The organism is Paenibacillus sp. FSL R5-0470 (assembly GCF_037975205.1).
In the GTDB taxonomy this organism is placed as follows: Bacteria; Bacillota; Bacilli; order Paenibacillales; family Paenibacillaceae; genus Paenibacillus_AQ.
The window spans coordinates 1,268,770-1,384,112 of the sequence record NZ_CP150238.1 but is presented as its reverse complement, the minus strand read 5'-3'; the positions used below and the strand labels follow the sequence as shown (position 1 = coordinate 1,384,112).

Sequence of the window (115,343 nt, the reverse complement as noted above, 5' to 3'; positions counted from 1 at the left end):
CTCATATAGACGGATGAAAGAGATCAGCTCACCGTCTTTTTTAATAACCGTTTTTTGATAAAGCCATGCAAGCACCCAGCCAAACGGAAGATAGCGCATCGGACTGCTGATTACGAGAATAAGTAGAGCAATTAGAGGGTCATAAATAGAAAAAGAATTAGAACGAATGAAATCACTGACGACTTGAGTTATTAAATAAATCAGCGCTGCAGAGTAACGGAAAAACGTAATTTTACGGGCCGAAATCGATAAACCAGAATCATTCAATAATTGCTGAAGTCTATCCCCCTGCACCCGATCCCCAAGCTCATTCCACCGTAGTCCTAATCGGACAAGATATCTTTCCTGTTTACTACTACTGCTTACAAAGACAAGTAATGCGACATAAACAATCCCGATTACAGTAACTAATAGTAACAATCTGTCCATAGCTCATCACCTTAGTGGTAGTCCAGTTTAGGTCTGGCGAGAATAGTGCTGATCACAAAAGAAATAAAAAGACCGGAGACGATCACCATCAAAAAAGAAAGTCCTACTGTAGTCTCAAACTGCAATTGGAAATAGATATCAGGCTTCAGCATGTACATAAAGGTTCCAACCGTTGATACCAGCACCAAAAGATTCCCGTATAAGCCAAGGCTGATCGCATCTCTACTTCCCGCTTTTACAGTCAAAATGGTTTCCCTCTGTTGCTCCATAGAACGATTTAACAGCATCAGTGAGCTTTTTAAATAACGGGTCCCTTCCTTCTCGGCATAGAGCAGATCCGATATAAATTCTAGGGCGAAAGTAGTGCCAATCGCATTGGAAAATCTCCCTGCTTCCTCAACAAGCTCCTTCTCATTACTGTAATTGGAAAATGCAGCCCCTAGCAGCTTCAAAGGACCCTTCAACACATTCTTATCCGTAAGAAAATCCGCTGTCCGATCGAGAACGGAATCTACCGACAAGTGAGTAAATTTGGTGGAGATTTTGACTACATCGAGTAAATCATAGCTTCCATGCACCTTCCTCTGCGCGTAGATGTATCTCATACGAAAATAAGGAATCGTCGCAGAAATCACAGCCATAAAAAGTGGAAATCTCCAAGCCCCCTGAATCGAACGCCCTTCGTTAAAAGTTATCCCCTCCAGAAAAGGATTGTTAAAACTCAATTGTCCAGGAAGCTCGCTTAGCGTCAGTAGTCCTGATAGAAAAACAGCGATAAATACTATTGCTGTACGCGTCATAAAACGCATAACGCTAATTCCCGGCTCATATTTTCGGTGTACGAAATATAAAAGATTATCTAGATGACGGTAGAGCCACAGCCTTTTTTTAACCGAGCTAACTCTTTTGCCAAAAATACTCATTTTATGTTTAATACGAAAATCGACTTTCTGACCTACCTGTCGTAAATGCCGTTCAACTAGCGGTTTAATGAGCAGCCAAATTCCCCATACAATTAACAAATGAAGGACAAAACGAAGAATATACAATAATAAATCCACGGTTTCACCTCCTCACTCGTTAAGAATGATCTTAGATTTCAAGCTTTCCTTGATAGGCTGATCCATTGGTTTTACTGCTGCAAGCTGTCCCAGCTCTTTCTGGAGCAACTGTGTTGCCTGCTCATTTTTCCTAGTCATCTTCAGAATCAGGTTCTTTGTCAGCTTGTCATTATAGGACCAACACATCTTCTGGGGTTCCCAGCGCATCAGATCATCCGCAAATACAGAGTTCTTTTCCTCGTCATAAAAGACTTCCGATATTCGCGTTAACCGCTTCTTCCCTTTCGGAACACTTTCCAAAATAAAGACCAACTCGCATGATTTCAGTGCAGAGATCAAATGCCCCTTAAGGCTCCCGCCAATCCTTGTCGACACGGCAAAAGCGCCTTGATAAGGAATATCCTCCGAATCAACGGTGTGGAAGGTTCCGGTGATGCCGTCATACCCTTTTTCCCCACTCCACAGATAAAATTCCCATTCGTTATAACGCATTTCCGTCATATACAAAATGTTTGGGTCATGCCGCAGCGATTCTACCCCTACCTCCATCAATTCCTCGTTCGCAGCCTGGATTGGAATAATTCGGTGCCCTTTAATCTGGTAAGGTAAAATCGACTCCGGATGCTTTTCTATCATTACTACACCCATACAGGATGAAGATCCGAGCAGTTGCTCACCGACGATCGTATTTGCAAAGGTTGTTTTTCCCGAGCCTACAGCGCCCGCAATAATGGTATTGCGAAAGGTAGACGATAACGCCCGAATCATTTCAACCGCTTCCGCAGGAATACATTCTGTACCCGCCTGATCTTCTAGACTCAGAAACTCTACAACCTGCCGCCGTAACGATATTGTGGTGAAGCCATCCCATACTCTCGGGGATACCCAAATGGCAAGCCTAATAAATCGACCAGGCCAGAGCGGGTCATCCATTTTAAACTCCACTGAAGGGTTGTCCTTGTTCAGCTTTTTGTTGGGATCACTTTTTAATAAGGAGCGCTTTAACTGTTCAACCCGATCTAGTGAAGGCATCTCATATGGATAAGCTACAAACTCACCTTTCTGGTTATAAAAGATCTGCTTTCCGATCATCTGTAGCCCGGTTGATTCACTGTATGCACGATCAGTAAACCAACGATACGCCGGACCAAAACCCTTCCACTCATGATAGAGCGCTTCTGCAGCCGTTCTGTATGCTTCTGGAACCTTGCCCGTAAAGGGTGTCTTCCGCAAGTATTTCTCTATCTCATTCATAAAAAAGCTAACCGCCTGCGGATCGCCAATTAGCGCCTTCGCATTTAACTCGAAGTAAGCATCATCCTCACGTTCCAGCCCTTCATTCATATCGTTTTTCATTTTTTGCAAAAATGCGTAAAAGTCTTCCTTGCCCGGTTTGCTCATGCGTAGGATACTTTGTTTTAGAGAGAACAACGGACGATTCAGTTGATTTCCATTCATAGGAATATGCCTTTCTTTTTAGCTTCTGGCGCCAGGCTCATGGACACGAGCAAAGAATGTACCTTATCATCCACATGCTGCAGCTCTTTTTTGCCTAAAGGTAAGCTTTCCTGCAAAGGCTGGTAATACGGCAGCTCCAGCAAGATTTCAGTCCCAAAGCGAAGCGCTAGATTTTTAGGAGAAGATATTTCTTCCACATTACTGCGGTTAATAATCAGTTGAAAATCATGTGGACGTAGATCCATATGCCCAGCAAGCTCTAGTAGAGGTTCGAGTCTGTATTCATGCTTTGGATGAGTGACGATCATACGCAGTGCCGATTTGTGCATTCCGACATACCATGCTGCACTTTCCGGAATAGAGCCGAAGTCAGCAATAACCACATCTGCATTTGCCCCCGCTCTAGCCAAAAAATATTCAATCTCATCCTCCTGATAATCTTGTGCACTCAAGTAATCGTAATTGCCTGGGAGATACGAGTAACCGTCTTGCTTAATCAATTGTTCAAAATCCTCATCATGAATCATCTTCCCTGTGAGCCTTGATCGAAGCCTATCCAGACTAATTGTAGCTTTGCGGTCATATCCGGGATCATATAAATCAAGTCCAAGGACAATAACACGAAGGCCTGCCGCGGCAATTCGTCTTGCGAACAGTTTGGCTACACTAGTGCAGCCGATCCCAGGACCAGATCCAAAAAAACCAACCAGATTACTTCGTTCCTCCCCGTCCTCGTCTAGAATAAAGCGAATCTTCTCTATCACCACTGACGAGGTAGAACGAGGAGGGATAAAATAGATTCCTAAGCTTTCACACAACATATGTACAGCTTGGTAACCACTGATTCCCTTTTGCAAATATACATATAGGATCGTTGAGCTCGGATAATTCCGGCGCAGTTCGCTAAGTGACTGAGCTTGAATCTGGTCACTGGTAACCATTAGCATATGGCCCTCTGCATGAGATGGATCAGGAAGTACGCTTTGTGTAATTACAATAAATCCTGCATTTTTGATATCATTAATGGTTAACTGATCTATACCTAGACTAAATATTTTCAAGACTCTTCCCTCCTACTCGACCCGTACGATCCACAGCTTCTTTCCCTGCTCCAAAAATTGTCCTAGCTGTTGTCCATCACTTTTCTTCAGCTTCAATTCTGGTGTCGCCACCTTGCCAGTCGAAGTGAACCGATTATTGTTGTTTCCCTTTTCTGAATCCAGCACATCATTATTGTCTTCTGTTCGCACATAATTCACGGTGACTCCAGATATAAACACCTCCTTTGCAGGTTCACTAATTGGGCTCTGCACGATCAGTTCTTCCTCTTCCTTCTTGTTTGGGCTAAGCGATTCACTCCGCCTCTCTCGGTCTCCATCAACAAGATAAATATCTACCTTATCCCGGCTGCGCAGTGAACCATTGATGGCATAGATCGCCTCCTTCGGTATAGGAAAAATCCCTTCGTCCTTGAGGGGTTCTAAATCACTAACATCCACTAAGGATGCCGTCAAAATACTTCCGTTGGTCAGATTTACATTCGTAATTTTATGCTCCACTTGTGCGATTTCTGTAATTACACCCGAAGGTATATCCTTGGTCTGAACAGAATCCAGATATAAATCACTTGCTTTCAGCTCATAATTTTTGGGAAGAAGCTCCCCGCCTTCCACCTTAATTTTGACCACGGTTCGGGAGAGCACGTAGGGCTTGAAATAAAGATCATAGCCCAGCAGTCCGCCAACTCCAGTAATCAGAATGAGACTTGCGAAGAAATAGTTGCGTTTTAACAGTTGCCCGCGCTGTAAAGCCAAGCCTTCCACCTCCTCAAAAACACAGTTTTGAAAAACGACAAAAAGCAACTTGGCGTAAATAGCCAAGCTGCTGGTAAAATGCTTTTTTTACCTGTAGAGATTTAGAAAACTATTAGATTATAGGGTTCCGGTGAAAGCACTCAGGTTTATACCGTAGGCTTTCACCGAAAAACAACCTTTTTATTTAAACACTACGGTCTTATTTTGATGGACGAGGATCCGGTCTTCGATATGCCACTTCACCGCACGAGCCAGAACAACCCGCTCAATGGTGCGTCCAATCCGCTTCAACTCGATGACATCATCACCGTGACTAACCCTCTGTACATCCTGTTCAATAATCGGGCCACCATCAAGCTCTTCTGTAACATAGTGAGCAGTTGCTCCGATAATCTTTACCCCGCGTTGGTACGCTTGAGCGTAAGGATTACCGCCAATAAAGGCTGGCAGGAAGGAGTGATGAATATTAATAATTTGGTGGCGATAGTGCTCAATAAACGACGGTGAGATAATCTGCATATACCGAGCCAGAATTATAACATCAATGTCGTCTCCGATGACCTCAAGCTGACGTCTTTCCGCATCAGCCTTAGTATCAGCTGTAACTGGAATATGGTGAAAAGGAATGCCGAAGGACTCGACATACGATTTCATATCCAAATGGTTGCTCACGACGAGAGCGATGTCGGCTTCTAGATCACCAGCTTGCCACTGCCAGAGCAGCTCCACAAGACAATGGTCTTCTTTAGAGACAAATATGGCTAATCTTTTCTTATGACGAACATTGAAAATTTTCCAGTTCATCTTGAAACGTTCAGCCACCCCGCCGAACAAAGAACGTATCTCTTCCAGACGATCTCCTAATTCGGGAAGGTCAAACTCAACTCTCATGAAGAACATTCCGCCATCTGGATCCATTGTGTACTGATCCGATTGCACAATATTCGCGCCATGCTGATACAGAAAGTGTGATACAGCCGCCACGATTCCCGGTCCGTCAGGACAAGAAATGAGCATACGCGCCCGGTTGGAATAAGACTCAACACCTGACGAATTGTTTCTTTTTACGTGTAATTCCATGATCCTCATCCCATCCTCTCATCTACATGTGCAATCTGAAGTCTAACTTATGCGTGAACGAGCACTTACTTGCCTGCTAACCATGCAATCAAGCGATGATTAATGGCTTCCTCGCTCAATTGCGGGAACAGCTCGGCAGCGATGACTTCATCATATAGACGCTCCAGCGGTTCACGTGGATCAGCTTTTTTAGCCTTGGCATCGTTCTTCAGAATCTCCCAGACATTAAGCACAAATTGACGGGAATCGATCTCCTTATTAGCAAAAAACTCACGCAGTTTTTCAACATCCTCTATAAACTCCGGTCCAAATCGTTCCGCTACGTTACCACGGAGCAAAGCAATCTCTACCTCATACATCGGACGCTGTTTCTTCGCATCTTTACCAACCCATGGCGTCTCAAGAATGAATGGCAGACCTGTCAATTTCTCATGATGGACGATTTTGTTAATCGTATCAAAACCGATCCAACCCGAACCAATTGGAGTGTGACGGTCTTTACCTGCTCCACATGGATTTTTGCTGTCATTGATATGGATAACCCCAAGACGATTCAAGCCGATAATCTCATCAAACTTGTTTAGAACGCCATCCAAATCATTAACGATATCATAGCCAGCATCATGAATGTGACAAGTATCAAGACATACGGACAAACGCTCGTTATGTTCAACCTTATCAATAATAGAAGCAATCTCCTCGAAGCTGCGCCCGATCTCTGTTCCTTTACCAGCCATAGTTTCTAGGGCGATATGAACTTCCGTTTCATTGGTTCCCCCAAGAACCTCATTAAGGCCATCTGCAATCCGCTGAATACCGTATTCTGCATCCTTATCAGTGAATGCACCTGGATGTAATACGATATGCTTGACCTCAAGCGCATGCGTACGGCGGATTTCCTCTTGTAAGAAATCAACGGCCAACTGATACGTGTTCTCTTTATAGGAAGCGAGATTAATAATGTAAGGTGCGTGGACGACAATCTCCTCCACACCGTTTTCTTTCATTGCTTGCTTTCCTTCAACCGGATACATGGCATCAATCGGCTTGCGGCGCGTGTTCTGTGGCGCTCCTGTATATATCATAAATGAGCTGGAACCATACTCATTTGCTTCATTTGCTGCGGTCAAAAGACCCTTGTCCGAGCAAGACACGTGTGAACCTATTTTCAGCATACTTCTTCCCTCTTTCCTTCACGAATTACCCCCTATTCTACCGTGATCAGAAAAATAAATCTAGACAAGGTCAATATGCTGGGTTCTGCTTCGCAAAACTTTGGAAATAAGCTATACTTTAATATGAGATTAAATTATGTGAGAATACTCATTGCCAAAAGGTGGTGTATGCATGTCTATCCAATCAGGACTTGGTTTATTATCCGCAACACCGAGCAATTGGTTCATGAACTCTATCGCTTTCTGGACATTTATGCTGCTGGGTTCCATGTGTATCGGCGGTTTTTTTATGTTCCGGAAATTCCTAAAGGTGTTGCCAAAAGCTGATGGAAAATCAAAGCTGGACTGGCAAAATTACTGGGTAGAACGTAGCCGTTCACTCTGGAGTGATGAATCAAAAGCTTTCTTAGACCAGCTTGTTCAGCCTGTGCCTAGCCCTTTTCGCGATATCGCCAAACATTCCATTGCTGCCGAGATCGGTAAGATCGCTGTGGAAAGTAATGCAAAAGAGGTTACTCGTGATCACTGCATTAAAGGTTACATAGTCGCCACACCACGGCGTGACAATCGTTTCCTCGTCAATTTTCTTGAAAAGAATAAAATCGACTACTCTGCTTACCAGCATTTGTTTAAGTGATTGCTAATCAAATGTCGCGTTCAGAACGGAGGCCCACCTTATGAAATATGTGATATGTGGCGGCACCGGTTTTATTGGCAGCGAACTAGCAAAATACTGGCTACTAGCAGGCAATGAAGTTGCAATCGTCGGTCGCAATCTACCTAAAGCTGCGCCATATCATCCTAAGCTGAGTTACCACACATGGGACAGCCTACACGCTGATTCAACACCCGTGGAAAATGCGGACGCTTTGGTCAATCTTGCTGGAGCCTCTCTCAGCCAACGTTGGAGTCAGAGCGGCAAAAAAGCAATTATGCTATCCCGTCTTTGGGCCGTTTCCGCTGCTGCTAAGCTACTCGACCGTTTGAAACACAAACCTTCTGTAGTCATTCAGGCGTCCGCTGTAGCTATTTACGGAACCTCTTTGCAAGATACCTTTAGTGAATCATCACCAGCCCATGTCATGGACTTCCCTTCTGACGTGGTTAAGACATGGGAAGAAGCTTCAGATGAAATATACAAGAATATCCGTATGATCAAGTTGCGTACTGGGGTTGTGCTCGGTAACCGAAACGGAGCATTCCCCAAGATGAAGCTTCCCTATTTACTGGGCTTTGGTGGTAACATCGGCGCGGGAAACCAGTGGGTATCCTGGATTCACCTGACCGATATCGTTCGTCTGATCGATTTTTGTATTCAAAATCCCACCATCTACGGACCTGTTAATGCGACTGCGCCACACCCGGTTACGAACGAAGAGTTCGGTAGAACGATTGGCAAAGTATACAAACGGCCGCATTGGTTCCCACTACCCGCCATCCTGTTAAAAACAGCAGTAGGTGAATTGTCTGAGATCTTGCTCAAAGGACAACGCGTTCTCCCATCGGCGGCATTAGAACATGCCTTTATCTTTACCTTCCCCACACTTCAAACCGCTTTAGAAGATTTAAAAAGCCAAAAATAGCAGAAATTAACATTCTTTGCTTGTACTCTTCATCCCATGTGGAATGTGTAACTTCCTTTTACAATCTTAAATACGGTCCCCTCTGACAGCGGGTACTCTTTGTAAGGGATCATGGCTTCGCCTTGAAAAAGCGTTCCATTTCTGGAGTCGAGATCCTTAAGTACGTATCCGCTTGGGCTCCTAGATATCTCCGCATGTACTCTTGAAGCTCCTTCTGATCTTTCTACATACTGAGCTACTTCTGCCGATCGGCCAATGATAAAGCTAGTTCGGTTTAACGCTATGGTTTCCGACTCTGCCTCTTCCTCATCGCTTCTTTTGAGATAAGGAACATTTCGAGCTAGCTTCTCATTTCGTTTGCCTTGCTCAGGTGCTACCTCCCGTGATAATAAAGCGGTTGGGGCTATTGGACCTGGTGGTATTCCAGAACTATCCTCCTCTTTCCTTGATTCAGATAGCACAGACAGAATGTTAGATAAAGGGTCTGATGGATGCTGATCTCCCTTTGGAATCGATGCTGCTGGACGCACAGTGGTCACAGGATTCCTACCGAAATCCCACTCCAGTTCTCTTCGATTCGGACTCCGGTTTGTATCTTCAGAATCCTCACTCGTATGTTCCTTTTCTTCGTCACTTCCAAACCTAATCCTTTCGCTCCATACCATCCAGCTAAAAGTAGCCAAGGCAATCGTTGCGATCCCACAAACGGCTAGCCATAACGGTTTTGGGTTATTCAAATATAGGAATTTCCATAATAATGCATCACCCAATAAGCAACCTAGAATAATATAGGTTCTTGAGCTTGAGGGTTGTGAATTCGTCAACTTATTATAGTCTGTAGACCGAAGAGACCTTTCCTCTTCTTTCACCCTAAGATTCGGACTGGAATAGCTATTTAACCACGGAGCTGAATTCTGCTGCGTACGCAGACCCTTATCCTCGTTCCGCTCACTCATTTTTTTCTGGGGAGCAGGTACCTCATTCACAAACAGTTCCCTTACTCTCTCTTGCATTCGTCTTTCAGGCTCTGCCGGACGTACTTCTGTCAACTTAGGTGATGTGTATGCCATTTCTGCGTTATTACTGAATTGTCCTCTACTAGAGTCGCCCTCTGTCAACAGCTCTGAGAGAAGACCCTTTAAGCCCGCTGGTGTAAATTCTTCTTCCCCACAGTATTGCAGCACTCTTTGAACACCACTGCCAGTAAGCTCTGTGATAGAAGCCATCATCACCATGATCAGCGATTTGAGGGACTCTCCCAGCCTAGAAGCAGGCTCATTCCCCTGAACAGGGATATAGGTGAGATATACCTTACCACTCTGCAATGATCCTTCAATAAAAATATAATCTTCATGCAAAGCATACTGATCCGCCCGAAGCATATATAACCTGCCATCTTCCATCCCTTGCGCAATTTGTAGAAGTAATCCAAAAAATGTGGTCATGTTCAACTTCTCACTTTTGAGCAAATGACTGAGCATTTTTTTACGCAGAACAGCATATTCCATCGTAACCTTTAAATCAATTTCCCTAAGTAACAACCTTAAATGATGAGGAATGTCAGTGTTCATCAGCATACGAGCTTGAACCATATTAAGCTTACCCACCGGCATTCCTTCTGGTTCGCCAAGCATCATATATATACCGTCCTGCTGCATAAAGTCACGGGATAATCCGTACAACAAGCATCACCACCTCCTATTTTAAAAATAAAGATAAGCGCAAATGGTACCAGGGAATACAGCCAGCATAAAGGGAAATCTCAACAGCTCATTATCTTTATTTCTTAATAGGAATGAACTCTTCAATAATATAAATCCGGAAATTGTGTTAAAGATCTTACGCGTACGCCTGCCTGTCTCCCGTCTCTTTAAGACAATTAGCCAGCCTATCAAGGCCCCAAACAGTACGGAGTACATCACGACCTGCAATGTAAATAGCATTCCTGTCCACGCCCCAATCCCGGCAAAAAGCTTAACATCCCCTGCACCAACCGCCCCTATCAAATGCATAATTAGAAGCACTGCAAATCCTGCAGCGGCACCCACACCAGCCTTAAGCAGTCCATCCCAGCCGTTCATCAGCGCTTGAGCAAGCAGACCAGCAAGCAAGCCTGAGACAGTGATCCAGTTTGGTATTCTCATCGACTTTATATCCGTAATAAATGCAGCTACCAGAAACGGCAGACATCCCCAGAAGGCCCACTCCGCCATGGATTACACTCCTTTCCCCTTCACTCATTTCACTACTGTGAACATCACCTCAATAGATCTACCGTCATCGAGCTGAATTACAAATGGCCACGAGCCCGGTGTGGTATTCACACCAATTTTCCACTCCCACTCGATATATCCGTCCGCATCCGCTTGTTTCCAGCCTAAATATTTAGCAGTGCTTCCCCCGCTTTTATAAAAAACGGATAAGCTAGCGGAAGCATTCGGCGGAATTTTAGCACGAACTTTGCCTTGCTTATTGGCTACAGCTGGATTCGGTTTCTCCAAAATCTTAATAAAATCCTCTGGTTGACCAGTGCCGTCATTGCCCTTATTTGTACCCTTTCCTGTATCCCCGATCCAAAGACGTTCAACAGCACTTGCCTCAAGTACAATGCGTTGGTTTAGAAAGGGAACCTTCATCGGCAGCTCATAGCTAACCACCAATCCAAAGTAAGGTCGGGTACCCTTCTTAAACTCAGGCACGATAATGTTGGATACATGAATTCGATCATAATCCAGTAAGTCTGATGACAGATACGGCTTTAATAGGGGTTTTATCGCTAGATCCAGTACACTTTCTGAGGTCTCAGCCTGTAGCTTCTGCAGAGGTCCCTCGCCCTTCTCTAAAGCTGACATGACCCACTCATTCAGCGGCTTAGGTAATGACATTGCATAACTACTGCCCCAATCTGTAAGTGACAAGCGAGGAATCGTCCAATTCGATTCGGCTTGATTGCCAGCGGATAGGTCGGTGCCATCCTTCACTGGATTAGCGCCAGCTTCGCTTGTTGCTCCCCATTTCTGCACAGCCAAAGCTGCCGGGTACATATGCGTTGAAATAGATTTCACAGTATCAGATGCTGTGCTTTGTAAGGCTGTTGAATACAAGGTCATCTGTACGATAGAAATTAGGAACAAAACAAACAATAGGAAGATCGGAAGTACCATCGCCGCTTCTACTACCATGCTGCCTTCTTCCTGCGTCTTCCTCCTAATCCGGTACCCGTCCCCCATATCCTTACCAACCTCCTGCTAGTATGAAAAATCAGCCTGCACTGCTCTCATATATGTACTGCCTTGCACTTCTCCAGAATACCCAGCGCTATAGTCCAATAGCTTCACAACACCCGGTAGAAACCATAGTCGCATTCCAAGCTTAATATTCGATGAGACATACGTACTTCTTTCATCTGGATTTATTCCTGTGTTCAGTCGAATGAGAGCCAGCATCCGAGATAATTGAACATTCCCGCCTCCATGCAGCGTCATGAACAGACGCAAATGATCACGATAAGTCAGCTGGGCCGGTAAATATTTAGACAGTGGTATGGAATCTTTCTCACAGAGTAACAACATGTCCTGAATAGCTTGCTGGATCCCATACAACAGTGCTGCGGCCAGAACAGCCAATGGGTTTCCTAAACTTGCCTTCTCAATAAAACCTTCCATCGTTCGAATAGACAGCCGCATGGCAAATATTTCAGCATACGCTGCGGCTACATTTCCAGCGGGATTATGAAATCCGTAAAGAATGTATTCCAGCTCTTGCGCTTTAGGATTAAGCTGGTCTGTAAGTTCGGCTGTGCCCTCAGAACCTTGTGCTAGAGTAGCTAACTTGGAAACATCAAAATGTTGAAAATAGAGAGCAGAATACTCCGTTTGAAAAAGTCTATCTCTAGCCCCTCCCATAATGCCACCCATCGCTGCATAGATTCCGTCCATATCCTCCATCGCCGAACTCCCAGCAGTATACGGGTTAGTGCTGACTTCAGATTTAACAAGTGGATCTGATACTAATTCCTTATTAAAAGCAATATTCTCCTCGTAATATTGACGAAGTGTATCATAGCTTTTCAGAGAATCTGTCACTCCGTTACCCATCATTCGAATCTTATCAAGTAACGCTTTCGCTTCACCCAGCTTCGATTTTGCTTCTCTCTCCAATTGCTTACGCTCTTTATCCGAGCTACGGTGCTGTTCGATTAAAGCCAAATCACTAACGATAATACTTCCCTTCTTACCGTAATTCTGTAGATAGTTATTCACTACGCGTGAAGCTTCAAGAACAGAAGAGATCATTTGATAGGAGTCACCATATTCACTCAAAGCTTCATACAGCACACCCGACATTCCTGTTACGATAGGTTCAATGGGCTCGTAAGAACTTTGCTGCATAGATATACTATTCTCCATCTGACTTAGATCAGTTGAGGAGAGAATCAGTGCATCTTCCTGCTCACGCAACTTTTTAAGCGGGTCTGAGCTTATCTCTCCTGAGCTCGCCGGAATATCCCAGTCATTAGCAGGATCATTTGATAGATCCACCCCCTCCATTCGTGACTGTTCCAATATATTTCTCATCTCGTCATTCAATTGCTCTGCCTTCTTTAACGCTTTATTCGCTCCCTCCATTGATCTTTCATGGTCTTCACGAAAAGCTGTTAATAAGGCAGGAAGCCGCGATAACATTTCAGTAGTTCGACTCCGGTAGAGAGACAATTGATAAGTGTACTTTGCAGGCTTTTTACTATCACGATAAAGATCATCGTAATATTTCCCAAGATAGTCACTATACTGTGCGGGAATATCCGCCGCCGATTGCATACTTCCGAGTGAACTGGCAGAAATGGATTCTGCAGGCGGATTCATAATCCATTGAAGTAACCTTCTTCCACTCTCCGCAGCCAGGCTTCTCTGCTCTAACATAAGATCCAAAGCCTCTTCTCGCTCGTCATATAACGGCTGTAGCTTACTGAGTAGTTCAGTAGCCCGTGAGGCCTCTGCCATTACTCCTGACATCGGCTTGAATTTACCTGCCAATTCCAAAGCAAAATCCACCGGAGCCTTATACTTCATTTCCTCCAGTATTTGTCGACTCACAACATCATAGCTACCCAGCGGCCTGCTCCATTTCAAAGACGACGATTCCAAAGCGAAGGGTACAAGATTGAACGCGTCACTCCTACCACTTTTATGCATATTATCATTGAGTACCTGAGACAGCAGCATATCCCCGTCACTCTCTCCAAAGGCGAATAAACCATACTTTTCTCGTAGCTCAACATCGTAAGATGACATTACAGAGCGAACGCTAGCCCTCGCTAAACGTTCCTCCTGAACATTGAAGGCAGCAATCCGCGCATAGTCAATCAGCACAGCGGTAAATAAAAAGACGAAAGCCAGTACCATAATTAAAAAAATTGAGACTGAACCTTCCGTTTTGCCTTTACCCTGCCTCTGTTTCTTTCGACTCTTACCGCTAACAAGGCAACTGGTAAAGATGCTCCTCATCAAAACCTCCCTCCTTATCCCTACCTTCAATAGATACAAGATCCATTAGCAAGGAAATATTCACTTATCCTGAAGCTTGGTCATCATCGCGGATGCATCCTTCTTCTCCATGTGGACTCCAGACCCACTAGTACCCTCTGAACCTCCCTTGAACTTAGCCCCGAAGTAACGCATCAGGTCGACCGTACGGATAAACTCAACAGGCTCAGCGATGATAGATTGAGTTTTTACAGTTGGCTTTGCCTCATCAGACAAAACTTCATCAAGTACAGGTAAGTGCAGTAGACGATTTAATTCAGCACTTACTTTCCGTCCTGCAAGTGAATATGCGTAGTTCAAATTTCCCGGCATATTATTCGGAATCATAGAGGACGAATGTCTGAGTTTAAGCACTGGTAGATCACTTTCCTCTGACACTTCACCAGGTAGCTCTATTGTCGCGCCATCACTTCCAGCTTCTCCGCCGAATAAAGAGGCTAGCAAAGCATCGTCTCCAATTCTCCAATAAAGGGAGTCATACTCACCTGCAGCATAGGAGCCAGAAACCTCTTTGTGGCTGTTGTCCCAATTGTAAGCCGCACGCTCAGTAGCCCCTGAGGCCACTTGCAGGAGCATAGATTTCTGGTAGCTATACAAACAGAAGAACAGAAGAAGCATTGTAATACACATGACCATTGGTAGTAGAATTGAAGCTTCAATAGTAAAGCTGCCTCGATCGTCCTTAAGCTTATTCACTCGAATACTTCCTGGCTCTTTTCTCCCGCAGTTTTAATCAAAGCCTCCACTACTTCCTGAATTTTGTCCTTAAACAAAAGAACGACCGCAATCAGCACTGCAATAATCAGAATCATTTCCAGTGTCCCCAGGCCTTCCTCGTCCTTCCAAAAATTCTTCACGCTACCCAACATTGTCGTCATCATTAGTTTCACCCTCCTACATTTTTAACATCATGAATGCTGGCGTTCCCACCAGTACAATTACTATTAAAAAGATAACTACCATCGGAAAGACTAGTTTAGAGGAAGCTTGCTCCCCTCGCGTTCGGCTGATAGCTTTCCGTTTATCCCACAGCATCCGCGAGAGATCGCGTAGCGATAACACAAAATCCGCTCCACCTCTGCGATAATTCAGAAGAACCGTCGTCGTGAACAACGATACCTCCTGCACTGCACATCTCTTGCTAAAATTCTCGAATGCCTGCTGAAATGAATACCCTCCTTCCCATTCACTGGTCATGATCCTAAGCTCCTTATACAATGGGTGATTAACATCACCTCGGTGGCTTTCCACACAGCGGATAATCGCCCGTTGCACAGTCTCACCTGCTCCTACCAGCAATACAATGCTGTTCAGAAGTTCTGGTAGCTCGAGCATAATATTCTGCTCTCTCACCCTCACCTTTTTATGTAAATCACTCACCATAGCAGCTGGTAGAGCTACCGCCAAGAAAAAACCTAGAATCAGACCTGTCTGATCGCCGCTAAAGCCTGTGATCAAACTTCCACCCACAAGAAGCAACCAACTGTAGCTAAGCATCTCACCCATGAACAACAGGGTTCGTTCTGCACTGTAACGCATCCCATAACTTCGCTGCAGGGAACGTTGAATCCTGAACATCAATGATGGAAAACGACTGACAATGCCGGTTTTCTCAATGAGCAGCAACAGCGGTTCACCCAGCTTCCGAAGTCGTAATCCTTCCATAGGAAGTTCTCTTAATCCGTCATATCTTTTTCCACATTTAATTCGTAACAGAGCCCAGACAACAAGTAAAAATATAGTGACTACTGCACATAGCCATCGCATGATTTCATCCCCTTCACAGCGGAATGTCCATTATTTTAGTTGTCCAGAGATAACATAAAAACAAAGCTACTAATGCAAGCGTCGATATGGCTATACCCGCTCCTGTGTACATGGGCTGCATATAGTCTCCTGCAGTCAAACTCATAAAGATCACCATAATTAGTGGAGATATTAACAGCGCTTTCGCTTCGAATTTCTTCTGTGAAATGCTTACAGTAATATCTTGCTGAATATCCAGCTTCTCTCCAATAATCGTAGACGTACGGCGCACTACTTCTACCAGATCGCCGCCTGTACGTTTACATACAGTGAACACGTCAGCGAACCGCTCAATATCTTCCATTCCTGCTCTTTCACTGAAATCCCGAAGCGCTTCCTCCACTGGCTGACCGTATTCCATGCGTGTACAGATAATATTTAGCTCCGAGATCATATCGCCACCCCCCTCCGGGTCCAGCATACGTAAGTCTTGGACCGCTTCCCGGAAAGCATTCTCGACCGATCGCCCTGCTGAGAGTGAGGAAGACAATGAAAATAACGTCTGTTTAAACTGTAAATTAAGCATACTTCGGCGTCTTTTCAGCAAATAATTACGCAGCATACGAGGTGCATACAGCCCACCTGGCATAAGTAGTAACGACAGTATCCATTGATGATAAAAAAGATATCCCACTCCAAACAGCAGCAAACCACCTACTGCAATAGCCAGAGTTTTCTGTATCAAGGTCAACTCGTATACCGTATAATCCGGCAATAATGAATGGCCTCTGGAATCAGCTTTCTTAGGTTTTTCAGCAGCAAACTTAATCTTAAACACTACCTCTTCCCCCTTTTAGAATTCAGAATCCAGCCTGTGATAACGGATAGGAGGTTACACCAGCCATTCTAAGCTTTGCTGTATGCATAAGCGGGTTTGCGCAAGAAACCAGCCCTCCTTGTACCCGGCCCTCTCGTTCACCGGACTCTCGAAATTCATATAGAGGGTTCAAGACCACTTCTCCATCTTTCAGGCCTGCAACCTCACTAATCTCCATCACTCGCCTAGAACGATCACGGAGCCTGGATAAGTGTACGAATATATCAATCGCCGATGAGATCTGCTGACGAACAACCGTTACTGGCAGGTCCGCAGCACTTAACACCATCGTCTCCAGTCGACTGACCATATCGTGCGCGCTGTTACTATGCCCTGTGGATAAGCTTCCATCGTGTCCAGTGTTCATCGCCTGTAGCATATCGAGGCATTCCGCTCCCCGTACCTCACCCACAACAATTCGATTGGGTCTCATCCGCAGCGAAGAACGAATCAAATCTCGAATGGAAATCTCCCCTTTACCTTCCGTATTCGCGTTCCTAGTCTCCAGGGAAACAAGATTTGGCACCGTTACAATCTGTAGCTCAGCAGAATCTTCTATTGTGATGACCCTCTCCTGTGAAGGGATAAACTGAGATAACGCATTTAGAAAGGTGGTCTTCCCCGAGCCCGTTCCCCCGCTTATAAAAATGTTGTATTTAGCAGCTACTAAGATTTGCAGTAGCTCTGCTGCTTCCTGACTTAAAGCTTCACGACTTACCAATTCATTCATCGTCATCGGCTTCTCCGGGAATTTACGTATGGTCATCGCTGGTCCCTTCAGTGAGACTGGCGGAAGTACAATATTCACACGGGATCCATCCTTCAACCGGGCATCAACGATAGGAGAGGAGTCATTTACTACCCTGTTAACACCGGATACTACCGTTTGGATAATGTCTTCCAGCCTGCTGCTGGACTCAAATTCCAAAGGAAGACGACGAATCTGACCCTCCTCTTCTATAAAAATCTCAGTATGACTATTGATCATAATCTCCGTGATCGCCGGATTATCCACTAATGGCTGAAGCACATCCAATCCTCGGAAGGAGTCAAATAGTCTCTTAACTAACTCATGCTTCTCCTGTGCTGTTAAGTAACGGAGGCTTTCACTTTCTAGAATCGTTCGTTCGATAAACCCAGTAAGTTCACGGTTTCCTACTGCAGAAGTCACATCAAGCCCTGCACGAATCTCACTACGCAGCGCCCTGAACATCTCCTCATTCATGGATATTCTTCCCTGTAAAAACTAATGGGAGTGCTGGCTCTACAATCCGCTTGCACAACTGCATGATCTCCTGCTGAAATTGTGGAGAGTTCAAAAAGAGCTCCTCACGGTGTTGCAGCGTCCATGATGGGATAAAGGGACATACACCTTCAATGATAATTCCTTCAGGAGGCACCCACTCTTCCAAACGATCCACTGCAAAATTCACTACAAATTTACTCTTGTCCATCACATGGGGGGACATGCCAGAGTTAGGAGCGGAGCAATGCGACAGCCATCTCATAGTCTTATACATGCTTACATCATCATTTTTCAGGACCCAAAGTAGAATCCCACTTCGCTGCAGCACAGCTTTCGCACGCTCTTCCTCGATGCTGCCGGTGTCCACAATAACAACATCAAAGTTTCTCTCCGCAACCAGCCGCTCTAACAAATCCAGCGTATCTTGCAAAGTCATCTGCAGCATTTCCTTCACATTAATAACTGGTCTGAAAGCAGCAGTTCGGAGGTGATCATATCTAATGAAGTATTGTCCTAATTCAATCGTATCCGCTTCATCCTTGTCTCGATTAGCCTTTATTTCATATAGCAGCCGCTCTAGTCCAGCCGTATGACCTGTTGGGATTCTGAGAAACAACCCACTGCTGTCTACACTCTCAAGGTTCAGATAAAACACCGAAAGGCCCATTTCACCAAGCTGCTTCGCCATATTCAATGCTATCGTTGTTTTGCCCATGTTGCCGCTAGCAGAGACAACCCCCAGTAACAGCGTTTCATCTAGCACAGAAGATCCTCTACCTCTCTGAACTTCACATAACTGGAGAAATGCTCCCAGGAGGGAAGGAAGCGCCTGATATTTGGCAATCATCACTCCCCCTCCCAGACTCTTAACACTCTTACCGAGATAACCTCCATCCTCACTCAAAACTGCCCATGGAACCGTGCTTTTCCCCTCTACTAGCCAAGCCTCAATATAAGAAGAGTCCCCCACAACAGCATCCGGGATGTCTTCTCCCCTCATAAATTCGATAAAAGCATCCATTCGGCTAAAAGCCGTAATACGCAGCATTTCTCCGTACTCACTGTGATGAAGATAGTGCAATAATGGTTCGATATATTGACTTTCACGCACTGCGAGCACAATCCTTGCCGCCATGAAACCACGCTCCTTTCGATAAGAAGAAATCCATTATTTCCTCAAAAAAAGACAGCAAAAAAAGCACCGACAATAACCGTGGATACGGTAATTGAACGGTGCTTCCGTTACTATTCCTTTAATTTACAGCTATAGTAGCATATATATAAGAAGGCAGCAATAAGTTTTTTCGCACACTAGCTGGATACTATACTCTCATCTTATCTTCGCGCCAGTTTTTAATGGCAGACCGAATATCGGCAGGAATGAGCTTCTCCTTCACCGCCCGTTGACACAGTGTAGGAAACTCATCATCACCCGCATAACGTAGCGCTATAATTTGGGCTATTTCAAGCTCTGGGCTCAGAGCTTCGCCTGTCAGACGGAAATAGCGAAACTGCTCTTCCACTCTCACCACGCGGTCCTGATTTTTTGTCGCATATATTCTAATTCTTGTAATCGCAAAAAGTAAGCATAAGGACATCCCGAATAACAGCAGTGGCACCGTTAAAGCACCATCATCACGTATCTCTTGAACAGCATAAATCGCCGACCACACAAACAAAATTAGCGCAAGCGGCATCGTCACAAAATGAAAAGGCCAATCAAAACGCATAAATCCCTTGGGCTTCCCTTTATTCATAATTCATCTCCATATTTTATATGACTTGTATAGCGCTTAAAGCTTGGTCTCGCCGGGAATAGCCACGATAAAGGGCTTGTTGTTCTCCCAGTTCAGCGACTTCCCTGATACTTTAGTCGTTCCATCCGCATTAACGATTCCGCAAATAATCTGACTTCCCCATACACTCGTATAATAATAGGCATAGGATGGGGCTAAAACAGGGGTTTTACCATATTCCTTCGCAATGGGGTGTCCGAATATCGCGGTAAAATCTTTTTTATCAGCCTCTTTCGAATTGTCCAGATCTGCTTCCCATACGACTGTTCTAATGTTGTCTTTAATCTCATAATACGATACAAAATGCCCATAGATTATGAAATATCCATCAGATCTGCCTTCAGGAAAATAATACGATATAGACAACGATTCATTATCACCCGTTAATTGGGACGGTTCTCTTTCTTCAACCGGGAATTGTAAAGCAGCAATGCGGGAAACTACCAAGTCCCTACTATTATAATTCTGCACAAGCTTCGCATTTGCACGTTCCTGAACCCAGATAGTATTCGTAGTAGCATCTACCGTTACTCTTGCTCCAAGAGCTTCCGCAATAAATCTCAGCGGCACCGTAACTCTTCCATCCATGATGCTAGCAGGTGCATCCAGTTGTACAGATTCGGAGTTCTTCCACGCCGTTCGAGAACCCACAGCAAGCTTAATCTTCACGGAGTCTCTAACGATCGTTACTTGCTTTGTACGGGCTTCCCACTGAATAGAAGTATTCTTGAAGCTCTCAAAAGCCTTCAGCGGAACCATCGTCTGTCCAGAGACGATTTGCACGCCGTAATTCACGTTCGAATTATTCACCATTACCTTGAGCTTAGCATCTGCGGATACCGTTCCCATCGTACCTAAAGAAGCTAGCATAACTATTAATAGATAAAGTCCTGCCTTTCGCAACATCTCCCTTCACCCCTCGCTAAACGTCCTTAACTATACCAAATTATGGTTACATTATAACATCTAGCCAAATCCCGGATTACATAAATCTTTGTTTGATCTCCGGTGTTGGGAGCAGACATTGCTCATCGCGCCCGAACCAACGGTAACGATTCCTTGCAACATAGCGGTAAAGGATGTTCCGTATTGGGCGCGGCACTACAATAAAGAAATACGCAGCAGGCCAAGGCCATCTCAATCTACGTGCAATCCGCAGTACAGCAGCCGACTCTGTATAATACACACCGTTCTCCAGCAATACAACTGTGTTCAACTGCCCAGGTTGAAGTCCAGCCTCACTCATTAGCTTAGCGGCAATTTCACTTTGTAAAGGGGCGAATAGAAATTTAGCCTTGGGATCACGCGGGATGATGAAACGAATCAAACCTTGGCAAAGATGACACACCCCATCAATCAACACAATGGACTTATTTGGCATAATGTTCAGCTCCTCGTTCATAGCTCCCCCTCCCTATAAAGATAAGTGTATCGCATATTTTGGGTAAACAAAAACGCGGGATAGAATCCCGCGCCAACATGTACCGTTCTTTAATTATTCAGCAATTGCCTTTTCAATCCATTGATCACCGATCATTTGTCCTTCGAAATCAGCAGTGAATGCCTCCATGCATTTACAGATGAAATCTTTGCGGCAAATTGGACATGGAGTTTTAAGCAGGCGGCTGATGTTCGTCATTTTCCATTCCGGAAACCGATTATAAAACGCACGGCACTCCGTTCCATCAGCAAGCTTGATAATGAACTCGTACAATCCTTCCTTATCGTTGCTGCTGGCTTTGGTCACATTCGTAATATTCGGTCTGTAAGACATCTTCATCACCCATTATTTAAATTTTTGGTTGTAAATTGCACACGCAACATATTCTCAGATACTTAGACATATTAAAGAATTTTAAGAGTGATGTCAACCAAAGACGCCTAACACGGAGGCTATTTATTGCTCTTTTCTGATCAACGCCTTTATTCAGTCATTATTTCCATAAAATATATACAGATACATTTAATTTATGATCATTCATTTTGCTGTGATTTGATATACCGAATGGGCGTTAATGGTTCATAGAATTTTCTTATTTGGCTCACCCTCATTAATAGTGTACAATTAAATTGCGATAAATTAAAATTAGGAATTACAAAGGAGGTGGCATCCATGAGTATTTATGATTTTGAGGTCAACACTCTTCGGGGTGCAGAAGAATCATTGTCCAAGTACAAAGGTAAAGTACTCCTTGTTGTGAATACAGCTAGCAAATGTGGGTTTACACCTCAGTATAAAGGGCTTCAGGAGGTGTACGAGAAATTTAAGGATCGTGGATTCGAAGTACTTGGTTTCCCAAGCAATCAGTTTGCTGGCCAAGAGCCTGGCGAAAGCGATGAAATTGCAGAATACTGCGAGATTAACTATGGGGTAACTTTCCCAATGTTCGAGAAGATTGATGTAAAAGGCGATGAAGCACACCCATTATTCAAATACTTATCGAAGGAAGCTCCTGGTGTTCTAGGCTCAAAAAGTGTGAAATGGAACTTCACCAAGTTCCTGGTGGATCAAGAAGGCCGTGTCCTTAAGCGTTTTGCTCCTAAAACTACTCCTCAGCAGATCGAATCCTATATCTCCAAGCTTCTGAAATAATCCATTCAATATGAAATTTTAAAAAAGGATACTGGCCACATCACTCAGCCCACTAGGTGATATGCGGTCAGTATCTTTTTGTCTTTAATCAATATACGAACATACAGCTTTCCGATTGCTCGTTAAGCATAAAAAAGAAGCCTTGCATCGCAAGGCTCCTTTCGTCATTCTGTATGCGGTAGAGAGGACTCGAACCTCCACGGGTATACACCCACTACCCCCTCAAGATAGCGTGTCTGCCATTCCACCACTACCGCGCGGTGAGATAAAACATAAAACTTTGTTTGAGGTCAACATTCATTATTATAAATGTACTTCCCCGAAATGTAAAGGCGTTGATTTAAGAATTTTCGTCGGCCCATTTCTGCTTACGATATTCAGTGAATGCTAGGTATTCTTTAATGAATTCCTTTTCCTCTGGAAGCAATTCATTCGTTCGATCTTCATTCAACTTCGCTTCTCCGAAATCATAGTCCTCATTGCTCTCTTTCAATATTTCAGATGTATTTCTACCTAAAATAAGCCAGTCCAGACTTACATGAAAAAAAGCGCCGATCTCAATTAATTTATGTGTTCCCGGAGTAGATTTGCCCCGCTTCCAATCTCCCATATTACCTGTGCTTATATTTAACTGCTCGCAGAATGATTTCTTGGTGAGACCTTTTTGCTTAATTAAGTACTCTATACGTTCGTATATGGTCTGCATCCGTAAACCGCCCTTCACAAAAAAATAAAAAAGACTTATTTAAGTAATTAACTATTGCAAAATAACGCAAAAAAGTATATAATTGGTGTTACTATGTATTATCCGATTATATCATATGGCTAGAGTGACGATAAGAGGCGACTCAGGTGACAAGTGTCTGATGTAATGCCGTCTGACCCCCTTAATTAACATGTCATCCCGAAGGATCTCTAGGAGGGAGCGGTGACTTTTGTCAAAATGCTTATCATCTTCCATTATCCATTCACTTGAATATCTGCCGCACAATGCAGTGGTCATCAACAGCCAAGGAGTTATCCAGTTCACCAACAGGAAGTGGAAAGCATTTAGTCATGAATATGGCCTCTCCCCTCACAAACAATGGATTGGAGCTTATTATTCGGAGCTTCTGCAAGATGTGATCATCGATTCCGATCAATGGGCCAAGCTTTATGATTCGGTGAAAATTATACTCCGCAGAGAGCAACAGATTTATACCTCTGAGTTCATCATACAAACCGCCTATAAAGGGACGCGAATCTTTCGATTGGAAATCTATCCGCTGCTCTCTGATTATTACCTAGAAGCTGCTTTTATAATTTCTCTATATGATTTGGGTGTATTTATAGAAGGAACTAAGATGTCGGGGATCACAAGCATCTGTTCGACATGTCAGCCAACACAAGAGTTAATCCCCATCTGCGCTTCCTGCAAATCCATTCGAAATTCTAAGGATGAATGGATCAACATTGAACTTTTTTTAAAACATCAGCTTTCTCTGCAATTCACCCATGATATTTGCCCAGACTGTGTCAGACAGCTCTATCCCCAATATGCAAGAGCCTTCAAGAACTAATCAACTTGTCTAACCCTATAAAAAAAAGTAAGAAAACCTCTGCGAAGCAAAGGATTTCTTACTTTTTTATTTGTATGCGGTAGAGAGGACTCGAACCTCCACGGGTATACACCCACTACCCCCTCAAGATAGCGTGTCTGCCATTCCACCACTACCGCATAATATGACCCGTATGGGATTCGAACCCATGTTACCTCCGTGAAAGGGAGGTGTCTTAACCCCTTGACCAACGGGCCTTAGCAAGGTTGTCTAACGTGACAACAAAAATTATGATACCAGAAATAATAAGACATGGCAAGCACTTTTTTTCCACGCCACTTCAGCCTGTAGCATTCTTCGATTCTTCAATCATCTCTATATCCCAATCACGTCTAATCCTTGCCTTGATCTCCTCATATTGTTCCCTGGAGTCGCTGTGTATCTCATGAACATAAAGAAGCTTCCTTATAGGACCATGAACCTCGTAACGAATAGAAAAATTCACGCCGCAAGACCGTTATAATAAGACATATCTCCTTGATGTGTAAACGAAAGTATAGCTGTCTGTGTAAGAACAAGAGATATTAAGGAGGCTGCTAGATTGGATATAACATTTGTCTCATGGGTACATACAAAAAAACTTATTCCCAACAAACCGATAAACGGAAGGAGAATAAGCTGTAAGCTGTTCATTTTTTCCCTTTTAATTCTTTAATCTGCATCATATGGTGTCGGTCATGCGTTATAAAATCCTTTAAATAGGATTCAAGGTAAAACCTTCCGTCAACATATTTTCCCGAGTATTTCCCCTCTTCAAGGCTACTTATACAATCTAATAGTAAGTTACGATACTTCATAGTCAATTCTATTAATTCATCTTTGGTTTTTGTCTTACCATATGTAACAGCATCATTATTGAATTGATCGAAATCAATAAGTTGAAGTGTTATCGCTTTATCACATGCTATCGGTTCTATCGTCGATTCATAGAAGTATTTATCCCATAAAATAATATGACTAACAACATCATGAATTGTCCATTTTCCTTCAGCGATGGGTGTTTTCCAATCTAAATCAATGATTTCTAGAACAAATCCATTCCATTCCTTAAACTGATTTAGCAAGTCTGATCGGTTATTCATGGGCACATCTCCTTTTTTTATCATTATAAAAATTCTAACACAATCTCTTTAATTCATTCCTATATAGTTCATAGTTCACTTCATCGAAACATATAAAGACAATCTTATTTATTTCCGACTTATTATTTATTATATATTTTGACACTTCATCTATAGCTATGCTACAAGCAAGATCTTTCGGAAATTTATATATTCCCGTACTTATATTAGGTATCGCGATACTTGTTACTTCATTAGATTCAGCTAATATTAATAAATTTTTATAGCAATTCCTTAATTTTTCTTCTTCGTTATTCTTCCCACTATTCCAAACAGGACCAACGGTATGAATTACAAATTTACATTTCAGATTTCCTCCTGTTGTTATTACCGCTTCTCCAACCTCACAACCTCCCCTTTTGTTGCGAATTTTCATGCAATCCTCTAATATCGCTTTTCCGCCAGCTCTATGGATAGCTCCATCTACTCCGCCTCCACCCATCAAGCTTGTGTTTGCTGCATTAACGATAGCATCAACATCTAATTTAGTTATATCTCCTCGAATCAACTGAATCATTGAGCTATTTATAATTAAATCCATCTCGAATCCCCCCAAAGTATTTGTTGCGAACAAGCATCAAGTGCTGACTGACGTTCAAGCGGCTTGAATCACCCTAGGAAACAGTCGCTAGCATTAGACTCGCGGGGTTGTCCACCTGGCTAACTCTTCTTCGAACCTTTACCTTCTATCGAACCAACACCTCGTGGTCCACAGCGTGAACGTATTGTTCGCAGATATCTAGCTTTTTCGGAGCTACTAATATGTTCTTCAGCATCCAGCTATTTTTTATATATGTAATCGATAAATCCTTGTCGTATCCATTCACCTTCAAACTTTCTTTCCAGTACTCGATCTTCTTTGTATATTAACTGCAAATCATCAAACATAGAATCTGCTTCATGATAATCATAATAAGAGTGTATTACTAATTCATCATCTTCCATTTGTTTAAACTGATTATCCCCCAAATCAACTCCATCGCCGACTCTAAAATCCTTTAGGGTTAAAAAATTTACAAATAATAATCCATTAGGTTTTAGAACTCGTTTCATTTCATTTATCGCTTTTTTCACATCTTGTTTTCTCATATGAAAAATAGAGTTATATGAATACACAAAACTCATCGACTCAGCACTTATCGCCAACTGTCTCATGTCGCCTTGTTGTATATTTAGATTCTGTCCTCTTTCAGTTGCGAACTGATTAGCTCTTTCAATTTGTTCGACATTCATCTCAATTCCGTTTGTACTGTATCCATAATTCGCAAACAAACTTAATGGAGGTGAATCCCCTCCCGCCCCACAATCTAATATTGTTTTCTCCATACCACTTTCATTGCATAATGCCAAAAATCTGTACAAGGGTATTTGCTTAAACAGTTCCATGTTGATTCCACTCCTTTGACTTATATGGTTTTCCGTCTTACTTAATATAAACTAATATATTATTAAATGTTTTTTATAGATTGTTAATACAAATTCTTTCTCTACAAAACCATCATCATATCCTTCTATTGGTAGGCCATTATGTAACGGTGAATTTATAAAATCTTCTAAAACTTCTCTTTTATCTCCCGTATATTGAATCGAGCAAGCAAATGGTAGTTCTTTGTTTACATCTGATATTAAGTTGAATCTCAACTGGCTAGCCATTAGATCAAACCACAGGTAAAAGATCATACCATTAGCTGAATTTGATCTATAAATCTGTTCTTGTCTATTTTCAATTACTTTATTTATAAAATTTTCGAAATCATCAATTAAATTTTCTTTCACCAAGTCAGGTTGAATTGTAATTCTCCACATATTTGTCTCAATTTCTTTTTGAATATCAGATTCTGATGCTCCAATGTATATTTGGTCTGTAATTATTTCTGCTAGATTTTTAAAGTACTCATCTTTGTTCATGTAACGTACTCCTTATATTCACGAGTTCTCATCAATTAGATCCCATCTTGGCAAACACAGAGCAATAGCAACGAGCAGAAATGCTATAATGTCTCTTTAATAACTTTCTCGTACTCATCCCATTTAAAATAAAAAGGCCCAACATCAATAGCTTTATTGCTGGGTTCCAGTTTGAAATCTCTCCATATGATAAGATCCTCTTCTTTCTCAATAAATACCGATATAAAACCACACTCTTCATCTCCACACCAAGGGCAGACTAATATGGGATATCTGTATTACAAATATTCGTGCATTTGGTTTAATAAAAAATAGTTAATTATTTTTCTTTGGTGCTCTTCACTGCCCCACCCGAGGGACGGAACCATATCATGCCTTTTCAGCATTTGATAAAGAGACCTGCCATCTATTATTATGTCAGCAAATTTGGTGTTTTTATTTCCTGCTTGATCCGGATCAAAGCTATCATATCTACTTGAAGGTTTAGTTTGTAATTGATTTATAGTTTTCATATTCCCTCCATTATGAATGCTGAGTTAGCCGATATATCTGACTTTTTGAGACTGATTCAGTAAACATTCGCCTTTTTCACTCTATTCACCTTCCAAAATATAGAATATAATCACTGATAATTCAAATTTAGCCACCGAAAAAATAATTTTACGTAACAAAAAAAGAGCCCCCATAATGGAAGCTCTTCTTATGTAATTCAGAACGGAGAGAGTGGGATTCGAACCCACGCACCGCTTACGCAGTCTAACCCCTTAGCAGAGGGTCCCCTTATAGCCACTTGGGTATCTCTCCATAAAAATGGCTCCCCGAACAGGACTCGAACCTGTGACAACTCGATTAACAGTCGAGTGCTCTACCAACTGAGCTATCAGGGAACATTAGAAGTAAATTAGAAGTGAACATGAATTAATTTATCATGATTTCAAGGTCTAGTCAAGCAGGTAAAATAATTTTTGTGATCGTTTTCAAATTCATGCATTATTTCTGCCATTAGCTAGATTTAAGAGGGGATCACTCCCCCCCTTTAGTTTATACGTAACACCATTCCCCGTCTTGCGAAAGCTGTACTCGATCCTGTAGCTCCTCCTTCTCCAAGTGAGCTCTTAGCTTATCCCTGGTAACAAGGCAATGGTTGATGGCGTCCATGTGTACAGCGATCACCTTAGTAGAAGAAGCATATTCGCATAAGTCTACGACATCCTGCTCATTCATTGTGATATGACCTCCAGTTAAAAACTGCGCTCCACCAGCATTAACGATCGTCACCTCAGGTTTAAAGGCATCGAGTGCAATCTTCACCTCATCACCCCAAATCGTGTCGCCTGCCAAATACACAACTGGTTCGTTTTCCGCCTGAAAGACAAACCCGGATACCTTCCCCATCAGCTTACCAATCTCTCCGGTTCCATGCTGTCCACCAGTACGTGTTATAGTTACTCCTTGGAATGTCAGCTTATCGGTGATTTCCGAGACGTTCTCAAATCCCTGCTCTACTAGGGTATCCCTGTCCCCCTCCTGACAAAATAACGGGAGATTATGCGGCAGCAAGGAAACGGCAGCGGCATCCCAATGATCTGGATGAAGATGCGTGACTATTATTGCATTAGGATTCAGCCATTTGTCTACTGATCCCGGTAACGATACAAGCGGATTCCGACGGTCATTTTCCGTATTAAAAATGGGAGGATTAGCGCCCTGCTCACTCAACATAGGATCAATAAGAAATGTACTTCCCCCATACTCCATCCATAGGGTCGCGTTGCGAATATGCTGTATTTTCATCGTAAGCCCTTCTTTCTTTCAGATATCTTCTGCTACAATTAATTATAGTTGGACCTTGAAACAGAATACATTGAGATTGGAAAGAGATTGGCCTGTTCTACTTTCACGCAGAAAGGATTTTAAATAATGACGAGTTCTTATTCCATAGATGATGTGGATTTTCGCATCTTACAGCTTCTAATTGATGATTCCACGATCAGTCACAGAGACATTGGGCAGCAAGTGCATATGACAGGCCAAGCAGTGGGTGCACGTATTCGCAAAATGCAGGACACCGGAGTGATTGAAGGCTACACCGTCCGCTGGAATCCAGATAAAGTTGGTGAGGCGATCAATGCCTTTATAACGGTCTTTCTAGGTTCGAATACGGTACATCCAGCCTTTCAAACATTCGCAAAGCAGCATGACAGCGTAAAAGAAATGCATCGCGTCAGTGGAGAAGGCTGCTATTGGATACGTGTTCGTACGGGAAGCCAAGAGGATTTGAATAACTTTCTCGACGAGCTGCTAAAGTTCGGAAATTACAGAGTCAATTTGTCGATGGGGAAGCTTAAATAAGGCTGTATCGCCTATGAGGCCGCTATCGGAGCCAGTTGACCTTTTACGCAGCATAATTGAATATTTGGCATACTAACGGACCCTCTAGTCGCTATTGGCATGAAAATAACCAAATATGTTCTGGCAGACAGCCTTCGTCCAAAAAACGCAGAGCAGCTATTCTCCAATTACTGGAGAATAGCTGCTCTTTTAGTAGAAATTTAATTCAATAATCCGGCAGCTTTAAGTAATCTTGCTAGGATCACGGCTGCCTCTGCACGGCTAGTATCACTGCCAGGCGCAAAGCTATCTGCCGATTGGCCTTTCATGATTCCTTTTGCTGTTAAGACATTCACAGCTTCTTTAGCCCAAGAAGAAATAGCAGATGAATCTGTAAATGCATTTGTCGCAGGGTTAGCTCCCAATTCTCCTGCTCCAAGGTTTAACAGCATCAGTGCCCTAGCTGCCATAACAGCTATTTGCTCCCGTGTAATAGGGGCGTTCGGACGGAAGGTTCCATCCTCATAGCCTTGAACCAGTCCTAAGGCTGCCGCAGCTTTGGCGTCTGCAGCATACCATGATAAATCAGACACATCACTGAAGGTCTTCGTTGTGTTCGCAGCGGCTAGGCCTAAAGAGCGAATTAGCATAGCTGCGAACTCAGCACGACTAACGGAATTCTGAGGTGCAAAGTTATCTGTGGATTGTCCGGTCAAGATCAGTCGACTGGCAAGCGTTTCGATCTCGTTCTTTGCCCAGTGTGAAGAAATATCTCCAAAAGTTACAGGATGTTGTGCAACGACGAATATCCCGCTAGCACTGCTGCTCTTAACAGTAACCTTGGTCATCCCACCTACGATCTCGAATAATGCAGGTACATAACGGAAGGAACCCGTCTGCTCATCGTAAATAAGGACTACTCCCGTTTTTGCAACCAGTGCTCCCTCCATCATAAATGTACGATCTACATACGTAGTGCCGAACCCATTAGCAGGTACAGTGTTTTTGCCATCTGTGACCTTTAAGGTGACACTTGCCGGAGTTCCTTGCACATTAAAACCTTGCTGCTTAGCCTTGGCAAGCAGTTGTTCCAATCCTTTTCCGCTTAGCGGATTTAGTTGGAACTCTAAAGTGCCTGCCGGCATTTGTGCCGCTTTCAGCACGCTCTCCACGAGTCCTAACGGGAAGCGATAGCTCATATCGCCACTGGCAATGACAAGCACCGCATTCGGGCTAAGTGCTGCTGCATTGCGTAGAGCTTCTGCGCTAAAGCGAGCTATACCATCTCCGTTAGCTGAAATCTCGATAAGAGCTTGCCCAGCAGTCGCCTTAGCTTTTAGCTGAGCATCATGATTAGCAGCTGGTGTTGGCGTTGGTGTAGCGACAGGTGTAACAGGATTTACTGACCCCGCCGGATCAGGAGTACTCGTTGGTTCAGTCGGATCCACAGGATCCGTCCCACCATTAGGTAACACCACCTCAACTGTATACACCCTCTTATCGTTGCCAACAGTTACCGTGAAGTCTGTGCTTCCCGCTTTAACTCCATGAATACTGTTGTTTGTAAAAGTAGCAATGTCACTGCTCATAAAATTAAGTGTAGCTTGTGTAGTAATATCCGCTCCTTCTTTGTCCAACACCTGAAGAATAGCTGACTTTCCTTGTTCTAGTACAACAGGTCCGCTCTGTCCATCTGCTAGCTTGATGGAGAAAGGTTTAACAGCTGTGGCTATCCCTTGGTTCTGTTCAATGATGCTAAATTCAGGAGATGCATTGGACAGGAGGTTCATCCGTTCACCACGAATAATCAAGTTGTCGACGAGCAGGTTACCTTTCAGATTTTTCGTTACTTCTATACCGCTCGTACCTGCACCGTCTAATACATTATTCGTCAGAACAACTCCATCAATCGTCGTGAGGGCACTTCCCTCCAGATTACCGTGGGCAATCAGGCCAGAATAGGTGCTGTCGAGCGCCATATTGTTACGGATGAGTACTTTTCCTTTTAGGTTGCTCTCACCAGCGTACAGCCATAACGCACCGAGGTTTACCCCGTAGCCCGAATCATAACTACCTGTGCGAAGCAATGTATTCCGCTCAACGATAGTCGTTCCTTGGAACGGCTCTGCGGAGAAACGGGTAGATACAGCAATCCCGGCTCCATTAGTTACAGTGTCTTTTACCACGTTATCTTGAACTTTGTTATCTTTACCACCGAAGACCACAATGTTATCGGCCAACCATGGCAGTGAGACGTTATTAAAACGTGCCGTATTGTTATAACTAAAAGTCCGTTCCGCGCCATTCACTTCATTCAATTTGGCATCTGTGAACGACCACATCGCAATACCATCATCCCCTGGATAGCGGATGTCACTTTGTTCCATCATGCTGTTGCCAGTGCCTACAGCAAAGTTAATTCCATCCGCCATCAGATTGCGGATTCGAAGACCTGCCATATACAGACCATTCGTGCGAGCCTTCTCACCAATAGGTTGTGTTAACCACAAGCCTGCTTTGGTATGTTCAATCCATACGTTCTGAATGACCGAGCCTTGACCAAAAGCACCATGGAAAGCATTCGTGAATGCCTCATCATCCCGTACATTAATACCACCTTCAATCAATAGATCGTATACGCCAACCTTACCGCCGTGACCGTAAAATTTGGCGCCATTCAGTACCGTATACCACATGCCTGCTCCACGGATTTCGGCTGTATCCAGATCCAGCAGACCCTCTCCGACATTAAAGGTACCTACCGGGAACCAAACCCCTTTCCCTGTTGCCTTCGCTTCGGCAAGCGCTGCCTTAAAGGCTGCGGTATCATCTCCCTCATCATTGGCTACTGCTCCAAAATCCGTTACAGAAATAAAGCCGTCAGGGCGAGTCAACTCAGGGGCTACCTGCTCCATATCCACCAAGTCGATGACGTATGAAGTCGCTTGGTCTCCTGTTCCCTTCTCTAAACGAATGGTTGCTCCGGCAGGAGCATCGCCAATCAGAGCATGAATTTCATCAAAGAAGCGATGTCCACTACCTTGACGAGGATCATTTGACCATGGGTAGCTGCCATATTCCCAAGCATATTTTGAAGTCAAATTAAGCTGTTTCTTAACTCCATCTACATATAGAGTCAATGTTTCTTCAGCACCAGCACCATCCGAGCTGTCCGGAATGGAATAGCGCAGAACAATAGAATTAGCTGCTTCTGCAAGCTTGAACTCTATATAGTCCCCAGTATTCTTCAAGGCGATGGCTTGTCGTCCAGAAGCCTCAGAAGCCATAGTGCGATATTTCCGCGAAGGACCGATTAGTGTTCCGTTAGTCACTGCATCCTCAGCTTCATAGCTAATATAAGGAACTGTTGCCCCACGGTAAACTTTGTTCACGCTATTTTTTACTGTCAGGCTATCAATACTTACTTTATTCCAATCGATATTGTCGTTGCTTAGAGAAACGCTGTTGATTCCTGCACGCAGCTGCAGCTTCACCTGTACAGTCTTCCAAGAGGAAGTCTTGACCACGTTAACTTTATCTGATTCCTTCAGGCCGTTCACCTCAAGCAACAGATCTGTTACATCACTGGAAGTATTCTTGTAACGAACAACGGCATCATATTCACCGGCTTGCTGGGCATTGACTGCAAACCGTATAACATGATCTCCTTGGAATGCTTCTTCTCCTGTATAAATTGCATCTGTAGGGATAGGCAGGAAGCTCCAAAGAGTGCTATCGGTTCCCACAGCAGAACCAAGTTGAACAGCTGATGCGTCGTGAGTAAGATAGGCTGTTTTATCCGCACTTAGCAGGAGCTTGTAGCCTAACTTCTCTTCCAGCGTCCACTGGGAACGTTCTGTTTCCCCAGAAGCTAACAAGACGGCTTGGTCTGCTTCATTTAAAGAAAGATATTGTTTGGTCTGAACATTCATTATGCGTTTACGTCCATTTACATCCTGGACGATCCATTGGGAGTGAGCCGCCTTGTCGGAGGCTTCTGCATATACGAGTGCCCCTTCTTGTTCAGCCAATACTTTACCAGTCAGCCCTTTCGGCACGATCGTTATAATGTTGGTATCATTCTGAACTGGAGTTGTTGTATTGTTATTGCGCAGTTCTCCAGACGGAGTAGTAAACTCCTGCTGAGCCGCTTCAAGTGTCCATTGAGCTAAGCCGTCACTCTCTAGTAGGAGCGCACGTTCAGCATATCCTGTCTTATTCGCAATGTTTATTAATTCATCGTCGTATTCTCCATAGAGACTACGAATGGTGTAGTGCGTATAATCGGAAGCCAAGCTTACTTCCCAAGCAGATGCTCCGTCTATAGCCGGTTCCGCGCTACTGCTCTCCAAGTATGAATAATCTCCATTCAATGTTAAATAATGGCCTGTTGCTCGATTGATAATCGTTTGTTTGCCGTCCTGCAGAGATATATTCCAATGCGAGAATCCATTCTCTGCTGACGGCTGCCCGTACAGAACAACTCCGTGTTCATTCTCGTATAAATACTCCCCGCTGCTTGCATTCTTAAATCTTACAGGGTAAGCAGGGATAGGTGGCGCAATCGCTTCAACGGCTTCTGCGGCAAAATGAGCACTGTTTCTATCCGCTGCGTCGGGAGCCTTACTGATCTTTATAATCGGATTCCCATTCTCATCGGAAGCCCCATACATATAGTGGCCAGCCCATCCACTCTTGAAAGTATTCAAACCTGAAGGCTGCATATCCACAATCCACTTAATGCTGCCCCATACATCATAGACAGTTTGCAGTGTCTGAACGGCAACATTAGGCTCAACCTCATCTACTGCACCACCTATATGCTCCAGGGAGAGATAACGTCCAGTACCTTTATTTTTAATCTTCACAGATCCATTGCTGCCAGCTATTTCTTGCAGCTGCCAGACAAAGGCATCGTCATTCATATCAAGTGAACCATAAGTAGCCTGGCCTACTGTTACATCCTCGTTCGCAGCGGCTAGAGGGGTCATTTTTGCGTCAGCGGTTGCAGATTCCGACTTATCCTGCGGCACCACTACTTCAGTGGCCTGCGAATCATAGACAGCTTCGGTGACAGTCTTAGATTCTAGCAATTTCTCTAGTACATCTGGAGAAGTCAGCAAAGGACCGTCCTTAAGATATTGATCTTCACCATTTACAGCGTCTAGCTTAAAGCGGAACAAGTCCTGCTTTTTCTCGGTGACAGGAACAAATCTCCACTGCGGACTGCCCCAACCTGGATTGATCACACCATACTCGGCGTATTTAGTGAGATTTTGAAGTGAAATGAACTTCTCAGGGAATTTATTTGGTTCCTTGTCGAGAACACTGCTGATTACGTATGTGTTGTCGCCAATATTTTTACCTGTCCAGATAAATTCCCGCTCCACATTATTCCTGTCTGGAAGCTCAGTGACCTGGATATGGCCATCTGGCATATTCATTGTGTTAATGTAGTGGCCTGTTTTCTTGTTCTTGAATAACTTACGGCCATTATATTTCTCAATCAGCCATTGATCGGAGCCATCCTTTTGCATATTTCCATATTTCAAGAGACCATCAGCAGATTCATACCAATAAAAAGACTTCCAGCCATTTTGAATACGATAATATGGAATGGTGCCATCTGTTGGTGTGTTAGGGTCTAGAAGCTGCCACTGGGCGCTTAATGAAGTCGCATCCCCACTTGCTCCAGCACTGTCTCCACCCAAGGTAGATAGATAGATGCCTTTGCTCTCAACATTTTCTAGTGTCAGATAATCATCATAATCATCAGAATCTTTAAAATTCCATTGATCCGATGGTTGGCTTCCGCTGATCTGCTCAGCCTTGGCTGTGCCATCACTATACGAAAGGTAATGATTAGTTGCTGCATTACGGATACGTTTATTACCGTCATAATCCTCTATATACCATAGATAATCGGATGAATCAGCAGTATCTGGAGCAATTAATCCGTGCTTAAGTGCACCGTTTGCGGATTCATACAAGAAATCTGTAGCTACTTGTGCATCTGTATAAGTTGCCAAGCGTACCGGCTGCAACTCGGAAATAGGGACAACTGTCCACTGGGCATTATGACTGGTTGCTTCACCCGGCCAGCTGTTAGAGCGCACGTTGTTATCTTCCTCAAACTGAGGATTCAGCCATAAAGGTTTAACTCCGTCGGTTAATCCTTTATTACTTAAGGTAATAAAACCCGCTCCATCCGCGCCTGGTGCATCTTCTTTCACCCATTCACTTAGCATCACCTTGTCCGGATCGATTTCTTGCGAAAAGACTCCAGCCCAAGTCACTTCATTTTGCTTAATATAATGACCCGTCTCACGGTTTCGAATCATCAGTGTTCCGTCGTCCGTTCCCGGCTCAAGAAACCACTGGGCAGCCTCATTCTTCAAAGGCTGTTTACCGTAAAGTACATTTCCTTTCTCCTCATACATCACCTGACCGGGACGCATCCGGCTTTCCAACCGTACAGGTACTGTTCCTGCGTTAGGATCGATAAAAGCCCACTGCGGACTCTCAAACGTAATATTGATATCCGAGCTTACTTGCGCATAACCAAGCTGATTCTCCTCGTGGATAACCAGCTTACTCTCAGGCACGCTCGCGCTTCGGATGATCATGTATCCGTTTCTATTGGAAGTATCGATCAACCATTGATCCGTAACACTCCCAGCTCCTTGGAGATCTGCCGCCTTAAGTGTATCCTCTTTGCCGTTGTTACCAGCCATTGTAATGTAGTGGCCCGTCTTCACATTCTTAATTCGTGACAGACCATTTACAGTCTCCACTGTCCAATGCGATGATGTGTCCGCTGGATTGGTCATGCCATAACGCACGATACCATCAGACGTTTCATATAAGAAATTATTTTTCCACTTATTCTTGATGAGTACTGTCCCTGATGGAATTAGCCCTGCGCCTGTTCCTCCAACCCCTTCTGCTCCTACGGAACCGCTACCGATTCCCATCACAGGCAAGCTTGAGAAAATCAGCAGCATCGCGAGCAGACCCGCCATCGCGGACCTGAATCTTTTCATAAATGTGCCCCCTCTACCTAATATGGACTTCCCTTCCATCTTAAGTTGGCAACGCTTACAAAACGATGTGTGATTTTATCCAGAAAAAGGTGTATTTGTACGTATCTCCCGAAAGGTCTGAGCGCTACTGAAAATTGACAAATCTGCTGAACCCTAAGATAGTTAATTTAATTAGAAACGAGCATTCATTAAATGGAGGTACATATGAAATTCAAAATGGATTCACCAAAAATATCAGATCCAGACGCTCTACTCCCTGAGCAAATATACTCGCTGCAAACCAAAGATGAATTCAGTCGTTGCAGCATAAGCGATACAGTTATTGATAATCAAGAGGCGAATAAAGTCAGCTTTGATCAAGTGGTTTTTAAAAATGTTACGATTATCGAGTCGTCCTTAACTGGGATTGAACTGATGGATGTAATTTTTGAGCGATGCGATCTATCCAATGTGGATTTTACGAATGCAATTATTCATCGAACCGAATTCAGGAACTGCAAGCTCATCGGTACGGACTTCACAAGAGGCAGATTCCAGAATGTTCGCATGGTAGATTGTATCGGGGATTTCGCAACATTTCGAATGGCTAATCTGAAGCAGGTTGCTTTTGAGAATAGTTCATTGATGAGCTCTGATTACTACCAATCGAATTTCCAGAAAGTCAGCTTCAGCGAATGTAATATTGATCAAGCCACATTGTCAGGATCAAAGCTTAAAGGGATCGATCTTAGTGACTGCGAGTTTAGTGGCTTGATCGTGGATATACAAGATTTGGAGGGATGTGTCATTTCGCCTCAGCAAGCTGTTTCCTTTGTGGGATTGATGGGTCTGGTTATAAAATAACGTGCTGTTCGACTTACTGGACTTCCAGCGCTAGCAGCTTCAGCTTACCCGAGCATTTGCCGCAGCGGTAGCGCTTGGGGTCTACTTTTCGCTTACGCGGATACTCCATAGCACATGCTGTACAGATCAGCTTGTACCGGTAAGGGAGTGACTTTCGAGCTTTCGCACCCGGCAATGTCTGACAGTAGCGACTCCCGCCGACTTGTGCCAGCAGTCTTTTGAAATCAGTGTCACGATGCATATACCCTCGCTTCGCCAAATGCAGATGATAATGACAGAGCTCGTGTTTTATAATCTTCTCCGTCTCTTCTCTACCGAACATAGCAAGCTGATGGGGATTAATCTCTATATTATGGCTCTTGGTAAAATATCGACCGCCTGTTGAAGATAATCGGCTGTTAAAGCTTGCCTTGTGCCTAAAGGGTACGCCAAAGCTGTCCCGTGATACCTGCTCAATCCACAGCTGCAGCTCTTCGTTGCTCATCGTTTCCATAGCGTTCTATCACAAGTCCTTTCCACGGGAATTAAGATCTCTACTTGAATTGTAACTTGTGCATAGGCTAAACTGTCAAGAAGGAAGACAAGTACGGAGGGAGAATAACTAATGCCGAAAATGCGGTATGTAATTTTGCAGCAACATCAAGAATTGCAATTCGTGGAAATGCCCGAGGAATATGCGTACCAGCTAAGTGCGCTCAATTTACGTCTAAACAAAGAAATCGACAAGCTGACAGCCGATAATGTACCGGATCTGCCCTTAGCCATTGCTGAGTGTGATTCATTGGATCTGCTACGCGAAGATTACTCCCTGGAGTCCGGTCTGGATTATATCAATAGATTGGAACAGGCCTTTGCCTCTGTTCAGGAGCAAAAGAACTATCCACTCATCTCCCTGCTGACCGAGATTCGGGCGCTGCAAGCGCAATTAGAGCAATGGTACGAAGAGGAAGCAGAAAGCATTCTGTAAATCGTCACCTTTAGGCTCATTTCTCCATATGCTAACTTACGTAAGCAGTTAGAGGAGTGATACCCTTGCCACAGTGGCTCTGCCATCAACTGATGAAAGCCTATTACAAAAAAGACCGCCGTCAGATCAAGCTGCTGAACGAGTGCTGGTTCTTTTATCGTAATTCTGCGGAATCACCGGATTCCATCCAGAGAAATTTATAGGATTCGTTCAATTCAAAAATCCATCCCGCTACTTACAGGGGATGGATTTTTGTATAGGATTCATTGGAATCCGAATTAGAACATAGGGAATACATATCTGACCAAGAAGAAAAGTGCTCCGAAAAAAATAATAATATAAGCAGCGTATTTAATAAAGGTAGATGCGACAACACTGGAATCCGATTTCCGTTGCACCTCTGTATGCTCCACTTCAACGCTTCTATCTTTATAGCCCGGTTCCATCATCAATCTCTCCTTTCGAATATAGGCTGGTAGATAGTCTCCATTAACCCGGGGCTTTCAGAGTTGAAACAAAATTCCAAATCGAACCAGTTATTTTCCTTCATCATGAAACTGCTTTATTTCTTTTATGATTCCAAGCACATCGCCTTGTGAATTCGAGCTCCCTGATGGTTCGGCTCCAAGTGCAACGCTTGTTCAATGCGTTCTTTCGCCTCCGCCATTTTTCCTAAGCCTAATAAACCTAAACCCATCATGAACAAGCAATGAATTTGATTGCGTCTGTTCAGATCGTCCTCGAATACGAGGAATTCAGGCAATGATACGGCAAAATAGTCAATCTTCACATCATCAAAAAGATGTCTCTCTGCGAAATCAATCAGCTTATTAAAACGACGTTTCGCTTCCTTGGGATGATTCAGCTGTACCCATGCTAGGCCCTGATAGAAGATCATTTCTGGCGGCTGATCGTTGTAGTACATCGCGCTGGCTGGTTCTTTCAAGCCTTGAGACGCAATCGCCCAGTGTCGTGCAGCTTCTTGCATATTGCCTAATCCGTTATAAGCCACACCAAGCTCGTAATACACATTATTCTCTTGCGCACCATCGAGCTTACCCTCACCTAAATTCTCTGGATAATGAAGCGCACGTGTTAATAATGAGATAGCCTCTTCATATTGGCCTACCTGATTCGCCTGCTTGCTCAGTTCAACAAGCGCCAAAACATATTGCCCCGTAGCTTTCCCTTCTCCACCTTCCCATGGATGGAATTGACGTCGTAATAGAACAGACAAAGCCTCTTCATGCTTGCTAAGCCAATTCAGTAGGGTCACATATTCAAGGTATAGATCATCCCGCTTCTCCACCAGCTCCATATGCTGTTGAAGTCTTGCCATACGCTCCTGAGCAGAAACACCCATCTTCTTATACAATTGGTCCAGCTCGTAGAATACTCTCGCATCATTCGTATTGCACTGGAAAGCTTGTTCAAGTGACTGCAAGGAAGCCTCAGCATCATTACGCTTATTGTAATAGGCAAGCGCAAGATTACGATGAACCGTCGGGAAACGATCATCAAGCGCGACGGATTGCTCCCAATGGCGAATGGCATCGTCGGTACGTTTTTTATCATAGAATAGATTTCCTAGATAATAATGAGCCTTACTATCTAGCGGATTGCAGGCAATCGCACTTTCTAATACCTGCAGCTCAAACAAGCTGTTCGGGAAGCAATAATCAGATGATGCTGCTTGAGCAAGCTGAAGCTGCGCTGTCACTTCTTCCTCATGACCCATTTTCTCGTGTACATAAGCCAATGTGTAATGCACCATCGGATAATTGGGTTCATTCGATTTCCTACGAATTTGCTCTAACACCTGTGCAGCTTCCGCGAACAATCCACTACCTGCATAATCGGAAGCTAGATTTAAATAGTTATGCACATCGTTTCGCATAAACCGTGCAAGCTTCATCTGAGCCTCAGCTGCTTCCTCTTGTCGCCCGAGCAATGTAAGCGTAAGCACTCTCTCATACGCTGCCCCGAAGTCCGCGATATCTAGTTTCAATGTCTCCTCTGCGAATGTAATCGCCTCAGAGTAACGTCCAAGCTTGCGTAAAAGTGCTGTTTTTACATGTCTTGATTTATAGTTTCTTGTGTTACGTGCCAAAGCTCTAGTTGCGAGCTCCAACGCTTCTTCATACGCCCCACGTTCACAAGCAATTTGACTCAATGCATAGTATCCACTGTCTTGAAATGCTGCAGACCATACCGCCTTGTAGAAGGCAGCAAATGCTTCTTCCTTGCGATCCTGCAGTCTGAGAACTACACCAAGCTGATAGTATGCTTCACTATCATATGGATTCGGATTGCGCCAAGTCAGCGATCGTATAGCCGTACGGAAATGATTTTCCGCTTGCTTGAACAATCCTCGACGAAGCAGCAGTGTCCCATAAGCCACATTAAGCCGAATATCGGATGCATCTCTTCTTAAGCCTTCTTCATAATAAAGCTCTGGCTCGAACGTAGCATGACGGTATTGCTCCAAGTGAACTCCAGCCAAATACAACTGCTCTGTGCTTTTTAATTCTTCCGGTAGTGGAAGTGGCTTGGCTGCATCTGGAACCTGTTCAATGCTAGGCTTCGCTGGACGATAAGATATGAGGCTGTTTCCGTTCATATCAAACACCGTTAGGATTAAGTGATGCGGCTGATCCACTTTATCTAACGTAATGACAGATTTATAGGTTAATTCTGGAGAGAGCGTAACGGTATCCTTCACGTACGTTCTATGCTGACCTCTAAGTTCAATAACCGCTCCCTCGAATACCGAAGTTCCATAGGCCATCACAGTGGCAGTCTGTAAAGTCTCATCCACCTCAAGATTAACGGCGGCATCAATAGAAGCATTCTTCACAACACCGATGTTCTTATATGGCATGAAATATTGTGTAAATGACTTCTCTTCATACGGCTGGAGCCAAGTGAAATCGGGTTGATTATCCGTAAATACCCCTGTCATTAATTCAATGTAGGGTCCGTCCTCATCAGTTAAATTACGGTCCCACGCTTGACCAAATTCGCCGTTCCCCCAAGTCCACTGCTTTTTACCCGGAGATACATGATGATTCGCTACGTGAAGCAGACCCGCTTCAACCCCATGATCATAGCCACCCACGAAATTATAATCCGATTTATAAGCCATGTATGACGTAGGAACAGGAATATTTTTATAGCGCGAAATATCTACACCTTCGGAATAGTCCATCTTGTAATACGTTCCTGTTGCAATAGGGAATCTGGACACATCACGCTTACCATGGTCGAATACGGCTGTGACATCCGGTGGAAACACAGATTGCGTATGGTCATTGACTGCAACCGCAGGGTTTGCCCACCATAAGAAGGTTTGTGGCTCCGAAGTTCGGTTATATAGCTGTGCTGTAACTTCGAGATAGGCTTTTCCAGGATGCAGCGTGAAGCCCGTTGTGACCTTCGTTCCATACATCCGGTCAATTTCACTCACCCATACGGTTGCACTGCCATCTTCATTCTCCGTAATTACATGCTCCACAGGGCCAAACGTGTTCGGACGATGATGCTGCGGCCAGTTAAATTCAATTCCACCTGAAATCCATGGTCCTGTCAGACCAACAAGCGCAGGTTTAATCACGCGATTATAGTAAACAAAATCATAATTGTTCGTCTTATCCAGAGCACGATAGATACGGCCGCCAATTTCAGGCATGATCTCGATGCGTACATATTCATTTTCGAGCATTACCATCTGATACGATTTCATTTCTTTCTCATCCATAATTTTATCAACCACAGGATGTGGATATACTCGCCCCGAGCTGCCTTGATAGACTCGCTTCTCGAGGAACATTGGATTTTTATCGGGTTCACCTGTTTCATAGGTAGGAATTTCAACCATTTTCTCCCATATGCGGACGCTGTTCGTTAAGATTGTAGAAGGCTCTTTCATACTCATTTCGTTCTCTCCTCCTTCGTGATATAGCTCTAATTTATCGTTGTATGCGCTTTTAAACAATTGACGATAATCTGTAACTGATGGACAATATTCTTATCCTAAAAATAATATTCTCCTTATGAATAGGTTGTTATTTCAAATAAATAAATTATGTTCTTAAAAAGGAGGGTTATCATGACAGATATTTCATTAAAGCCGGATGGCTTCGATGAGCAGAAGCTTTTTGTGCTGCCCGATTTCATGATGAATGAATTACATGAGAATCCGTTAACAAATTCCTTCTATGTAAGTGACATTGGCTGCTTCCCAAGAGCGAAGTTTCATTATCGAGAGCGTCCACAAGGATGTGACTCGCATATTCTTATATATTGCGTAGAGGGTGAAGGGTGGATGGAGAGTCATCACAATAAGCTGATCCAAATAAAAGAACGGCAATTAGCTGTCATTCCTGCCGGAACACCCCATCGATATGGTGCTTCAGATGTGAATCCCTGGACGATCTACTGGATGCATCTAAAAGGAACGCATGCCGCTGCGTTGATTCAAACTTATGCCATGGACGTAGAGCCGCTAACCTTTACACTGAACCTTCATACCCAATGGATCGAAGATTTCGAGCAATGTTATGCCCTGTTATCGGATAAGCCTTATGCCATGCGTAATCATATCTATGTGTCTCAGTGCATTCGTCATCTGATCAGCCACGTGGGATTGAGTACCATGAACTCTGAGCAAGATAAAAAGAACGAACGTTATCTTGAGCAAGCCATTCGCTACATGACAGATCGAATCAACAGCTCCATTTCACTCCCGGATGTAGCGAAGCATATGGGGTTATCGAAGCAGCATCTAATTTATCTATTTAATCAAGAAACCGGAGTTCCCCCGATTGAATTCTATCTGCGCCTCAAAATGCAGCGTGCCAGTCAACTGCTGGCATTAACCGATCTACATATTAAAGAAATCTCTAGTGCTATCGGGATGCAGGACCCCTACTACTTTTCTAGATTGTTCAAAAAAATAATGGGATGCTCGCCGACTCAATATCGAAGCACCCCAAAAGGTTAAAATAAAGAAAAGCCACACGACCGCTGCACCAGGTAAACCAGTATAGTGGAGTGTGGCTTATATTTTTATTGTAGAGGTTCTAATTAAAACTACGGTTGGAAACCCAGGAGCCTTGCAGTTTACGAAGCATAATAATTTGTCCGGTGTGGTATGAATCATGCAGGATAAGACTCATTACCTCTTCCCCTGGGGCATGACCCGAACCACCCCAATCATATGCGCCTTCTTCCAACGCCTCAATGATTTCTCTAAGAGCAGCGTGCACGTCCTTCAGGTCTGCAACGGCCTTCGCCCATACTTCTTCCCCTTCCGTTGTTACAGTGAAGGTATCATCGTTGCTTTCAGCATCAGGTTGTTTGGGCAACCCTTTTAACTTTCGCAGCAAACGCACCTTATAATATGTTAGATGGTTAACCGTCTCCCAGATGGAATTGACTGTACCCCCCTCTGGCTTCCAAAGTGCCTGTTTACTGTCCACGCCTTCCAGTGCATCACTTAACGGCGGGGCCCAATCCTCGATATCCATGCAATAATCCCAATTTTGCAGCAGAACCTCACTGATTTTATTTTGCATGTTCAACCTCCTAATACTTACTGAATTATGTAACTACTTAAACCATTATATAGTGGTTACACAAGAAATGTAACATATTTCCATCGTTCAATCAAGTAACTAGCTAATATTATTTTTAACTGTTACAATCGTTGTAATCGAGAGTTGTGCGGAAAGGATGAACAGGACGTGTTGTGGGAGGATTTCATTAATAGTTACTGGCGGGATTGGCGAACAGGAGATAAGAATAAGGATCGGGACGAACTCGAAGATCCGGAGTGGATTGCGAAATGGCTGAAGAAGCATGCTCTGCTAGAAACACAGCTGCCGAATACGATAGAACTGGAACAGCTAAAGAAGCTTCGATCCCTATTATGGGACTGGGTACAGGCTATTGTACAAGGAAAATCGATGGATGGAGAAATGCTGAAGCAGCTCAATATCTATATGGACAAGGGTCCTGTTACGCGGCGAATGGTATGGAAAAGTGCCGAGCAAGCGGAGATTTCATTATTGCCACTACATAGCGGTTGGGAGCAGGTGATGGCGGAGATAGCGGCGTCTTTTGCGGAGGCTATGCTTGAAAAAGAACCCTCAAGATTCCGTATCTGCGAGAATCCCGATTGCCTCTGGGTCTATTACGACGATACACGTAACCGTTCTAAGCGGTACTGCGATGATAAAGCTTGTGGCAACCTCATGAAGGTGCGGCGGTTCCGGGCGCGGAAGAAGGCTGAAAAGGGTTCGGAGTGACTATTAACTCTTGCGAGATGACGAATTTCGATCAACATTTACCCCCCCAAACTTTTCAACACTCCTAATACGTCTTGCTAGTAAGTGCGCTAATAACACACTTATTACAACGAAATGGAGCGTGAACAAACAATGAAAAAGAGCCCTTTTAACGTATTGAAGTTTGGTGTAGTCGGATTAACGGTTATGGGAATAAGCGCTGGCATGTTACCAATGAATGGCACTGCTTTTGCTGATGCAGTGAACACGACTAAGCCTGCCATCAATGCCCCGATTTCAGCTGTAACGATTTCCACCATCAATAACACTGGGATCCAAATCAAAGAAGTAATTCTCACATCTTCAACGGAGCTTCTGAATACAAATATTAAAGTGCCACAGATCGTAGGTATGTTGGATACGAAGGCTCAAGAAGAGATCAACAGTGTCATTCTCTCTAATGCGCAGAAAGACCTTGCTCTTTGGGAAAAGGATGCAACTGAAGCAGCTGCAGACGCTAAAAAGGCTGGTTTTGAGTATCGCCCATATGAGCTTAATATTATTTATGACTTAAAGGAAAATAAAACGGATAACCCTTCTGGAATGATATCACTTGTCGTTACTTCTCAAGGTGAAACTGGTGGAACGGGTATGCCTCGTGTAGATACATACAATGTATTTAATACGAAACAAGCGAAGCGGATTGCCTTGTCAGATTTCTTTGGAAACGACTTTAAGGAAAAGTTGAATACCGGTATCCTTGCGAAGATCAATGAGGAACCTGAGAACTATTTTATTGAGGATTTCAAAGGGATCGACGAAGAACAAGGTTTTTATATTGAAAATGGTGAGGTTGTCATCCTCTTCCCTAAATATAGTATCGCTCCAGGCACCATGGGAACTCCTGAATTTCGTTTCAGTACCCATATTACGAACAACCCGAAGCTCGATTTAAGTACAATAGCTACATTTAAGAATGCTAATGGGGTTTCAATGGTGTCATTACGAGATGTGGCGAATCGTTTAGGATATGAAATCAAGTGGAATCAAACGTCGCGCTCAGCTGAGTTGAAGAAAGGTGCACAGTGGACCAATGTTACCTTAGGTAAAGATTCTTACTTTTTTGCCAAAATGGCACCTGTCACTTTAGGTACTGCTCCTATCCTAAAGAACGATACGATATACGTTCCGGTTAAAATGGTTACCGATATTTTACGTGTGGAAATTAAGAACGGCTAATTAGGCTAATGGCATTCCAGAATGATTTTTTGTTCTAGAATGCCTTTTTAAATTCATAGGCACTTGTGTACCGATTTCTGATCCATTCATGGTCACTCCTTTATTTACCAAGAGAAGTTTAAGAACTTTTTTAAGTTAGTCATACGTCTTGCTGACATAAGACAACTGATGACGAAGGAATGAACTACCATGAAAGAAATCAAGGTTACACCACCGACTAACTCTTTAGAACCTGACAATTCCACGACTAGAAGGCGTTATATGCCGGGAATAGATGGACTTCGCGCACTCTCTGTGATCGCAGTTATCGCGTATCATCTCGACCTCAATTGGGCTCCAGGAGGACTTATAGGGGTCGGAATATTCTTCGTTCTGTCTGGATATCTGATCACGGATCAAATCATCCAAAGGTGGAAGCAAGACCGACGGTTCGACCTTAAAGATTTCTGGATCAGACGAGCGCGACGGCTATTGCCTGCTATGTTTGTCATGCTTTTTGTCACTGCTATGTGGCTTCTGTTGTTCGATCGTTCACGATTAGCAGCATTACAAGGGGACTTTCTATCTTCTACGTTATACTTCAATAACTGGTGGCTTATTTTTCACGATGTATCTTATTTCGAGAGCTTTGGACCTCCTTCTCCTATAGGTCATTTGTGGTCGCTCGCTATTGAGGAACAGTTCTACTTCATTTGGCCATTGGTTATTATTGTAGGGTTACGCCTTGCACCTCAACGAGGTAAACTCATTGTGATGTGTCTAACAGGGGCATTCCTCTCGGCACTTGCTATGGCGCTAATCTATCAACCTGGAGTTGACCCAAGCCGAGTCTATTATGGTACTGATACTCGAGCTTTTGCTCTACTGATTGGAGCCGCTCTCGCTCTAGCATGGCCGAGTCAAAATTTGACCGATAAGATTTCACGCAGATCTCGCTATATCCTTGACTTCAGTGGTGCAATCGGATTAATCACCCTCATTCTTATGATTTGGCGGACGAATGAATACGGACAATTTCTTTATTATGGCGGCTTAGTTCTAGTGTCGATCCTTTCCGCAATTGTAATAGCTGTACTCGCACATCCTGCGAGCCGACTAGCTAAAATCATGGGTTGCAAGCCCTTGCGTTGGATTGGCGTACGTTCCTATAGTATTTACATATGGCATTATCCAGTCATCATTCTAACTAATCCTACAGTAGATACAGGTGGGTTCGATGGTTTCCGTGTTCTTTTTCAGCTGGGAGTTAGCCTCCTATTAGCCTCACTATCGTGGAAATATATCGAAGAACCTATTCGTCAAGGTTTATTAGGAAGATGGTGTACGAAATTAAGCATTCGTCTGCAATTCAAGATTCGACCCTTATTCATCTTTATTGCAGTCCCGTTAATCATATTGTCCATATCCTGCAGTAGCAACTTGGATACTAAGATATCCGCAGATCCAAATACAGGCACTATTACTAATCCCGATAAGAATGAACATAATGTCACACTAGTGCCCCCTCAAAATGTACCAACACCTGTGCCTGTACCAGTACCAGTAGATCCACCGAAGAAGCCAGAACCTCAGCCTCAGGTAGAAGAAGCAGGTAAAGGTGTTACTGCGATAGGTGATTCCGTAATCCTCGATGCTGCTCCTTATCTACAAGAACTTCTGCCAGGCATTGTTATCGATGGTAAGGTAGGCAGGCAGATGTCACAGGCACAAGAAGTGGTCGATAAACTTAGGTCGAAGGGGAAACTTGGCACTCGAGTGATCATTAATCTAGGTACAAACGGAGCTTTTAACTCCAATCAATTGCGGAAATTACTTATTTCACTTGAAGATGTTCAGCAAGTCGTACTAGTAAACACACGTGTACCGAAAAAATGGCAAAATACTGTGAATACCTTGCTTAAGAAAGTGGCTTTAGAATTCCCAAATGCTATGGTTGTAGACTGGCATTCCTCAAGCGAAGGAAAGGACTCTTACTTCTATGAGGATGGCGTTCATCTAAAACGAGAAGGTGCCAAATCCTATGCCGCACTTGTAGCTAAAGCCATACAAAAGGAGAATCAATGAGAATAGTAATCTAACAAACTAAAGCTACGCAATATAAAAAGAGAAGGGTTTTACGAATATGCTTAAGAGGAATAAAGAGAAATTACTCACTCTTTGTATTACAGATAACAAGGAGAACATATACCGTCTAGCTTACAGCTATGTGAAGAACAAAGAGGATGCATTAGATGTTGTTCAGGATTCGATTTATAAAGCTCTCTCCTCTATAGGGTTGCTAAAAAAACCAGAATCCGTAAAGAGTTGGTTGTTTAGAATCGTAGTAACTACCTCACTAGATTTTCTGAGGAAACATAAAAGAGTTCAACCAGTAGATGATGAAGCACTCGACTTTTTTATCCCTGGTGCGGTAGACGTGTATCCAGATATTGATTTAGAAAGATCGCTGGATGATCTACCTTTTAAGTATCGAAATGTCATCGTCCTTAGATATATCGAAGATTTAAAGATCGAGGAAGTTGCGGAAGTATTAAATGAAAACGTCAATACAGTAAAGACTAGACTATATCAAGCACTCCAGTTATTAAGAGTCAACATGCAGGAAGAATCCTCAAAGGAGATCAATTAGAATGGATAACCAAATCAAAAAAATTATAGAAGATTATAACAAACTCCCTATTCCTGAGGAATTAGATTTCGTTGTAAGTAAAGCATTAAAGAAAAGGAAGATAAGAAGAATACGTTACCAGTGGATATCTGGAGTTTGTGCGGCAGCCCTATTTTTCGTAATTGGAATTAATGTCAATGTTAACATTGCCAATGCCTTCTCTGCTATACCTGGTGTAGACAGTATTGTTAAAGTGCTAACTTTTAGAGAATACAAAGTGGATGAGCAGACCTATAATGCAGACATAAAGGTCCCCATCATTACTAACCTAGAGAATAAAGAGCTGGAATCGACTCTGAATGAAAAATATCTCGAAGAAAACAAAAAACTATATGATGAGTTTCAAGCAGAGATGGAGTCTTTAAAGCAATCCGGAGAGGGGCATTTAGGGGTCGACACAGGCTTTGAGGTTAAAACGGACAATGCTGAGCTATTTGCTATTAGCAGATACGTGGTAGATACCGTAGGTTCATCGTCAACAACAATGCAGCACGATACGATAGACAAGAAGAATCAAATCCTGCTAAGTCTGCCTATGTTATTTAAGGATGATCGATATATCAGTATCATAAGTGAAAATATTAAAGAACAGATGCGCTCCCAAATGAAAGCAGATAAAGATATGTTCTACTGGATTTCAACAGATGAACCCAATGAAGACCTTTTTTATCAATTTGAAAATATAGCTAAAGATCAAGATTTCTATATCAACGATAAGTACCAGCTGGTTATTTCCTTTAACAAATATGATGTGGCTCCTGGCTACATGGGCGTTAGAGAATTCATCATTCCAACAGATGTAATTGCAGATGTTCTGGTCAGCCGTACGTACATTAAATAAATCATTATGATACTCATAAGGGGTATGCGTTTTGTATCCCTTATGAGTCTTTTTTTGCGTGAAAAGTCATTCATCAATCCCTATGCCTCTAATGTCTTGCCATCCTATTTTTATTTCTTCTAATAATTCATTCCCTATCTTAACTTCTATACTTGAGATAGACTCTCCCCCAACGCTGTGGTAGAAATGAATCGCCGGATTGCCCACCAGCACCCAAGTCATGAACGAGCTATAATTTTTCTTCAATAAATTCTGTGCTACACTTCTTATGAGCTGCTTCCCTAGACCTTTTCCTTGGTGTTCCTTAAGCAAATAAAGTGCGTAAAGCTCCGCATCGTAGAGATCCGGCTCTCTTCGCGCCCCTCCATTTGCAAAGCCAATGATCATCCCAGACTCATCTTCAGCAACATACATTACCTCGTCTTTATTGGGATTTTCAAAATTCTGAATCCAGCGCTTCCTTCTAGCTTCTACTGTGAAATTATCAAGAAACTCGTCTGATATTAGTCCTTTATACGTGGTTTTCCAACTCGTAGCGTGGACGAAAGCGATCCCGTCTATATCACTAGCTGTTGCTTCTCTGATCTTCATTTTATCTCACCCCTGCAGCGCCTTTCGCACGCTTAATATATATTTCGCCTGATCTAATGGATTCACGCCCCGGCGGGTGCGCTCAGCGGATACGTCTGGCGGAGATTCTTCATAGCCGGCAAAAAAAGAAGTGAACGTGCTACGCCCCTTCGTATAGGAGCTTAAAGTAACAGGATAATCAAGCGACGTTGCCAGTGGCAGACGGCCTTCGATGATCATCCGCTCGCCTTGCAGCACAGGTGGCTCGAAGGTGCCGCGCATCTGAACCAGGTCGTTCATCACTCGGCCGCCATTCTCCTCAGGGACAACGATGCGAACCTGAAGAATCGGCTCCAGTAGCTTAGTGCCTACCCGCGCGAGTCCATCCATAATCCCCATAGGAGTCGCTACGGCAAAATCCAGTGGATGGGTATGCCATACATGATGCTGTCCCTCGATTAAGGTCACTTTAAGATCGGTAACCTCCCAGCCGTACAAGCCCTGTTGCAAGGCTTCTGGTACACGGCGTGCGGTCTCGCTCTGATATTGCGGAAGCAGATCGGAACTCCGTACTACCGAATCATAAACTAAACCACTGCCAGGAGGTCCGGGCTCAATCTGAAACCGCAGAATCGCCCAGCACGGCTTCGGCATCGTATAAGCGATAAAGCCTTCCCCAGCAGAGGCTGGCGTCTCTTTATAAATGACAGAAGGCTGACCAAAGGTAACCTTCAGCGCATACCGCTCCTCCAGAACACTGTTCAGAATCTCCAGCTGGATAGGGCCCATTACTTTGATATGCAGCTCTCGCTCATCCTGCAGCCACTGCGCATCCAAGAGCGGATCTTCATCCGCCAGCTCCTGCAATGCTCCGATAACCTTATGGTCATCCATATCGGTTTCCCAGAATACCCGTACCGTTAGCAGCGGTACAGCCAGCTTCGCCTCCGCAGGAATCGCCTCCGGATGGCCAAGCACATCTCCGATCCGTACCCCTGAAAGACCATAGATTACAGCGATATCCCCCGCTTCAAGCGATCCGACATCCTCAGTACGACCGCCCTCGACCTTGCGGATCTGGGTCACTTTTCCCTGAATATTCTGCGTGTAGTTCATTACCGTATCGCGGTTACGGATCGTTCCTTCATAAAGGCGGACAAACGCCATTCGCCCCATGCTTTTATCACGCTGAATATTGTAGACAATACCGGACACCGGCCCCTCAACATTGCCACCAGCTCGCGGAAAATACTCAACCATCGCGTCCAGCAATGCAGTAATGCCAAGACCCTTGGCGGCAACACCATAAACCATTGGGAAGAAGCGTCCTGAAGCGGAAGCTGTCTTCATATATTTTTTCCAAGCTGCAAGATCAATCGAACTACCTGACATATACGTCTCTAGCAGATCTTCATCCCGCTCAGCCAATGCCTCCAACAATTCAGTCTGTGCAGCAGGATCGGCATCGCTCCCCCACAAATCTATTGCGCCTATGTACTCCTGCTCTTTCCCGGTGGGTTGCTGTACAGGAATGATATCACTAGACAAATAATTTCGCGCTTGCGCCAGCACAGCCTCAGGGTCTGCACCTACACGATCCATTTTGTTCATAAAAATAAGCGTCGGTATTCCCAGCTTCCTCAGCGCGTTCCAGATCATCTCACTTTGAGCCTGCACACCCTCTACCGCCGACAAAATTAGCACCGCACAATCCATCACTCGCAAAGACCGTTCAACCTCTGACAGAAAATCGACGTGTCCTGGTGTATCAACGAGGTTGATCTGCACACCTTTCCATTCAAAAGAAGCTAATGCCGCCCGAACGGATATTCCTCGTTGCCGCTCCACATCCATAGAATCCGTCAATGCTGTCCCACTGTCTACACTGCCGAGCGCTCGAATGCGACCGCTTTCATACAAAATATGCTCTGTTGTTGTTGTCTTGCCGGCATCCACATGGGCAAATATCCCCACATTAATCCGTTCTGCTCCCTGCTGCTGAATCATCTATAGTACCCCTATCATGAGCTAGATTGATCTAAATATATATTGTACACATCCTTATGTCTCATAGTAATACATCCCTCCTTGTTGTTCCACCCTCCTACTAAATTGGTTAAATTCAGCTATGCCGGGTATGTAATTACTAAGTAAGAAGTCTAACGCCAAGGAGGAAATTCATCATGTTAGATCAACGTTTGCAAAATAAAGTTGCAGTAGTCACAGGCGCAGGATCCGGTATTGGGAAAGCTACAGCCATAAGGTTTGCCCAGCACGGAGCTAAGGTATATATGCTTGATCGCACCCCTGAGGAATCCTATGAAACTAAACGTGAAATTGAATCCATTGGAGGAACAGCTACAGTTATCGAATGCGATGTTTCCAATCCAGGTCTTGTCGAAGAAAGTATTCGTAAGGTTGCGGATGAGGCTCGGAAGATTGATATCATTTTTGCGAATGCTGGCATTAATGGTACATGGGCTCCAATAGAAACACTAGAAATCGAAGATTGGGACCAGACGCTAGATACCAACCTACGCAGTACCTTTGCCACAGTAAAATATGCTATCCCCCATATGAAAGAAAATGGCGGAAGCATCATTATCACTAGCTCTATTAACGGAAATCGAGTGTTCTCGAACATCGGCGCTGCTGCGTACTCCTCTTCGAAGGCTGGACAAGTCGCTTTTATGAAAATGGCTGCGTTAGAGCTGGCGCAATACGGTATCCGCGTAAATGCGGTCTGTCCTGGATCAATCGACACTCAAATTGGAGATAATACGGATAAGAGTGATGATCTTCAAGAAGTGAAGATTCCTGTAGAATTTCCGAAAGGCAATCATCCTCTGGAAGATGCGCCCGGTAAACCTGAACAAGTAGCCAATCTAGTGTTATTTCTCGCCTCGGATGAGTCTTTCCATGTCACAGGAACTGAGATCTATGTAGATGGTGCCGAGTCACTCCTTCGCGGATAACGTTTTACTTGAATCTTTATAATATTTTAAATTGCCTGCAACATTTTGGTCTAATCTACCATCTAAGAGTATGGAGGTGACGCATAATGAAGAAATCATTATTCATAAGTAATGTCAAAACAATGACGATAGCCTGCGGTATTCTAGCAGCAAGCCTGTCATTTGGAGCATCCGCTTTTGCTTTTTCGGATTTGAAAGGTGATCCTGCGGAAGCAAAAATTAACTCCCTGCATAAAGAGGGGATTATAAATGGAGTAGACAAAGATAAGTTCGCGCCTAAATCTAAAGTAAGCTTTGCCCAAGGGATTCAGTTCATCGTTGGGGGTCTGAATCTGTCTCCGAAGCCAGAGGCGGGTAACAGCTCATCCAAAGCTAGTGATTATTTTGATAAGGTGAACGACAAATCTTGGTATGCTTCAGCCTTCCTGACTGCCAAGCAAAATGGTCTTTCACTTGATCGAACAGTAGATCCTAACGGAACCATCACCCGTGCTCAGTTCGCTCACTTATTGACGCAAGCACTGCAAAGTAAAGGTAACTTCCCGGTTACACTCATGTATGTAGACATTAAGGATGGCGATAAACTTTCTACAGAGGTTATAAATAGTCTCCAGATCCTGCTGAATACACATATCGCCACACTCGATAAGAACGGTAATTTCCGGCCAAATGATGCCATTACCCGTTCGGAAGCAGCCGCGATGACCTACGATGCAGCTGCTTTTGCCAAACGCGTAATTGTGTCTAATGGCAGCCCTACTACTCCAACCTATGAGACTGAGGTTACACTAACCAATGCGGGTGAAGGAGTAAACAAGGCTACGTTGACCGTTAACAACTTACCGCATTCTGGATATGGACTAGTGATTGAGCGAATCGAATTTGGCAAAGACAAGACCGCTGTGATTTATTTTAATGTGACTGCTCCTGAACCAGGAAAAATGTACGCACAGGTGATCTCAAAAGCATCTGTTGTCACTTATCTGCCAGAGGGATATAAAGCGATCGCTAAATCGGTATCTGGATCTACATCTAGCGCTACGCAATAAAAGCTCCGGACTCGATTCTTATGGAACGAATCAAACGAAGGTGCCCCAAAAGCCGTAAAATGGCTACTGAGGCACCTTCGTTTTTTGGGTTCTCCCCCATGTTCTAAACTACCCAAGGACTAATAAGAATTTCTTACTTCTCAGGGTGTCCATTGATCGTGAATAATGCCTACTAGTGCATGATCCTCTCCAATCTTCTCGAAAACTAGACGCAGGCTGCGCCAGTCCATCCCTTCGACAGAAGGATCGATGCCAGTAATATGATATTCAACGAAATCATATTGCTCCTTGGGATACACTTCGTTCAAGTTATTGATCGTTGTACCTTGCCCAAGCCCCTTGTTCACAGCAATTTCGGCCGTCTGAATGAAGTCTGCATCGTAGACAAACCGCTTGTAGTAATCTGCGAATGTCAGCTCAATTAAATCACCCGATCCAGCAAATGTTCGCCAGACTCTTTTGGTAGAGTCATTCATTAATCCTTCCACTTCATCCTTGCTGAATACAAGATCATTCTTCGTATCTACGTATGCGTATGGAGAAAAACGTAACCCTTTATCTGAATGTACCCATGCGGCCAATTGCTTCATATCCTTATTTTTAATAGACCTTATGACTGTCGTCGCAGCTTCCTCTACAGTTGGCGGAAGTCCCTCCTGATCCAGTGGCTGATCCGTGCTTGATGGCTCCGTCTCCTGTAGTGGCTCCGTAGTAGCCGCTGGTTGTGCAGTTTGTGTCTGCTCTGGCGTTTGCTCAGGCATCTGCATTTGCGTCTGTTCTGGGGTCACCTTCGGTTCCGTTCCCGCTTCTGGCGTTCCTCTGCATGCTGTAAGCCATAACATAGCTGCTATCAGCGCCAAACCACCGATATTTCTTGCGAAGTACATAAGATCCCTCCTCGTTTTTGATCCCTCGCTCTTTAGACTGATTTGAACAAATGAAGGTTGCAGGCTTATACTAAAACTATCAGTCAAACAACTCTTATGAGAGGGCGGGTTACTATTCATTTAACAGAAAAACTTAAAAGCCTTCCCCTGACTCCCGGCGTGTATCTCATGAAAGATGGCCTCGGCCATATTATATATGTGGGAAAGGCGAAACAGCTGAAACGGAGAGTAAAATCCTATTTTCAAAACTCGAAGTCTCATTCCCCAAAGGTAAAACAGCTCGTTCGCCATATTAAAGATTTGGATATTATCCTTACAGATACCGAATTCGAAGCTTTTATGCTGGAGTGCAAATTAATTAAAGAAATAAAGCCCATGTACAATAGAAAAATGAAAAATCCGCAAGCCTATACGTATATCGTAATAGGAACGGATGATAAAATGCCTTCGTTAGAGATTACCTATGATCCTGCTGTTCAAAAAGGTAACCATATTTGGGGCCCCTACACGAGCAGAAGTACCGTGGAAAGAGCCGTGCAAGGCATCAAGGAAAGCTCAAAAATCCTTTGCAGCAATCCAAGCTTCAAAAATTCTTTATGCCTAAACCATTCGCTTGGCTTATGCATAGGGATGTGTGCTGGCGGCGATGCTGCCGTTCAATATAATACAATCATTGATAAAGTCATAGCCCTACTAAACGGAACGGATTCCAGTCTCCTTGTGGAGATGCAGCAACAGATGACTGAAGCTGCAGAGCAATTTGACTTCGAAACCGCCGCCAAATATAGGGATTACATCGGAGCCATCAGCTTCCTGAATCACAAAGAGAAGGTTATCGAATTCGCTGCAGAGAATCAGAATATCGCGATCCTTGAGGCCATGGATGAACAAACGCTTAAACTCATATTGCTCAAAGGCAATCGTATCCTGGCGCATACTAAGCTCGAATACGATCAACCCGATATTACCTACCTGCAAGCCGTTATAACATCAGCGATTATGGACACTTTCTGCGGTGAACTTAACCAGGCCCCGGCAGCAATTACTCGCCATGAAATTGACGAAGCACAAATTATATACAACTATTTAAAAAGCAGCTCCTGCAGCTACATCATCGTGCAAGAGGATTGGCTTGCAGCTAACAATCATTCCCGTCTAGACACTGCGGTGGACGAGCTGTTGCGTATCTTTTTAAATGCTGCTCCAGCCCATTCGTATAATTAATCTACCTTGTAACTGCGGTGAATGTTTGGACTTCCGTCCCCTTCATCTCATCTATTGGCTCAACTGTTACTCTAAACTTACCCAAAAAGAGCAGGTCTTCATTCCTTAAACGACAAAACAGGTTTCTCCCCCCATGTACGGAGCGGAAGAAACCTGTTTTGAAGCTTGCCTATCTCTCAACTATATTTACACAATCCTTCATCCAGAAGATTAACAGCAAAAGTTAATTGCTCTTCAGATACAATAAGCGGAGGATGCCAAGTGATGCAGTTTCCTCCAGCCAATTTAAAAGAAAGACCCTTCTCCAAGCAATAATACAGTACTCGCTCAGCTAATTCCTCATTCTTCTCTTTGGTGTCTCTGGACTTCACAAGTTCAATAGAAATCAGTAGTCCAGCAATACGGATATCTCCTATGCAAAGATGTTTAGCCGACAGAGTGTCAAGCTTCCCTCTTACAAATTCAGACCTGCTGATACATTGTTCCTGCAGATTTAAGTCATCGATATAATCGATGGTGGCACAGATCGCTGCACTTCCTAACGCCGGTTTTTCATGGGTATAGTGCCCCAAAGAAATATCCCCCGCACAATCATATAGCGTTCTGGTAAGCACCGCTGCTTGCGGGATCACCCCTCCACCTAACCCTTTTCCGAGCACGAGGATATCCGGTTCGATATCGAAATTCTGATGGACGTAGAACCTACCGCTTCGCATCAGCGCTGTAGGAATCTCATCAAAAATCAGCAGAATCCCATATTCATCACATATTTTTCTTAATCTTGTGAAATAAGAGATAGGCGGGATATGCGTATCCGTCGCCCGAATAGGCTCAAGTAAGATCGCCCCGATCTCTCCCTCATGCTGAATCATATATTCCAGATAGTCGAGGCAGAAGGTAGCCACTGCTTCATGGGAATGACTTCCCAGCAGGTTACGGTATGCGTTAAAAGGAATGGCTTTCAGCATTCCAGGCATTTGCGGGCCCATGTCCTTTTTAAACACGTATTCTCCTCCGACAGCGATTGTGTCCAGCCCCGCGCCATGGAAGGACTCCCACATGGAGATGACCTTATGCTTCCCCGTCCATTTGCGAGCAATCTTAAGGGCCAGGCCTACAGCTGCACTTCCGGAAGGCGTAAATAATACTTTATAGTCCTTTGAGGTCGTTTTGTTGATTAAAGCTTCTGCAGCTTTCACCGCAATATCTGCCGTAAATCTTCTTGGAATGAACGGTAGCTCGTCGAGCTGTTTTTTCACAGCTTCAGTTACGTAAGGATTCTTATAGCCAATCTGATGAATGCTATTTCCATGAAAATCAAGATATTTGCGTCCATTCACATCTGTGATATAACATCCCTCAGCATCTACGATACTGTTCAAGCACGGCGTTGACATGGATTGTCGCATATATGCACGCTCATCCGCTTTGATCCTATCTATACTCACAGCGCTTAACTGGGTCATCCACTCTGTCCGCAAGGGGCTAAAGTTGATGTCACCTTCTCTTTTCAGCTCATGATTATCTCGCATAAGGTCTGATTCCTTGAGAAATCAGTACATTGATTCGCCCAATCAGCTGTGGCAGCTCACTCATCGATTGAATCGTAAAGTCTGCCCCGTTTTGAATAAAAGAGGTCTGTGTCGCTGAGATCACCGTTTCCTTCTCCACGTCTGAAAGTGCATTAAATTCCTCCTGGCTTAAGCCCATTTCAGAGCTTCCAATGATTACACCTACGGACCAGACGCCTGCATTAACACCTTCTTGAATGTCTGAAATCGTATCGCCTACCTTAACAACCTTCCATGCTGCCGATAGCTTTAAAGCTTCCATATTATGATAAATCATATACGGGTAAGGTCTTCCCAGTGAATGCGTTCCATCTGGCGTGATTACATAATCCGGTTGATAGCCCTTCCCAGCGGCATTCGGAATTACAACATCCATCATGGACTCTGTATATCCAGTCGTTGAACCAATCTTTAGTCCTTGGCTTCTGAGCAATTGGACGGTCTCAATAACCTGCGGAATCGGATCAGTATATTCGGATAAGGATGCCATCAATGCCGGTTCGAATTCAGCATACAGGTTCTCTACATCCTGTTCAGTAAAAGCTCTGCCATACTTTTCTTCCCACAAGGCACCTACTCTTGGCATGGATAACATCGAACGGATATGATCTATTTTCAGCATCCCCATGGGGGCTCTTGCTTCCTGCATCGTAACTTCAATCCCAGCTTCCCGAAAAATATCAAGGAACACATTCACCGGTGCAAAGCAGCCAAAATCAACCGCTGTTCCTGCCCAATCCAGAATTACGCCTTCGACTTGATTCATTGTGTCATTCCTCCCATGTATGCTTCGATAATATTACATAAGTTCTGAATATCTTCTTCGTAAATCTCACCAATATTCCCAATCCGGAAGGTGTCGTGCTCCGTTAATTTGCCTGGGTAGAGGACGTAGCCTTTTTCTTTCACATATTCATAGAAATCTTCAAAGCTGAACGTCTCGTTCGGAAAAAGAAAGGTGGTTATAATAGGAGACTGCTTATCGTCTGTGATATACGCCTCTATTCCTATTCTCGCAAGTCTTTCTCTCAGTATGCGGTTATTATTCTGGTATCTTGCTGCCCTTGCAGGAATGCCGCCTTCTTCGATCAGTTCTACAATCGCTTTCGAAAATGCAGCCACTACATGGGTCGGAGACGTATAGCGCCATTTCCCATCCGCGTCCATCGCCTTCCATTGATCGTATAGATCAAGTGATAGACTACGTGCATTCCCTTTACATGTGAGCAGCTTATCCAGCTTTGCAATGACAAACCCAAATCCCGGAACACCCTGAATACATTTATTGGCGCTGCTGATTAAATAGTCAATTTCAAGCCCAGGTACATCAATCTCTATTCCACCGAAGCTGCTCATCGCGTCGATAATTAATGTTTTATCGTAGGCTTTTGCCAGTTGTGAGATCATCTCCAGCGGGTTAAGAATCCCTGTCGTCGTCTCGCAATGCACCATCGCAATGTGCGTAATGGCTGCATCCTCTTTAAGAATCCCTCTAAGCTCTGCCTCTTGGGGGAATTCATTATATAGGGCACTATACACACGATAATGGAGTCCGATATATTGCGCCATTTGCACAATACGTTCTCCGTAGGCACCGTTTGTAATAATCAAAAGCTTATCATCCGCTGAAATCGCCGTAGTCAGCACAGATTCCACTGCAAACGTACCACTACCCTGCATGAGAACTGTCGTATATTCATCGTTCGTTGCCCTTGCCAAATCCAGAAGTCTGGATCTGATTTGTTGTGTAATGTTCTTATAGTCCTGGTCCCAAGTACAACGGTCAAAGAGCATTTGCTCTTTGACCGTGTTAGTAGTTGTCAATGGACCGGGTGTCAGCAATTTATAGTTGTTCATGGCCCTAACACTCCTTCTAATCTTATTTATTTTCTTTAAAGAATTGTTGATGTTGCTCCAGCAGTTCCACAGTCAACGGCTTAACAAATTTCATACTGTGTGCAGGCTTATGGATATCACTAACCGTTTCATCTTTATACAGAGCCACTGGGTAATTTGTAATTAAGTCTTTTCTAGCATCTTTAATAATGGTTTCTGCCATTTTCATAGCCAGCTCTGTCGTTGCATCGTCTTTTTTCACCACGGCTACGGATTCTGTAAGCGAGAAGTTACCTTCTGTTGGATCTACATAGTCAATCGGTGCGCCTTCTTCTTTAGCTAATACTGCCTGATGACGAAGTCCAAAGCCTGCAGCCACTTCTCCTGCTTTTACCTTTTTAATCGGACCGGAGCCGGAGCTTTCCAGATGTGGGCCTACATTAGCAACTAAATCATGCAGAACCGTTTTACCTTCTTCTTCCCCGTATTGCGAAATAATCGCCTGAACCAACAACCAGCCTGTCGAAGAGTCCATAATGTTCGGAACAGATACCAAGCCTTTAAATTCTGGTTTTGTTAAATCCTTAATGGACGTTGGCATCGCCAAGCCCTTATCTTTAAGCACCGCTGTGTTTACAAAAATAGCACCGGTATTCGCCAAAATCGGCGTATAGTACGCTGGATAGGAATCTAGCGCGTTAGTCGTAAACGATAGATCTTTAAACATGCCATGTTTCTCTTGCGCACTTTCTACAAAATAAGAGCTCATCGTGATCAGGTTAGCCTCAATTTTGTCTCCCTCTGCCATCAGCTTTCCACCCAGCTCAGAAGTGCCCAAGGATTGAAAGAGATATTGCCCTTCGTACCCCGCACCTTTTAGCGCAGTCTCCATAGAGGCTACAGCTTCTTCATCCGCATTGGTCAAAATCACTACTTTACTCGCATCACCCGCTGCTTTATTTCCACAACCTGCTAATGTGAACACCAAACTCAAAGCCACGATAGACAACATAATTCCTTTGAATCCCTTAATTCTCTTAGACATAAATTCTCCCTCACTTTAACTGGTTTTTTTATATTTAAAATCGTTAACTAACGAGAGTTTGAGTGCCGTTTCTGGAGATAGTCACCTAGGAGCTTAATGATAAGGTTGGTGCAAAAGATCAGGATGGATAGGACAAACACCTCATTAAATTTGGCGAAATGCTGCAGCTCTTTTATTTTGCTGGCAACTACCGAGGTTTGGGCAGTCACTAGAAAGATAATTCCGCTAATGGTCACCATCGCATTGATAAAATAGTAGCTGGCCATCTCTATCACCGTGGATGCAGAGTTCGGTAGAATGACCCGGCGTATCGTCTGCAGCCAGCTGTCACCTAATAATTCAGCAGTGGTCTCCCACGATGGATTCATTTTCGCCAGAGAGTTCTTTGCCATCAAATAAGGAGTCGTAAAGTAATGAACAAGGGTACAGAGCACAAGAATCGTAAAGGTTCCTTTGAGACTGCTGTTATTGAACAGAAGTAGATACGACAGACCAAGGACCATACCCGGTACCGTGTTCGTCACCATCGATAGGATGTCAAAAGTCGCTTTCCCTTTTATAGGCGTTCGCACATTGATGATAGCCGCAGCATAAGCCACGATCGTACCTACGATTGCCGTCAGTCCTGCTACGAGCAAGGAATTTTTATATACATTGATTAAATCGCTTGATTGAAAAACATCCACAAAATGCTTGAATGTAAACGTAAGATCATAAGGATAGCCATTCATCAGTGGTGCAACGAACATGACTGCAAATACAGCTAGTAGACCGATTAGAATCACGGATGAGATTAGTCCAAGAACCGAATCTCTCCCTTTATTCGGGATCATCTCGATTTCAGTCACCTTGTCATAATGGAAGTTGAATTTTTCAAGATACGTTAACAGTACAACCCCGAACGCCGCCGGTATTAACATCAGTACAGCAATAACTGCCCCATTGTTGAAATCCGGTATAGCCCCAAGCATGACCTGATACAGCTGAGTAGCAACCACGTTATACGTCCCCCCCACCGATGCAGGGATCCCAAAATCCGTGAAGCTTAGGATAAAAGAAAGAACAAACGCCCCTCCCAAAGTGCCCCACAAAGGCCGAACGATCGTGTTCATGAAGCTTCGCAGCGTCCCATCCCCCATAAGCTTGGATACGACGATGAACTTTTTATCAATGTACTTGAACGAATTATGAATCAGCAGGAAAGCAGAAGGTAAGGTATAAATTACGTAGCCTATCAACAGACCATTAAATCCATAAATCTCGAATAAATTCCGTCCGAAGATTTTAGTAATCAGTCCCTGGTTGCCAAAAGAGTACATTATCGCAAACCCGTAAGTAATTGTAGGCAGCAGCATAGGAATCAGAATTCCAGTTCTAATGATGCTTTTTAACGGGCGATAGATTCTTGTACAGTGGATAGAATAGGCTAGGATAAAAGCTAGAACCGTCGTGATGAGTGCCGTAACACCGGAGACCTTCATACTATTTCCGATGGACTCTCGAATCTCTTGATCTGCCAGAATGGTGAGATAATTGGATACCGAATAACCTTGGCCCGTTTCAAACGAGCGGATAAATAAAACTGCCAGTGGCAAGATCAGGAACACGATAAATAACAATACGATTGGGATAAAAATGATCCGCATTTCCGGTTTAGCTTTAGGCATAATGTTCACCGAACAGGTTATAGATATTTTCCCGTTTCACTTGCAGTTGCCCCAGAATAAATTCTTTTACAAAATCATTGCTAGGTTGTTGAATGATCTCTTGAGGTGTTCCGAATTGGGCAATATGACCTTGATTAATGATGAGAATTTTATCCGACAGGGTTAAAGCCTCTTCAGGGTCATGGGTGACGATAATCGTCGTAAGCTTATATTCTCTGGCGATGGATTTAATCCGAGCTTTAATAGATTCCTTGATGATTCCATCCAGTGCGCTTAGAGGTTCATCGAGCAGTAATAATTTGGGCTTCATTACGAGTGTTCTTGCCAAAGCCACCCTTTGCTTCTGCCCACCTGATAGAGCGCCGATCTTCTTCGTTAAATGCGGCTTTAATTCCAGAAACTCGATATACTCCTGAACCTCATGCTCCGACGTTAATCCCTTTTTATTTTTCAGACCATAAACGATATTTTCGTAAGCATTAAGGTTGGGGAAGAGCGCATAATCCTGGAACACTATATTAAATCCGCGTTTCTTCATGGGTACATTGCTTAAATCTTGATCATTAAAAATGATTTGCCCCTGCTCCATCTTTGAAAGTCCCAAGATGATGTTTAGCAAGGTGGTTTTGCCACTCCCGCTGGGGCCGAGTAAGGAGACAATTTCCCCTGCTTGGATGTCTAGACTAATATCCTCTAGAACAACCTTGTTATCGTAATGCTTGCTTATGTTTTGTAATTTAAGCAAAGGTTCCACCTCCTCAAGTACAACCTCAGTATAAAAAGGTTTTGTTTTTGAGGATAAACAGTTACGTAAAATGTATGTAAATTATAAATAAGTTGTGAGTATATTATAAGTATATCATGACTAACTTATAAAGGAGTAGTTGCTACCCTATATTAATCCCTTTATACTTCAACTATCGAAAGCGATATAAACTTTGAATGGGTGATTACATGTTTCCACTGGAAAGACAAAAGAAAATCATAGAAATCTTAATGTTCAAAAAGGTTCAGAAGCTGCCGGAGCTAGCAGAAGAGCTTAATATTTCTATCGATACCCTTCGCAGAGATATCAACCTGCTGGACAAGCAAGGGAAGATCAAGAAGATTTATGGTGGAATTAAACTGGTGGAATCGGAGTTTGCTGAATCTCCAATGGATGCGCGGATGGTCGGTCACTTAGAGGAAAAGAAAATGATCGCCCAAAAGTGCAGCGAATATATCAACGATGGGGATTGCATCTATCTGGACAGCGGCTCTACCACCTATCAGATCGCCAAATATATCAAGAATAAAAAGAATCTCACGGTCATTACGAACTCCATTCCTGTGGTAAACGAGCTGATGAACAGTGCGGTTGAGCTTATTATCATTGGCGGAAAGGTCCGACTAAATGAGCAGTCTGTCATTGCATATGATTATCTATTTAATTTCAGTGAATTAAATATCCTTAAGGCTTTTATTTGCGCAAGCGGCATTACCCTTGAAAAAGGCATCTCCGACTATAACCTGGAGGAAGCGCAAACGCGCAAAAAAATTATCGATCTCTCCAAAGAAGTTTATGTTGCTGCTGACCATACTAAATTCGGGAAAGATGTGACCATCGGCATCGCCTCACTCGATAAAATTGGGTACATTATTACCGACCGTAATATAGATCGAAGCTTCCTCCAGAAGTTTAAAACCAAACGCACGAGCTTGATAATTGCGGAATAAAGACTTTCTTCATCCATCTAAAAACACAAAAAGGCCTCTCCTTGGATTTGAAATGGTGGTGGTAACTCCATTTTACCTAGGGGATTTTTGTGTTTTTTAGAATCATTGACACTTACCTGATGCGTTGATGATAATTAGGGAATTTCTCCCTATATATCAGAGATTTATACGCATCAGACTACTAATTAGGGAAAACCTCCCTATAATTCAGGTGATTCGTTGGTAAATGTAGATATTTGCCTAATTTTCAGGGAGGAATTCCCTAATTCCATTGATTTTATGCAAATATCAGCTTTTTTCAGGGAGTTTTTCCCTAATTACTCTCCCAAACATCATTTTTCCGAACATCCCCGAACTTAACATCATAGACAGCATTTCAGGAATCTCTTAAACTAAAAAATCAGAAGTACTAATACATTATGGAGTGTGAATATGCCCTTGAATCAGATGTCCGAGTTACACAAGAGAAACAAATTAATTATTTACTTGTTTTGGGGCTGTTTGTTGTTCGGTTCAATTTCGCTTTACAGATTTCCACAAACAATCATGGCGATTATATCAGCAGCGGTACCCCTTGGATTATTGTGTACGGTACTAATTTGGAAACGTGTGGCTACATCCTATATTATGTACATAACAGCTATTGGCTTTAATATCATTACATACTTCTACATCGATGCAGGGGCAAATATCATTAGTACGTTAATTCTATACTGGGGTCTAGGCATCGTATCCCTCTATCACAACTATCGCCCATTGCTCCTTAATGGTGTGATAGCTTGTATCTTACTCAACTATTTTCTAATGACCAAACCCGCTTTCGAATCCGTTGATGCCTTAAGTGTTAACGTTTTTCTCATCATGATGATACTGGTTCTGATCTATCAGAGTCAGATTGGTGCGAAAATGTTCAAAAATATGTCTAAGAGCAGCAACGAAGCTGAACATGCCAGAGCGGAAATGGAGACTATCCTTACAGGTGTTACTGAATCCGTAGGAGTTCTGAGTCAATCTAGTAATCTAATGCATAACAACGTACTGACAACAGATCGAATTTCCAAAGAAGTCGTAACCGCCTTCCAAGAGATAGCTAGTGGAGTAGAATCACAAGCACAGAGTGTTAGCGATATCTCAAATGCTATGCAGCAGTTAAACGAATCAGCTATGCAGGCAAATGCTGCCTCCGTCTCCATGAGCAATAGAAGCCGTGAAACGGATCAAATTACGCAAGAGGGGCAAGATGAAATCATTCGCTTAACTGGAACTATGTCTGAAGTTACGGATATCGTAACGAGTACTGCTGGCTTGATGACACAAATGAATGAAGAAAATCAGAAGATTGAATCGATTGTTTCCAGCATCGTAGGAATTGCTGAGCAGACGAATCTTTTGTCGCTAAATGCTTCCATTGAAGCCGCTCATGCGGGGGAACACGGCAAAGGTTTCGCAGTCGTATCCAATGAAATCCGAAAATTGGCACAGAGCTCCCACAATGCATCGGCGGACATTGCCCGGATTCTCAGAAGCATTCAAAATAATATTGCCCAGGTTGGCGATATGGTTTCAAACGGGTTGCTAGTTGTAGAATCAGGAAAAAATTCCACTGATGATATCGCTCGATTATTCGAGGGCATTCGAAATAATACACATCAGGTGCTTGAACAAGCCGAAGACCTGAAGGATAGGAGCGATCATATCCGGCATGCATCCACCCTTGTACTCGGCGAAGTTAATTCAGTGGCTGCAATTACCGAAGAGAATACCGCAGCTATTGAACAAGTCCTCGCTAGCGCTGAGGTCCAGCAACAACATGTTTCTGAAACTGTGATTAGCATCAGCAATCTAAATGAGTTAGCTATTAAGTTAGACAATTTAACGAGATCTTCATAGATACAACTGTTTGTTTCAATACCATTCAGTCAAAAGAAAAAGCCATCTACTCCTCACGAAGTAGATGGCTTTATTTGTTCACTTAGTTCACTTTAGCTAAGACTTCCTGCCTCAACACGCGGCGGACGCATGGTCAGGCTGACCCGGCCCTTCTTCAGGTCAACACCCATCACCCAGACGGTGACATTATCTCCTACGGAGACAACATCCATCGGGTGCTTCACAAAGCTGCCGCTGAGCTGGGATATATGCACCAGCCCATCGTTCTTGATCCCGATATCGACGAATGCGCCGAAATCGATCACGTTGCGGACGGTTCCCTGCATTTCCATGCCGGGAACCAGATCCTCGATCTTCAGCACGTCGGTGCGGAAGATCGGCAACGGCAGCTCCTCGCGCGGATCGCGGCCCGGACGCTGCAAGCTCTCCAGGATGTCGCGAAGCGTTGGCACGCCGACATCCAGCTTCACAGCCAGCTCCTCGGCATTTTGTGCCTCCAGCTGTGAAGCCACTTCTTTGCTGCCCAGCTTGTTTACATCGAGGCTTAGCTCGCGGAACAAGCGATCCACCACCGGATATGACTCGGGGTGAATAGGCGTGCGGTCCAAGGTGTTATCCCCTCCAGGAATCCGCAGGAAGCCGATACATTGCTCATAGGACTTCGCACCCAGACGAGGCACCTTTTGTAGCTGCTTCCGAGTCGTGAACTTACCGTTCTCTTCACGGAATTTAACGATATTCTTAGCAATCGTTCCATTAACGCCAGCTACGTAAGAGAGCAAGGCTGGAGATGCCGTATTCACATCAACACCCACATGGTTAACCGCCGATTCCACGACGGCCTTAAGACTCTCCTCCAGATGCTTCTGGGAGACGTCATGCTGATACTGTCCCACACCGATAGCTTTCGGATCGATCTTCACCAGCTCCGCCAGCGGGTCCTGCACACGGCGGGCGATAGAAGCCGCGCTGCGCTCTGCGACATCCAGATCCGGGAACTCCTCCTGCGCTAGCTTAGAAGCAGAATAGACACTCGCTCCTGCTTCATTAACGATCAGGTAGGCCAGCTCTGGATTACCAATTTCAGCAATCACTTCTGCAGTAAATTGCTCGGTCTCACGAGAGCCTGTACCATTTCCGATAACAATAAGCTGTATTCCATATTTAGCGATTAGTTCTTTAAACTTAGCAGCAGCTTCAACCTTCTTGTTGTTCGGTGGTGTTGGATAGGTCACGGCTACTTCAAGCAGCTTACCAGTATCGTCTACGACGGCTAGCTTACAGCCCGTACGGTATGCAGGGTCAACACCCAGCACACAGCGCCCCTTAACTGGCGGCTGCAGCAGTAGGCTACGTAGATTACCAGAGAAGATCGAAATCGCTTGGTTCTCACCCCGTTCGGTCATCTCCCCACGAACCTCACGCTCCACAGAAGGAGCAATCAGACGCTTATAGGCATCCTCAGTTACTGCTTCTAGCAGTTCCTTCACTGGGGATGGCCCTTTAATAATCTTCCGCGCAATGTAGGCATGAATTTTGTCAGTGATAACCTCAATGCCTACCTTTAATATATTCTCACGTTCACCGCGGTTAATAGCGAGTATACGGTGAGGTGGCATTTTGTGTACAGGCTCACGATAGCTATAGTAGTTCTCGTATACGGATTCCTGCTCTGCATCCTTAGCTTCAGACACAAGGATCCCCTGACTTGCCGTATATTGCCGAACCCAAGAGCGGATCGCAGGATCATCTGCAATGTTCTCGGCGATGATATCCAGTGCGCCTTGAAGCGCTTGATCTGCGGTCTCCACTCCTTTTTCAGCATCTATATATTTCACAGCCTCGGTTTGTGGGTCACCTTGTCTTTGCTGCTCCATCATCCAGTTTGCAAGCGGCTCTAAGCCTTTTTCCTTTGCAACACTAGCACGAGTCTTACGCTTCTGACGGAAAGGACGATATAAGTCCTCCACTTCCTGCAGCTTGACCGCATTGGAGATTTGTTCATGAAGTTCTTTGGTCAGCTTGCCCTGCTCTTCAATATTGCGGATAACGTCTTTCTTACGTTCGCCCAAATTGCGAAGATAAGCCAGGCGCTCTTCAATATCACGCAGCGCATTCTCGTCCAGCTCACCCGTCATTTCTTTCCGGTATCTGGCGATGAACGGAATCGTATTCCCCTCATCCAGCAGTCCAACCGTTGTACGCACCTGCTTCAGGCTAATGTTCAATTCCTTGGCAATCGCTACAGTAATCAATTCCTGCTCCCGCTGTGCGGCCGCCTCTTCCGTAATGACTCCCGTATTGCTGTTATCTACCGTCATTAGTATCCCTCTTCCCGTACACAATCTGCTTATACAATTCTTGTTCTCATAACTAAAATAGTATCACAGATCGGCTCTGTTCCAAAGTCCAGCCTAGAGAGGAGGTAGATTGGGTGGTTTACGCACGTTGTCCCATTCCCCTTTTTCCAGAACTAAGTGACAACATAAAACATAATGCTAGAACAAACGCCGCTGCCACATATGGAAAGTTAATACTTAGATCAAAAAGATACCCTGCAACGATAGGCCCTGCGATATTTCCAAGACTCGTATAAGCAGAGTTCATTCCTGCTACGAAGCCTTGCTGCGTTTCCCCCGCCATCTTGGATAACTGGGTGCCTACCGCTGGTCGAAGAATATCCATAGCCAAGAATACGACAAAGGTAATCGCACAAATCGCCCAGAAGCCACTTACAAACAGCGTCAACAGAATAAACATTGCAGCAGTTATAAGGCAAGTGGAGATTACCTTATTCTCGCCGAATTTATTCAGAATCCAGCCAAACGCGGATACCTGCACCACAGCACCGGCGATCGAGCCAAAGGTAATCACAAAAGCAATATCTTTAGGGGTAAAGCCAAATTTATGGTCCACGAACAATCCGAATACCGTTTCATAGTTAGCCAATCCAAAAGCCATAACAAATACAATAATTAACCCAAAAAAGTAAGGTTCACGATAAGAACGCATCAATTGCGTGAAGAAGCTCTCCTGATTATTTTTAGATAGCTTCGCTTCCATCCGTTTCTCTACAGACAGAGACTCAGGCAAGATCAAAACTGTGATTAGAGCTGCGATCCCAGCCGCACCAGCCGCACAGAAAAAGGGTACCCGCATGCCAAGCTCAGCAAGATAACCGCCAATCCCTGGACCGATAATAAATCCGGTAGTAATGGCTGCGTTAATAAGCCCCATGCCTTTCGCTCTCTCTTCAAAAGAGGTCGTGTCCGCTACATAAGCCATAACTGCTGGCATAATTAACGCAGCGCCTACACCACCGAGCAGTCTTGAAACGAACAGGAGCCAGGACACATTCGCCAGACCAAAGAGCAGCTCTGAAAAAGCAAACACGATCAGACCCGCAACGATCACTTTTTTTCGGCCAATTCTGTCGGATAACCTGCCCGCGAATGGCGATACTAATAATTGGGCAAGGGAGAATGAAGCCACTAACAGCCCAACGGTACTTCCTGTGATACCAAGTTCATTCATGTAAGTAGGCATGATAGGGACTACAAGTCCGATCCCTGTAAAAGCAAGAAAAATATTAAGCATAACAAGTAGCATAGCGCCCCTGTTTCTAAGTAGTAATGACATTGTGTTAACCTCCGTAGTTTCTAAAGCCAAGTCTTCAAATAGTTTCCCTGTAGAGACCGACCATCCGGTCTAAATTATAACAAAAAAATAGTCCTTCTAATCCGGTGCCTTTAAGAAGCTTCAGCCTTCTTGATTCCTGAATGTAAAGCTCCTTTCAAGCCCCATTATATCTTACCCCGTATATATCCCTTGTAATAACAATCGTACTGATTCCCGGTAATATTTTTTGATATCATCCGGAGTCTTTTCAGGAATAGAACATTCAGCAGCTCTTCCGATCCCTTCGAGCATACCATTTACAATAATCACATAATCCTCTAAATCACCCTTAATAAAATACCCCGTGTCCATGCCTTCTTTCAGAAGATCACGACACGCATGCGAGGCAGCCTCATATAAATGTGCAAGCCGCTTAGTGATTTCCTCCGGATGAACTCTGCTTCTTGAGAATTCCTCAAGTGCCCGAATCAACGGATTCTGAAAATCATTTGCATAGTGCTCGGCTAAAGCATATAAACGCTCCTGAACACCAACAATTTCATTCTTCTTATCTTCCCACGCCTGTAACCACTGCGCGGTATCCTCTTCTACCACAAATAGAAAAAGTTCATCCTTGCTCGGAAAATGATGATATAAGCTGCCCTTACTAACATTCGAGGCTACGCAAACTTCATTCATTGTTACAGCTGCATACCCCTTCTGAACAAACAGCTGTGTGGCTTTAAGTACAATTCGTTTCTTTGTTTCTTCTCCGTCTGAACGTCCTCTGATTCTAAGCACCTCCTAAACCGACCATACGGTCTAATACTATCAGATCATTTTGTAAAAGTGAACCCCTAATCCTTTTTTACCATGAGTTCGTAAAAATGCACATCAAAAGACGCCCGGATTCGTACCCGAGCGCCTATCTCATGGATTATCTATAACCCTGGGTGATTAAAAATCAATCAGTCCGAGGCTGATTTGCAGCGAATCATCCACCTTCTTCATAGTCTCATCATCAAGGTGGGTGATCTTGTCAGTTAAGCGTTGTTTGTCAATCGTCCTAACCTGCTCCAGCAGTATAACAGAATCTCTGTCAAAGCCATGAGCTGCTGCGTCAATTTCCACATGCGTAGGTAATTTAGCCTTCTGGATTTGGGCCGTGATTGCGGCCACAATTACCGTCGGGCTAAAGCGATTGCCAATATCATTCTGGATTACCAGTACTGGCCTTACTCCGCCTTGCTCAGAACCTACAACCGGCGAAAGATCAGCAAAAAAAACATCGCCACGTTTAACGATCAATGTCTACACCCCGCTTACTAAGCGGCCAAGAGTGCTGTCTGCATCTTCCTCCGCGAGGAACGCCTCGCATGCCATGGTCAAGTTGATCTTAGCCATTTCCATGTAGCCGCGCTGCATGGACTCCCGGATAGAACGTTTCCTCCGTTCGCTCAAATACAGCTTCATGGCCTGCCTAATCAATTCACTCCGGTTGGAATTCTCCAATTGAACAATTCCGTCCACTTCCTGCAAGAGATGATCGGGCAAGCTGATCATGATTCTTTTGGTGTTCTGCAAATTGGCCACCTTCTCTTCCACCCCCACAAACCTTCTGCCCTTGTGTTCCAGTGTTGCAATATACAAGGAATTTTATACAAGGAATATATGCCGCCAGTATATCAAGTATGCTGCATCCCATTATAAACTAGAAATGGCGGTTCGTATAGGCTTTTAGTCATATCTCCTAAAACGATACAATTCCTTCTATTTTCTCCCTTGAATAACATCACTGTCAAGAACTTTAAGATTGTAACAGAGCATTTACTAATTTAGGAAGTGTGCCTTCACGGATATAAACGCGCGGCACCCGATGAGCCAGCATGCAAATTACCTCGTAGTGAATCGTTCCAAGATGGAGAGCCAACTCGTCTGCCGTGACCATCACGTCAGCTTGACGGCCGATGAGTACAACTTCTTCGCCTGCTTTAATTTGTTCCGCTTCTTCAGCGAAAGATTTGAGTGATACCATACACTGATCCATGCAGATTGTTCCGACGACAGGAACGCGGCGTCCACGTATTAACACCTCCGCTTTGCCAGTTAGCATGCGGGAATATCCATCTGCGTACCCCACAGGTAACGTTGCGATAATCTCCTCGCTGTCTGTGAAGTACCGAGTGCCGTAGCTGACGCCCCAATGAGAAGGCAGGCTCTTCACATATACAACCTGCGTCTTCAGCGTCATTACCGGATGTAGTTCTACCAGCTGACGGTTTACCTCAGTTGAGGGATAAAATCCGTACAAGCTGATGCCTACCCGCACCATGTTGCTGGATAAATAAGGTGAATCAATGGCCGTAGCGCTATTGCCCGTATGTATGATCGGGATCTGAATGTTCTGCTCCCGCAGCGTTTCCGCCACGCTCATGAACCGTCGATGCTGTTCCAGTGTATAGCTTTTGTCTAGTTCGTCTGCCTTGGCAAAATGGGTAAACATACCCTCCAGCTCCGCCTGCGCAACAGACTGCACTTCAGAGATAAATGCGGGTGCGTCATCTGGTAAAAGACCCAGTCGCCCCATCCCGCTATCAATCTTGATATGCACCTTCAGCCGATGTTCCGGATCTATAGGAAGCTGTCTAACAGCCTCTAATACTTCCGGTGTGAACAGTGTTACAGTTACATGGTTCTCCCAGGCAACGGCTATTCCTTCTGGAGAAGTGTAGCCAAGCACCAGTATAGGAATCAGTATTCCCGCCTGACGCAGCTCCAATGCTTCATCCAAAAAAGCCACACTAACATAATCTGCTCCGAGTCTTTCCAGTTCCCGTGTCACTTCCACTGCTCCATGGCCGTACGCATTTCCTTTGACGCATCCCATAAACTTTGTCTCTGCCGGCAAGTAGCGGCGAAAGGCTTCGTAATTGGCACGCAATTCATCCAGATTAATTTCGGCTACTGTCGGTCGATAGCTTGCTTGCACTTCAAAGTCACCTTCTTACGTTGTAGTAAAACGTCATAGCTGTAATGATCATTGTCTTAGTACTCATGGTAATGCTACGGAAGGTGGCTGTCAATGTGAGCTCAGTTATCTTTTCGCTTCAGTTCAAAGCGGCTGGAGCGCTGGCAAATATAGAAAGGCGGATACTACGTTGTAGAGGAAAGAATCCCACAAAACGCAGTATCCGCCTACTTTATATTATTTACCCGATTGTGCCTCCATAGAAGCGGCAATTTGCATCATTTCGTTAACAGGAAGATTAGCACTTGTAATTCGATATTCTATACCCTCAGACATCCAAGTCAAAGTCTGCTGCTCATCACCACTCAGAAGTCCTGCGGTAAAACCAAGATCTATCAGCGTTCCAGGAGCCAATGCTACTGCACGGTCCAATGGACGGGCTTCCATAATGGTGTATTGATAAACCCCATCATACCGGATGAGAACAGCATGATCCTTGTTCCCCTCCATTTTATGGGAGTCCTTCAACTCGACACCTGCCGGAACGTACCCCGGTTCGATAATACCAAAGTCACCCAGCTCAGCAGCGACAGGTTGCCCCTCTTGCTCCTGACCCTCAGGAACTACAACCGGATTTCCATTTTCGTCAACCTGAGCTACTGTACTTTCTGAAGCAGTACCTGTAGTCATATTCTTTTGCATATCAAAGGAATCCTTAGTGAAATCTGTATCGAATTTAAAGGTGTCAAACTTCACGTCTACAACTACCTTGGCTTCAGAATCAGAGACTTGAACCTGTTTAGGCTCATAAGTCTTTTTATCCAGCCAAATCTTCTGCCGCACAAGGGCATTGCTCTGATAATTCGCAGCTACCTCAAACACATAGTTATCTCCATCTTCCACAAATTGACGATTGTTATCTGAGACGATGCCCCGAACTAGTGTCTGATACAAATAAACCTGACCTTGATTGTCCGGCCAATCACTCTGGAAGCGGAAGCTCTTATTCATACTTGGTGTAAGTACGAACACTCCCTCATCATTACGAAGCACGATCTGCGTAATATCCTTCTGTACATTCGCCAAGCTGATCCGGTAATAAGAAGGATTCTTATACCATACCTCTACCTTATACTCCTGCGGCTGCTCGCCGGTGAATAGGGTCATAATGCCTGAAGCTTGATACGTTCCCTGCTTACTCTCCAACTTGTCGGCCACATTGTTCAAATCCTTGACCACGGAAGCGGCATCCTTCTTCCCGCACCCCGTCATCACCAGGGCCACGCTCATAATGATCGCGAGTACCCATATTGTCCGGCGCATGACATCATCCCCTTAACCTGTTTTGAATGCATTGATTAGTACATGTCTATGAGGGACTTGGCCGCAATATGCAGACGGGCATGACAAGCTGGGAGTTAGATTTATTTTTTAGGAACATACAAACAAAAAAAGCCCACGCATAGCGCTGGCTTTATGTTTTATACAGAAATGTAATAACATTATGTAGGTCTTATCTTTTGAATAGAGAGAAAATTATACGATCAGTTTCTTGTTTCAACTCTCATTATCACTATGTATTGCTTTATTGTACTGATTGATTAATTCATCCAACCTCATCGACTGTCTGATCACATTTGGATGTAACAATCCACCGTATTCCCTTTCCATTAAATAAAGTTTAGCTCTAGCACCCTCTATTCTCTTTTGGATAATTTCTGGATTATTCATTACACTACCTCCTCAAATTAATATACTAGAGGTATATGTCAAATTCTATATTTTACAAATAAGTGCAGTACTATAAAGAAATGATTCTAATAAATACTAGAAGGAAGGTAATAATTACGTTACTATGCACTGCTAACAACAAAGCCATTTTTCTTTTCGTTGATTCGCTGCACCTTACTAATTAGGTTTCGGTATTCTTTTTGCGTTTCTAAAGATACCGTATGACGAAGCTCTTCGAACATTCCAACACATTTTATAATACATGATTCGCTATTGATTTTTACTGAATATTCTAAACTTTCCATTATATACTTTATACTAATCTCATATTTATTTCTTCTTATATAATAAAACGCTATCTCAGCCATCAAGTTGGTATATCTATCTTCAAAGATTTGTTGATTATAGGATCTAAACTCTAGCTGATGACGGTCTTTACAATCTGATATTTTTCCCTCAAACTGCAGAAGAATATCATCCACGTTAAATCGGTAATAATTAGCTGCTTGAAGGATTTTGAACAGACCTGAGAGGATCTCTTCCTCCCTTTGTTCAAGGTATGCCACATATTCCGGCAGCACCGTTATATCCCCTTTTAAAATTCGCAGCAAGTTAATATTAGCCCGTGCCCAATCCATGCATTGATTCATAAGCTGCAAAGCTTCTTCCGTGTCTTCCCGAATCCAGTTCATATCCATATACATGTTAACATAATGTAAAGCCCTATCATAATTTCCTAGCTCTCTATAAACTACTGAACGTAACATGTAAGAGTATTGAATATATGAGAATAGTGGTATTTCTGGTTCCTTTTGAAGCCTGCTTTTTCTGGCACGGTCGTATTTAGCATGATATTGAATTGTTGCTTTATTCCCCATTTCCTTAGCCATTGCCATTACCTTGTCCCAATGTCGTAAAGCACTATATGTATTCGCCAAATCTTTCAGCGCATCAAGCTGGTCCACCTCATCAAGCCGGTTAACAAATCCTTCAAATTGCACAGCTGCTCGCAAATTAGCATCCCGATCTTCACCCAAAGCGATCGTGAATAGCCTGTATTGGCAAAGGGCCAGCCGCTCTGAATGTTGATACTTCTCACTCTCAGCCACACTCTGATATAACATCGCTGCTGCTTTGTGCTTCCCTAGCGTAAAAAAATCTTCTGCAGTATCAAATAACGAAGGCGTATAAGATAAGCTATCCATCATGATCCCAACTACCCGTGCAATACATTCCAGCTTATCCAGCTCTGCACAGCGATATAGAAATGGCCGAAGACGTCTCCAATTCGGATTGGAGTGAACAAAACACTCATCCACATACAAATCATAGTAGCAGCCTTCTTCTAATCCCATACCTTCTGTAATCCGATCTAATTGTTGCATGGCTATCGGGCGATTCCCATTGATGATATTACTGATCGTGCCTGAATTTACCTTAGACACCTCTGCGAACTGATTGATCGTTATCCCCTGCTTCTTGAGATAGTCTGCCAGTTCTGCACGAATGGTCATCTGCTTCATGATCAAAGCCACCTTCCGCCAACATAATTCATAGATAAGCAAATAGCATTTTAATAAATATATGTCTAATTATTCCAGTGGTCAAATACTTTTTTTCTATTCCTTTTTATTATGCAATTATTCGGTGATCAATGTATAGACTTTAGATTAGTAAAAGATAAAAACCACCAGAATACAAGGTGTAATAGACCTTTTCTGATGGTTTTTCTTATGATATTACTATCAATAGTTATTCAATACATGCATTTAAATTCAACTAGGAGCTAGGTTTAATCATCATATCCAGCTTTTTAATATAAGGATCTAGCGTTTCAATTAACTTCTCTTGGTTTTGAATCTCTTCTTTCGAAAGCCGATCCATATGAACACTCCCATCTGCATCAAATACCTTAGCATCATAGCTTTGTAAATCTACGATTAATCGTTCGATCTCATCAAACTCTTTTTTAGTAAGCCTCTGTTCAGCTTTTTCAAGCAATCCATTCCAGAAAGCATCACGATCTACGGATTGCACTGATTTCTTTGATGTTTTCGCTTCATTTATTTGTTCGAAATAAGGTTCAAGCTTAGCCTGTAACTCTTTATATGCCTTCTGGTCCTTCGCACCTAACTGTTCTAGGTGAAAGACGCCTTCAGCATCGGCCATTTGTAGATTATAAGCTCCCAATTCCTCTAGTAAGGACATCAGCTTTGTGAATTCCTCTTCGTCAAAGCTTTGCTTCGCGTTTTGCAGTTTGGCTTCAAGCCTGTCATATTGTTGCTGGGTTACTCCTATCGTAGCAGCAGTTGCTGGGGATCCATACATGTTGTCTGCCAAATAATGATATCCGGCATAAGCTCCAGTAGGAATTAATAGTGCAGCCGCCATAATACTTGCCACGAGCCATTTCTTCATACGTCTTCCCCCTTGTTTGGCTACGGCCCTATTTAATATTTGCTCCTTCAGTTCCGGTGGGGCACTTATATTTCTCGCCTCTTCCTGCAGAACTGTCCGTAACTCTTCATTTAAATTCATGCAGGTCCTCCACCTTTCCCTTAAAAAGAGTATGATTGTCTGGCTTCTGACGAAGCTTCTGCAGTGCAGCGTGAATACGGGATTTCACGGTTCCGAGCGGAATACCCAGTATCGCAGCACTTTCTTCCTGTGAATATTCGTTTAAATAATGCAGAATAATCACCTGCTTCAGCTTAAATGGAAGACGACCTACACTTGCTAGCAGGCGGCGGTTAGATAACCTTTCCACAACATCACTCGTGAAATCATGCTCCAGCATTAGATCTGTTTGTCCTACTTTTTTTACCATTCGGAGATGTGTCCATCTCTTTCTTCGATAGGTATGAATTTGCCGCATGACCACTCCCATCAGCCAAGGCTTAAAGGGGCGGTTTACGTCAAATTGTTCAAGAGAACGGTGCACCTGAATGTAAATCTCCTGAACGATATCATCCACATCGGAGGTTTCGCGAACGAGGAAATGAACGGTCTGATACACATCCCGGATCGTTGCTTCATATAGCTCACCATACGCTTCACGACTGCCGGCTAGCGTAAGCGCAATGAGCTGAGAATATTCATTTGGATGTTTCATCCGTCTCAATCCCTCCTTCGGTCTTACACTATATATTGGTAAATCAAAGAGATATCGTTCGATTTATTTTAACGAATTTAACCCAGCCTTTTGAGCTGCATCAGGTTCAAGTGGTTTGACCGCCGTTATGGACCAAGCACCACGCGCTCTGGCATCACTCAAACTATCCTTTCCCGCAAAATTTACTTAGCTAAATAAATTCGCCTGTAAGAAAGAGAGAACCCCTTAACTTGACAAGCTTATTATAGCTTCTATATATTTTAGGAACTAAAGTAAATTGGAGCGTGGCTATGAGCACAGAGCAAGATAAACAATATGCTATCCATAAGGTTATGGAATCTATGGCAAATGTGCAGCAGAAATCCCAGTTCTTCATTGATATGATCACCAAGCAGGAGACCCTGACTCACAATCAGATCCTACTGCTGTTCCAGCTCAGGCTTATAGGTAGCTTGAACATTACTGACATCTCCGAACGATTCATTATTACACCAGGAGCCGCTTCCTCGATGTGCGATAAGTTGGAAGATGCCGGTCTTATCGAACGTGTGCGGACGAAGGAGGATCGCAGAGTCGTCAACATTGTCCTTACAGAACAAGGGCATCAGCGGATTCTCCATATCTTTGAAGCCTTTCCTACCTCGGATTTGGATAAAATCTCAGGAACCTTAGAACAAATAAATGTGCTAATGGATAAAATGATGAACTAAAAGCTTTTGGGTTATATATGCTGCCTGTCAGGAAACTGACGGCAGTTTTTTTATGTCCAAAATACTATATTGACTATATATTATAATAATTATATATTTTAATCATTAAAATATACTTCGAAAGGCGGCCCCTGTAAATGTCCAATGCTAATGATCTTTTTGAACGCCAGGAAATGATCGGTCCACCGCTGAAAGTAAGAGGTTCACTGACCCTCAAAGAAGATGTTCGTGCGGATAGCATCGATGTTGTCGGCCATTTAAGTGCACAGAAGAATGTTACTACCGCTAAGTTAAAAGTATCTGGTGATTGTTCGATTGGAGGTCATTGTAGAGCCGAACAGGTTATCAATCTAGGAGGTCTACGAGTTCAACACATCCAGGCACACAGACTGCAATCGTCTGGATACTTTTCTGCAGCACAAGATGCTGCACTCGAAACCTTTTATGCCGAAGGTGCTGTGAAGATTCATAGGTTAACTGCTGAATCATCCATTGAGCTACGTTTAGGAAACAGAAGCACAATCAATGTCATAAAATCTAGCGGTACCATTACTGTTAAGCCATCTTTGAAGCTAATGAATGCGCTAATCCCCTACTTCCGGAAGCTTACCTGCAAAACGATTGAAGGGACTAGCATCATGTTATATCGAACGACAGCAGATCTCGTCTGCGGTGAAGATATTGTCATCGGACCGGGTTGTTCTATTGGGGAGATCCGCTATACCAAAAGTCTAACGGTAGACCCTAAATCACAAGTTACTCGGACCGTATTTTTAAATAAATAGCAAACGTAACAACCTTGTCTCTGCTTTGTTTACAGAAAGTGACCTACTACGCGCTGATTTAATCTATACTTAAGAGGATTGGACTTAATCCTCGGAGGTAATTATGAATAAAATCATCGTAATCGGAGCTATCACGCTCTTTTTAGCCGGATGCGGAGCATCGGCATCTATAGATATGGATACAACAATGGCAATTAACCAAACACAAACTACTGAAGCACCACTGAAACTAATCGTTGATGGAGAAACCGTTCTTCCTTCTCTCCCACCTTTTTTCTCAGGTGATAAGGTCTATGTACCTGCAAAAGTACTCATGGAGTACTACTCATCTGAACAACAATGGGATAATGCTACGAAAACCTTAACCATCTCTGATGGAAGCAGTAAATATGTTTTGAAGCCAGGTAATGAGTATATGCAAGGTGACGGTTATCAAAATGAGCTGGGGGGACCTGCAATTCTACGAAATGGTATTTTTTATATTCCGGCAGACTCTCTAAACTCTCTCTCTGGTGCCACTGCGCAGCTGAATGCCTCGCAAAATGAAGTTTCCATTACATCAGGGGATGTTAGTACTACCGTAAGAACACCCAGCGAACCTCTCGCGATTGCTACAGAAAATAACCAAGTTAAGCTGTATACTGCCCTCAAAAATGGCGGTACCTACGAAGGATTTGTTGTAGAGGTGAACGGTAACAAGCATACGTTTAATTGGGAAGCACCAAGATTGTTAGGTTACACTCCTGAGATTCATTATGCCGATATAGATCAGGATGGGCAGGAAGAAGTTGTTGTCATACTGTGGCTAGGAACAGGTACGGGCTTGTCTATGCAGGAGCTTCACGTCATAAAGCCTGACCAGTGGAAAGAAATGAATATACCATCCGCGGATAAAGCTGTCTCAGCATTTGTTACCTCAAAAATCTCCAATGAAAAAGGCGATGCCTTAATTCAAATTCAGGTAAAAGGTTCAACTCCATCTATGGTTACTATGCGATATCCGGATCGTGGCGAGGATGGCAATCTTGGCGAAAAAGCCGGGATTGGTGCTGTGACTTACTACATGGTGGAAGAAGGCAAGCTGAAAGCTGAGACCAATGTTTATATCGGATTTCTGGAGAGTATTGGCACATTAACCTTTTCCTACAGATCAGGAAATGATGGAATGGAACCTGAGTCCATTCGTTTTGAGCCTCATGAGGAGTATGCCTCTTATGTGGTGGGTAAGCAGCTATGATTGATGCCCATATACATTTAGAGCAATATGAGCCTGAGGTTTCGGAACAAATGTTGAGTGAGTTTCCTAACTTGGGGATCGAAGCCCTGATTGCTGTCTCCATGAATTTAGACTCTTGCGTTCGCACTCAAAAGCTTGCCGCTACCTATCCCGGAGTGGTACGTCCAGCTTATGGTTTTCATCCAGAGCAACCCATACCGCAGAAAGCTGAGTTATCCTCTTTGCTGGAATGGATTGAGCGTCAAGCCCGGGAGGATTTCATCGCTGTAGGTGAAATTGGACTGCCTTATTATTCGCGTGCTGAAGCGCTGGAGCGCGGCGAAGCTTTTGATATGGAGCCTTACATTCAGCTTCTTGATCAGTTGCTTGAGCTTGCCGCCCGTATAGATAAACCAGTGGTCCTGCACGCTGTCTATGAGGATGCGCTGATTGCCTGTGATCTATTAGAGAAACATGGTATAAAGCGTGCCCACTTCCACTGGTTCAAGGGACCCGAAGAAGCCATTGCCCGTATGATTAAGAATGGCTACTACATCTCTTTCACCCCTGACATCCTTTATGAGACGGAGATCCAAGAGCTTGCCCGCCGCTATCCCCCAGAGCTTGTCATGGCGGAGACCGATGGTCCTTGGCCATTTGAAGGACCTTTTGCGGGTAGAGTCACGCATCCATCTATGATTTCTGATGTCGCCGCTGCTTGGGGAGTACTGCATGGCTACACTTCCAGCCAAGCAGAAGAGATACTGACTGCGAATACTAAGCGATTTTATAGCTTGTAAATAAACAAAAGGATGGTTCCTAGCGAATGCCAGGCCATCCTTTTGAATAATCACAGCTTTATCCCAATTTGGGAGTTCACAACCTCTCCACACCCATTAACGTTCCGCCTGTGAATTCCATTCTATAAATATCCGGCTTTGTAGTTTGTAGTAGAAAATCCAGATCATATTTAGCGTCAAAATAATTCATCATAAGCGTCATGACTGCACCGTGAGTGCCAATCGCAACCTTTTGCCCACTGTGTTGTTTCAGTATATCTTGCAGCACGTTAACTGATCGCTTCTGACACGCATAAATGGACTCTCCACCAACCGGAACAAAATTTGGATCAGCAAACATTGTTTCCAGTAATGGATATAGCTCCTGGTCAGGCATGATCATATTTCCATCCGAAAAATGGATTTCCCGAAGATCTTCAACACTTTGAATCTCTGCCCCTAACTCCTGCGCCAAGCCAGAAACCGTATGTATAGCCCGAAGATATGGACTTGAATAAAAGACTTGAATTCCTTCGAGACGTAATTTTTCCGTTAATTTACGGGCATCCGCCTCCCCCTTCGCTGTTAATCCACGTGTTCTCTCAGTTCCTCCGGGCAGCTTGGGTGACTCTCCATGCCTTACCATATAAATAAAAGTTGTCATTCTTTCCCCTCCTCTACCTTTACATTTCTCGTATTCTATCCGAACTCCTTCATAAAAAAAGCCCTTACGGGCAAGAATCGATCCTAGCGAGCTAGGAAATCTCTTAATTGCACTCTATACAACTATTAAGCGGAAAAAGTGGTCTGCTGAGCAAATAAGTGTAGTTTCTGCAACTAAAAACCATCATTTCTACCCCAAAAGAGAAAAAATCAATTTATAGCTGCACTAAATACAACTAAAGTTCGGCTTGAACGATGGAACAGCATTTAATTGCAGATTCTGCAACTAAATGCTAGGTAAGCCCGCTAGATGTCTATGCTACTCAAGCCTTCTAGTCTGGCTAGTTTGCCTGACCTTCACTCCACACCTTCGCAAGCTTATTTATGATTAAATCTGCAGCCTCAAGTTTCCATCACTTTAACCTTACCCGGTTGCTCCGTTGAGCTATCACTTTTCTCTTTCTGCACAGGCCACAGCACGCGGCCAAATACTATCCCCAGCACACCTATCAAAGCGATTACGATACCAAAGTTTAAAAAGATTCGACTAGGCCCAGCAGCCTGAACCAGTATTCCACCGAGGAGTGGAGCGCCAATCATAACTCCGCTAAGAATGGTACTTTGAATACCGAACACACGCCCTGTCATGTGCGGGGGAGTTTCTTTTTGTAAACAATAATTGAAGGTAATCATAAACATTCCGTTTCCGAGACCCAGTACGAATCCTAGCAGCAGTACAGGAAGGCTAGTGACGCCTGGCTGAAGCAGGCCAAGCCCTCCGACCGATACACCAATAAGTGCATAACCCGTACCTAGCTTCCAACCGTAGCCTGTTCCCCGGTTCATTTTGTTCATGACCATGATCATCAATATTGCACCCACACCAGTTGCCGCGACAAGCCAGCCCAGCATAGATTCCTGAGCAGGTGCGATAATTCTGAATAGACTTGTAAACTGAAAATCGATCATCTGAATAGCTAACGCACCAACTAAACCGAATAGCATGCTGTTTAGCAGCAGTCTGCTGCGCAGCATAAAGCTCCAACCTTCCTTCCACATCGTGCGGAGAGAAACATGCTCCTCTGGCCCCCCCTTGCTCTCTGAGCTGACTTGTCCTGCTTCACTATTTTTAACAGTAAGTAGGAGCAAGTAAGAACAGCCTCTGAGACAAGCATTGATCAAAATACACCACTGTGGCGTCAACACAGACAATGCAAAACCACCCAGTAATGGCCCAGCGATTTTGGAACCCTGATTTACGATTCCATTAAGTGAAGTGGCTTGAAGCAGCTGATCCTCTCTAACCATACTGCGGGTCATCGACTGCTGGGCAGGCACATTTAACGTCGAGATAGCAGCACGCAACATCAGTAAAGGGAGTAGCCACACCATACTGGGAGCGAAAAGAACTAGTACTGTTAACAATGCCGTTAGTAGGTCACACATCCGCATTAGCTTTAGCTTATTTAGTCGGTCAGCGGCTACCCCCGCCACGGAGCCGAGCAGAATCCCAGGTAAAGCTATGGAGACTGGAATCAAAGCCAGCATTAACGGACTAGCCTGCCAGCGGTACCCTACGAGTACTTGAATCGCCAGTGCATCGAACCAATCCCCAAAAGTGGCTGTCGCATATGCGCTGTACACACGCATATACACTTTGTTTTTTAGCAGACTCGTTCCTGCTTGTGATGAAGCATTCATCGGACATTCCTCCAAGTTACGATTAAGAACAAGAACATATGAAGCATGATCTTAATGTAACGGAGAATTGTCAGAGAATTATCAGAGAGCTGTCACGATATTCATAAGCACGTTTTCCAAGGATTGCTCCAAACGATGGAATCCCCGCTCTTCCTTCTCTTGTTCAAATAAATCTGCATATTTCTGATGCAAAGCTGACTGGGGAGAAAACTCGTTACAATAGTGAACAATTCGGTATAACGCATATATCCGCATCGGCACGAATCCTGACATCTCTAGCACCTGAAGCGCCTCATCCAATAACTGCTCTGCTTCACGCCAAGACTTGCGCCGTAGACACCACAAGCCTCTTGCAACTTTATAACTGCCGATCTCACGCAAAAAAGGTTTCTCCTGCAAAAGCACTTCAATGTCTTTCGCCATCCGCTCCAATTCCTGATCTTTTGTCCCCATCCACAAGTGTACGAGCATTTCGGAAATGGCCGTTACAGGAATGAAGTTCTCATACCCAGGCTCTTTAATCACTTCATGCGTTAGCTTTAATCGTTCTATTGCTTTTTCCGGTTGCCCGGCCAATGTGTACAAATCCAGAATATTAAGGATCTCCATTTCACGATGCTGGGGCGGCAAAAGAATCTTTTTCTCAAGGACTAGCTCACAGAACTCTAATTTCTTCTTCGGATCACCCAAAAATATATAACAGATCATCAAAGAATAGAAACGCTCTTCAATCTCAACTTCCTCTGTGTTCAGAAGCCATTCCAAATCTCCCTGCACAAAATGAATATAGATCGAATAGAACGGATCCATTTCATAACCCAAAACATCCTGTTGTCGCGCTAAGGTTAACATGGATCGTCCTTGGCCGTATTGATGATATTTTACGAATACCTCCCGCATCGTCTCTTGCATCTTTGCGTCATATGTAGTCGGATTGGTCATAGTTACTGAGGGTTCCTGCATCGTCAAACTATAGCCAAATCCACGAACAGTCTTAATATCCAAGCCTTGTAGCTTGCTAAGCTTTTTACGAAGGCGATAAATATGATCATCAACCGTTCGCTCTACCGGGTATTCTAGCGGCCACACCTTATCCAACAGTTGTTCTCGACTGAACGTACGCCCTCTATTTTTGTACAAGAACTGAAAAAGCGTAAATTCTTTAGGGAATAATTCGATCGTTATCCCATCTCCGGTCACTTTATATTCACTTTCGATTAATTCCAGCTGCATGATAGAACCTCTCTTTCCCCCGAATCCGCTCATTGGTTACATTATATCAGCCCATCCAAGGCGTACTCCAGATTAAAAAAAACATACAAAAAGAGCAACCCGCAGATTTCTCTGCATGATTGCTCCTTGCACCCATTGCCGTTCTTATCCAGCCATATTATTAATGGAATCCTGTTCACTAAAAACAGAGATGTGACCTACCTTACCCGTCGAGTTTGGAATAATGAATTTCAACTGGAATTGATCATTGGCTTGATAAGTGTAGATCTTATCCTCGCCATTTACTTTGGTATCATCCGGCTTGCCCAGTGTGGACTCGATCTGTTTCAGTGTTAGCTCTTGCAGCGCAGCATCACTGGAACGAACATCGAAGATTAGGCTCCCTTTATTGAATCCGAATACGACATGTTCATCAGTGTAGGTAGCATAAATACCTTTTCCCGCTGACTCTTGTTGATCAGGTTTACCCCAATCAGCTTCTACCTCATCAATTAGTCCGGTATGAGCAGCATATTCAACACCGGGCACCTTGCCCTTTTTAGCAAGCTCAAGTAATTCTTGAAGTTGTTTGTCGCTATTCTGCGGATTCGCATTCGCTGTATCTTTATTAGTCTCCGTAGGGGAAGTGGTCGCTGCTGGTGCGGTTTCCGAAGGAGTGGTTGATGGGCTAACTTCTGGTTCTGCGGTTGCTGTTACCGTTTCAGTTGGCGCCGTAGTTGGGGAAGCAGAATTAGCTTGCTCATTGTTCGAGCTGCATCCAGCTAATCCAATCATTCCTGTGAGCAAAATAGAAGCTGCTAAAAATTTAATCTGTACCGACATGATGTCATCTCCTTAGTAGGTTAGCTCAAAACCAGCTTGCAAAAAAATGGAACTGAAAATATAGACGATACTGAAATGAAAAAGTTTCATCAGCCAAGGAGGGCTTGGCTTGGTCTAAATATCATTTACCCAAATCTGCTGAACATCAATAAATTACGGGACATCATCTCGGGAGATACTCCCCCTTAGTAAAAATATTCCACACAAACGCAACCTTAATCCTCCAAGCCGCATCTTATTAGTAAAGGGAGGGGAGCTTCATCTGAATATTATAGAGAGAATCAAAGCAAAGGATGAGTCAGCTCTCCGCCTATTGATGGACGATTACGGCGATATGCTGCTCCGAACCGCTTGCTTACTGCTCAAAGATCGACAGAGTGCCGAAGAGGCGGTACAAGATACTTTTATTCAAGCCTATGCCAAAATGAATCAGTTGCAGGATCCGGAACGGTTAAGGGCTTGGCTCATTCGCATCGTAGTCAACCGCTGCCGCATGAAGCAACGGACTTGGAGCTGGCGTAATATTTTCCCCTCGGGTGGGTCAGAGCTACAAGCCAGCGATGATGCGGGCTTCACTGCCGGGGCAGAAGAGCTTTTTATGGTGGAATGGCATAATGTTAGACTCGCCGAGTTCATCAGGAATCTCGATTATGTATACCGCGAATGTCTGACGTTATATTACTTTCATGAGATGAGCATCCGTGAAATTTCCGAGCAATTGAATACACCGGAGAATACGATTAAATCCCGGTTAGTTAGAGGACGGACACTCTTAAAAAAGATGTTGGAGAAGGAGGGACATTTCTTATGAATACGGGGAATACGGAGAATACGAAACGCGAAGCTATCAAGCAACAGCTAGATGAAGAACTACAACCCATACACTTCGAAGGACATGAACGCGTCCTCAAGATGACCCACCCTCCAACCTTTGGAGCCCGTCTCTTGGCTTTCTGGAATAAAGAAATCGAGATCCCTGTGAAACCTATAGGCGCGATTGGTGCCATTATTCTAGTCGTATCATTGACACTGCATCAACCAGAGGTTAAACATCAACCACAACAAAACGTCCAACAGCATCCGAACCGTGAACTTATTGAGGCTGGAGGTAATACGTACTGGAAGGATATCTATGATCAGGCGGTGAAGAGACATGCGAATTAAGATCAAAGTCAAACATCTAGTGTCATTCGTGCTACTCCCTGCCTCCCTGCTCATTCTTCTATTTAACTTTCTGCCCTCCTCAAAGGCACAAATGGAGGAAAGCCCAGCTATTCAATCTAACCTGGCCCGTACAGAACTTCTGAAAAAGCTAGAGTCTACAACTGGCAGTAAACGTATGGAGCTTATTCAAACAAATATCATCGATAAGGAGCACGGCTACGATCCCTACAGATATGACGTAAATATTGGCCCCTCTATGAGTCAGTGGAATCATGATGAACCGAGTATTTCCAACTTGCTGTCAGAGGATAAAATCGCGTTGCTTGAGGAATACATCCTTGATGGGCCAGCGAATAATACACGTATATTTGCGGTTAAGCTGCTTGCCTACGAATATGATGCTCTTGGTCGTAGGGACGACGGAGATCAAGCGCTAAACACCGCCGCGAAACAGTTAGACAGTAATTCTAGCGTGGCAAAAGAACTGGCGCTGCTTCAAGCAGAACGTGCCCTGAATCGTGGGGATACAACAGCCGCTGAATCTATTCTTGAACAAACTACATTTCCATACGAGAATCAGAAAGATTTAGAAGCGCAAAAAGCATGGCTTACCGGGCGCCTGCTCTTCACGAAAGGCAAAGCGCAGGAAGCCCTTGCCGTAGTAACCAATGGCTTGGAGAGCTACAAAAAATACTGGCAGGATATTCATAAACAAATGAGTCTTGTCATTAGTAACTCTGATAAAGACAGCGAAGCAGCGGGCTCATCATCAAGTTCAGCACCAACGATTGGCACTTCAGAAGCCGAAATGCAGCTTGAAGCGCTAATATCTGCCATTCAGTCAGCTGTAGATATGGGAAGTACCTCAACAGCTGTCGTATCTGGAACCCTAACCCGAAGCGATGGGACACCAATCTCACGCGCAGGTATTTTTCTCCGTGCTGAAAGCGAGGTTAATCACAGCATCACAGCCGCTGAACCGTACCGAATCGTAACCGACAATGAAGGGCGTTTCGAATTCCACGGTGTGATTCCGGGCTTCTATCAATTGCAGCTTGGACTTAGCTATGATCAGATCGACGGATGGACTTGGCCTGTACAGTATGACGATTGGATTGAAGTTAAACCGGATGATAGGTTGAATGAGAGCATTGTTCTACAACCTCTGCTTGAGCTTCAGTCTCCTATTAATCAGGAGACGATAACGGGTCAATCTGTAGATTTCCACTGGAAGGCTGTTGAAGGTGCAGCTTACTATCGTTTAAGCGGTGGGGTCTCGATGGTGGGGAGTTCCTTCAGTTCGCAGATTCGGGACCATATCACGGACAATCAAGTCTCTATTCCAGTAGATGAACTCTATTACAACAGTGGTTTCTCCTACGGCAGTGGCGGAGAGGGCTTTGAATCGATTGATCCTCTATCTTTTCTCGTGTTCATGAATCCTGAAGCACGCTTTTCTTGGAATATCGAAGCATTTGATGCGGATGGACATCTGCTTACCCGCAGTAATGGCTACAGATTGAACGAAGACACCGTTGGTAATCTGCCCTTCTTCTATCTCAAGGAACGAGAATTAACCACAGCCGATAGACTATTGCTAAATAAGAAACCTGATCAAGCCATAGAAATGTACCAACAGAATGTTGCCGATGATCCACAGGATGCTCATGCCCTGCATATGCTTGTGAAGCTGATGCTCGCTAAATCCTCCCTGACGAAGGATGACTCATTAGAAGATCAGGCGATTCCGCTACTCCAAAAGCTCATACAGTTGCATCCTTATTCTAATTATACCTTCACGTTGACACAGTATTATTTTGACCATAAGGACTGGAAATCTTATAACGAATTTCATTCCCGCTACAACGAGTTAAACCCAATCGAATTAAACAGTTATGTACGCTCTATAAACGCCGTAGCTCTCATGCATCAAGGCAAGCTTACAGAAGCTCGGGAGCAATTTGCTATCGCCTTAGAGCATGATGACAGCCATCGTTTTATTGGCAGCTATTTGGCGGCAGAATTATACGCTGGTGAGTCGCTTTCTTCTGTAATGACACTGGCTGAGCATTACCCCGAACACAGCTTTGGTCTTAATGGGTATCGTTGGCCACAAATGATTAAACAGCTCATAGCTGAACGAACAAAACAGCCTAACAACTTTGACCAAGAGCTGAAGGAAAAACTCGGATGGTATGTAAATGGTCAGACAGATGTTTTGAAGCAATGGATCGAAGGGGCAAAGTCCTCCGCATTGAAGACCTTTATGCAAGCTGTTGAAAAGGTAAGCTAACTTAGCCTAACTCACTTATACAAACAAAAATCCGGTCCCTCTCGATTAACACGAGCATGGACCGGATTTTTTAATTACGCATGATTTTATTTACCTTTAGCTTCCATCATGTAATTCTGGAAGTCCGTAATGCTCGGATTGGACATATAGTGACCACCCTCTACTTCAATCGTTTGACCAGTAATGAATTTAGATTCATCCGATGCCAGGAACAACACTGTGTTTCCGATATCATCCGCTTCTCCATGGTAAGGCAGAGCGTTGAACTTCTGAAAAATATCCAGCACAGCTGGCGGCATATTTCTTGCAGCCGCAGGTGTTAAGATCAGGCCCGGAGCCACTCCGTTGCAACGAATCTTATCTTTACCATATTGTGTGGCGATGTAACGAGTTAGGTTCACAACAGCTGCCTTAGAGGAGCCATAAGCCGTGCGCAATGAATCTCCAGCAAATGCTGACATGGAAGCTGTGTTAATGATCGAACCCCCGCCCGCTTTAATCATATGTGGAATGGCAAACCGGCTGCCTAACAGAACACTTTTGGTGTTCACATTCATCAAGCGATCCCATTCTTCCAAATCTATGTTGACGACATCTAGGTCTTTTTGCAGATTAGTTAGACCTACATTGTTAAATAAGACTGTAATTGTGCCATACTGAGCGACTGTGAAATCAACAGCTTCCTTGATCGAATCCGCTTGGGATGCATCCAGGAAAAGACCTTCCGCCTCTCCACCTTCACTTTTAATCTTAGCCGCTGCTTCTTTGGCAGCCTCTACATTAAAATCAGCGATGACAACTTTGGCTCCTTCTCTAGCCATTAAAGTAGCGGCTGATAAGCCAATACCTGAAGCGCCTCCAGTTACTAATGCAACCTTACCTTGAACTCTTCCCATATTCATACCCCTTTATAATGTGATTAAGATTCTTAGATGACTTCATTTATGTTTCAGAGCTATCAAAGCTCGTTAACAACTTTTCATAGATTTTCAAGAATTGCTGCAGTTCTTCTTCATCGAGCTTCTGAAACATTTCAGCTCGGAGCTCCTGCCCTTTTAGCTGTGCTTCCTTCAGTACATCTCTGCCTTTGTCCGTGATAGACAGCAGTACATTTCGGCGATCATCCTCGTTATATTTGCGCTCGGCCATTTCCTGCTTAATTAAGCGATTGGCAATATTCGTCATCGCCCCCGGCGTATAACCTAGCTTCTTAGCCAAAGTAGTTTGCTTCTGGGGACCCTTTTTATTCAATTCTCCCAAGACGAGAACAGGAGATATCCCAATATTGTGGTCAAAAGCATTCATCCATCGAACAATAATTTCATTCGTGAATAATTCAACTGCATGTATGAGTCTAAAAATATCTGGGTTTTCCAAGACATCCTCCTTAGATATTCATAATTATTGGCTGCTTCGACATATATTTTAACACTAAAATATTTAATAGTAAATTGTTTAACAGTAAAATATTTAATAGTAAATTGTTTAACAGTAAAATACTTAACATTAAAAAAAGGATGCTTATAAAAGCATCCTTTAGATTGCGGATTTATCAACAACATAAGTACCAGCCATCATATCGTGAAGCGCCCGTTTACGGGGAGTAAATGCGACAAATAGATAATCCACAAGCATGATGAGGCCAAGTATTTTACTGAGGTCAGTAGCTAAAGGTGCCCATAAATTAAGAGTGGTGGAAATCACAGTGAGATCGTAGAGGCTTACGCCAACAATCATTGAAAAAATCGTACTAATGATTCGGAAAATATTTCGAATTAGAGCTTCCTTCAACGTTGGGATATTCCCTTGCTGATTGACAATTTTCATCTTTAAAACCAGCTTCCCAGGCGTTCCTCCAAATCTAACGATCATAAAAACATCAAACACGACGAAGAAAATATACTCAAGGATGATGGGAATCTCCGAATGCAAGGATACAGCTAATGAATTGAATATCCAGTATACAATAACCGCAGGTATCAGAATGATAAGGAGATCAAGAATAGTAGCGAGAACTCTTTTCCAAAAGCCTATGAAATCCTCCTGTTCCAAACGTTCAACCTTATAATTATCCATATTAGGGCCTCACTCTCTATGCTTACTTTATTCATTCATCCTGATTATCCGCTCTTCAATAATGGTTTCCAGTTCCTTATTATGCTTTAGAATCACCCGTCTATCAGAAAAATTATTCGTTAATTCAACTATTCTATGTATCGCTTCCTGATCATATCCCCGATTCCATTCAAAATCATCACAGTCCCGATGATTCTAATCCTCATAGGCTTAGCCGAGCCCGATCGGCAGGATGATAAGTCCTAGCGATACAACCATTGTGATTCTCGTAGTGAGGATCGTTAGCTTTTGATTTTTGTGCGATTTGTACCAACCTTTAAACTGAAAATGATTCCGATACAGCATAAAAAATATCAATAAATTCCCGAGCGCCATACTCCAGTTATACATAGGCTGACCAAATATAGATTGATATATAAATCTCTCTACCCCGCCTAAAATAAACAAGGTCAACACAAGCAATACACACATTCGAAGTAATTCCAATATAAAAGAACCTAGTTTTGTCATTTCTAGAGCCTCCCCTTCAAAATTTTCTGTATGCAAAACATCCATATTCATCCAATTATACACTTTGACTGTGATGACTTCTAACGGAATAAAAAAACAACCCAGCCCAAGATACCTTCTATCCTGAGCTAGGTTGTGTCGGTTCTTCCCTATGAGTGTATAGTTTTTTCCTTACCCTCTATTTCCTGAATCTGCGCCCTCAGATTAACGATTTCCGCCATTAACGCTTCATTCTCCTCCTCTGTATTCCTAGTTCCGCTCTGGATCAGTTGATTCAGACGCAGCTGCAGAAGAACGAGGTCGTCCTCAAGGGTCTGTTCTTTACGGGTAAGCACTCGACTCCTGTCTTTTGAGATGTATTCCTCATAGGAACCTTGAAAAAACTTCGGTGCCTGAGTCGGTGCTAGTATTACCAAACGATTAGCTACTTTAGTGTGAAGGTACCGGTCATGTGAGACCATCACAATTCCTCCCGGGTATACCCTTAGCGCTTCTTCTACTCGTTCCCTAGTGTCAATGTCCAGATAATTGGTGGGTTCATCCAGTACTAATAGGTTAGCTTTTCCAAAGTACAGTTTAAGGAAAGCTACACGACATTTCTCCCCCAGACTTAAATCACCAATTCGTTTAAAGACATCATCCCGCGAAAATAAAAAGCAGCCCAGAATCGTTCGTGCCTCCGTTTGGGTCATACCTGGCAGTTCAAGCAAACTATCCAGAATGGTGGACGACACCGCTAGATTATCGAGCTCTTGCGCAAAATAACCAACCTTCGTACGCGGATGCAGCCGCACTTCACCTTTGCTAGGTTGATGAATACCAGCAATCAGCTTCAGCAAAGAAGACTTACCGACACCATTAGGACCCAGAATAGCGAGACGATCGCCTCGATTCAATGACAAACTGAAATTTTTCAGTACAGGCGCACTACCCTTATATGCAAAATCAATCTCACGGAGTGACAGCAAAGTGTCCGCCATAAACGCTTCACTTTCAAGCTTCATCTTCAGCTTACTTGTCTCGCGTGGTAATTCCACACGGTTCTTATTTAAGCGTTCGAGTGCAGCTTCCTTCGCATGAAGACGAGATACGTTCTTCTTTGATTTCGCACGCAGGAAATCATGCTGTCCGGCAGCACGGTGTGCCTGTTGGAACCATTCGGAATACCTTCTGATGCTCTCCAGCAGCTTCTCCTTTTCCTGTTCCTGCTTCTTATATTGTCCCTCTAGCGTTCGCGCCTCTACCTCCTTCTGCTCCCGATACTGCGTATATCCACCCGAATACCGACGACACCCCTCTGGACTAAGCTCCAGCAACGCCGTCGCCGTTCGATCGATGAACGTACGATCATGCGAAACATAAAGCACAGTTCCGGGATAGGTATGGACCCATTGTTCCAACCACTCCATCGTTTCTCCATCTAAGTGATTCGTCGGCTCATCTAGAATCAACAGCTTCGGCTGCTGGGCTAACAATGCTGCCAATTGAACACGTGTCTTTTGCCCACCGCTTAGCGATGAGTACGGCACATTCCAAACCGAACGCTCAAGTTTGAGCTGCTTCAAGCATTTTTCCGCTTTAGCCTCCCAGTCATATCCACCAAGCTGCAAGTATTGATCGTACACTTCGGCGTATTCAGTAAGTCCCGCTTCACTCTCGTCGTTCTGCTCCTGCAACCTCTGACTGAGAATTTCAAGCCGGCGCTTCAATTGGGGGAGCTCTGGCGATCCGGCGATTACGTAATCCAAGGCGGTCACTTCTTCGGATACTTCTAGCTGCTGATCCAGCACACCCCATTCCTCACGTGGCAAACCATGATAGATACTTCCCTCCTCAAAGAGGAGGCGACCGATCAGCCCCTTAAGCAATGTGGTTTTGCCGATTCCATTACGACCGAACAAGAGCACACGCTCTCCTTCTGATATCTCAAAGGACACCTTCTCGAACAACAGGGTCCCGTTCCATTCTTTACGTAAATTTTTTGTTTTTATTAGGGTCATATTCCATTCCTCCGATTATATTGCAAATAAAAAACCGCAGCCAGCGGTCTGCGGTCAAATAGCGTATGATGGGGGGGAAATATGCCATAACATGAATAGACTACGGCCGTGATCACCTGCTGTATGCAGAGTAAACCAAACAATAGATAGATCTATTCATATAAAAGCAACGTAAGACCCCCGACCGACACACGTATCCCTGACCGTTATCACCCTGAACGGGTGATCCGTGACTTGTGCATATGCACTTCACAAGCTCTATGGTCTTCTTCTAGGAAACGTGTTAGTTATTCATTAGTCGGTGGTCCTCCGTCATTGTCCGAATTGGTTTGAATGAATATAGTATATACCCATTTAAGCCAGAATTAATAGTTCAAGAATAGTTATAAAATAATCTTTACCGACTGAGACTGTGAACTCCATTGCACCTGAATACCAAATAAATCGGGCAAGATGCTCAGCGGAATCATCAATCGACCATTTTCATTACGGGACGCTGGTATCGTAAACGTCTTTCCATTTACAACAGCCTGATCGGATAAAGGCTGATGTGCCACCGTACGATTTCCTATCGTAATTAGCAGTGCACCTGTTCCAGCTTTGCTCTGTAAAGTTCCACCTAACAAGGCTACAGATTCTCTCAGCGGAACAAACACACGGGAGTTATCCATTAAAAAAGGATCTTTTAGCTTTGTCGTGACTCCATCCAGCTCAAAAGCTCCAGCAAACATCTTACTTCCTACGGAATACCCATTTTTAGTCGCAATACTCTCCATAGCCAGTGTGCTTGTTGTAATAATGACCCTTGTATTTTTAGCTATTTTTGGGTACAGCCAGTGGATGTCATCATTATGCATTCGAATACATCCGGCGCTAACATACTTTCCTATGGAGGACTCATTATTATTGCCGTGAATCGCATATGTGGTACCATAAGTTCCGTTCACTTCTAGCCCTAGCCAGCGGTCGCCAAGTGGATTGGCCGGATCACCCCCGGGTATTTTTTCTTTGTAATAGGGTCTGTTCTTTACTTTAACTACCATTTTGAAGCTGCCTTCGGGTGTCAGTTCCTTCGACTTCCCCGTTGCGACTGGAAAGATCTTTACCAGCTTACCATCACTGAAATACGCGAGTTTGTTTGTTTTTTTGTTCACGATAATCAGATCTGATCCAGCAGCAGCTTCCGCCTTTCCCACACCTGTAAAACATGCAGCGAACAGAAGCCCAAACACAAGCATCAGCTTCATGTTCCGCTGTAATAATGATTCAAACCGGCCACCCGAAACGAAAAATCCCAATTTTCTCCACCTCCATATATAAAGACGAAATCATTTCAATTTTGTTGCATACCAACCTGTACCTATTCTTTTCAACTCGTCCCCCACATTTGACGCAGAGATTGCAATACTGTAACCAAGTGAACGCACATTAAAAAAGCCGACCTTTGGATAACCAAAGATCAGCTCTATATTTTATATGCTCAGTATTTCATGATTAGACAACTAATGTTTCTTACCTGAACCAAATGCAATCACGTATCCATCTGGATCTTTAATCGCAAAATCCTTCCAGCTCCCCCAGTCTGCTTCCTGAAGATCAGGCTCTTGAACAAATTCTGCTCCTTTACCCTTTAACTCTTCATATAGCTCGTCAAGCTCAGGATGAGTCTCCACATAAGCATAGGTGTCCCACGGAGTGATCTGACCTTGTCCGGCTATATTTGGTTGAACATCTTCCGTACGAGCTGCCTGTATTAGCTTGAATCCCAGTGCAAATTCATCGCGTACCGCCCACCAATCATTCACTTCACAGCTTAACACTGTAGCGTAAAATTCCTTGGAACGCTCCAGATTGGATACTAACCTTACTTGAACCGAGAACTGTACCTTACTCACTGTGGATCATCCTCCGATTGTCATATTTGGCTTGATCAACATTTGTAATTTTCATATTCCGATTTTATAATATCATCCAATATGAGGAAATTAAATCGAAATCAACGGACAAGCCTGTCGAAGAATGAAATCAATAAGTACCGGTGAGGTTACTGCTCTTTTCTTTGATCCAAAAAGTTTCGAACAACCTGCAAGCGAAGAGGATCTATCGGCTTTAGCGCATCTCCATCTTCTCTAACGGCTGAACCGAAATGCACTCGGCGTACACCCGTTTGTTTTATAAAATCACTTAACCCATCTGCCGTTAACCCACTGCCAGCAAGAATAGATATAGATTGCTTCGAGGTAAGCTGCTCCAGCGCAGCAAGACGTTCCGAACCTTTAGGGGCTGTATCCTCGGCTCCTGATGTTAGAATGTCAGTAATTTGAGGATAACGCATCAATATTTCTAACGCCTCAAATTGATTCCTCACTTCATCAAAAGCACGATGGAATGTCACCTCCAAACCTTTTGCAGTACGAAGTAACCTTTGAAGTGACTCTTCGTCAATTGTTCCATCAGGGCGTAACATGCCCATTACGACAGATAACCCGCCGATAGAAACGATATGCTGAATATCCTGCTCCATGGTTTCTATATCATCCTTATCATAAGAAAAGGATCTGGCATGGGGTCTAACCATTACCCTGACCGGGATAGAGACAGCATTGCGCACTTTTTCAATAAGTCCCAGACTGGGCGTCAATCCCCCTTCACTGATCCCAGTGATCAATTCAATTCGATCAGCTCCATAACGCTCGGCCAGTACTGCATCACTTAATGTTGTAGCAATAACTTCTAGTATCATTGTTGTCTCTCCTTTATTCATCTTAGAACCTTGCTTTCTGCTATTTTCTTCATCCGCACATTATCCTAACCCACATCCACATAAACACGCAAAAAAAAGGTCTTGATCCTCTACAAACACTAGAGAATCAAGACCTTTCGTTCTTAAACTATTCTTACGCCCACCACATACCTTGTGGTTGATCGCGAATAAGAATGGATTGCAAATTGGTTACTGCACGTTGGAAGCCTTCGTCTACCGTCATAAGAGGGTCTTCATGCTCGATGCTGACCACATAATCATAACCGTAAGTACGCAGCGCACTCATGATATCCGACCATTCAGATATGCTGTGTCCACAGCCAACGGAGCGGAAGGTCCATGCACGGGTCTGTACATCGCCGTAAGGCTGCATATCCGTCAGACCATACATATTAATATTGTCCTGATCCAGGTACGTATCCTTGGCATGGAAATGATGGATCGCACCAGCTTTACCAAGAATCTTGATCGCACCTACAGGATCGATGCCTTGCCACCACAGATGGCTCGGGTCTAGATTCGCGCCGATCGCATCACAGGTTGCTTCTCTTAGCTTCAGAATCGTGTAAGGAGTATGGCAGAGGAATCCGCCATGAAGCTCGATACCGATCTTAACGCCATGCTCCTCAGCCAGCTTACCAATTTCCTTCCAGTAAGGGATCAATTTATGCTCCCACTGCCAGGTTTTGATATCACTGTACACGGTAGGCCAAGGTGTAACTGGCCAGTTCGGCGCTTTTGCATCGTCGCTGTCTCCCGCGGTTCCCGAGAAAGTGTTCACTACCTTAACACCCATTAGCGAAGCTAGCTTGATCGACTTACGCAGAATTTCGTCGCCTTCACGAGCTTCTTCTTTATCCGGCGAAATCGGGTTATTATGGCAACTGAATGCACTGATCATAATGCCACGTTTCGTGAACTTCTCCAGATATTCCTTACGTGCTGATTCGCTGGCAAGCAGCTCATCTGTTGGACAGTGGGCATTTCCGGGATTGCCTCCTGAACCGATCTCTACCGCATTCAAACCAGCAGCAGCGATTTTATCAAGCATCTCATCGAGAGTCAAACTTCCAAATACAGGATCAAATACGCCTAATTTCATTTATAATACCACCTTTTCTTTGATTGGCTCCAATGCTTCAGAATGTCCGTAAACTGGATAATCACGCTTCGTTGGTGCACACCAGTTCACGCCATTGATGATCACTCTTTGGATTTCTTTGTTGTAATAGGTTGGATAAGATTCATGACCAGGTTGGAAATAAAAGATCTTCCCGTTCCCACGACGATAGGTCGATCCGCTTGGGAACACATTGCCGCCTTCAAACCAGCCGACAAAAATTAGACTCTCTGGTGCTGGCACATCAAAATGTGCTCCGTACATTTCCTCTTGCTCCAAATCGATATATTCACCAATGCCCTCAGCAATCGGGTGACTTGGGTCCATGACCCAAAGACGCTCCTTCTCCCCTGCTTCACGCCACTTTAGATCACAGCTGGTGCCCATTAACTTCATGAATATTTTGGACATATGACCCGAATGAAGCACCACTAGCCCCATGCCTTGAAGCACTCTTTGGTGAACACGATTTACAATCTCATCGCTAACTTCTTGATGGGCAACATGTCCCCACCAAATCAGTACATCTGTGTTATCCAGCACTTCTTGTGTCAGTCCATGCTCCGGTTCATCCAGCGTAGCTGTCTGAGCGTCCAGTCCAGCTTCCTGAAGGAAGCTTGCCAATTGTCCGTGAATCCCTTGCGGATAGACCTTGAGAATTCTCTCTTCCTGCCGTTCATGGCGGAATTCATTCCATACCGTTACTCTGGTCACTTTGGACACACTCCTAGTTCATAGTTATCTATGTCGTTAAACTTGACTGTTTATTCAAGAAGAAACGCCGTTGTCATCCTCAGAAGATGACAAACGTTTCTCGTAGAAAAGTAAGAATTAAGTATAACGTGGAACTTATACTTTCTTACTTTTCAAAAAATACAGGCATGCCAGTTTCAGAGGATTTATAAATAGCCTCCAAGATGCGGGTAACAACGAGCGCCTGCTCTGGCTTCACTACAGGCTCGGTGTCATTGACGATGCTTTCGATCCACTGAGTAGCCTCAGTCAATGCAGGATCATCTCCCGCGCCATCATAAAAGTCAACGCCACCGGCTTCCAGGCTGATATGCTTCTCGAATGTCTTGCCGTATTCTTCTCCGTTAATGCGCAGACCATTTTCCATATCCGCTCCACCTTCAGTACCGCAAAGCACAGTTTTAGCTTCACCAACATCAAGGGTATTCAGCGCCCAGCTTGCTTCGAGAACGATGCTAGCTCCATTCTCCATAGTAATGAATCCAATGGCGGAATCCTCAACTGTAAATTTCTCTGGATCCCACGGGCCCCAAGCGTTCGCAGCGTTTTTACGACCGGACAGCTTATGATAAGCGTTACCGACAACATATTTTGGTTTGTAGTTATCCATCATCCAAAGAGTCAAATCAAGGGCATGAGTACCGATATCAATCAATGGACCTCCGCCTTGCGCTTCCTCGTCCAGAAACACGCCCCACGTAGGAACGGCACGACGACGGATCGCCTTAGCTTTAGCATAATAAATCTCTCCAAGACCATCATTCTCGCATACCGTATGCAGATAAGCTGAATCTGGTCTGAAACGGTTTTGGTAACCGATGGTCAGCTTCTTCCCAGTTCGTTTTGAAGCATCGATCATTGCTTGCGCTTCTGCTGTGGTCTTAGCCATCGGCTTTTCACACATTACATGCTTGCCTGCCTCCATTGCCGCAATGGAAATCTCTGCATGAGAAATGTTTGGTGTACATACATGAATTACATCTATACTTGCATCTTTAAGAAGCTCTTTATAATCTGTGTAAACCACGGAGCCCTCATCCCCAAACTCCGCTTTTGCCTTCTCAGCACGCTCTGGAACGATATCGCAAAAAGCAACCATTCGAGCACCTTCCACTTTTGATAACGCTGGCATATGTTTGCCGTTTGCAATGCCTCCGCAGCCGATAATTCCTACTGTTAATGTCATTTTTGTTCTAACCTCCACTTGTTCCTGTTTTGATATCTCTATCATACAAAGCCCGGGGGCGTCTTTCTTCCTGCATTCTTGCTGTATTATTCCCGAATATTGTCTTATGGTATTTTAGGGGGGATATCCCCGTGGCATCTTTGAAAAAATGATGGAATGTCTTCACGCTGCCAAACCCGGCGGCTTCCGCCACCGCAGACATCGGCAAATCTTCATTTATTAAGATCCATTTAGCTTTGTTAAGCCGATATTCGTTTAAGAAAGCTATAAAGGTCATACCAGTATTCTTCTTGAATAGCTTGGTAAAATAATACGGGCTAAATCCCATATAGCTAGCTACCTCATTTAGCGTAATGGCTTCCTGGTAATGCTGCTCTACATAGATAAAAATTCGCTCTAATCTTTCCAGTGTTTCTCTAGACTGGTTCAGCGTATCTTCCGAGAACTTAGGCTGTTTATTGAGTGTACTCTTCGGCACTTCCCGTAAAATAACGGTCAATAGTTCAAACAATCTAGCTTTGATTAAGTAAGCGTACCCATCTCTTCGCTGCACGTCTTCCTCATAAATACTCTCAATCAGCCCTTTGATCTTCACGGCGGTTGCTTCGGGCCATTTTGAACTAGAATGCTCCATAAGCGTAAAAACCTCACGAAGCGAATAATCACTTCCGCTCAAAGCTGCGACTTCCTGAAACAGGTTAAGATCGAATTGAATTACTACCCGTTCGCTTTCAGGTGAGGCGAGAAAATAATGGACATCCCCACCGTTGATAAATTGAACCTCACCCTGCTCCATGTGAATAGGGGTATCGTTTATTCCCAGATTTAGACTTCCTTTAGTTACATATATAATTTCAATTTCTTTATGCCAATGCGGATAGCACAGCGTATCTCCTCCACATAGTAAACTTCTAAAAGGAAAATGCTTATCCACATCTGGAATTTCGAGATAAATATTCATAAGCGCAGCTCCTTATCCGGTTAAACACTAAACCAACGATAAACATGTCAATCCGATTTCACGTAAGCGTTTACTGTCTAAATGTTAGTCCTCTAATATTCTTTTGTCAATTCTGGGTCTCTGTATTCTTAATATCCTGCTCCAACTACATTTCTCCCTCTTATACACCACTTTAACAGAGATTTTCTGGTAATTTAATCGGTTTCATTCTATTAAAAAATAATTACCTTTCATGGTTCCTATCATTCACATATTTTTTAAGTGGAGTTGACAAGCATACCTGCCAGGATTTATATTCAGGGTAAGCGTTTACGTAATACTTTTTAAGTAATTTGATTTTCGAAGCGTAAACGTTTAATCTAAGGCTAACCGTAATCTAAGGAGTCGTATGAATGAACCCAACAATTAAAGATGTTGCACAAAAAGCGAACGTTTCCATTGCAACAGTCTCTCGCGTGCTAAACAATTTAAGTGGGTACTCCGACAAGACGAAACAAAAGGTAAATGAAGCTATCAAAGATCTCGGCTATCAACCTAACGCGATTGCTCGTGGCCTAATCAATAAGCGTACGCAGACGATTGGTGTAATGTTTCCAAGTGTTTCTGGAGCGTTCTCCTCCGATCTGCTTAAAGGCATTGAGGAATTGGCCAATGACCGCAATTACAGTGTAATGGTCTGTAATACCGACCAGGATGGTAAACGAACGTTAAAGTACTTACAACTCTTAAGGGAGAAGCAGGTCGATGGCATTATTTACTCTAGTGAGGTCTTGAAGAAAGAGTATTACGATGTGCTAGAAACCATGAAGATCCCAGTTGTGTTGGTTTCTTCTCAAACGGAATTTGCCAGTGTACCTTACGTGAAAGTAGACGATTACCAGGCTGCTTATGATGCTACCCTCTACTTAATTTCCAAAGGTCATAGCAAAATAGCCATGATCAGCGGAAATCCAAGCGATGCTATCGCTGGTGCACCCAGAGCCGAAGGATATCGTAAAGCGCTTGAAGCGAGCGGGATTCCTTTCGACAGCCGCTATCTCACCTTTGGAGACTTTCTGTATGAAAGCGGGAGCATTGCAATGGAAGCTCTCTTGGAGCAAGCCCCTGATGTCACTGCCGTCTTTGCCGCTAGTGATGAAATGGCGATTGGTGCTCTTTCCACGGTCATCAAATATGGTTTAAGTGTTCCCGACGATATATCCATTATGGGTTATGACGATCTTGGAATGGCGAAAATGATTATTCCTCCGTTAACTACAGTGCGTCAACCACTGTACGATATTGGTAAGATCGCCGTGGAGAAGCTTATTCAGATGATTGAAACAGGCGAGACTGTGGATAGTAAAATTGTCGATCACTTAATCGTGGAAAGACAAACGGTAAGATCACTTACCTGAGTCTTTTTACCCCTTTTACGTAAACGTTTACTCTCTCTATTGGTGATGCATATCTGCCGTCTATAAGTAGCAGAATATCAATTAGTTTTCATTTACGTACATGTTTAATCTCTTACATGTTCATAATACCAACAAATTATTAGGAGGATTTAATCATGAAAAAAACAATCAAACCCGTAGTGGTTAGCGTACTGGCTATGTCCGTACTTAGTGCCTGTGGTAGCAATGCGGCTGACAACAGCGCAAATAGTGGTGGAAATGCCTCCTCCGGTGAAAAGGTAAAAGTCGAGTTTTTCCAAAATAAAACCGAAGCCAAAGCCACCTTCGACAAGCTGGTTGCGAAATTCAATGAAGCCAATCCAAATATTGTTGTCACACAGGTTAACCCGCCAGATGCTGAAACCGTATTGAAAACTCGTGCAGCGAAGAAAGATATTCCTGACGTGGTAGGGATCGGAGCAACTGACACCTACAAGACGTTATCTGGCAGCGGTCTTTTTGAAGATTTCACAGGCGATCCACTCGCTGAGAATATCCAGCCAGCATATCTTCAAATGCTGAAAGACCTGACGGGCTCGGACGAACTGAATGGTCTTCCATTCTCTTCAAACGCAAGTGGTGTCATTTACAATAAAGCGATGTTCGCTGAAGCCGGTGTTACTGTTCCAACTACTTGGGATGAGTTCATGGCTGTCGCTCAAAAGTTCAAGGACAGCGGTAAAAATGCTTTTTACCTGACACTTAAGGATTCATGGACAACACTTACGCCGTTCAACTCCCTCTCCACGATCATTAAAGGGAATGATTTCTTCAAGGAGCGTGCGGCAGGCACTGTAACCTTCGCAGACAGCTTTAACGAGGTTGCTGAAAAGCTGCTTAAGCTGACGGAATACGGACAAAAAGATATTTTTGGTAAAGGTTACAATGACGGAAACACAGCATTCGCTAAAGGTGAATCCGCAATGTACCTGCAAGGCGTATGGGCGATCCCAGAAATCGTGAAAGCCAATCCATCCATTGAACTTGGCGTATTCCCATTCCCAGCAACAAATGATGCTGCCGATAACAAAGTCATTTCTGGCGTAGATACGTTGCTGACGATTTCCAAGAACACTAAACATAAAGAAGAAGCAAAGAAATTCGTAGACTTCCTGCTTCAACCTGAGAATGTTAGCCTATACATCAATGAGCAAAAAGCATTCCCAGCTGTAAAAGGTGTAACACAAGATGATCCAACGATGGATGGCTTCAAAGAAGCGTTTAGCGCTGGCAACTTGGCTGACTTTGCTGACCACTACATTCCAAGTGCGATGAAAGTGGATACCATCAACCAATCCTTCTTGCAAAAGAAAGACATTAAAGCTTACCTAGAACAGCTTGATAAGGAATGGGATAAAGTAGCTAACCGGAAATAAACTGATCAGACAAACATGAACCGCGAAAGAGAACAGGGCTTCCCCTCTTCTCTTTCGCTTTTACAATGAGGAGGATTACATGATGGCCAAACGCCGAGTCGCCTTTTATCTGATGACTATACCGGCATTACTTCTTTTCTTTGCCTTCCATACCTTTCCTGCAATCCAGGGTATATATTATTCGTTCACGAACTGGGACGGCTTTAGTGACAGCTTTGATTACGTAGGATTTAAGAACTTCATTAACATTTTTCAAGATGAAAATGTGTTGAATTCATATGTGTTCACTTTTAAATATGCCATTCTAACCACTATTCTTATCAATATCATCAGCTTGTTGATTGCGCTTGGACTTAACGCCAAAATTAAAGCTAAAAACTTTTTCCGTGGCGTATATTTCTTGCCGAATATCCTCAGCGTATTGATTGTTGGTTTTATTTTCAACTACTTGTTCGCTAATGTATTCCCTATTTGGGGTGCGAAAATCGGCAGCGAATTCCTATCACAGAACATTCTCGGTAACTCCGACTGGGCTTGGATCGGTATCGTCATTGTAGCCGTTTGGCAGGGGATTGCTTATAACACGATTCTCTATCTGGCGGGTCTTCAAACCATTCCTCATGATCTTTACGAAGCTTCCAATCTGGACGGCGCTAGTCGCTGGAGAGAATTCTGGAGCATTACGTTTCCAATGCTTGCTTCCTTCTTCACCATCAATATGGTGCTCGCGATGAAGGGCGGTCTAATGGTATTCGACCAAATCGTTGCCTTGACAGGTGGGGGACCAGGTCGTTCAACGCAATCCATTGCCCACTTAATCTACACAGGCGGCTTCCAAGGCGGAGAATTTGCCTATCAATCGGCGAACGCCGTGATTTATTTTATCGTGATTGTCGTTATCTCCGCCCTTCAGCTTAAATTTCTGCAGAAACGGGAGATGGACTTATGATCAAAAAATCAACCAACTGGCCTGTAACGATTCTTATCGCCCTAGGCTCAATACTGATCCTGTTTCCGCTGTACATGACCATTGCCATCGCACTCAAGAATCCCGAGGAAATGGCTCAATCAATCTTCTCGCTGCCAACTGGCCTGCATTTTGAGAACTTCTCCAATGCGATTAAAGCAACGAATTTCTTCAATGCATTAGGAAATAGTACCGTGATTACCATTACAACAGTCGTGTTCATATTGCTTACCAACTCCATGGTAGCCTATGCTATTGCACGTAATATGAAGCGAAGATTTTTTAAAGTGCTTTACTTCTATTTTATCAGCGCAATGTTTATCCCTTTCCAGATTATCATGCTGCCTGTGGTCAAAGTGACTACGGATCTGCACATGAACAACATTGTAGGGATTATTATTCTATACGTCGTATATGGTCTGGCTTTTAACGTGTTTGTTTACACCGGTTATATCCGTTCCATTCCGTATGAACTGGAAGAAGCGGCTACAGTAGACGGTGCATCGACCTTCGGAACGTTCTGGAAGATTATTTTTCCGCTTCTTGCTCCTGTTAGTGCAACGATCGGTATCCTGTCTTGTCTATCCACTTGGAATGACTTTATGCTACCGCTGGTTCTGCTCGGCGATCAGGATTCCTACACACTTCCGCTGGTACAATATGTATTCCAGGGGCAGTTTAGTACAGATTTCAACTTAGCTTTCGCTTCATATTTGCTCGCATTAACCCCGATGCTCATCGTCTATTTGTTCGCTCAAAAATGGATTATCAGCGGACTTACATCAGGATCCATTAAATAAAATAGTAAGATCTATATAGAGATAGGAGATTACAACCTTGGATAAAAAATGGTGGAAAGAAAGCGTAGTGTATCAAATTTACCCCCGCAGCTTTAAAGACAGTAACGGGGATGGTATTGGTGATCTGCAAGGGATTATCTCGAAACTTGATTATTTAAATCATCTTGGTGTCGACGTGGTGTGGCTGTGCCCAGTGTACCAGTCGCCTAATGACGATAACGGTTATGATATCAGTAATTATCAAAGTATTATGGATGATTTCGGAACGCTCTCCGATTGGGAGGAACTACTTGCTGGTCTTCACAGCCGTGGCATGAAGCTGATTATGGACCTTGTGGTCAACCATTCCTCAGATGAGCATGCTTGGTTCGTAGAGTCCCGCAAATCGCAGGATAATCCTTATCGTGATTATTATATCTGGCGTCCGGGTAAAGACGGACAGCCCCCGAACGACTGGGGCTCCTTCTTCAGTGGATCAGCTTGGGAATACGATGAGAAATCGGAGGAATATTACCTCCATCTCTTCTCCCGGAAACAACCGGATTTAAATTGGGACAATCCAAAGCTCCGCAAGGAAATCTACGATATGATGACCTGGTGGCTAGATAAAGGAATTGACGGATTCCGCATGGACGTGATCAACCTGATCTCCAAAGTACCGGAATTGCCTAGCGTTTCTGGGGAAAGTAACGGAGAACAGCCTACGTACCACTTCGGTGGAGACTATTTCGTTAACGGTCCACGCGTACATGAGTATATGCAGGAAATGAACCGTGAGGTGCTATCCAAGTACGATATCATGACAGTGGGCGAAGCTGTTAATGTTACTCCAGAAGAAGCTTCACTGTATGTTTCCGAGGATCGTAACGAGCTGAACATGGTATTCCATTTCGAGCTCATGGACGTCGATTCCGGTCCTGGAGGTAAATGGAATGTACAGCCTTGGAAGCTGGCGGACATTAAGTCCATTATTTCCAAGTGGCAAGTCGCACTCGACGGTAAGGGTTGGAACAGCTTGTATATGAACAACCATGATCAGCCGCGTATGCTATCCCGCTTTGGTGATGATAAGCTGTTCCCGAAAGAGTCTGGCAAAATGCTAGCAACACTGCTTCATACGCTCCAAGGTACACCTTACATCTATCAAGGTGAAGAAATCGGCATGACAAATGTTCAATTTGCTTCCATCGATGACTACAAGGATATTGAAATTGTAAATATGTATAAGGAATACTTGGCTGCCGGACACTCGGAAGAAAAAATCATGAATTCCATTTACATCAAAGGTCGGGACAATGGCCGTACGCCGATGCAATGGAACTCGGAACCGCAGGCAGGCTTCACTACCGGCAATCCGTGGTTGGCTGTGAACCCTAACTACAAAGATATCAACGTAGAGAAGGCACTGGCTGATCCCGATTCTATTTTCCACTACTATAAGAAGCTAATTGAACTGCGTAAGCAGCATGAGATTATCGTATACGGAAACTATACAATCTTGGCCGAGGAGAATGAGCAGGTATACGCTTATCTACGTACTCTTGGAGAAGAACAGCTACTGGTTGTATTGAATTTCTTCGGAGAGCCTACGACTTTCGAACTTCCTTCTACTGTGAAATTCCAAGCGAAGGAATTGCTTATTGCCAACTACGAAGTAAATCCAGAAGAAGAACTAAACACAATTCAGCTTCGTCCTTATGAAGCTCGTGTATATAAGCTTAAATAATAAAATCCATCCGATCTGTCAGCAAAGATCAATGGTAGAACTATAAAAAGGAGCCCTTCGGCTCCTTTTTATTTTATATGCTTGTAAAAACTTTTAAATTCACTTTATGTAGCTTAGCCTTCTGTGTTAATAATTCCATAATGAATAAGGTCATCATATTTATTTTCTTTATAGATATGCTGTAATAAAATGCCTTCCTCCACCATTCCACATTTTTGCATTACCTTCCCAGATCCGGGATTTGAAGCAAAGTGTCTTGCAAATACTTTATGATAATGCTTTTCTGAAAAAGCAAACGCAATGATCGCTTTTGTTGCTTCAGTCGCGTATCCTTTACCCCAATATTCCTCACCTATCCAATATCCAACTTCACCATTTCTATTTGTTTGATTATTTGTCAGACCTATAGCTCCATAAAGCTCGTTTGTACTTTTATCCGTAATTGCAAACTCATAATACATATTATTGATAAAATTCTCTTCATGAGCTTCAATCCATGATATTGCACATTCGATAGTGTATGGATAAGGTAGGGTCAACGTACTTTTGTAGATATTATAATTATTGCAGAGTTCCGAGACACGCTTAGCATCAGATAATTCAAAGGGTCTTAAAATCAATCTTTCGGTCGTCATTGTTCTTTTCTCTTGATTGAACATTGTTTTACCTCCGCTCCAGAATCTCCTGCACAATCGGTATCGCCAAACTCATAATTCTCAGCTGAAAGCTATATACTATCATCTTACATTGTTCCTCCTACCGACACTGGGTTTACCTGTACCTGATCTGCATGCAATTTTTCAATAATCGCCAACAGGAAGGTTTCGGCTAGACTATTCTTTTTAATAGCACTGGTGGCCTCTTCCAAAGTAAACCATTCTGCATGATCTACCTCAGCACTCACCTGACATAAGTCCTCCGTATCTGCAACACCTATAAAATTCAGCATCAGCGTATTAGAAGGTGCGAAATACAAGCTGCGCATATATTCATAAGCTACAATATCAATTCCTACCTCTTCTTTCACCTCACGAATAAGTGTGGTTTCCGCATCTTCACCTTTATTCACGTACCCTGCAAGCAATATATAATCTGGTCGGTTATACTGCTGAATCAATAGAATCTTATTCATATCCCGATTTAATACTGCTGTACTGATCGCCGTGCTAAAAATAGGGAATCTGAACGTTTCGCATGCATTACAATAAGGTACCTGCCCTTCCCCATCGCTTTCTTTCATTACTAACGCTGTTCCACACTCTAGACAATATTTCAAGCTGATCTCTTCCTTCTATAATAAAGTAGTCAATACCTATTCCAGTTGCGGTGGAACACGATGCTGCGTAGCTTGTTCAAACCCATAGGCTATGGATAGGAGCGTAGGCTCACTATAGGCTTTTCCGGAAAAAACTACACCAAAGGGCCCCCGAGTAGGATCACCGTCAGCATCAATAATGCCCTGATCTACATACCCTGCCGGAACGGTAATTAACGGATACCCCAAGCGTGCCGCAATATACATACCATCTACATCACCAGGCAGTAATAATGCATCCAAACTATATTGTTCCAACACATAATCTATTCCTTGCTCGAGTGCAAGCTTTCTGTATTCTTGTTTCTTTTGCTGATATTCTTCTTCCGTTAAAGTTACTTCCTCTGACCTAGTTAATGTGTCTTGCCCATATTGTAATGCGATTTCAGCATGGATCTCATTATACGCTATCAGTTCTTGCAAAGAGTGAATCGGAACGGAATCATCTACCCCAGATAAATACGCATTGAGCCCCTTTTTAAATTCATAACAGATCACATCATTATTCCAGTTTTGTTGTTCAACGTAAAGCGTAACCGGATCTATAATCGTAGCGCCTTCATTCTTCAAAGTCTGGATAGCTGCTTCCATAATTGAAAGTCGCTCTGCATCTAAATGGTTATAATAATGCCGTGGGACACCTATTCTTGCTTGCCGTATAAAGCTTTTATCTAGAAATGGAGTATAGTCCGTAAAAGCATGCTTCTCGCTCGATAATGTTGCTTCATCCTTGTCATCCACTCCCGTTAATGCCCCCAAAATAATCGCCGCATCCGTAACCGTTTTAGCAATAGGTCCAGGAGTGTCTTGGCTAACTGAAATAGGAATCACTCCAGTACGACTGACTAATCCGACCGTTGATTTGATCCCGACGAGAGCATGCTGACAGGCGGGCCCAACAATTGATCCCGCGGTTTCTGTTCCGATCGACGCTGCTGCCAAATTTGCCGCAATAGCTGCCGCAGGTCCAGAACTAGATCCGCTGACAAATACGCTCCCCGGTCCGTAAGGATTCAGCACTAGCCCTCCCCGGGAGCTATACCCAGCTGGCATTGAACTAGACATAAAGTTAGACCACTCCGACATATTCGCCTTTCCAAGCAAAACAGCTCCTGCCGACCGAAGTTTCGCAGCTACGAAGGAATCTTTTGCCGCGAATGATCCTGCTAAAGCTATTGACCCAGCACTCGTATGCATCTCATCCGCAGTATCTATATTATCCTTCAACAATATAGGAATACCGTGTAAACTTCCCCGACTTCCTTGTTCCCTACGTTCAATATCCAGTGCTCTAGCGATGTCTTTAGCCTCTGGATTGATTTCTAAGATTGCGTTTATGTCTATATCGTACTTATGAATCCGTTCCAAATAGGCTACTACCAAATCTTCTGAGCTGACTACGCCTGCTTCCATAGCCGCTTGCAGCTTTGCAATATCTGCTTCTATTATCCATTCCTGAATTTTGATCTTCATCAGAACAGCTCCTTCAAGTATAATCGCCTTCGGCGTCCTTATAAGGACGGTAAGCGTTTAGTGAGAAATATAAGGATAAAATATAGTGTGAAACGTATACTTTCTTATATTTCAAAATAATGTAATTCTCCCTAGCATAAACCTACCATAAATGATTAGCTCAATGACATGACGAATTTGACTATAATTATTTAAACCTGTGATTTGACTCCCTCGGCTACAGATGATAGGGTATTTTCGAAGTTAAATTTTTCCGGGAGGGAATGCCCATGACGGAAGTAAAGCTTAGTATCGGATACGACGAATTCGAAGAAGGCCAAAGAATTGGCACTGAAATTGAGAAACTTAGTAGCAGCCCTGAAAGTTCTTCGCTGACAAGTCTAATTATCGGTGATTGGGGGCAAGCCTACGAAAATAGTTCAGAAGAAGTTGTAGAGTCACTGGTTACGCATAGTGCTAGTTTCCCTGCTTTGCGCAAGCTTTTCATAGGCGAGATGGGCTATGAGGAATGCGAGATTTCTTGGATTACCCAAAGTGATCTATCGCCGTTGCTCCCTGCTTTTCCAGAGCTACAGTCACTCACGATTCAAGGTGGGAATGAGCTGAGCCTCTCAGAACTCAAACACGACAAGCTAGAAGAACTGATTATTATAAGTGGAGGCTTAGGTAAAACCGTTCTTGAACAGATTGCAACTAGCCAATTGCCGAATTTGCGCAAGCTGGAGCTATATCTCGGCGTAGATAACTACGGATTTGACGGCAGCCTAGCAGATCTTCTCCCTCTTATAGAAGTAGGAAAGTTCCCTAAGCTTACTTATCTAGGTTTAAAAAATAGCCAGATCCAAGATGAGATCGCAGGTGCATTAGCAAATGCTCCTATTCTGGATCAGCTAGATACGCTCGATCTATCACTCGGTACCCTAAGCGACGAGGGGGCAGAATTGCTACTAGCCAGCGACAGAATCAAAAAATTAAAAGCATTAAACCTAAGCCATCATTATATGTCTGACGAGATGATTAACCGCTGGAAGCAAAGTGGATTGCCTGTTGATGTTAGCGACAAGCAGGAAAGCGATGATGAGGAAGACTGGCGTTATCCTTCCATCACAGAGTGAGCCTCTCATGAGGCCGATGATCGTTATCGGTATTCCCGGTGATAAACGGACTAGCGGCATCCAGCAAGCGCGTTCCGATCTTGGAATGCCCCCTGCCATTATTTTATCGTACGCTGAGTTTCTGCAAGGAAGATCGTTAGGCGATCTTATGGAAGAGCAGAAGAAACAGATACCCCGTCAGTCCTCCGTTTATAACGGAGTAGATCTCAGTGCAGCTCCCCCGCTACTGAGACTGGAATCGCCTGGCAGCAGCTTCGAGATAGAACGAGCCATTATCGCTCTGGGTGCACCGGATTCGGAAGATATGGACGATTCCCTGCATCCCTTCGCCGATAGGCCTGATCCGCGACCACTCCGCGTGAAGGTAGCCCGTCAATTGAAGGAAATGCAAGGTGTCCTGCATCATCCATCACAATGGTTCCGTGGCTACTGCCGAATGCTGGCTAGACTACAGCGAGAGGCCAACACCGCGTGTCCAGGTTCACTGTGGTTAAATGACCCTACTGACATTGCGGCCATGACCGATAAACGCCAGACACAACAGATTCTGAGCGAGGCAGGGATTCCAATCCCTCGCCCAGTAGGCGAAGATCAGCAGCCTACGGATTATGACTCTCTCCGGGAGATGATGTTATCCCGGCGCATGCACCGGGTATTCATTAAGCTGGCCTTTGGTTCTGCCGCTTCTGGAGTGATCGCCTATCAAATCCATCCTGTGACGGGGGCCGAAATTGCCTTAACAACAGTGGGGGTCGAGGATTACATCACTCGACCACCCATTTACTATAATTCCGGTAAACTTCGACGGTACACGGATACCGCCACAATCTCGGGAATTATGAACTGGATCTACCAGCACGGTGCTTATGCTGAGCAATGGATCCCTAAAGCGGGGCTTAAGGGTAAAGCATTCGATATTCGCCAGCTAGTCGTTCTCCGCGAGGCCTGCCACGCGGTTGCCCGGGTCAGCCCTACACCAATTACGAATCTGCATTTACGCAACCAGCGGATGTCTCTTTCGGAAGCCGGTCTGTCTGAATCCGTACAGGAGCAGGTGCGGAATACCGCTGTGCAAGCACTGGCTGCTTTTCCCCGTTCCGGGGTAGCCGGAATCGATGTACTCGTCTCCGGGGGTTCACAGCAATGTTTTGTCGCGGATGTCAATCCATTTGGCGACTTGCTGTACGATGTGAAATACCGCGGCTGCAGCACCTACGAATGGGAAATGAAGGTATTGTCGGCTAGAGACTATATCACACCTCCCTCCACACCGCTTATAAAGGAAGGATTATCTTAATGGATATGAACACCATCGTCGGCACTCATGACATTCTTATGATCACACTCGATACTCTTCGTTATGATGCTGCTGTTATGGAAGAATCAAACTGCCCGAACTTGTGCGGAACCGGATCATGGGAGAAAAGACATACCCCAGGCAGCTTTACCTATGCGGCTCATCACGCCTTCTTCGGCGGTTTTTTGCCTACTCCAGCCACAACGGATAAGACGGAACATATCCGAATGTTCCATTCCCGAAACACCGGAATGAAGACGCATCCCCATACCTGGCTGTTCGATACACCCGATATCGTATCCGGGCTTGCTGCCGAGGGCTACCGTACGGTTTGTATTGGGGGCGTTATTTTTTTCACCAAAAAAAATCCACTCGCTCGTGTGTTACCAAGCTATTTCCAGCACAGCTACTGGCGGATGACGTTCGGGGTCACCAATCCGCGTTCCACAGAGCATCAGGTGAATCATGCCTTGAAGCTGTTGAAGGATACTCCACGCGAACAAAGATTGTTCATGTTCCTCAATGTCTCAGCCATTCACGGGCCAAACCATTATTTTATACCCGGTGCTAAAAAGGACTCCGTAGACAGCCAGCGCGCCGCACTCCGCTATGTGGATGGTGAACTGGGCCGATTATTCGATGCCTTCCGGGAACGCGGTAATCCTACCTTCTGTCTGGCGTTTTCTGATCATGGAACCGCTTTTGGCGAAGATGGCTATCAGGGGCATCGCTTGGCTCACGAGACCGTATGGAACGTCCCTTATCGGGAATTTATTTTATAAAAGGAAAGGATGGAGAACTGTTATGACGTTATCGTCCTTCTCTTTAGAAGAGCTTCACGGGTGGAAAGACAATATTACTGCTAACCCTTACCGATCTTATCTGTATTCCTATCCACACAAAACAGCTTACAGGGATTTGCAGCCTCCGATGCCGCTAGAAACCTTATGGCGAGATGAACCTGCAGAATCCTTTTTTCTATATATGCATATCCCGTTTTGCGGTGCTCGCTGTGGATTCTGCAACCTGTTCACCTTGCCTGATAAACGCGCGAATGTTCACGCTACATACGTAGACGCGCTAGAACGCCAAGCCAAGCAATGGGCAGCGTTCACCAAACATAAGCCGTATGCCCGTTTCGCGATTGGTGGTGGAACACCTACATTATTGGCGGCAGATCAACTGCGTCGTTTGTTCCACATTGCCGTTGATACGATGGGACTGGATACGAGCTCAGCCTCCATCTCAGTGGAAACTTCACCGGAGACGATCACCGAAGAGAAGCTGAATATTCTAAAAGAATATACGGTGGATCGGGTCAGCATGGGCATTCAAAGCTTTGTCGCAGCTGAATCGGCGGCCATCTATCGCCCACAAAATCCGGATGAGGTGTATCGCGCACTAGAGCTGCTGGGAAAATATGATTTTCCCATTCTGAATTTGGATCTGATCTATGGTCTTCCAGGGCAGACCGTCGATTCTTGGCTGTATTCGCTAAATCAGACGCTTAGCTATGATCCTGAGGAAATCTTTATTTATCCGCTCTATACCCGTGAGCATACCATCGTAAAGCCTGATGATATCCAGCGTCAGGAAGATATTCGCCTAGACTGCTACAAGGCCGCTGGGCAGCTGCTTAAAGCCAGAGGTTATCACCAATATTCCATGCGTCGTTTCGCCAAGGAAACCGCAGGAACGGATAAACGCATTCTTGACTACAGCTGTCAGGAAGAAGGAATGGTCGGGCTAGGCTGCGGGGCTAGGTCTTATACCCGCAATGTGCATTACGCTTCCCGTTATGGGGTGAGCCGTAAAGCAACCGAGAGCATTATTGCCGATTACGTCAGTGCAGATCGTTACGATACGGCAGATTACGGAATTGTGCTAAGTCTAGAAGAACAGAAGCGCCGCTTTATTCTAAAGGCGATTTTACATAGTGAAGGTCTGAGGCTTGAAGATTATAGTCTGCGCTTCGGAAATTCACTCTGGAGTGATTATCCTGAACTGTCTAACCTGCTTCATACCGGCTTAGGGAAAGAAGAAGATGGAGTATTACGCCTCACTACTGAAGGCATGGGCTACTCCGATTCCATCGGTGATTGGTTTATTTCAGGAGAGATACGAGAGCAGATGGAAAGGTTCGTATTGCCATGAATGCGGTCCTCTACTACCGTGGGTCTCTCACCTCCTGCAACTATGACTGCCCCTACTGTCCTTTCGGCAAAACAAGAGACAGCGCAGCCACTCTCGCGAAGGATCGACAAGGATTGGAAACCTTTGTCGAGTGGGCCTCTCTGCAAGGTACAGCGGGCCATCGGTTGTCTATCTTTTTCAATCCTTATGGCGAAGGTCTGATTCATCGCTGGTACAAAGAAGCGATGGTCTTGCTCTCCAATATGGAGCATGTGGAGAAGGTAGCGATTCAGACGAACCTTTCAGCAAATCTTGACTTCATTCATAAGCTGAATCGAAACAAGGCTGCCTTTTGGGCTACTTACCACCCCGGACAGGTGAGCGAGGATAAGTTTCTAACGCAATGCATGACTTTGTATGAGAATAATGTGCCTTTCAGTGTAGGGAGCGTTGGGATCCGCAGCGCCTTTCCTGCTATAGCCTCGCTTCGCGCAGCATTACCGGAGAGTGTATATCTATGGGTCAATGCTTATAAAGATAAACCGGATTACTATACTGCCGAGGATCTTTCCATTCTTAGCAAAATTGATCCGCATTTTGCTGTGAATGCTATGGATTACGAGAGCCTTGGTCAAACCTGCAACGCTGGAAATGAAGTCTTTTATGTACAAGGCGCTGGACTGGTGAAACGCTGCTATAAGGACAGAGGTGTCATAGGCAATCTCTACCGCGATGGCTTGGAAGGCCTATCCGCTGTAAGAGCCTGCCGAATGAAGGTATGCGACTGTTATATCGGTTATATTCATATGCCAGAGCTGAAGCTGCAAAACATCTATGGATCAGGTCTGCTCGAACGGATCCCTTATGGCGCTATGAATCATTGAGGCGAGAATTTGCAGTAAGGTTAACTGCATGTTAAATTTCAAGAAATAGAGCCCTGTCAGTATTTCTAGACAGGGTTTCTTGTCTTCGTGTGGAATATGAAAAGTAGCCCTCGTCTACAGGGCGACAGCAAACACTAAGTTGGAGGGATGAATAGCTGATGAAAAACATTATTAATTTTGCGCATCGCGGCGCATCGGCAGTGTGTCCGGAAAATACTATGGCAGCGTTCCGCAAAGGTCTTGAGTTAGGTGCAACCGGCATTGAAACCGATGTACAAATGACCAAGGATGGCGGGCTTGTTCTTATTCATGATGAAACCCTAAACCGTACGACAAGCGGAAGTGGCTATGTGAAGGATAAAACCCTTGCAGAAATTCTGGAAGTGGACGCGGGCTCTTGGTTCAGTCCCGAGTTCAAAGGCGAGAAACTCCCGTTGCTAGAAGATTTGTTAGATCTGCTGCAAGGTCGAGATACAGTACTGAACATCGAGTTTAAAAATGGTACTTTCTTTTACCCGGGTATGGAGGAAAAGGTTATCGCGGCTGTACGGGAGTTCAAGATGAGCGATCGCGTGATTTTTTCAAGCTTCAACCATTATTCACTAGCTCACAGTAAAACGATCGCACCTGAGATCAAGACAGGAATTCTATACGGGGAAGGTCTGTATCGTCCTTGGGATTATGCAGCTACGCTTGGCGCAAACGCACTACATGCTTATCATCAAGCAGTGCTTCCTGAATTCGTCGAAGAAGCCGCTAAGCATGGCATCGCTTATCATCCTTGGACTGTTAATGATCCAGAGCGGATGAAGGCTTTAATCGAAGCTGGAGTGTCAGGTATTATTACAGATCATCCAGATGTGCTGGCTGGGCTTCTAGCTAAATAATAAGGGAGTGTGACTGTGTGAAAAAAGTCTGGTTGCTCGGATTCGGCTTTTTCAGCATCAGCATTACGTGGAGTCTGTATAACGCATTT

110 protein-coding genes and 5 tRNA genes (2 of these 115 only partly in view) are annotated in these 115,343 nt (G+C 44.0%); 38 read left to right on the top strand and 77 right to left on the bottom strand.

All coding sequences use genetic code 11. The features are described from left to right. The 7 genes from MKY99_RS06060 to MKY99_RS06030 all read right to left on the bottom strand — a co-directional run. A protein-coding gene (locus tag MKY99_RS06060; protein WP_339269304.1) for a hypothetical protein crosses the window boundary here: on the bottom strand, window positions 1-429 show its 5' portion. It extends 441 nt beyond the left edge of the window; only the first 429 of its 870 coding nucleotides appear in the window; its start codon is at window positions 427-429; its stop codon lies off the left edge, out of view. A gap of 11 nt (window positions 430-440) precedes the next feature. Next, the gene (locus MKY99_RS06055) at window positions 441-1,490 is read right to left on the bottom strand and encodes a hypothetical protein (protein WP_339269302.1); all 1,050 of its coding nucleotides are present in this window, start codon (window positions 1,488-1,490) and stop codon (window positions 441-443) included. Window positions 1,491-1,502: 12 nt separating this feature from the next. Further along, window positions 1,503-2,948: an ATPase, T2SS/T4P/T4SS family gene (locus MKY99_RS06050; RefSeq protein WP_339269300.1), complete on the bottom strand. Its 1,446-nt coding sequence runs from the start codon at window positions 2,946-2,948 to the stop codon at window positions 1,503-1,505. Next, entirely contained in the window at window positions 2,945-4,009 is a 1,065-nt protein-coding gene (locus tag MKY99_RS06045) for a hypothetical protein (protein ID WP_339269299.1), read from the bottom strand. Before MKY99_RS06045 ends, MKY99_RS06050 begins: the two co-directional genes overlap by 4 nt. Before the next feature lie 12 nt (window positions 4,010-4,021). After that, window positions 4,022-4,762 (bottom strand): SAF domain-containing protein, encoded by a 741-nt coding sequence (locus MKY99_RS06040; protein WP_339269297.1) that lies wholly within the window; start codon window positions 4,760-4,762, stop codon window positions 4,022-4,024. A 180-nt stretch (window positions 4,763-4,942) separates the two neighbouring features. After that, the gene (gene purU / locus MKY99_RS06035) at window positions 4,943-5,842 is read right to left on the bottom strand and encodes a formyltetrahydrofolate deformylase (RefSeq protein ID WP_339269295.1); all 900 of its coding nucleotides are present in this window, start codon (window positions 5,840-5,842) and stop codon (window positions 4,943-4,945) included. A 65-nt stretch (window positions 5,843-5,907) separates the two neighbouring features. Further along, complete coding sequence (locus MKY99_RS06030) at window positions 5,908-7,017, bottom strand: deoxyribonuclease IV (RefSeq protein WP_339269294.1); 1,110 nt, start codon at window positions 7,015-7,017, stop codon at window positions 5,908-5,910. 172 nt (window positions 7,018-7,189) lie between these two features. On the opposite strand from MKY99_RS06030, the gene MKY99_RS06025 reads away from it, so the two are divergent. Continuing rightward, on the top strand, window positions 7,190-7,654 hold the full coding sequence (locus tag MKY99_RS06025) for a DUF2621 domain-containing protein (RefSeq protein WP_042124904.1): 465 nt from the start codon (window positions 7,190-7,192) through the stop codon (window positions 7,652-7,654). Between the two features lie 40 nt (window positions 7,655-7,694). Then, window positions 7,695-8,600, top strand: a complete 906-nt coding sequence (locus MKY99_RS06020; protein ID WP_339269292.1) for a TIGR01777 family oxidoreductase — start codon at window positions 7,695-7,697, stop codon at window positions 8,598-8,600. A gap of 29 nt (window positions 8,601-8,629) precedes the next feature. Here MKY99_RS06020 and MKY99_RS06015 read toward each other — a convergent pair whose 3' ends face one another. The 14 genes from MKY99_RS06015 to MKY99_RS05950 all read right to left on the bottom strand — a co-directional run bounded on the left by MKY99_RS06015 (window position 8,630) and on the right by MKY99_RS05950 (window position 21,585). Continuing rightward, the gene (locus MKY99_RS06015) at window positions 8,630-10,285 is read right to left on the bottom strand and encodes a DUF6382 domain-containing protein (protein ID WP_339269291.1); all 1,656 of its coding nucleotides are present in this window, start codon (window positions 10,283-10,285) and stop codon (window positions 8,630-8,632) included. 18 nt (window positions 10,286-10,303) lie between these two features. After that, complete coding sequence (locus MKY99_RS06010; protein ID WP_339269289.1) at window positions 10,304-10,813, bottom strand: prepilin peptidase; 510 nt, start codon at window positions 10,811-10,813, stop codon at window positions 10,304-10,306. Between the two features lie 24 nt (window positions 10,814-10,837). After that, the gene (locus MKY99_RS06005; protein WP_339269287.1) at window positions 10,838-11,830 is read right to left on the bottom strand and encodes a TadE family protein; all 993 of its coding nucleotides are present in this window, start codon (window positions 11,828-11,830) and stop codon (window positions 10,838-10,840) included. A gap of 18 nt (window positions 11,831-11,848) precedes the next feature. After that, a complete protein-coding gene (locus MKY99_RS06000; RefSeq protein ID WP_339269285.1) occupies window positions 11,849-14,107 on the bottom strand; it encodes a hypothetical protein in 2,259 nt (752 codons plus the stop codon). Window positions 14,108-14,167: 60 nt separating this feature from the next. After that, entirely contained in the window at window positions 14,168-14,842 is a 675-nt protein-coding gene (locus tag MKY99_RS05995; protein WP_339269284.1) for a TadE family protein, read from the bottom strand. Then, window positions 14,839-15,027, bottom strand: coding sequence for a Flp1 family type IVb pilin (locus MKY99_RS05990; RefSeq protein WP_042185540.1), 189 nt, complete (start codon window positions 15,025-15,027; stop codon window positions 14,839-14,841). Before MKY99_RS05990 ends, MKY99_RS05995 begins: the two co-directional genes overlap by 4 nt. A gap of 13 nt (window positions 15,028-15,040) precedes the next feature. Next, window positions 15,041-15,913, bottom strand: coding sequence for a type II secretion system F family protein (locus MKY99_RS05985; RefSeq protein ID WP_156113061.1), 873 nt, complete (start codon window positions 15,911-15,913; stop codon window positions 15,041-15,043). 13 nt (window positions 15,914-15,926) lie between these two features. After that, a complete protein-coding gene (locus MKY99_RS05980) occupies window positions 15,927-16,721 on the bottom strand; it encodes a type II secretion system F family protein (RefSeq protein WP_339271512.1) in 795 nt (264 codons plus the stop codon). 31 nt (window positions 16,722-16,752) lie between these two features. After that, window positions 16,753-17,994: a CpaF family protein gene (locus tag MKY99_RS05975; RefSeq protein WP_339269281.1), complete on the bottom strand. Its 1,242-nt coding sequence runs from the start codon at window positions 17,992-17,994 to the stop codon at window positions 16,753-16,755. Further along, window positions 17,987-19,150, bottom strand: a complete 1,164-nt coding sequence (locus MKY99_RS05970; RefSeq protein WP_339269279.1) for a hypothetical protein — start codon at window positions 19,148-19,150, stop codon at window positions 17,987-17,989. Before MKY99_RS05970 ends, MKY99_RS05975 begins: the two co-directional genes overlap by 8 nt. Window positions 19,151-19,337: 187 nt before the next feature. Next, window positions 19,338-19,772: a DUF6526 family protein gene (locus MKY99_RS05965; protein WP_339269277.1), complete on the bottom strand. Its 435-nt coding sequence runs from the start codon at window positions 19,770-19,772 to the stop codon at window positions 19,338-19,340. Between the two features lie 36 nt (window positions 19,773-19,808). After that, window positions 19,809-20,717, bottom strand: a complete 909-nt coding sequence (locus tag MKY99_RS05960) for a copper amine oxidase N-terminal domain-containing protein (protein ID WP_339269275.1) — start codon at window positions 20,715-20,717, stop codon at window positions 19,809-19,811. 76 nt (window positions 20,718-20,793) lie between these two features. After that, window positions 20,794-21,213: a thiol-disulfide oxidoreductase DCC family protein gene (locus tag MKY99_RS05955; protein ID WP_339269273.1), complete on the bottom strand. Its 420-nt coding sequence runs from the start codon at window positions 21,211-21,213 to the stop codon at window positions 20,794-20,796. Window positions 21,214-21,306: 93 nt separating this feature from the next. Further along, window positions 21,307-21,585 (bottom strand): hypothetical protein, encoded by a 279-nt coding sequence (locus MKY99_RS05950; protein ID WP_042124803.1) that lies wholly within the window; start codon window positions 21,583-21,585, stop codon window positions 21,307-21,309. A 339-nt stretch (window positions 21,586-21,924) separates the two neighbouring features. Here MKY99_RS05950 and MKY99_RS05945 point away from each other — a divergent pair, with 339 nt between their 5' ends. Further along, entirely contained in the window at window positions 21,925-22,404 is a 480-nt protein-coding gene (locus MKY99_RS05945; protein ID WP_042124801.1) for a glutathione peroxidase, read from the top strand. Window positions 22,405-22,578: 174 nt separating this feature from the next. Here MKY99_RS05945 and MKY99_RS05940 read toward each other — a convergent pair. Together MKY99_RS05940 and MKY99_RS05935 are read right to left on the bottom strand one after the other, a co-directional pair. Next, window positions 22,579-22,661 (bottom strand) — tRNA-Leu (locus MKY99_RS05940). 83 nt (window positions 22,662-22,744) lie between these two features. Next, window positions 22,745-23,110, bottom strand: coding sequence for a helix-turn-helix transcriptional regulator (locus tag MKY99_RS05935; RefSeq protein ID WP_149645200.1), 366 nt, complete (start codon window positions 23,108-23,110; stop codon window positions 22,745-22,747). Window positions 23,111-23,339: 229 nt separating this feature from the next. Between MKY99_RS05935 and MKY99_RS05930 the strand changes: the two genes are divergently transcribed. Then, window positions 23,340-23,963 carry a hypothetical protein gene (locus tag MKY99_RS05930; RefSeq protein ID WP_339269271.1) on the top strand — a complete coding sequence of 208 codons (624 nt, stop codon included), beginning with the start codon at window positions 23,340-23,342 and terminating at the stop codon, window positions 23,961-23,963. Between the two features lie 75 nt (window positions 23,964-24,038). Here MKY99_RS05930 and MKY99_RS05925 read toward each other — a convergent pair. The 10 genes from MKY99_RS05925 to MKY99_RS05880 form a co-directional block, all read right to left on the bottom strand. After that, window positions 24,039-24,121, bottom strand: a tRNA-Leu gene (locus MKY99_RS05925). A 6-nt stretch (window positions 24,122-24,127) separates the two neighbouring features. Next, a tRNA-Glu gene (locus tag MKY99_RS05920) sits at window positions 24,128-24,199 on the bottom strand. Window positions 24,200-24,631: 432 nt separating this feature from the next. Next, a complete protein-coding gene (locus MKY99_RS05915) occupies window positions 24,632-25,084 on the bottom strand; it encodes a DinB family protein (RefSeq protein ID WP_339269269.1) in 453 nt (150 codons plus the stop codon). 34 nt (window positions 25,085-25,118) lie between these two features. Next, entirely contained in the window at window positions 25,119-25,664 is a 546-nt protein-coding gene (locus tag MKY99_RS05910) for an O-acetyl-ADP-ribose deacetylase (protein WP_339269267.1), read from the bottom strand. Window positions 25,665-25,903: 239 nt separating this feature from the next. Then, window positions 25,904-26,509, bottom strand: coding sequence for a class I SAM-dependent methyltransferase (locus MKY99_RS05905; RefSeq protein ID WP_339269265.1), 606 nt, complete (start codon window positions 26,507-26,509; stop codon window positions 25,904-25,906). A gap of 51 nt (window positions 26,510-26,560) precedes the next feature. Continuing rightward, the gene (locus MKY99_RS05900; protein WP_339269263.1) at window positions 26,561-27,031 is read right to left on the bottom strand and encodes a hypothetical protein; all 471 of its coding nucleotides are present in this window, start codon (window positions 27,029-27,031) and stop codon (window positions 26,561-26,563) included. 278 nt (window positions 27,032-27,309) lie between these two features. Then, window positions 27,310-27,543 (bottom strand): hypothetical protein, encoded by a 234-nt coding sequence (locus MKY99_RS05895; RefSeq protein WP_339269262.1) that lies wholly within the window; start codon window positions 27,541-27,543, stop codon window positions 27,310-27,312. A 203-nt stretch (window positions 27,544-27,746) separates the two neighbouring features. Then, window positions 27,747-27,835, bottom strand: a tRNA-Ser gene (locus MKY99_RS05890). 7 nt (window positions 27,836-27,842) lie between these two features. Next, window positions 27,843-27,918 (bottom strand) — tRNA-Asn (locus MKY99_RS05885). 154 nt (window positions 27,919-28,072) lie between these two features. Then, complete coding sequence (locus MKY99_RS05880) at window positions 28,073-28,825, bottom strand: MBL fold metallo-hydrolase (RefSeq protein ID WP_339269260.1); 753 nt, start codon at window positions 28,823-28,825, stop codon at window positions 28,073-28,075. Between the two features lie 126 nt (window positions 28,826-28,951). Between MKY99_RS05880 and MKY99_RS05875 the strand changes: the two genes are divergently transcribed. Beyond that, on the top strand, window positions 28,952-29,383 hold the full coding sequence (locus tag MKY99_RS05875) for an Lrp/AsnC family transcriptional regulator (protein WP_149645207.1): 432 nt from the start codon (window positions 28,952-28,954) through the stop codon (window positions 29,381-29,383). Window positions 29,384-29,583: 200 nt separating this feature from the next. Here the strand turns inward: MKY99_RS05875 and MKY99_RS05870 are convergent, their stop codons facing one another. Beyond that, the gene (locus tag MKY99_RS05870) at window positions 29,584-36,405 is read right to left on the bottom strand and encodes an S-layer homology domain-containing protein (protein WP_339269258.1); all 6,822 of its coding nucleotides are present in this window, start codon (window positions 36,403-36,405) and stop codon (window positions 29,584-29,586) included. 204 nt (window positions 36,406-36,609) lie between these two features. Between MKY99_RS05870 and MKY99_RS05865 the strand changes: the two genes are divergently transcribed. After that, window positions 36,610-37,248 (top strand): pentapeptide repeat-containing protein, encoded by a 639-nt coding sequence (locus tag MKY99_RS05865; protein ID WP_339269256.1) that lies wholly within the window; start codon window positions 36,610-36,612, stop codon window positions 37,246-37,248. Window positions 37,249-37,261: 13 nt separating this feature from the next. On the opposite strand, the gene MKY99_RS05860 is transcribed toward MKY99_RS05865, so the two are convergent. Next, a complete protein-coding gene (locus tag MKY99_RS05860) occupies window positions 37,262-37,732 on the bottom strand; it encodes a SprT family protein (RefSeq protein ID WP_081382729.1) in 471 nt (156 codons plus the stop codon). A gap of 120 nt (window positions 37,733-37,852) precedes the next feature. Between MKY99_RS05860 and MKY99_RS05855 the strand changes: the two genes are divergently transcribed. Both MKY99_RS05855 and cmpA read left to right on the top strand, forming a co-directional pair. Further along, window positions 37,853-38,215, top strand: a complete 363-nt coding sequence (locus MKY99_RS05855) for a hypothetical protein (protein ID WP_042124766.1) — start codon at window positions 37,853-37,855, stop codon at window positions 38,213-38,215. Between the two features lie 65 nt (window positions 38,216-38,280). Further along, on the top strand, window positions 38,281-38,418 hold the full coding sequence (gene cmpA, locus MKY99_RS05850) for a cortex morphogenetic protein CmpA (protein ID WP_094874036.1): 138 nt from the start codon (window positions 38,281-38,283) through the stop codon (window positions 38,416-38,418). 75 nt (window positions 38,419-38,493) lie between these two features. Here the strand turns inward: cmpA and MKY99_RS05845 are convergent, their stop codons facing one another. Both MKY99_RS05845 and MKY99_RS05840 read right to left on the bottom strand, forming a co-directional pair. Continuing rightward, window positions 38,494-38,664 (bottom strand): hypothetical protein, encoded by a 171-nt coding sequence (locus MKY99_RS05845; RefSeq protein WP_156113060.1) that lies wholly within the window; start codon window positions 38,662-38,664, stop codon window positions 38,494-38,496. 122 nt (window positions 38,665-38,786) lie between these two features. Then, window positions 38,787-42,149, bottom strand: coding sequence for a DUF5107 domain-containing protein (locus MKY99_RS05840; protein ID WP_339269254.1), 3,363 nt, complete (start codon window positions 42,147-42,149; stop codon window positions 38,787-38,789). A 174-nt stretch (window positions 42,150-42,323) separates the two neighbouring features. Between MKY99_RS05840 and MKY99_RS05835 the strand changes: the two genes are divergently transcribed. After that, window positions 42,324-43,217 carry an AraC family transcriptional regulator gene (locus tag MKY99_RS05835; RefSeq protein WP_339269252.1) on the top strand — a complete coding sequence of 298 codons (894 nt, stop codon included), beginning with the start codon at window positions 42,324-42,326 and terminating at the stop codon, window positions 43,215-43,217. 79 nt (window positions 43,218-43,296) lie between these two features. On the opposite strand, the gene MKY99_RS05830 is transcribed toward MKY99_RS05835, so the two are convergent. Next, on the bottom strand, window positions 43,297-43,791 hold the full coding sequence (locus MKY99_RS05830; RefSeq protein WP_339269251.1) for a DinB family protein: 495 nt from the start codon (window positions 43,789-43,791) through the stop codon (window positions 43,297-43,299). Between the two features lie 168 nt (window positions 43,792-43,959). Here MKY99_RS05830 and MKY99_RS05825 point away from each other — a divergent pair, with 168 nt between their 5' ends. From MKY99_RS05825 to MKY99_RS05805, 5 genes are all read left to right on the top strand, one after another. After that, window positions 43,960-44,523, top strand: a complete 564-nt coding sequence (locus MKY99_RS05825; protein WP_339269250.1) for a CGNR zinc finger domain-containing protein — start codon at window positions 43,960-43,962, stop codon at window positions 44,521-44,523. Window positions 44,524-44,655: 132 nt separating this feature from the next. Then, complete coding sequence (locus tag MKY99_RS05820) at window positions 44,656-45,741, top strand: stalk domain-containing protein (protein ID WP_339269248.1); 1,086 nt, start codon at window positions 44,656-44,658, stop codon at window positions 45,739-45,741. Between the two features lie 189 nt (window positions 45,742-45,930). Beyond that, window positions 45,931-47,805 carry an acyltransferase family protein gene (locus tag MKY99_RS05815; RefSeq protein ID WP_339269247.1) on the top strand — a complete coding sequence of 625 codons (1,875 nt, stop codon included), beginning with the start codon at window positions 45,931-45,933 and terminating at the stop codon, window positions 47,803-47,805. Window positions 47,806-47,863: 58 nt separating this feature from the next. After that, window positions 47,864-48,370, top strand: a complete 507-nt coding sequence (locus MKY99_RS05810; RefSeq protein ID WP_339269245.1) for a sigma-70 family RNA polymerase sigma factor — start codon at window positions 47,864-47,866, stop codon at window positions 48,368-48,370. A 1-nt stretch (window position 48,371) separates the two neighbouring features. After that, window positions 48,372-49,250 (top strand): DUF3298 domain-containing protein, encoded by an 879-nt coding sequence (locus tag MKY99_RS05805; RefSeq protein WP_339269243.1) that lies wholly within the window; start codon window positions 48,372-48,374, stop codon window positions 49,248-49,250. Window positions 49,251-49,316: 66 nt separating this feature from the next. On the opposite strand, the gene MKY99_RS05800 is transcribed toward MKY99_RS05805, so the two are convergent. Continuing rightward, window positions 49,317-49,841 (bottom strand): GNAT family N-acetyltransferase, encoded by a 525-nt coding sequence (locus MKY99_RS05800; RefSeq protein WP_339269241.1) that lies wholly within the window; start codon window positions 49,839-49,841, stop codon window positions 49,317-49,319. Between the two features lie 6 nt (window positions 49,842-49,847). Next, complete coding sequence (locus MKY99_RS05795) at window positions 49,848-51,827, bottom strand: translation factor GTPase family protein (protein WP_339269240.1); 1,980 nt, start codon at window positions 51,825-51,827, stop codon at window positions 49,848-49,850. Window positions 51,828-52,003: 176 nt separating this feature from the next. Here MKY99_RS05795 and MKY99_RS05790 point away from each other — a divergent pair, with 176 nt between their 5' ends. Together MKY99_RS05790 and MKY99_RS05785 are read left to right on the top strand one after the other, a co-directional pair. Further along, window positions 52,004-52,795 (top strand): SDR family NAD(P)-dependent oxidoreductase, encoded by a 792-nt coding sequence (locus tag MKY99_RS05790; protein ID WP_042185493.1) that lies wholly within the window; start codon window positions 52,004-52,006, stop codon window positions 52,793-52,795. Window positions 52,796-52,881: 86 nt separating this feature from the next. Beyond that, complete coding sequence (locus MKY99_RS05785; protein WP_339269238.1) at window positions 52,882-53,844, top strand: S-layer homology domain-containing protein; 963 nt, start codon at window positions 52,882-52,884, stop codon at window positions 53,842-53,844. Window positions 53,845-53,984: 140 nt separating this feature from the next. On the opposite strand, the gene MKY99_RS05780 is transcribed toward MKY99_RS05785, so the two are convergent. Beyond that, window positions 53,985-54,731, bottom strand: a complete 747-nt coding sequence (locus MKY99_RS05780) for a hypothetical protein (protein ID WP_339269237.1) — start codon at window positions 54,729-54,731, stop codon at window positions 53,985-53,987. A 96-nt stretch (window positions 54,732-54,827) separates the two neighbouring features. Between MKY99_RS05780 and MKY99_RS05775 the strand changes: the two genes are divergently transcribed. Beyond that, a complete protein-coding gene (locus tag MKY99_RS05775) occupies window positions 54,828-55,955 on the top strand; it encodes a UvrB/UvrC motif-containing protein (RefSeq protein WP_339269235.1) in 1,128 nt (375 codons plus the stop codon). 176 nt (window positions 55,956-56,131) lie between these two features. On the opposite strand, the gene MKY99_RS05770 is transcribed toward MKY99_RS05775, so the two are convergent. From MKY99_RS05770 to MKY99_RS05745, 6 genes are read right to left on the bottom strand one after another with little or no spacing between them, the layout of a single operon-like run. Beyond that, window positions 56,132-57,487 (bottom strand): aspartate aminotransferase family protein, encoded by a 1,356-nt coding sequence (locus tag MKY99_RS05770; RefSeq protein ID WP_339269233.1) that lies wholly within the window; start codon window positions 57,485-57,487, stop codon window positions 56,132-56,134. Next, the gene (phnX, locus tag MKY99_RS05765) at window positions 57,477-58,292 is read right to left on the bottom strand and encodes a phosphonoacetaldehyde hydrolase (RefSeq protein ID WP_339269232.1); all 816 of its coding nucleotides are present in this window, start codon (window positions 58,290-58,292) and stop codon (window positions 57,477-57,479) included. The genes MKY99_RS05770 and phnX overlap by 11 nt, the downstream gene beginning before the upstream one ends. Further along, on the bottom strand, window positions 58,289-59,383 hold the full coding sequence (gene phnW / locus MKY99_RS05760; RefSeq protein ID WP_339269230.1) for a 2-aminoethylphosphonate--pyruvate transaminase: 1,095 nt from the start codon (window positions 59,381-59,383) through the stop codon (window positions 58,289-58,291). The genes phnX and phnW overlap by 4 nt, the downstream gene beginning before the upstream one ends. Before the next feature lie 22 nt (window positions 59,384-59,405). Beyond that, entirely contained in the window at window positions 59,406-60,407 is a 1,002-nt protein-coding gene (locus MKY99_RS05755) for an extracellular solute-binding protein (RefSeq protein ID WP_076284032.1), read from the bottom strand. A gap of 47 nt (window positions 60,408-60,454) precedes the next feature. Further along, a complete protein-coding gene (locus MKY99_RS05750) occupies window positions 60,455-62,074 on the bottom strand; it encodes an ABC transporter permease subunit (protein WP_339269228.1) in 1,620 nt (539 codons plus the stop codon). Then, window positions 62,067-62,819: an ABC transporter ATP-binding protein gene (locus MKY99_RS05745; protein ID WP_339269226.1), complete on the bottom strand. Its 753-nt coding sequence runs from the start codon at window positions 62,817-62,819 to the stop codon at window positions 62,067-62,069. Before MKY99_RS05745 ends, MKY99_RS05750 begins: the two co-directional genes overlap by 8 nt. A 197-nt stretch (window positions 62,820-63,016) precedes the next feature. Here MKY99_RS05745 and MKY99_RS05740 point away from each other — a divergent pair, with 197 nt between their 5' ends. Together MKY99_RS05740 and MKY99_RS05735 are read left to right on the top strand one after the other, a co-directional pair. Continuing rightward, window positions 63,017-63,790, top strand: coding sequence for a DeoR/GlpR family DNA-binding transcription regulator (locus MKY99_RS05740; RefSeq protein WP_339269224.1), 774 nt, complete (start codon window positions 63,017-63,019; stop codon window positions 63,788-63,790). Window positions 63,791-64,237: 447 nt separating this feature from the next. Beyond that, entirely contained in the window at window positions 64,238-65,680 is a 1,443-nt protein-coding gene (locus MKY99_RS05735) for a methyl-accepting chemotaxis protein (RefSeq protein WP_339269222.1), read from the top strand. Between the two features lie 92 nt (window positions 65,681-65,772). Here the strand turns inward: MKY99_RS05735 and MKY99_RS05730 are convergent, their stop codons facing one another. From MKY99_RS05730 to MKY99_RS05680, 11 genes are all read right to left on the bottom strand, one after another. Further along, the gene (locus MKY99_RS05730) at window positions 65,773-68,001 is read right to left on the bottom strand and encodes a Tex family protein (protein ID WP_339269220.1); all 2,229 of its coding nucleotides are present in this window, start codon (window positions 67,999-68,001) and stop codon (window positions 65,773-65,775) included. 118 nt (window positions 68,002-68,119) lie between these two features. Further along, window positions 68,120-69,319: an MFS transporter gene (locus MKY99_RS05725; protein WP_076284029.1), complete on the bottom strand. Its 1,200-nt coding sequence runs from the start codon at window positions 69,317-69,319 to the stop codon at window positions 68,120-68,122. Between the two features lie 171 nt (window positions 69,320-69,490). Beyond that, complete coding sequence (locus MKY99_RS05720) at window positions 69,491-70,099, bottom strand: TetR/AcrR family transcriptional regulator (RefSeq protein ID WP_339269218.1); 609 nt, start codon at window positions 70,097-70,099, stop codon at window positions 69,491-69,493. A 156-nt stretch (window positions 70,100-70,255) separates the two neighbouring features. Continuing rightward, a complete protein-coding gene (locus MKY99_RS05715; RefSeq protein ID WP_042124727.1) occupies window positions 70,256-70,606 on the bottom strand; it encodes a type II toxin-antitoxin system PemK/MazF family toxin in 351 nt (116 codons plus the stop codon). A gap of 3 nt (window positions 70,607-70,609) precedes the next feature. Further along, on the bottom strand, window positions 70,610-70,891 hold the full coding sequence (locus MKY99_RS05710; RefSeq protein WP_025698676.1) for a CopG family ribbon-helix-helix protein: 282 nt from the start codon (window positions 70,889-70,891) through the stop codon (window positions 70,610-70,612). 214 nt (window positions 70,892-71,105) lie between these two features. Then, complete coding sequence (gene alr, locus MKY99_RS05705; protein ID WP_339269216.1) at window positions 71,106-72,287, bottom strand: alanine racemase; 1,182 nt, start codon at window positions 72,285-72,287, stop codon at window positions 71,106-71,108. Window positions 72,288-72,503: 216 nt separating this feature from the next. Beyond that, window positions 72,504-73,589, bottom strand: coding sequence for a DUF4367 domain-containing protein (locus MKY99_RS05700; protein ID WP_339269214.1), 1,086 nt, complete (start codon window positions 73,587-73,589; stop codon window positions 72,504-72,506). Window positions 73,590-73,823: 234 nt separating this feature from the next. Further along, window positions 73,824-73,997 carry an aspartyl-phosphate phosphatase Spo0E family protein gene (locus MKY99_RS05695; protein WP_076284026.1) on the bottom strand — a complete coding sequence of 58 codons (174 nt, stop codon included), beginning with the start codon at window positions 73,995-73,997 and terminating at the stop codon, window positions 73,824-73,826. A 122-nt stretch (window positions 73,998-74,119) separates the two neighbouring features. After that, a complete protein-coding gene (locus tag MKY99_RS05690) occupies window positions 74,120-75,520 on the bottom strand; it encodes a helix-turn-helix transcriptional regulator (protein ID WP_339269212.1) in 1,401 nt (466 codons plus the stop codon). 256 nt (window positions 75,521-75,776) lie between these two features. Continuing rightward, the gene (locus tag MKY99_RS05685; protein ID WP_339269211.1) at window positions 75,777-76,535 is read right to left on the bottom strand and encodes a DUF3600 domain-containing protein; all 759 of its coding nucleotides are present in this window, start codon (window positions 76,533-76,535) and stop codon (window positions 75,777-75,779) included. Beyond that, a complete protein-coding gene (locus MKY99_RS05680) occupies window positions 76,522-77,109 on the bottom strand; it encodes a sigma-70 family RNA polymerase sigma factor (RefSeq protein WP_339269210.1) in 588 nt (195 codons plus the stop codon). Before MKY99_RS05680 ends, MKY99_RS05685 begins: the two co-directional genes overlap by 14 nt. A gap of 290 nt (window positions 77,110-77,399) precedes the next feature. Here MKY99_RS05680 and MKY99_RS05675 point away from each other — a divergent pair, with 290 nt between their 5' ends. The 4 genes from MKY99_RS05675 (at window position 77,400) to MKY99_RS05660 (ending at window position 80,620) form a co-directional block, all read left to right on the top strand. Next, window positions 77,400-77,819 carry a MarR family transcriptional regulator gene (locus MKY99_RS05675; protein ID WP_076284020.1) on the top strand — a complete coding sequence of 140 codons (420 nt, stop codon included), beginning with the start codon at window positions 77,400-77,402 and terminating at the stop codon, window positions 77,817-77,819. A 137-nt stretch (window positions 77,820-77,956) separates the two neighbouring features. Further along, window positions 77,957-78,604: a hypothetical protein gene (locus MKY99_RS05670; protein WP_339269208.1), complete on the top strand. Its 648-nt coding sequence runs from the start codon at window positions 77,957-77,959 to the stop codon at window positions 78,602-78,604. A gap of 103 nt (window positions 78,605-78,707) precedes the next feature. Next, on the top strand, window positions 78,708-79,841 hold the full coding sequence (locus tag MKY99_RS05665) for a copper amine oxidase N-terminal domain-containing protein (RefSeq protein WP_339269205.1): 1,134 nt from the start codon (window positions 78,708-78,710) through the stop codon (window positions 79,839-79,841). Beyond that, window positions 79,838-80,620 (top strand): TatD family hydrolase, encoded by a 783-nt coding sequence (locus MKY99_RS05660; RefSeq protein ID WP_339269203.1) that lies wholly within the window; start codon window positions 79,838-79,840, stop codon window positions 80,618-80,620. The genes MKY99_RS05665 and MKY99_RS05660 overlap by 4 nt, the downstream gene beginning before the upstream one ends. 76 nt (window positions 80,621-80,696) lie before the next feature. On the opposite strand, the gene MKY99_RS05655 is transcribed toward MKY99_RS05660, so the two are convergent. From MKY99_RS05655 to MKY99_RS05640, 4 genes are all read right to left on the bottom strand, one after another. Continuing rightward, window positions 80,697-81,263 (bottom strand): histidine phosphatase family protein, encoded by a 567-nt coding sequence (locus tag MKY99_RS05655; RefSeq protein WP_339269201.1) that lies wholly within the window; start codon window positions 81,261-81,263, stop codon window positions 80,697-80,699. Between the two features lie 401 nt (window positions 81,264-81,664). Next, window positions 81,665-82,963 (bottom strand): MFS transporter, encoded by a 1,299-nt coding sequence (locus MKY99_RS05650; protein WP_339269199.1) that lies wholly within the window; start codon window positions 82,961-82,963, stop codon window positions 81,665-81,667. 81 nt (window positions 82,964-83,044) lie between these two features. Then, window positions 83,045-84,196 carry a winged helix-turn-helix domain-containing protein gene (locus tag MKY99_RS05645; RefSeq protein WP_339269198.1) on the bottom strand — a complete coding sequence of 384 codons (1,152 nt, stop codon included), beginning with the start codon at window positions 84,194-84,196 and terminating at the stop codon, window positions 83,045-83,047. Window positions 84,197-84,340: 144 nt separating this feature from the next. Next, entirely contained in the window at window positions 84,341-85,018 is a 678-nt protein-coding gene (locus MKY99_RS05640) for a YjgB family protein (protein WP_042185456.1), read from the bottom strand. 232 nt (window positions 85,019-85,250) lie between these two features. On the opposite strand from MKY99_RS05640, the gene MKY99_RS05635 reads away from it, so the two are divergent. The 3 genes from MKY99_RS05635 to MKY99_RS05625 are packed head-to-tail and all read left to right on the top strand — an operon-like array spanning window position 85,251 to window position 88,475. Next, window positions 85,251-85,829 (top strand): sigma-70 family RNA polymerase sigma factor, encoded by a 579-nt coding sequence (locus tag MKY99_RS05635; RefSeq protein ID WP_339271510.1) that lies wholly within the window; start codon window positions 85,251-85,253, stop codon window positions 85,827-85,829. Continuing rightward, the gene (locus MKY99_RS05630) at window positions 85,826-86,182 is read left to right on the top strand and encodes a hypothetical protein (RefSeq protein WP_339245522.1); all 357 of its coding nucleotides are present in this window, start codon (window positions 85,826-85,828) and stop codon (window positions 86,180-86,182) included. The genes MKY99_RS05635 and MKY99_RS05630 overlap by 4 nt, the downstream gene beginning before the upstream one ends. After that, on the top strand, window positions 86,172-88,475 hold the full coding sequence (locus MKY99_RS05625) for a carboxypeptidase-like regulatory domain-containing protein (RefSeq protein WP_339269196.1): 2,304 nt from the start codon (window positions 86,172-86,174) through the stop codon (window positions 88,473-88,475). Before MKY99_RS05630 ends, MKY99_RS05625 begins: the two co-directional genes overlap by 11 nt. Window positions 88,476-88,561: 86 nt before the next feature. On the opposite strand, the gene MKY99_RS05620 is transcribed toward MKY99_RS05625, so the two are convergent. The 12 genes from MKY99_RS05620 to MKY99_RS05565 form a co-directional block, all read right to left on the bottom strand. Next, complete coding sequence (locus MKY99_RS05620; protein WP_042185448.1) at window positions 88,562-89,371, bottom strand: SDR family NAD(P)-dependent oxidoreductase; 810 nt, start codon at window positions 89,369-89,371, stop codon at window positions 88,562-88,564. Between the two features lie 46 nt (window positions 89,372-89,417). Further along, window positions 89,418-89,852: a MarR family transcriptional regulator gene (locus MKY99_RS05615; protein ID WP_042185446.1), complete on the bottom strand. Its 435-nt coding sequence runs from the start codon at window positions 89,850-89,852 to the stop codon at window positions 89,418-89,420. A gap of 159 nt (window positions 89,853-90,011) precedes the next feature. Continuing rightward, entirely contained in the window at window positions 90,012-90,551 is a 540-nt protein-coding gene (locus tag MKY99_RS05610) for an RDD family protein (RefSeq protein WP_052404175.1), read from the bottom strand. 210 nt (window positions 90,552-90,761) lie between these two features. After that, window positions 90,762-91,061, bottom strand: a complete 300-nt coding sequence (locus MKY99_RS05605; RefSeq protein WP_339269194.1) for a hypothetical protein — start codon at window positions 91,059-91,061, stop codon at window positions 90,762-90,764. A 149-nt stretch (window positions 91,062-91,210) separates the two neighbouring features. Continuing rightward, window positions 91,211-93,061 (bottom strand): ABC-F type ribosomal protection protein, encoded by a 1,851-nt coding sequence (gene abc-f / locus MKY99_RS05600; RefSeq protein WP_339269193.1) that lies wholly within the window; start codon window positions 93,059-93,061, stop codon window positions 91,211-91,213. A gap of 383 nt (window positions 93,062-93,444) precedes the next feature. Further along, window positions 93,445-94,359 carry a L,D-transpeptidase family protein gene (locus MKY99_RS05595; RefSeq protein WP_339269191.1) on the bottom strand — a complete coding sequence of 305 codons (915 nt, stop codon included), beginning with the start codon at window positions 94,357-94,359 and terminating at the stop codon, window positions 93,445-93,447. Between the two features lie 204 nt (window positions 94,360-94,563). Then, window positions 94,564-94,956: a VOC family protein gene (locus MKY99_RS05590; RefSeq protein WP_076301069.1), complete on the bottom strand. Its 393-nt coding sequence runs from the start codon at window positions 94,954-94,956 to the stop codon at window positions 94,564-94,566. 149 nt (window positions 94,957-95,105) lie between these two features. Beyond that, window positions 95,106-95,804, bottom strand: a complete 699-nt coding sequence (locus MKY99_RS05585; protein ID WP_339269190.1) for a copper homeostasis protein CutC — start codon at window positions 95,802-95,804, stop codon at window positions 95,106-95,108. A gap of 154 nt (window positions 95,805-95,958) precedes the next feature. Continuing rightward, window positions 95,959-96,927: a sugar phosphate isomerase/epimerase gene (locus MKY99_RS05580; RefSeq protein ID WP_042185436.1), complete on the bottom strand. Its 969-nt coding sequence runs from the start codon at window positions 96,925-96,927 to the stop codon at window positions 95,959-95,961. Beyond that, window positions 96,928-97,659 (bottom strand): ThuA domain-containing protein, encoded by a 732-nt coding sequence (locus MKY99_RS05575; RefSeq protein ID WP_042124690.1) that lies wholly within the window; start codon window positions 97,657-97,659, stop codon window positions 96,928-96,930. A 145-nt stretch (window positions 97,660-97,804) separates the two neighbouring features. Further along, window positions 97,805-98,884, bottom strand: a complete 1,080-nt coding sequence (locus MKY99_RS05570) for a Gfo/Idh/MocA family oxidoreductase (RefSeq protein ID WP_042185435.1) — start codon at window positions 98,882-98,884, stop codon at window positions 97,805-97,807. A gap of 7 nt (window positions 98,885-98,891) precedes the next feature. After that, the gene (locus tag MKY99_RS05565) at window positions 98,892-99,845 is read right to left on the bottom strand and encodes an AraC family transcriptional regulator (protein ID WP_339245496.1); all 954 of its coding nucleotides are present in this window, start codon (window positions 99,843-99,845) and stop codon (window positions 98,892-98,894) included. A gap of 392 nt (window positions 99,846-100,237) precedes the next feature. Between MKY99_RS05565 and MKY99_RS05560 the strand changes: the two genes are divergently transcribed. The 5 genes from MKY99_RS05560 (at window position 100,238) to MKY99_RS05540 (ending at window position 106,150) form a co-directional block, all read left to right on the top strand. Further along, window positions 100,238-101,242 (top strand): substrate-binding domain-containing protein, encoded by a 1,005-nt coding sequence (locus MKY99_RS05560; protein ID WP_042185431.1) that lies wholly within the window; start codon window positions 100,238-100,240, stop codon window positions 101,240-101,242. Between the two features lie 155 nt (window positions 101,243-101,397). After that, a complete protein-coding gene (locus MKY99_RS05555; protein WP_052404174.1) occupies window positions 101,398-102,657 on the top strand; it encodes an extracellular solute-binding protein in 1,260 nt (419 codons plus the stop codon). Window positions 102,658-102,739: 82 nt separating this feature from the next. Beyond that, on the top strand, window positions 102,740-103,606 hold the full coding sequence (locus MKY99_RS05550) for a sugar ABC transporter permease (protein WP_042185429.1): 867 nt from the start codon (window positions 102,740-102,742) through the stop codon (window positions 103,604-103,606). Further along, on the top strand, window positions 103,603-104,424 hold the full coding sequence (locus MKY99_RS05545) for a carbohydrate ABC transporter permease (protein WP_179085741.1): 822 nt from the start codon (window positions 103,603-103,605) through the stop codon (window positions 104,422-104,424). The genes MKY99_RS05550 and MKY99_RS05545 overlap by 4 nt, the downstream gene beginning before the upstream one ends. A gap of 37 nt (window positions 104,425-104,461) precedes the next feature. Next, window positions 104,462-106,150, top strand: a complete 1,689-nt coding sequence (locus MKY99_RS05540; protein WP_076301066.1) for an alpha-glucosidase — start codon at window positions 104,462-104,464, stop codon at window positions 106,148-106,150. Between the two features lie 113 nt (window positions 106,151-106,263). On the opposite strand, the gene MKY99_RS05535 is transcribed toward MKY99_RS05540, so the two are convergent. From MKY99_RS05535 to MKY99_RS05525, 3 genes are all read right to left on the bottom strand, one after another. Continuing rightward, on the bottom strand, window positions 106,264-106,809 hold the full coding sequence (locus tag MKY99_RS05535; RefSeq protein ID WP_339269186.1) for a GNAT family N-acetyltransferase: 546 nt from the start codon (window positions 106,807-106,809) through the stop codon (window positions 106,264-106,266). A gap of 83 nt (window positions 106,810-106,892) precedes the next feature. Beyond that, window positions 106,893-107,426 carry an NUDIX domain-containing protein gene (locus MKY99_RS05530; protein ID WP_339269185.1) on the bottom strand — a complete coding sequence of 178 codons (534 nt, stop codon included), beginning with the start codon at window positions 107,424-107,426 and terminating at the stop codon, window positions 106,893-106,895. A 36-nt stretch (window positions 107,427-107,462) separates the two neighbouring features. Beyond that, window positions 107,463-108,938 (bottom strand): amidase family protein, encoded by a 1,476-nt coding sequence (locus MKY99_RS05525; RefSeq protein WP_339269184.1) that lies wholly within the window; start codon window positions 108,936-108,938, stop codon window positions 107,463-107,465. 269 nt (window positions 108,939-109,207) lie between these two features. On the opposite strand from MKY99_RS05525, the gene MKY99_RS05520 reads away from it, so the two are divergent. The 7 genes from MKY99_RS05520 to MKY99_RS05490 form a co-directional block, all read left to right on the top strand. After that, window positions 109,208-110,053 carry an STM4015 family protein gene (locus tag MKY99_RS05520; protein WP_339269182.1) on the top strand — a complete coding sequence of 282 codons (846 nt, stop codon included), beginning with the start codon at window positions 109,208-109,210 and terminating at the stop codon, window positions 110,051-110,053. Further along, window positions 110,013-111,350 carry an STM4014 family protein gene (locus MKY99_RS05515; RefSeq protein ID WP_339269180.1) on the top strand — a complete coding sequence of 446 codons (1,338 nt, stop codon included), beginning with the start codon at window positions 110,013-110,015 and terminating at the stop codon, window positions 111,348-111,350. Before MKY99_RS05520 ends, MKY99_RS05515 begins: the two co-directional genes overlap by 41 nt. Further along, a complete protein-coding gene (locus tag MKY99_RS05510; protein ID WP_339269178.1) occupies window positions 111,350-112,132 on the top strand; it encodes an STM4013/SEN3800 family hydrolase in 783 nt (260 codons plus the stop codon). The genes MKY99_RS05515 and MKY99_RS05510 overlap by 1 nt, the downstream gene beginning before the upstream one ends. A 22-nt stretch (window positions 112,133-112,154) precedes the next feature. Beyond that, a complete protein-coding gene (locus tag MKY99_RS05505; protein ID WP_339269176.1) occupies window positions 112,155-113,504 on the top strand; it encodes an STM4012 family radical SAM protein in 1,350 nt (449 codons plus the stop codon). Further along, window positions 113,501-114,367: an STM4011 family radical SAM protein gene (locus tag MKY99_RS05500; RefSeq protein ID WP_339269174.1), complete on the top strand. Its 867-nt coding sequence runs from the start codon at window positions 113,501-113,503 to the stop codon at window positions 114,365-114,367. Before MKY99_RS05505 ends, MKY99_RS05500 begins: the two co-directional genes overlap by 4 nt. A 158-nt stretch (window positions 114,368-114,525) precedes the next feature. Continuing rightward, window positions 114,526-115,254: a glycerophosphodiester phosphodiesterase gene (locus MKY99_RS05495; protein WP_076301059.1), complete on the top strand. Its 729-nt coding sequence runs from the start codon at window positions 114,526-114,528 to the stop codon at window positions 115,252-115,254. Between the two features lie 17 nt (window positions 115,255-115,271). Then, window positions 115,272-115,343 carry the beginning of an SLC45 family MFS transporter gene (locus MKY99_RS05490; protein ID WP_339269172.1) on the top strand. Its footprint extends 1,146 nt past the window's final position, so the window shows 72 of its 1,218 coding nt (coding positions 1-72); its start codon is at window positions 115,272-115,274; its stop codon lies off the right edge, out of view.

Excerpts from the sequence above, each read along its gene's own strand:
- MKY99_RS06050 (WP_339269300.1), bottom strand. The coding sequence starts at position 2,948 with ATGAATGGAAATCAACTGAATCGTCCGTTGTTCTCTCTAAAACAAAGT.
- purU (WP_339269295.1), bottom strand. The coding sequence starts at position 5,842 with ATGGAATTACACGTAAAAAGAAACAATTCGTCAGGTGTTGAGTCTTAT.
- MKY99_RS06030 (WP_339269294.1), bottom strand. The coding sequence starts at position 7,017 with ATGCTGAAAATAGGTTCACACGTGTCTTGCTCGGACAAGGGTCTTTTG.
- MKY99_RS06025 (WP_042124904.1), top strand. The coding sequence starts at position 7,190 with ATGTCTATCCAATCAGGACTTGGTTTATTATCCGCAACACCGAGCAAT.
- MKY99_RS06020 (WP_339269292.1), top strand. The coding sequence starts at position 7,695 with ATGAAATATGTGATATGTGGCGGCACCGGTTTTATTGGCAGCGAACTA.
- MKY99_RS06010 (WP_339269289.1), bottom strand. The coding sequence starts at position 10,813 with ATGGCGGAGTGGGCCTTCTGGGGATGTCTGCCGTTTCTGGTAGCTGCA.
- MKY99_RS06005 (WP_339269287.1), bottom strand. The coding sequence starts at position 11,830 with ATGGGGGACGGGTACCGGATTAGGAGGAAGACGCAGGAAGAAGGCAGC.
- MKY99_RS06000 (WP_339269285.1), bottom strand. The coding sequence starts at position 14,107 with ATGAGGAGCATCTTTACCAGTTGCCTTGTTAGCGGTAAGAGTCGAAAG.
- MKY99_RS05990 (WP_042185540.1), bottom strand. The coding sequence starts at position 15,027 with ATGATGACGACAATGTTGGGTAGCGTGAAGAATTTTTGGAAGGACGAG.
- MKY99_RS05985 (WP_156113061.1), bottom strand. The coding sequence starts at position 15,913 with ATGCGATGGCTATGTGCAGTAGTCACTATATTTTTACTTGTTGTCTGG.
- MKY99_RS05975 (WP_339269281.1), bottom strand. The coding sequence starts at position 17,994 with ATGAATGAGGAGATGTTCAGGGCGCTGCGTAGTGAGATTCGTGCAGGG.
- MKY99_RS05970 (WP_339269279.1), bottom strand. The coding sequence starts at position 19,150 with ATGGCGGCAAGGATTGTGCTCGCAGTGCGTGAAAGTCAATATATCGAA.
- MKY99_RS05965 (WP_339269277.1), bottom strand. The coding sequence starts at position 19,772 with ATGAATAAAGGGAAGCCCAAGGGATTTATGCGTTTTGATTGGCCTTTT.
- MKY99_RS05960 (WP_339269275.1), bottom strand. The coding sequence starts at position 20,717 with ATGTTGCGAAAGGCAGGACTTTATCTATTAATAGTTATGCTAGCTTCT.
- MKY99_RS05955 (WP_339269273.1), bottom strand. The coding sequence starts at position 21,213 with ATGAACGAGGAGCTGAACATTATGCCAAATAAGTCCATTGTGTTGATT.
- MKY99_RS05950 (WP_042124803.1), bottom strand. The coding sequence starts at position 21,585 with ATGTCTTACAGACCGAATATTACGAATGTGACCAAAGCCAGCAGCAAC.
- MKY99_RS05945 (WP_042124801.1), top strand. The coding sequence starts at position 21,925 with ATGAGTATTTATGATTTTGAGGTCAACACTCTTCGGGGTGCAGAAGAA.
- MKY99_RS05935 (WP_149645200.1), bottom strand. The coding sequence starts at position 23,110 with ATGCAGACCATATACGAACGTATAGAGTACTTAATTAAGCAAAAAGGT.
- MKY99_RS05915 (WP_339269269.1), bottom strand. The coding sequence starts at position 25,084 with ATGAATAACCGATCAGACTTGCTAAATCAGTTTAAGGAATGGAATGGA.
- MKY99_RS05910 (WP_339269267.1), bottom strand. The coding sequence starts at position 25,664 with ATGGATTTAATTATAAATAGCTCAATGATTCAGTTGATTCGAGGAGAT.
- MKY99_RS05905 (WP_339269265.1), bottom strand. The coding sequence starts at position 26,509 with ATGGAACTGTTTAAGCAAATACCCTTGTACAGATTTTTGGCATTATGC.
- MKY99_RS05900 (WP_339269263.1), bottom strand. The coding sequence starts at position 27,031 with ATGAACAAAGATGAGTACTTTAAAAATCTAGCAGAAATAATTACAGAC.
- MKY99_RS05895 (WP_339269262.1), bottom strand. The coding sequence starts at position 27,543 with ATGAAAACTATAAATCAATTACAAACTAAACCTTCAAGTAGATATGAT.
- MKY99_RS05880 (WP_339269260.1), bottom strand. The coding sequence starts at position 28,825 with ATGAAAATACAGCATATTCGCAACGCGACCCTATGGATGGAGTATGGG.
- MKY99_RS05875 (WP_149645207.1), top strand. The coding sequence starts at position 28,952 with ATGACGAGTTCTTATTCCATAGATGATGTGGATTTTCGCATCTTACAG.
- MKY99_RS05870 (WP_339269258.1), bottom strand. The coding sequence starts at position 36,405 with ATGAAAAGATTCAGGTCCGCGATGGCGGGTCTGCTCGCGATGCTGCTG.
- MKY99_RS05865 (WP_339269256.1), top strand. The coding sequence starts at position 36,610 with ATGAAATTCAAAATGGATTCACCAAAAATATCAGATCCAGACGCTCTA.
- MKY99_RS05860 (WP_081382729.1), bottom strand. The coding sequence starts at position 37,732 with ATGAGCAACGAAGAGCTGCAGCTGTGGATTGAGCAGGTATCACGGGAC.
- MKY99_RS05855 (WP_042124766.1), top strand. The coding sequence starts at position 37,853 with ATGCCGAAAATGCGGTATGTAATTTTGCAGCAACATCAAGAATTGCAA.
- MKY99_RS05845 (WP_156113060.1), bottom strand. The coding sequence starts at position 38,664 with ATGATGGAACCGGGCTATAAAGATAGAAGCGTTGAAGTGGAGCATACA.
- MKY99_RS05840 (WP_339269254.1), bottom strand. The coding sequence starts at position 42,149 with ATGAGTATGAAAGAGCCTTCTACAATCTTAACGAACAGCGTCCGCATA.
- MKY99_RS05835 (WP_339269252.1), top strand. The coding sequence starts at position 42,324 with ATGACAGATATTTCATTAAAGCCGGATGGCTTCGATGAGCAGAAGCTT.
- MKY99_RS05830 (WP_339269251.1), bottom strand. The coding sequence starts at position 43,791 with ATGCAAAATAAAATCAGTGAGGTTCTGCTGCAAAATTGGGATTATTGC.
- MKY99_RS05820 (WP_339269248.1), top strand. The coding sequence starts at position 44,656 with ATGAAAAAGAGCCCTTTTAACGTATTGAAGTTTGGTGTAGTCGGATTA.
- MKY99_RS05815 (WP_339269247.1), top strand. The coding sequence starts at position 45,931 with ATGAAAGAAATCAAGGTTACACCACCGACTAACTCTTTAGAACCTGAC.
- MKY99_RS05810 (WP_339269245.1), top strand. The coding sequence starts at position 47,864 with ATGCTTAAGAGGAATAAAGAGAAATTACTCACTCTTTGTATTACAGAT.
- MKY99_RS05805 (WP_339269243.1), top strand. The coding sequence starts at position 48,372 with ATGGATAACCAAATCAAAAAAATTATAGAAGATTATAACAAACTCCCT.
- MKY99_RS05800 (WP_339269241.1), bottom strand. The coding sequence starts at position 49,841 with ATGAAGATCAGAGAAGCAACAGCTAGTGATATAGACGGGATCGCTTTC.
- MKY99_RS05795 (WP_339269240.1), bottom strand. The coding sequence starts at position 51,827 with ATGATTCAGCAGCAGGGAGCAGAACGGATTAATGTGGGGATATTTGCC.
- MKY99_RS05790 (WP_042185493.1), top strand. The coding sequence starts at position 52,004 with ATGTTAGATCAACGTTTGCAAAATAAAGTTGCAGTAGTCACAGGCGCA.
- MKY99_RS05785 (WP_339269238.1), top strand. The coding sequence starts at position 52,882 with ATGAAGAAATCATTATTCATAAGTAATGTCAAAACAATGACGATAGCC.
- MKY99_RS05780 (WP_339269237.1), bottom strand. The coding sequence starts at position 54,731 with ATGTACTTCGCAAGAAATATCGGTGGTTTGGCGCTGATAGCAGCTATG.
- MKY99_RS05775 (WP_339269235.1), top strand. The coding sequence starts at position 54,828 with ATGAGAGGGCGGGTTACTATTCATTTAACAGAAAAACTTAAAAGCCTT.
- MKY99_RS05770 (WP_339269233.1), bottom strand. The coding sequence starts at position 57,487 with ATGCGAGATAATCATGAGCTGAAAAGAGAAGGTGACATCAACTTTAGC.
- phnX (WP_339269232.1), bottom strand. The coding sequence starts at position 58,292 with ATGAATCAAGTCGAAGGCGTAATTCTGGATTGGGCAGGAACAGCGGTT.
- phnW (WP_339269230.1), bottom strand. The coding sequence starts at position 59,383 with ATGAACAACTATAAATTGCTGACACCCGGTCCATTGACAACTACTAAC.
- MKY99_RS05755 (WP_076284032.1), bottom strand. The coding sequence starts at position 60,407 with ATGTCTAAGAGAATTAAGGGATTCAAAGGAATTATGTTGTCTATCGTG.
- MKY99_RS05750 (WP_339269228.1), bottom strand. The coding sequence starts at position 62,074 with ATGCCTAAAGCTAAACCGGAAATGCGGATCATTTTTATCCCAATCGTA.
- MKY99_RS05740 (WP_339269224.1), top strand. The coding sequence starts at position 63,017 with ATGGGTGATTACATGTTTCCACTGGAAAGACAAAAGAAAATCATAGAA.
- MKY99_RS05735 (WP_339269222.1), top strand. The coding sequence starts at position 64,238 with ATGTCCGAGTTACACAAGAGAAACAAATTAATTATTTACTTGTTTTGG.
- MKY99_RS05730 (WP_339269220.1), bottom strand. The coding sequence starts at position 68,001 with ATGACGGTAGATAACAGCAATACGGGAGTCATTACGGAAGAGGCGGCC.
- MKY99_RS05725 (WP_076284029.1), bottom strand. The coding sequence starts at position 69,319 with ATGTCATTACTACTTAGAAACAGGGGCGCTATGCTACTTGTTATGCTT.
- MKY99_RS05700 (WP_339269214.1), bottom strand. The coding sequence starts at position 73,589 with ATGCGCCGGACAATATGGGTACTCGCGATCATTATGAGCGTGGCCCTG.
- MKY99_RS05695 (WP_076284026.1), bottom strand. The coding sequence starts at position 73,997 with ATGAATAATCCAGAAATTATCCAAAAGAGAATAGAGGGTGCTAGAGCT.
- MKY99_RS05690 (WP_339269212.1), bottom strand. The coding sequence starts at position 75,520 with ATGAAGCAGATGACCATTCGTGCAGAACTGGCAGACTATCTCAAGAAG.
- MKY99_RS05685 (WP_339269211.1), bottom strand. The coding sequence starts at position 76,535 with ATGAATTTAAATGAAGAGTTACGGACAGTTCTGCAGGAAGAGGCGAGA.
- MKY99_RS05680 (WP_339269210.1), bottom strand. The coding sequence starts at position 77,109 with ATGAAACATCCAAATGAATATTCTCAGCTCATTGCGCTTACGCTAGCC.
- MKY99_RS05675 (WP_076284020.1), top strand. The coding sequence starts at position 77,400 with ATGAGCACAGAGCAAGATAAACAATATGCTATCCATAAGGTTATGGAA.
- MKY99_RS05670 (WP_339269208.1), top strand. The coding sequence starts at position 77,957 with ATGTCCAATGCTAATGATCTTTTTGAACGCCAGGAAATGATCGGTCCA.
- MKY99_RS05665 (WP_339269205.1), top strand. The coding sequence starts at position 78,708 with ATGAATAAAATCATCGTAATCGGAGCTATCACGCTCTTTTTAGCCGGA.
- MKY99_RS05660 (WP_339269203.1), top strand. The coding sequence starts at position 79,838 with ATGATTGATGCCCATATACATTTAGAGCAATATGAGCCTGAGGTTTCG.
- MKY99_RS05655 (WP_339269201.1), bottom strand. The coding sequence starts at position 81,263 with ATGACAACTTTTATTTATATGGTAAGGCATGGAGAGTCACCCAAGCTG.
- MKY99_RS05650 (WP_339269199.1), bottom strand. The coding sequence starts at position 82,963 with ATGAATGCTTCATCACAAGCAGGAACGAGTCTGCTAAAAAACAAAGTG.
- MKY99_RS05645 (WP_339269198.1), bottom strand. The coding sequence starts at position 84,196 with ATGCAGCTGGAATTAATCGAAAGTGAATATAAAGTGACCGGAGATGGG.
- MKY99_RS05640 (WP_042185456.1), bottom strand. The coding sequence starts at position 85,018 with ATGTCGGTACAGATTAAATTTTTAGCAGCTTCTATTTTGCTCACAGGA.
- MKY99_RS05630 (WP_339245522.1), top strand. The coding sequence starts at position 85,826 with ATGAATACGGGGAATACGGAGAATACGAAACGCGAAGCTATCAAGCAA.
- MKY99_RS05625 (WP_339269196.1), top strand. The coding sequence starts at position 86,172 with ATGCGAATTAAGATCAAAGTCAAACATCTAGTGTCATTCGTGCTACTC.
- MKY99_RS05620 (WP_042185448.1), bottom strand. The coding sequence starts at position 89,371 with ATGGGAAGAGTTCAAGGTAAGGTTGCATTAGTAACTGGAGGCGCTTCA.
- MKY99_RS05610 (WP_052404175.1), bottom strand. The coding sequence starts at position 90,551 with ATGGATAATTATAAGGTTGAACGTTTGGAACAGGAGGATTTCATAGGC.
- MKY99_RS05605 (WP_339269194.1), bottom strand. The coding sequence starts at position 91,061 with ATGACAAAACTAGGTTCTTTTATATTGGAATTACTTCGAATGTGTGTA.
- abc-f (WP_339269193.1), bottom strand. The coding sequence starts at position 93,061 with ATGACCCTAATAAAAACAAAAAATTTACGTAAAGAATGGAACGGGACC.
- MKY99_RS05585 (WP_339269190.1), bottom strand. The coding sequence starts at position 95,804 with ATGATACTAGAAGTTATTGCTACAACATTAAGTGATGCAGTACTGGCC.
- MKY99_RS05580 (WP_042185436.1), bottom strand. The coding sequence starts at position 96,927 with ATGAAATTAGGCGTATTTGATCCTGTATTTGGAAGTTTGACTCTCGAT.
- MKY99_RS05570 (WP_042185435.1), bottom strand. The coding sequence starts at position 98,884 with ATGACATTAACAGTAGGAATTATCGGCTGCGGAGGCATTGCAAACGGC.
- MKY99_RS05565 (WP_339245496.1), bottom strand. The coding sequence starts at position 99,845 with ATGAATATTTATCTCGAAATTCCAGATGTGGATAAGCATTTTCCTTTT.
- MKY99_RS05560 (WP_042185431.1), top strand. The coding sequence starts at position 100,238 with ATGAACCCAACAATTAAAGATGTTGCACAAAAAGCGAACGTTTCCATT.
- MKY99_RS05555 (WP_052404174.1), top strand. The coding sequence starts at position 101,398 with ATGAAAAAAACAATCAAACCCGTAGTGGTTAGCGTACTGGCTATGTCC.
- MKY99_RS05550 (WP_042185429.1), top strand. The coding sequence starts at position 102,740 with ATGGCCAAACGCCGAGTCGCCTTTTATCTGATGACTATACCGGCATTA.
- MKY99_RS05545 (WP_179085741.1), top strand. The coding sequence starts at position 103,603 with ATGATCAAAAAATCAACCAACTGGCCTGTAACGATTCTTATCGCCCTA.
- MKY99_RS05535 (WP_339269186.1), bottom strand. The coding sequence starts at position 106,809 with ATGTTCAATCAAGAGAAAAGAACAATGACGACCGAAAGATTGATTTTA.
- MKY99_RS05525 (WP_339269184.1), bottom strand. The coding sequence starts at position 108,938 with ATGAAGATCAAAATTCAGGAATGGATAATAGAAGCAGATATTGCAAAG.
- MKY99_RS05520 (WP_339269182.1), top strand. The coding sequence starts at position 109,208 with ATGACGGAAGTAAAGCTTAGTATCGGATACGACGAATTCGAAGAAGGC.
- MKY99_RS05515 (WP_339269180.1), top strand. The coding sequence starts at position 110,013 with ATGATGAGGAAGACTGGCGTTATCCTTCCATCACAGAGTGAGCCTCTC.
- MKY99_RS05510 (WP_339269178.1), top strand. The coding sequence starts at position 111,350 with ATGGATATGAACACCATCGTCGGCACTCATGACATTCTTATGATCACA.
- MKY99_RS05505 (WP_339269176.1), top strand. The coding sequence starts at position 112,155 with ATGACGTTATCGTCCTTCTCTTTAGAAGAGCTTCACGGGTGGAAAGAC.
- MKY99_RS05500 (WP_339269174.1), top strand. The coding sequence starts at position 113,501 with ATGAATGCGGTCCTCTACTACCGTGGGTCTCTCACCTCCTGCAACTAT.
- MKY99_RS05495 (WP_076301059.1), top strand. The coding sequence starts at position 114,526 with ATGAAAAACATTATTAATTTTGCGCATCGCGGCGCATCGGCAGTGTGT.